The following is a 113,559-nucleotide window of genomic DNA, read 5'->3' as shown; positions in this document are numbered from 1 at the left end:
GCAAACAGATCGCTGCCGCGTGCCAGCCAGGCAGTACGCGAGGCAGAGTGCTCCCAAGCGTGCAGGGTCTGTTCATCGGCGAAGCGGAAAATGATCTGGAATTCATCATCGTCGGGTGGCGGTGCCAGCACGCCTGAACCGAGATAACCGGGAAAGTCGGTGGCCAGTTGTTCGCCTTCGCGCAACCAGGCGATCAGATCCTGATAACGCCCGTTGGCGACACGGCGCGCAACCATCAGCGTGACGGGGGAGGTAGACATCATGTATCTCCGTAAACAAACGCGTCGCTCCGGATAGGAGCTTCGCCAGGCGCAGCACCGGGGTGGTGGGCTGCGCCTTGGGACAAGCAAGGATTATTCCTGATTCCAGCAGCGACGTCTGCGGCCTTCGAAACGACCAATGTCTTGAATCATGATGGGGCAGGCGAGTTAGAATGGGATCCAAATCACACATGGATGTAGCCCTCCCAGATGCCTGTCCTCACTGACGTTGCTCCTGGTGTGTCGCATACGCGCTCTCTTGACCAAGAGGAGCTCTTTCCCATTCGCGAAGTGGCGCGTCTGACGGGCGTCAACCCGGTCACGCTTCGCGCATGGGAGCGACGCTATGGGCTCATCGTGCCAACGCGCACCGAAAGCGGGCATCGTCTGTATTCGATGACCGATATTGAACGCGTACGCAGCATCCTCGACTGGATCGAACGCGGCGTGGCGGTCAGCAAGATCGGCAAGATACTGGCCAAGGCCGCACCGCTTGAGGCACTGTCCCACATCATTCCAGACAACCTCGTGCAAGCCGACTATGCGCAATGGCAGCAGCAGGTTCAGGCGGCGGTGAGTGCTTTTGACGATGTGGCGCTGGAACAGGTCTACGGGCAGATTTTTTCCAGTTACTCCCAGCCGGTGGTGTTCCAGGACATCCTGATCCCGCTCTGGAAGCAGATGCTGCAACGCCAGGAGTCTTTCGGCGGGACGAGCGAGTGGTTGTTCCTCGATGGTTTTCTGCGGTCACGGGTGCTGCAGCGCTTGCTGTTGATCCGTGACAAGCAACCACGGCGCGTGATCGTCAGCGCCCTGGCAGGTCAGTGCCGGGAGCTTGAGTTGCTGATTGCCGCCCTGTTCCTGAGCAGCGGGCAAACCGGTGTGCGCGTGTTTACCATCGGCCAGCCGTTCGACGAATTGACGCTGATCTGCGAAAGAATCAAGCCCCAGGCGCTGGTGCTGTTTTCCAATCACGTCCCTTCGCCTGAACTTCCACGGCGTTTGAATCGCCTGGCGATGAGCCTGGATTGTCCGGTGTTGCTGGCGGGCGATGCGTCGGATCTGGCCGAGGAAAGCCTGGCCGGGTCATCGATCGGGTGCTTGGGGAATGAGGGCGAAGTGATGCGCCAGCGACTCAAGCAGTTCCTGGCGGGCAACCTCGATACTTGATGTCAGAGATGCAGGGAGGGGTGGGTCAGCCGATGCTGCTGCAGGATGTACTGGCGCAGGCGTTCGGTTTCGTCTTTGTCGTCCTGGCTCAACTGATAGGCATAGAAGCCTTGCTCGGTTTCTTTCTCGAACGTGCCACGCAACGCAATTCGCTCATAACCTGACGGGCTGAACCACAACGCGAAATGCTTCGGCGCTTTGGTCTTGTTGCGAACTTCCAGCAAAACACCCTTGAACGACACTTCATGCACCCACATCGTGCCGGGCTGGCCCTTGGCGTTTTCCAGGGCAACCGGTTCGTCGAGCACCAGTCGCCATGGCCGGACCAGAGGCCCGTCTTCATAGATGCTGGGAACGCCCAAACGCAAATGCAACGCGTGAAACTCGTCTTCCACCAAGTGCAGCGGGAAGGTCATTTGCTGGTTTTCGAAATTGGCTTGAATGGTGACTTGCTCATGGGCGGCGAGGCGCGTGAGCAAATCACGGATTTGCGAACCACCGTTGACGAGCAGACTCGACGTCGCATCCCGCACATTGAGCTGCGGGTTATGTTGCATGGTCTGGATGAAATCCAGCTCATCCTGGGTCAGGAGCGCGTCGCGTTGCATGGCAGACTCGAAAGATATAGTTACAAAGTCATTGGTGATTGTAGTTAATGACAATTAATTCGCAGATTTGTTTGCGCCGTTCGTCGCCTTGAGTGCAGCAAGCTCAGCCTGAACTTCAGCCAGTTGCGCCTCCAGCTGCACCACGCGCTGCTGCGCCTTGACCTGGACGGTCACGTCTTTCTGCACGCCGATGAAATAAACCTGGCCGTCGCTCGGGTTTTTTACCGTCGAAAGGGACAGCTCATTCCAGAAGGGCGTGCCGTCCTTGCGGTAGTTGCGCAGGATTTCCCGGCACGATCCTTCGCTGTTCAACGCGTCACGAATTTTCGGCAGGACGTCTTGGTCGCGATCGCCCGATTGCAGGAAACGGCAATCCTGATAGAGGATTTCTTCGCTGGTGTAACCGGTCAGGCGTTCGAATGCGGGATTAACATAAATCAGGATCTTGTCCTGCTCGCCTTCCTTTTCGGCAATCACGATGCCGTCGTTGGAGGCGTTGATGGCCAGTTGCAGCAGTTTTGCGTTGATCATCGGTGAAACCCTTCCTTGTTGGTTGTCTCGGGCATTCTAAAAGAACAATCGGGAGTGTGCTGTTAATATCCCGGTCCTTAACTCAGGTTCAGGATCAGATTGATGAAAGTCGCCATCATTTCCGGCTCGGTGTACGGCACGGCTGAAGAAGTCGCCCGGCATGCCGCCAGCATTTTGAAGGAAGCCGGTTTCGAAACTTCGTACAACCCGCGTGCAAGCCTCGCCGATCTTCAAGCCTTCGGCCCCGAAGCGTTCCTGGCCGTGACCTCGACCACGGGCATGGGCGAGTTGCCGGATAATCTGCAGCCGCTGTATTTCTCGATTCGCGACCAGTTGCCTGCTGCCTGGCGTGGCTTGCCAGGTGCGGTGATCGCGCTGGGCGATGCGAGCTATGGCGATACGTTCTGCGGTGGCGGCGAGTTGATGCATGAGTTGTTCGGTGAGCTGGGCATCCGCGAAGTGCTGCCGATGCTGCGTCTGGACGCCAGCGAAAGCGTGAACCCGGAAGGCGATGCCGAGCCTTGGCTGGCGGAACTGGTCGGCGCTCTGCGCGGCTGATCGATTTGCCTGGAGCACCCGCAACGGGGCTCGTCATGGTTCTGACGGGGCGGCTGAATGCGCGCCCCGTGCCTTCTCTGGCGGCGGCCATTTGACACGGATCCAAACTTCCTCGCCCGCTGACTCGTTCGGTCATCAAGCTGGCTGCCAATGCAACTACGCGAACCCGGAGGGCTGACTAGACTCGGTATTCATTGGAAACACTCCATAATAAAAACCAGAGGTTCCTAGCCGTGAGCGTAGCCCCCGTCCAATCGTCCCAGAGTGTCAAAGACCTGGTCAGCCCCGCCGAATGGCAGGCCCGCGTCGACCTCGCCGCCTGTTATCGCCTGGTGGCCCAGCATGGCTGGGATGATCTGATTTTCACCCACATCTCCGCCAAAGTTCCGGGCACTGAAGACTTCCTGATCAATCCGTTCGGCATGATGTTCCATGAAATCACCGCGTCGAGCCTGGTCAAGGTCGATCAGGCCGGCAACAAGCTGATGGACAGCCCTTACGAGATCAACCCTGCGGGCTACACCATCCACAGCGCGGTGCACGAAGTCCGTCACGATGTTGTCTGCGTGCTGCACACCCACACCGCATCCGGCGTCGCGGTGTCGGCGCAGAAACAAGGGATTTTGCCGATCAGCCAGCAGTCGTTGTTCGTCCTGTCCAGCCTGGCGTATCACGCTTACGAAGGCGTTGCGCTCAACCACGAAGAGAAAGCGCGACTGCAAGCCGACCTCGGCGAGAACAATTTCCTGATGCTGCACAACCACGGTCTGCTGACCTGCGGCAGCAGCATTGCCGACACGTTCCTGATGATGTTCACCTTCCAGCGCGCCTGCGATATCCAGGTCATGGCGCAGACCGGCGGCGCCGAACTGATCGCCATCGAACCGCAGATTCTGGCGGGAGCCAAAGCCATGATCGCCGGTGTCACAAAAAGTGCTCAAGGCATGGGCGGAGCGCTGGCGTGGCCGGCGTTGCTGCGCAAACTCGATAAACAAGACCCGGGATACAAACTCTGATGGCACTCGCCGAGATTCCCCTGTCGGTCTGGCGCAAACGCAGCCTGACATTCGTCTTCCGCGGCCAGCCCATTCGTTATTGGGCGGCGGGGCAGGGTGAGCCGCTGCTGCTCATTCATGGCTTTCCCAGCGCCAGTTGGGACTGGCATTACCTGTGGCAGCCGCTGGCTCAGCGCTATCGCGTGATCGCCTGCGACATGCTCGGCTTCGGCGACTCGGCCAAACCGGTGAACCACGACTACAGCTTGCTCAAGCAGGCTGATCTGCAACAGGCGCTGTTGGCTTACCTGGGTGTCGAACAACCGCTGCATGTGCTGGCCCACGATTATGGCGACAGCGTGGCTCAGGAACTGTTGGCCCGGCATTACGAATCACAGATCAATCTCGCCAGCTGTGTGTTTCTCAATGGTGGCCTGTTTCCTGAAACCCATCGTCCGGTGTTGATGCAAAAACTGCTGCTCAGTCCCTTGGGCTGGATGATTGGCCGCGCGTTCAGTCGTGATGGACTGGTGAAGAGTTTCCGCCAGATCTTCGGCCCACAGACTCGGCCCAGTGAAAGCCAGATGGATGACTTCTGGAGCCTGATCGAAAGCAATCACGGCCCACGGATCATGCACAGACTCATCACCTACATTCCCGAGCGGCGCACACAGCGCGAGCGCTGGGTCGGCGCGATGCAGCGCGGTGAAGTGCCGCTGCGGGTGATCGATGGCGAGGTCGACCCGATCTCCGGCGCACACATGGTCGCGCGCTACCGGGAGCTGATTCCCAACCCGGACGCGGTGTTGTTGAGCGACATCGGGCATTACCCGCAGATCGAGGCGCCGTGCCAGGTGCTCAAGCATTACCTGGCGTTTCGCGATCAGCTGTTGTCGCCGCCACTCAAAGTGGCTTGCTCTTGAGGGTTGGGGCTCATCATCCCCCAGCCTTATCGCACACCATTCAGCCTCCCCCCTGTTCATTGTGACACGCAGCGCCGTGCCTGAAACTCCAAGGCAATGTCCCTGGCCTGCTGGAGTTTCCCCACATGAACGAGTCTGTGCGCTTCGAAGATAAAGTCGTGATCATCACCGGTGCAGGTGGCGGCCTGGGACGGGCGCACGCACTGTTGTTCGCCAAACAGGGCGCGAAAGTGCTGGTCAACGACCTCGGCGGCTCGGCTCAAGGCGAAGGCGCGAACGCTTCGGCAGCGGATCGCGTGGTCGCGGAAATTCGCGAGGCTGGCGGCACAGCCGTGGCCAACCACGACTCGGTCACCGACGGCGACAAACTGGTCCAGCACGCCCTCGACGCCTTCGGCCGCGTCGACGTGGTGGTCAACAACGCCGGCATCCTGCGTGACAAGACCTTCCACAAAATGGACGACGCCGACTGGGACCTGGTTTACCGCGTCCACGTCGAAGGCGCCTACAAAGTCACCCGCGCCGCCTGGCCGCACATGCGCGAGCAAAACTACGGCCGGGTGATCTTCACCGCATCCACCTCAGGCATCTACGGCAACTTCGGCCAGTCCAACTACGGCATGGCCAAACTCGGCCTCTACGGCCTGACCCGCACCCTGGCCATCGAAGGCCGCAAGAACAACATCCTGGTCAACGCCATCGCCCCCACCGGCGGCACCCGCATGACCGAAGGCCTGATCCCGCCGCAAGTCTTCGAACAACTCAAACCGGAGCTGGTCAGCCCGCTGGTGGTGTACCTGGCCAGCGAAAACTGCCAGGAAACCTCCGGCCTGTTCGAAGTCGGTGGCGGCTGGATGGGCAAGGTGCGTTGGGAACGCAGCCTCGGCGCCGGGTTCGATCCACGGGTGGGGTTCTCCCCGGAAGATGTGGCTGCGCACTGGCAGCAGATCTGCGACTTCGAAGGGGCCGCGCATCCGAAGGACAATATTGAGGCGTTGAAGGAGATGATGGGGAATTTGCAGAAGTATTCGTTGTAAGGGAGAGTGGTGACCCCCCAAGCCGCTAGGTGCGGCTTGGGGGTTGATTTTATTCGGCGTAGCGTTTCTCTATGACGAACTGTGGTGGTTTCCAGTTAGGGCCTTTCACAGGGACAGGTCCTTCACCATTAGCGAGTACGCCTTCCTGGAAAAGTTGTGCATAAACTCGCAGTAGTTCTCCATTGGCAATAACTTCAAAGCGATATCGACTGAACATTCTATCCAACGATGGATATCCAAGGCCTACGCCGAATGCGGTCACAATATCTGCAATGGGTTCGTTTTTTACGATTTGCTCAATAGCGTTCACTGGACGCCTCCTTTAAGAAGATTTTCGTAGATTCGTTCGATTTGTTTATCGCCTGCATCGAGTGCGTCTGCGGAGTACAATAGTGAATCACTGGCGCCAAGCTTAAAATCTTCCAGTGTGGCTGTATGAGCGTTGTTCCATTCCGGCGAACCTTCTTCTGGCATAAAAACGTCACTTAGTCCCATGGCTCTGAATCTTTCCAGTTCCCGGATTTCATGAGTGTAATAGCGGCGGTCGGTATCAGTTAGAACCAATTCACCTTTCAGTACTTTCTCAAGGCGTCTGATCATAATGTCGTTGGCATCAGACTGATCGAGTCGAGCGGTATGAAGCCTTACCAGATCAACTCCTTGCCGGCTAACAGTTGCTGTTCTCCAGTCCAACTCCAGTATTGGCCCACCTGATTTTTCCGGATTGAATTTTCGCCCGCTGTGCATTCCCACTGCAGTGGCCCCGTCGTAAGGGGTGCTAAACACCACATACAGAGGTGGAACACCCGACTCAATCGGAAACACATAGATGAAACCACCAAAGCTGTAGAGATCCAGCGCTGGAGATGTATCTATCCGTCCTTCGAGGGCTGTGAGTGTTGCGCCTTCGTAGGCGACAACATTCGGCTCATGTACCGGAAGCACCGTCGATTCATCTACCGGCCTGACAATCGGTGTCCAGGTCATGCCGATGCCCGGAGCATCAGGGTGATGGGTGCTGTAAACGTTTAGAACTGGATCATAAGTGGCGAGCCGCACCGGGACTTTGTCAGGCACTGTGGTGCCATTTGCAGCGGCAACAACGAACTCCGTGGTGTTCTCTGTAGTTTTGGAGCCCAGCGCAACCGGCAGTTCGATTTCCCCATTGGCCTCGGCAATGGCATACAAGCCATCGGCGTCGTATGTCGTGAGATCCGAGAGTGGGACGCTCAAAGTGTGCGGTTCTTGTTTATCCCGTAGCGCGTAATAAACCAGCGCTGCGACACCAACGACTATCACCGCACCTGACGCTGTTCCGACGACTGCTGCCGAAGCCGTGATTGCTGCGGCCACAGCCGATCGGAGAGCTGTCCTGATCGCGATAGTCGTTGCCGCATCGACTGCCAGAGTTCCTGCTCCGACGGCAAATACCGCACCATTTGCAGCCGCCGCGCCCGAGACGGGAAACGGGCGAATGCCTTGAACGGCATTCAACGATTCCATGGACTCACGCAGCGTTTTTTCCTGCACTTGTCGTTCATTTTCGAGGCGCAGTAGTTCGGCTTGCCGTTGAACCTCTGCCTCGGCTTCGAGGCGAGCCTGTTCAGCCGCGAAGTACTGAGCGGCGGCTTCCGCGGTAATTCGGGCTTGTTCGGCGGCCACTCGCTCGGCTTCTGCCAATGCGGCTAATCGCGCCTGCTCTTGAGCATGTGCCAGCGCTTCAGTTTCCGCCCTGATGCGTGCTTGTTCAGTGGCTTGCATGACACTGGAGGTGTGTTGAAGAATGGCGGTTCGCTGCTGGAGTGACTGGAGGGTTTGAGCCAGTAATCTTGCTTCGATCGCGGCTCTAAGCGATTGATGCAACGCTTGCATGGCAATGCCATTTGGGCCAGGCCACTTCTCTATTTTTGTGGCCCTTATCATGAATACGTTGATATGCCGATTAAATGGATCACCTCCATAAAACGCATGGGCAGTAGCAGTGTTGACGTAGAATTGTGTGGTTTTACGCTCTGTAAGTTTGCTCAGTACCCCTAATTCCCGAGCAACTGATTGCAGTGGTGGAACCGGGTTCGTCGGGCCTTCGAGTCGAGTTGTTGAAAGTTCTAATTCGATTGTTTGCGGTAATTGGCCGAGCCTGATCTGATATTCCTGTTCCAGCGCCCGAGTGGTGTTTAACACGGTGCCTCGATTTTGATTGTAAGTTGATACTCCGGGGCCGAAGGGGCCCGCTTGCAGATTGTTTCCCGCTCGAGCAGGGGAAATAAAATGATCGGGTGCTACCCCGACTATATCGACAGGGGTATCTATTTCAAGAAAGCCCGGTCTCGACTTTTGGTCCTTGGGTCGCGTTGGTGGTCTTTGCATATTCATATCCTTTTGAGTTTGCACGTTGTAGGAATGCAAGTTTCGGCATGCTTACGCTGCAAGCTTTTCTTGCCATTTCAAGTTACAGCGGAATGAAAAGTAATGTGTCTGAGAGCTATGTAGGCTTTTACATAGAGAATTGAGTGATGTTTCAGGAGATTTGGAGCAAAGACGAAGTTGTCTTCTGTGTAGAAAGGATCTTTCCTATGCCGTTATAGGAAGTGTATTGTAGGACTGGTTTTAAACACCAAGTGTGACGGGCAGGCTGATAAAACAAACGCCCATAAAAAAGGCCGCTGCAAACGCAGCGGCCAAAGCAAGACGTTGGATCCAGGAGCTACAAATCAACGTCGGTGTACTCGGGGGCGATGAGTCGAAACGCTTCAACTCACCTGAAATCTGTTGCGAATGGCGAAGGTTGGATCACCTGTCGTCGCTTCGCGCTTTCCGGCTATTTTCCGTGGAAGCCCGGTAAGAATAAGTCTTTGCCGGCAAAGGAAAAACAGCGTTTCCGGACATGCACCGTTACCGCTTGCGTAACAGTCGTGTGAGCCCAGCGTAGCCCATGATTTCGACTTATGCCGCCACATCCAGTGAATCTATGCCCCGTGCAATCGCCCGTGCCATAGGGCCAGTCATCCTTTAGAGGTACATCACGAATACCTCCTTGGTGCGCTTATCGCCCCAGGCACGCGGCAGTAGGGTGAGGCCTTCTTTCACTCACCGGGGAAGACGCATGACAAAAACAACAATGCGCGCCATCTTCACACCGCAGGCGCTGGCCGCTGCGGTTGCCTTGGGCTGCTGTGCCCAGGCGCAGGCTGTTTCATTCAACATCGGGGAAATCGAAGGGACGTTCGACTCTTCGCTGTCGGTCGGCGCGAGCTGGGGCATGCGCGATGCGGATGACTCACTGGTGGGTATCCCCAATGGTGGTAGCGGGCAAGCTTCGACCGGCGACGACGGGCGGCAGAATTTCAAGAAAGGTGAAACCTTTTCGAAGATCTTCAAAGGTATCCACGACCTCGAACTGAAGTACGGCGATACCGGTGTGTTCGTGCGCGGCAAGTACTGGTACGACTTTGAACTCAAGGACGAAGACCGGCCGTTCAAGCCGATCAGTGATCACAATCGCAAAGAAGGTTCCAAGTCGTCCGGTGGGCAGATCCTCGACGCGTTCGTCTATCACAACTATTCCATTGCCGATCTGCCGGGCACGGTGCGTGCGGGTAAACAGGTGGTCAGTTGGGGCGAAAGTACCTTCATCGGCAACTCGATCAACAGCATCAACCCGGTCGACGTTTCCGCTTTCCGTCGTCCTGGCGCCGAGATCAAGGAAGGGCTGATTCCGGTCAACATGTTGTTCGCTTCGCAAGGCCTGACGGACAAGTTGACGGTAGAAGGTTTCTATCAGCTGGAGTGGGACCAGACCGTCGTCGACAACTGCGGCACCTTCTTCGGGGTCGACGTGGTGGCGGACGGTTGCGACAAGGGTTACACCGTCGCCAGCCCGGCCATTGCCCCGTTGCAGCCGGTAGCCGCTGCGTTTGGCCAAGGTTTTGAGGTGACAAAGGAAGGTGTGGTCGTTCCCCGTGGCGGCGACCGTGATGCCCGCGATTCCGGACAGTGGGGTACGGCGCTGCGCTGGTTGGGTGACGACACCGAGTACGGCCTGTATTTCATGAACTACCACAGTCGCACGCCGAACGTCGGCACGACGACCGCCGGCCTTGCGACGTTGGCGACCATTCCGCGCATCGTGACCACGGCCAACGGCATTGCCCCTGGCAGTGGTTCGGGGCTGGCGCAAAGTGTGATGCTCGGGCGCGGCCAGTATTACCTCGAATACCCTGAAGACATTCGCTTGTATGGCGCGAGTTTCGCCACCACGTTGTCCACCGGTACGGCGTGGTCCGGCGAGATCAGCTATCGGCCGAATCTGCCGGTACAGGTCAACACCAACGACCTGACCCTGGCGATGCTCAATCCCATCGCCGGTGGCACGGCATCACCCATCGCCACCTCGCCCGACGCCGACAACAAAGGTTATCGGCGCAAGGAAGTGACGCAGGTGCAGAGCACGCTGACGCACTTCATCGACCAGATTGCCGGTGCCGATCGCCTGACCCTGGTGGGCGAAGCGGCGGTGGTGCATGTCGGTGGCCTGGAGTCCCGTAGCAACCTGCGTTACGGCCGCGACTCGGTGTACGGCCAGTATGGTTTCGGCGGTGATACCGACGGTTTCGTGACCTCGACCTCGTGGGGTTATCGGGCGCGGGCGATCCTCGATTACAACAACGTGATCGCCGGGATCAACTTCAAACCCAACCTGTCCTGGTCCCACGACGTCGCCGGTTACGGCCCCAACGGGTTGTTCAACGAGGGCGCCAAGGCCGTCAGCCTCGGCGTCGATGCGGACTACCGCAACACCTACACCGCAAGCCTCAGTTACACCGATTTCTTCGGCGGTGACTACAACGTGCTCGAAGACCGCGACTTCGTGGCGTTGAGCTTTGGCGTGAACTTCTGATCTGGCTGAAAAGGATGAATTCAATGCGCAAGATGATTCTGCAATTGGGCACCGCCCTGGCCTTGAGCGTGCTGGCCGTGAATGTGATGGCAGCGGTGTCACCGGAAGAAGCGAACAAGCTCGGCACCACGCTCACGCCGCTGGGGGGCGAGAAGGCCGGCAATGCCGATGGCTCGATTCCGCCGTGGACCGGTGGCATTCCGAAAAACGCTGGCGCGGTGGACAGCAAGGGTTTCCTTGCCGATCCGTTCGCCAATGAAAAACCGCTGTTCACCATCACCGCGGCAACGGTCGACAAGTACAAGGACAAGCTGTCCGACGGGCAGGTCGCGATGTTCAAGCGCTATCCTGAAACCTACAAGATTCCGGTCTATCCAAGTCATCGCACGGCAGCTCTGCCGCCGGAAGTTTACGAGGCGGCCAAGCGCAGTGCGCTTAACGTAACGCCGACCAACGATGGTAACGGCCTGGCCAATTTCACCGGCAATCGCTATTACGCCTTCCCGATTCCGAAGAACGGCGTCGAGGTGATCTGGAACCACATCACCCGTTATCACGGCGGCAATTTGCGTCGCACCATTACCCAGGCAACACCACAATCCAACGGTGACTTCACCGTTATCCGCTTCAAGGACGAAGTGGCCGTGCCGTCGCTGCTGGGGGATTTGAAACCGGGCAGCGATGACAACGTGCTCAACTATTTCAAACAGGAAGTGACCGCGCCGGCGCGGTTGGCGGGCAACGTGCTGCTGGTTCACGAAACCCTCGATCAGGTCCTGGAGCCGCGCAAGGCGTGGATCTACAACGCCGGACAGCGACGCGTGCGACGTGCACCGCAAGTGGCGTATGACGGTGTGGGCACCTCGTCCGATGGATTGCGCACCACAGACAACTTCGACATGTTTTCCGGCGCCCCGGACCGCTACGACTGGAAACTTATCGGCAAGAAGGAAATGTACATTCCGTACAACAGCTACAAACTCGACTCGCCTGACCTGAAATACACCGATGTGATCAAGGCCGGTCACATCAATCAGGACCTGACCCGCTATGAATTGCACCGGGTCTGGGAAGTGGTGGCCACGGTCAAGCCGAATGAGCGGCACGTGTACGCCAAGCGCCACATGTACATCGACGAAGATACCTGGCAGGTGGCGCTGGCCGATCACTATGACGGTCGCGGTCAACTCTGGCGGGTGGCCGAAGGGCATGCGCAGTTCTACTACGATCATCAGGTGCCGGCCTATACCGTCGAAGCGCTGTATGACCTGATTGCCGGTCGCTACATCGCCCTCGGGATGAAGAACGAGGAGAAACGCAGCTTCGAATTCAACATCGCGGCAAAAGCCGGGGACTACACGCCAGCGGCACTGCGGAGTACGGGTGTGAGGTAATCGTCCTACAGGCTCCTACACAAAAAGGTGACTTCGCGGTCACCTTTTTTATGGCTGCAAATCAGTCTGCTGAATACTTCTTCAACAAGCGCTCGGGAGGGGGCTAGGGTGGCGCCACAACTATAACAAGGCGCATCACTATGACTGCCATGACGACGTGTCTGGACCGTCCTGGACTTCTGCCTCGCTTGTCTTCCCATCATCAGCCCCGCGAGCGACTGGTCGAGCCTTTGCTGGTCTCGACGGCGCGGGTGAAATTGCTCTGTGCACCGGCCGGCAGCGGCAAGAGTGCGCTGCTCACCGAGTGCCTGTTGCGTGCGCCGGCGCATTGTCGGGTGTATTGGCTGCCGCTGGCGGGTGAGCCGTTGAGTGCTGCCGATTTGTTGCAGCGGTTGGCGCAGGTGCTGGGACTCGGAACAGAGGACGAGCCTGCCTTGCTGGATTACCTGGCCCGGTTACAGACACCGACCTGGCTGTTTATCGATGACTACTGCCGCGTTACCAATCCTGAGCTCGACCGTTTACTGGATCGTTTACTGGCTGTCAGAAGCCCTGTGTTGAATTGGTGGCTGGGCTCGCGTCGCCGACCCGCCTGCAACTGGCCCCGCCTGTTGCTCGATGACGAGTTGTACGAGTACGACGGGCATGCTTTGACGTTCACCGAACGTGACGTCGAGCAGATGCTCGGCCATGTCGAGCCGTCGCGCGTGACAAGCATCGCCAGGCGAGTGATTCAGCGTAGCGGCGGTTGGTGCGCCGGTGTGCGCATTGCCTTGCTCGACGGCTGCCAGTGGGCTGCCGGACAGGACAAGCAGGAACGTTCGGCGACATTGCTCGATTACTTGCAGCATGAACTGTTCAACACCTTGCCCCCCGAGCTGGTGGAAACCTGGCAGGTGCTGGCCCATTTGCCGCGATTCAATGCTCGCCTGTGCGAGCATCTGTTCGGCGCCGGTGAAGGCGCAAAAGGGTTGCAGACCTTGCAGGACATGGGCTGTTTCATCGAGCCGTGGGAAGACTCTGTCGACTGGCTGCGCGTCTACGTGCCCCTGGCCCGGGCCATGCGTGACGAGCAGGGTTCGGCCGGTCGTTCCTGGCATCGCCGCGCGTGCCAATGGTTCTGCGCCGAGGAAGACTGGCAGGGGGCGTTCGAACAGGCGCTGCTGGCCGAAGAGTTCGAAGCCGCGGTGAGTCTGTTGCAGCATTTCAGTTTTGAGCATCTGTTCCGACGCGAGAATGTGCGCCTGCTGTTGAACCTGCACGAGCGCCAGGGCCAGGAGTTGACCCTCGGGTCGCCGCAATTGGTCGGGCTGATCACGGCGGCGCTTTTGTTTGCCGGACGCTTCGATCAGGCAGCGGAGTGCATCGAGCAAATGGCGCGGTTCGCGCCGCAGCCGACGGCAACGTCACAGCGGCAACTGCTGGCGCGTTGGCAGGCGCAGCAAGGCTGGCTGCTGCATTTGCAGGGGCGCATGGCGGCGGCGCGCGGGCACTTTATCGAGGCGCTGGCCGAGCTGGGCGCGGACGCCTGGCCGGCGCGATTATTGTGCCTGTCCGGGTTGACCCAACAGGCGCTCCTCAATGCCGAGCTCGATGTCGCGCAGGCGCTCAACCGTGACGCACTGTGCCTGGCGCGTGCGCAAGGTTCGTTGCTGTTCGAAGGCTTGCTCGAACTGGATCACGCGCAATTGCTGGAGCAACGCGGCGCTCCCCGGCGTGCCGAAAGCCTGTTGGCCGATGTTCATGAGTTGTTGTCTCGACAGGCTGATCGTCCGACGCCGCTGCTGGGGCGGATTGCCTTGCGGCGCGGGCGCTTGGCGCTGAGTCAGGGGCAAGACGACGTGGCCGGTGAATTCTTCCACAGCGGTCTTCAGGACTGCCTGCTCAGTCACGACAAGCGTGCGTTGTATGGCTTTCTCGGGCAGGCCCAGGTGGCGGCCAGTCAACGCGATTACGCCCATGCGTTTGACCGCTTGCGTGATGCCGAGCGGTTGATGCAACAGCGGCAAATTCCGGACACGGTGTATCGCGGAGTTCTGCTGCAGATCAGCAGCCACTTCTGGCTTCAGCAAGGGCGGCCACAACTGGCCCATGAAGCACTGACTCGCGTATTGCGCCATTACCGCGGCCCTCATGCCCGACAGGCGCCTCCGGCTACCGTGCAACTGATCGCACGGATCGAGTACTTGCTGGTGCTCGCCGAAACCCATCTGCAACTGACGAAGCAGCCCTTGGAGCGGCTCAAGCTCTTGCTCGATCAAGCGCAACAGCATGGGCTGCTGGCGTTGGAAGCGGAACTGCAACTGGTCATCTGCGAAGTGGCGGACCTGACTGGTGAGCCTGACTTGGCGAGATCGGCTTTGCAGGCTGGTCTCGCCTTGGTAAGGCGTTGCCAATTGCAGCAGGCCTTGAACGAATTGCGCTTGCGTCAGCCGACGTTGCTCAGTCGTCTGGGAGTGAATGATGAAGAGCCTGCGGCGGCTCTGGACAGCAATCCATTGAGCGGACGTGAGTTGGAGGTGCTAAGCCAGATCGCCAAGGGCAACTCCAATCAACAGATTGCTGACCTGTTGTTCATATCGCTACATACGGTAAAAACCCATGCGCGACGTATCAACGGGAAGTTAGGTGTAGAGCGCAGGACCCAGGCTGTGGCGCGGGCGAAAGAACTTGGGTTGATTGTTTAGTTGCTTTTGATTTCTCGATTCACGAATGAATACAAGTCTGTGGTGTACTTCAGGTGTAGGGGTGTTTATAAGTTTTTCGTCGGTCTTGGTTTTATTAGGCGCCGAACCGATCCCACTTATTTGAAAGGATGCTACGGATGAGTAATGATTTGCTGAAGGGAGTTAGTGAAAAGCTTGCAGAAATATTCGAGGGGATGGGCCACGCAATTGATGTGGATAAAACTTATCTTACGTCGGTGGTGGTCAATGAACAGGGTAAGCAGGTGGTCGATTACTCGGAAAGCCTGAGTTGGGCGATAATGGAAAAAGTACAAGCGAACGAACTGCCGGATTTCAAAGAGGATTTTGCAGGGGTGTTTTTCAAGCAGTGGACTTTTGATCCTGCTTATCGAGTTGCCAGTGTGGATGTGATCGATGTAAATAATAGTGGTCGATTTATTGTTCGGTCTTATCGGGATGAAAAGCGCGCAGTGAAATCGACGGTTTCTGAGTGAGGTTGTCTTTCTCAAATTAAGTATGTGCATGCAATAAACATTGAAAAGCAGTTGTTATTAACTTATCCCTGCGGGTAGAAGCCGCTGGAATAAGTTAACGGTAAGCATGCTTTCAATGGGGTGCGGCAGGCTCATACCCCATCCGCCAGCTTACGGCCCGCGTCGCCGCCAGCAATCGCTGCGCCGCCGGGCCGTTTTCATCGGCATGAAACAACGATGTCGGGCCGACCACGGTCAGCACCGCCACGACATTGCCCATCGCGTTCAATACCGGTGCCGACAAGGCATCCACGCCGGGCATCAGCAAGCCATGCACATGGTGCAGGCCGCGTGCGCGGATCTGCTCGCACATTTCGGCGTAGGCCTGATCGTCTGCCAGTGCGTGAGTTGCGTGGCGCTGCAACTCCTGTTCGCGCAGGTCCACGGTTTCGCGCTTTGGCAGGTAGGCGCCAAACACCAGTCCCGTCGAGGAACTGAGCAGCGGCAACACCGAGCCCAATTGCGTGACCACCGTGACCGCACGCACCGCCGGTTCGATGCGCACCACCGTCGCGCCCTGATTACCCCACACCGCCAGAAAGCAGGTTTCGTTCAAGTCGTCGCGTAACTCGGCCAAGGGCAGGGCGGCGACTTTCATCACGTCCATACTGTTGAGTGCCGCCAGGCCCACGCGCAAGGCCTCACGACCCAGGCCGTAATGGTTGGTCGCAGCGTTCTGTTCGGCAAAGCCGCTGGCGATCAGGGCCTGCAAATAGCGGTGAACCTTGCTCGCCGGCATCCGCACGTGTTCTGCCAGGCGCGAGAGTGACGTCGAGGGCGACAACTCGGCCAACGCCTTGAGGATGTCGGTACCCACCTCGGCGGAGCGGACTTTCTGTTTACCGTTGCTGTCGCTGGTGGGCTTTTCCATGGTGGCGCTGGGATCCGGGGATGAATGGGCGTCTTTATAGCTTGACGGTCAATACCAATCAAATTACGTTATGCGTAATCGAATTACGATAAAAATAACCCCGGCGTGCCACAAGCTCTGCAACAGAGCGATCGGCGACCGCCGACTCCCTGTTCAGGAGGCTCCATGAACCTCGATTCAACGACGCCAGCGCTGGCTTATCAGTCAGGCTTCGGCAACGAATTCAGCAGCGAAGCGTTGCCCGGCGCACTCCCGGTCGGCCAGAACGCGCCGCAAAAAGCCCCTTACGGCCTCTACACCGAACTGTTCTCCGGCACCGCATTCACCATGGCCCGCAGCGAAGCGCGACGGACGTGGATGTATCGCATCCAGCCGTCGGCCAATCATCCGGCGTTCGTCAAACTCGATCGGCAACTGGCAGGCGGACCATTGGGTGAAGTAACCCCCAATCGCCTGCGCTGGAATGCCCTGGAGATTCCCGCCGAACCGACCGATTTCCTCGATGGTCTGGTGAGCATGGCGGCCAATTCCGGCGCCGATAAACCGGCCGGTATCAGCATCTACAACTATCTCGCCAACCGCTCAATGGAGCGGGTGTTCTTCAATGCCGACGGCGAAATGCTGCTGGTGCCGCAACTGGGCCGCCTGCGCATCGCTACAGAACTCGGTGTACTGGAAGTGGCGCCGCTGGAAATTGCCGTACTGCCACGGGGTTTGAAATTCCGCGTCGAGCTACTCGATCCACAGGCCCGCGGCTACATCGCCGAGAACCATGGCGCGCCGCTGCGCCTGCCGGATCTGGGGCCGATCGGCAGCAACGGCCTGGCCAATCCACGGGACTTCCTGACCCCGGTCGCGGCTTACGAAAACCTTCAACAACCCACTACGTTGGTGCAAAAATTCCTCGGCCAGTTGTGGGGCTGCGAACTCAATCATTCGCCGCTGAACGTCGTCGCCTGGCACGGCAACAACGTGCCGTACAAATATGACCTGCGTCGCTTCAACACCATCGGCACTGTCAGCTTCGATCACCCGGATCCGTCGATCTTCACCGTGCTGACCTCGCCGACCAGCGTTCACGGTCTGGCCAACCTCGACTTCGTGATCTTCCCGCCACGCTGGATGGTGGCCGAAAACACCTTCCGTCCACCGTGGTTCCACCGCAACCTGATGAACGAATTCATGGGCCTGATCCAGGGCGAATACGACGCCAAGGCCGAAGGTTTCGTGCCGGGTGGCGCTTCGCTGCACAGCTGCATGAGCGCCCACGGCCCGGATGGTGAAACGTGCACCAAAGCGATCAACGCGGACCTCAAGCCGACGAAAATCGACAACACCATGGCCTTCATGTTCGAGACCAGCCAAGTGCTGCGTCCGAGCCGTTTCGCCCTTGATTGCCCGCAACTGCAAACCACTTACGATGCTTGCTGGGCCACGCTGCCCGCCACTTTCGACCCGACCCGGAGATAACCCATGACGCAGACTTCAATCACTCGCAGCTGGGTCGCTTCCGCCAACGGCCATGCTGATTTCCCGCTGCAAAACCTGCCACTGGGCGTGTTCAGCGTGAAGGGTTCGGCGCCACGCAGCGGCGTCGCCATCGGTGAACATATTTTCGATCTGGAGGCTGCGCTCGATGCCGGCCTGTTCGACGGTGCGGCGAAGGCAGCGGTCGAAGCCACTCGTGGCGGTCAGCTCAATGCGTTCTTCGAACTGGGTCGTGAAGCGCGCTTGGCACTGCGCGAACGCCTGCTGGAACTGTTCGCCGAAGGCAGCACCCTGCACGGCAAGATCGAAGCCCAAGGTGCAAAACTGCTGCCACTGGCAGCGGATTGCGAGATGCACCTGCCAGCGAAAATCAACGATTACACCGACTTTTATGTCGGCATCGAGCATGCGCAAAACGTCGGCAAACTGTTCCGCCCGGACAACCCGTTGCTGCCAAACTACAAGTACGTGCCGATCGGTTATCACGGTCGCGCTTCGACCATTCGCCCGTCCGGCACCGAGGTGCGTCGTCCGAAAGGCCAGACGCTGCCGGCCGGTCAGACCGAGCCGACCTTTGGTCCATGCGAGCGCCTGGATTACGAACTGGAACTGGGCATCTGGATCGGCCAGGGCAACGACATGGGCGACTCCATCGCAATCGGTGACGCCGCTGATCACATCGCCGGTTTCTGCCTGCTCAACGACTGGTCGGCGCGGGACATCCAGGCCTGGGAATACCAGCCGCTGGGGCCGTTCCTGTCGAAGAGTTTCATCACCAGCATCTCGCCTTGGGTCGTCACGGCCGAAGCGCTGGAACCGTTCCGTCGTGCCCAGCCTGCGCGCCCTGAAGGCGATCCGCAGCCGCTGCCGTACCTGTTCGACAAACGCGATCAGGCGGCTGGCGGCTTCGACATCGAACTGGAAGTGCTGCTGCTCACCGAAGCCATGCACGAACAGAACCTGCCGGCCCATCGCCTGACCCTGAGCAACTCGAAACACATGTACTGGACCGTGGCGCAAATGGTCGCGCACCACAGCGTCAACGGCTGCCAGTTGCAGGCCGGTGACCTGTTTGGCTCGGGGACTTTGTCGGGACCGGAAAACGGTCAGTTCGGCAGCCTGCTGGAAATCACCGAGGGCGGTAAAAAGCCGATCGAACTGGCCTCGGGCGAAGTGCGCAAGTTCCTTGAGGACGGCGACGAAATCATTCTGCGCGGCCGTTGCAGCCGCGAAGGTTTCGCCTCCATCGGTTTCGGCGAATGCCGTGGCAAAGTGCTGCCGGCGCGCTAAGGGGAACGGGTCATGGAGCTCTATACCTACTACCGATCAACTTCGTCTTACCGGGTGCGCATCGCGCTGGCGTTGAAGGGACTGGATTATCAGGCGCTGCCGATCAACCTGATCGCACCGCCCGGTGGCGAGCACCGCCAGCCGCCGTATCTGGCCATCAACCCGCAAGGTCGCGTGCCGGCCTTGCGCACCGATGAAGGCGGGTTGCTGGTCCAGTCACCGGCGATCATCGAGTACCTGGAGGAACGTTATCCACAGGTGCCGCTGCTGTCCAAAGACCTCGTTGCCCGCGCCCGCGAGCGTGGCGTGGCGGCGTTGATTGGTTGCGATGTGCATCCGTTGCACAACGTCAGCGTACTCAACCGGCTGCGGCAGTTGGGGCATGACGAAACGCAGGTAGTCGAGTGGATCGGCCACTGGATCAGCCAGGGGCTGGCGGCTGTGGAGCAGTTGATCGGTGATGAGGGCTTTTGCTTTGGCCCGCAACCGGGGATGGCGGATGTGTATCTGATTCCACAGTTGTACGCCGCTGAGCGCTTCAACATTTCCCTTGAGGCTTATCCACGGATTCGTCGAGTGGCGGAGTTGGCGATTGCGCATCCGGCGTTCATCAAGGCGCATCCGGCGAATCAGCCAGACACTCCCTTGTAGGAGCAAAGCTTGCTCGCGATGAACGATGACGCGGTATTCCTGATGGACCGCGTCGCCCCATCGCGGGCAAGCCTTGCTCCTACAAAGAGCGGTGGTTAATGGACGATGGAATTGGGCGGCAAATGCCCGAGTCGCTCCGTCAACCGAATCCTCTGGATCGGATCATCACTGAGCAGCAGCGCATGTTCCAGGTCGAAGCGCTCGGCATTGGGGCAATCCAACCGTTGATAGAGGCTGGCCCGGGCCAGGTAGTCGGCGGCGGTGCCATTGCCCAGTTCCAGCACGCGTTCGGCGTCCACCAGCGCACCGATGTAATCTTCGTTGGAAAGGTGCAACTGGCGCAGATTGCGCGACAGGCGTTGCAACATTTGCACGGGTTCGGCGGTGACCAGGTGTTCGGCGCTGAGCTTCAGGTTTGGGCCGTATTGGCGATGCAGCAGTTCCCGGCAATCGTTGGGATACAGACGCCGGCCACCGCACGGATCAAGCAGGTGATCGGCGCCCGGCACGCGCAGCAGAAAATGCCCTGGAAAATTGACCCCGACCAAGGGGATTTCCAGACATCTGGCCAGTTCCAGTGCAATCAGTCCCAGAGCCAGGGGTTGTCCGCGTCGGCGTTCCAGCACCTTGCTGAGCAACGCCACTTGCGGACGCAAGGGCGAGGAATCGTCCTGAGCAAATCCCAGGTCATTCATGCGCCGCAGCAGCGGTTGCGCCAGTTCGCTGACCGGCAACATCGGCAGGCTGCCACTGATCCGCTGTTGCAGCATCCTGAAATTTGCCAGCAGATCCTCGAAGTTCACCTCGCTGTCATGTTCGGCCGAAATCCATAGCGCCGCCTCGAACAGCGCGGGCGGTGAACGTTGCAGGCAGGCGAAAAACGATTGGCGCGGGGTCATCGAAATCTCCGGGCAATGCCTCGTTTTAGCCTCGTCTGCGCCATTCGTCCAGTGCCGCAACGGGTGGCCTCGGGTTATTTCCTAATGCCTGAATGGCCGCGTCGCTTATTCCGGTGCGCTTCTGCAATTTTTGAGCGCAAGCCTATACTGGCGACTACAAGAAGTGATTCGGGAGCCTTACGATGTTCGCTCTCATGCAAAGCACTCGCCTTGAATCGCTGCATCTGAGCGTTGACCCGGTCACCGGGTTGAAGGCGGTGATTGCCATTCATAACAGTCGCCTGGGGCCTGCCTTGGGTGGTTGTCGTTACCTTGCCTATCCCAGCGACGAGTCTGCGGTCGAGGATGCGGTGCGCCTGGCCCAGGGCATGAGCTACAAGGCCGCGCTGGCCGGTCTGGCCCAGGGCGGTGGGGTGGCGGTGATTATTCGCCCGATCCATGTGGCAAACCGTGCCGCGCTGTTCGAGGCTTTCGGGCGCTGCATCAATCAGCTCGACGGCCGTTACATCACCGCCATCGACAGCGGCACTTCGGTGGCGGACATGGATTGCATCGCCCAGCAGACCCAACACGTCACCAGCACCACTTCGGCGGGCGACCCTGCGCCGCACGCGGCGATGGGTGTGTTCACCGGTATTCGTGCGACGGCCATGGCTCGCCTGGGCAGCGATAATCTCGAAGGTTTGCGCGTGGCCATTCAGGGCCTGGGCAACGTTGGATTTTCGCTGGCAGAACAGCTGCACGCCGCCGGAGCCGAGTTGTTGGTCAGCGACATCGACCATGGCAAGGTGCAATTGGCCATGGAACAGCTCGGCGCTCATCCGATTGCCAACGATGCACTGCTCAGCACCCCTTGCGACATTCTTGCGCCCTGCGGTCTGGGCGGCGTGCTCAACAGCCATAGCGTGACGCAATTGCGCTGCTCGGCGGTGGCGGGCTCGGCGAACAACCAGTTGACCCATCTGGACGTCGCCGATCAACTGGAGCGACGGGGCATCTTGTATGCGCCGGATTACGTGATCAATGCCGGCGGGCTGATCTACGTTTCGCTCAAGCATCGTGGTGAAGAGCTGCCGACCATTACCGCGCATTTGTCGAAGATCAGTTCTCGACTCACTGAGGTCTTCGCCCACGCGCAGGCGGAAAAACGTTCACCGGCGCGTGTGGCCGATGAATTGGCGGAGAAGGTGTTGTATCGATAGATAGATCAAAAGATCGCAGCCTTCGGCAGCTCCTACAGGATGTACGCAATCCCCTGTAGGAGCTGCCGAAGGCTGCGATCTTTTGATCTGAAAATGAAAAAGGCCCTGAGCTATTCGACTCAGGGCCTATTCAATTCGGATGTCACTTTGCAGCTTTCGGTGCCTTGGCCGGTTTGGCTGGTGGCGTTGGTTCTTCGGCTTCAACCGCTTCAACCGTTTGCGCGACTTCAGCCGGCGCGGTCAGCAACTCGGACAGGGCGTCCGGTTGGCTCTTGAAGGCCTTGGCAAACACATCGCGGTTCTTCGCCATGTAGATCCCGGCTTCTTCCACTTGCTGCTCGGTCAAGGACGGAACGGCTTTTTGCAACACTTCAGCCAGCAGCTCGGCCAGTTCGAGCATTTTGTCATGACGGTCAGCTTCGGCTTTATCCATGAACAAGCGCTCCAGATCTCGGCTGCTGCGGTATACCACTTCGACGGCCATTCACCACCTCACATGCCTTCACATTGGTTGTCGGTTTCGACTACTGTATCTATATACAGCGAAAAGGATAAGCGAATCCCTTTGCTTTGGGTAGTGGCTTTTTAATGTAGTCCGGATTCAGGGTTTGTCAGGCCGGGAGCACGGCAGGTGCGACCAAACGCCACGGAGCGTAATTTACAGCGGCTCGCCATCATGGGGTGGCCTTTTTTCTGCATGCAGAAAACCGTCACGTCCAACCCGCATTATCCGGTCGAGCCGACCTAAGGAAGCATCATCGTGAAAATCAACTGGGCCGAAAAGCTGCGGCAGAACGTGCATGAACTGGCCGAGTCCCTGGGCAACCTGTTCGTCGAGACCTTTCACTACCTGGCGCTGTTCGCCATCGGTGCCGTGACCGCGTGGGCGGCGGTGATGGAGTTTCTGGGGATGCTCGAACAGGGGCACATCAAGATCGATGACATCTTGCTGCTGTTCATCTATCTGGAACTGGGGGCGATGGTCGGGATTTACTTCAAGACCAACCATATGCCGGTGCGCTTCCTGATCTACGTGGCGATCACCGCGTTGACGCGCCTGCTGATTTCCAATGTCTCCCACCACAATCCGCCAGACCTGGGGATCATCTACCTGTGCGGCGGGATTCTGCTGTTGGCGTTTGCGATCCTGGTGGTGCGTTACGCTTCGTCGCAATTTCCGTCAGTGAAGATTGAAAACCCGCACCGTAAGATCGGCGCGGGTTCCAGTGAACATCCGGAAGTGGAGAAGGGCGAGCTTTAAAGCCCCATGGCGGGGCGAGGGCGCCCTTTGGCTTTTGGTGGCGGCAGGCTGCGCGCGCCGCCAGCGGTCATGGATTCGAGGATGGCCACCGCGCTGTGGCCCTGTTCGATGGCAATGCCGAACTGAATGCTCTGCACCAGTCGTTTGAGGCGCTCAGGGTCGTTGCGTTGTTCGGCGCTGATCATGCGCTTTGCGACTACGCGGCCACTGTTGGACAGGGTCAACATGATGCTGCCGTCCAGACCCTGAATGCTCAGGTTGATTTGATAATCCGCTGCAAAGGTATCGGTAATGAGCTGAAAGGGGTTGTCCATGATGCGTCACCGCCTGATTGAACGTGCAGTTGTTGACCGGCCGTGATCGGGTTGGTTCGCAACGCCGGACCACCGGCCATTCACGGGCCATATCGCCATCATTGTTCCAACAGGGATGTAGCAAGGGGCATGCCGACTAAATTGTCGGACAATGATCACAGGCAAAAAGAAGGCGGGCACCTTGGCCCGCCTTCTTTTTGCCTGCCCGTTTCAGGGCAATAAAACCCGACGTGCCTCCAAAGCGATCAGCATTCCACCCAGTTGACCGCCAGGCCGCCCCGTGAGGTCTCTTTGTATTTGTCGTGCATGTCGGCGCCGGTGTCACGCATGGTGCGGATCACCCGGTCCAGGGAAATGAAGTGTTTGCCGTCGCCGCGCAGGGCCATTTGCGTGGCGTTGATCGCCTTCACCGCCGCAATCGCATTGCGCTCGATGCACGGCACTTGCACCAGTCCGCCCACCGGATCGCAGGTCAGGCCCAGGTTGTGTTCGAGGCCGATTTCAGCGGCGTTTTCCAATTGCTCCGGTGTGGCGCCCAACACCTCTGCCAGACCAGCGGCTGCCATGGCGCAGGCCGAGCCGACTTCGCCCTGACAGCCGACTTCGGCCCCTGAAATCGAAGCGTTTTTCTTGCACAGAATGCCGACCGCCGCCGCGCCCAGAAAGAACGCGACAACGTCATCGTCCGACGCGTCCGGGTTGAATTTCATGTAGTAGTGCAGGACCGCCGGAATGATCCCCGCCGCGCCGTTGGTCGGGGCGGTGACCATGCGCCCGCCGGCGGCATTTTCTTCGTTCACGGCGAGGGCGAACAGGTTGACCCATTCCATGGCCGAGAGGGTCGAGGTGATGACATTCGGCTTGCCGATTTCCAGCAGGCTGCGGTGCAATTTCGCTGCGCGACGCGGCACATTCAGACCACCGGGCAGAATGCCTTCGTGGTGCAAGCCTTGCTCGACACACTCGCGCATCACCGACCAGATATGCAGCAAGCCCTGACGGATCTCGGCGTCACTGCGCCAGGCCCGCTCGTTGGCCATCATCAACTCGGAAATCCGCAGACCGTGCTGGTTACAGAGCTGGAGCAATTCGACAGCGCTGGAGAAATCGTACGGCAACACCACGTCGCTGTCGGGAGCAACACCGGACTCGGCCTCGGCCGCTTCGATGATGAAACCGCCGCCCACCGAGTAGTACGTTTGCTCGAACAGCTCGCCGGTTTCGCCGAAAGCTGTCAAAGACATTGCGTTCGGGTGGTAGGGCAGACTCTCGTCGAGCAGCAGGAGATCGCGTTTCCAGTCGAAGGCAATCGTCACTTGGCCCGCGAGCGATAGCTCACCGGTTTCGCGCAGGGTGTGAATTCGGCTGTCGATGGTGGTGGGGTCGATTCGGTCCGGCCACTCGCCCATCAACCCCATGACGCAGGCGCGGTCGGTGGCGTGACCGACGCCGGTTGCCGACAGGGAGCCGTAGAGGCGGATCTCCACGCGGCGCACATCGTTCAGCAAAGCCTGATCGATCAACGCTTGGGCGAAGGTCGCCGCCGCGCGCATCGGACCAACGGTATGGGAGCTGGACGGGCCGATGCCGACTTTGAAGAGATCGAAAACACTGATAGCCATGCTAAAGCCTATTCCTGAAATGGAAGATGAATCGCTGCCATTTTTGTAGGACAAGCGCACTTTCAGCGATACTGCCTCCCTAGGTCCTACGTGACCAACGAAACTTCCTAAGACAGCCTTTAGCAGGACTAAACGATGAGTCGTCAATTGCACGCCCAGACCTACGTGTGGCTGCAGGTGTTTTCCTGCGCTGCCCGGCACTTGTCGTTCACCCGCTGCGCCGAAGAACTGCACATCACACCGGGGGCGGTCAGTCAGCAGATCCGGCAATTGGAAGAGCGCTTGGGTTTTCGCCTGTTTCATCGGCGTGCACGGGGCGTGGAGTTGAGCGCCGAAGGCCAGCGACTGGCCATCACGGTCAATGAGGCCTACGGCAGCATCGATGCGGAATTGCGCCGACTGGACGCCGGCATGATCAGCGGGACCCTGCGGGTGCGTTCGATTCCGTCGTTCCTCAGCAAATGGCTGACCCCGCGTTTGCCGCGGTTGCAGCAGCGCTTTCCGGACATCCAGTTGCGCTTGGTGGCCGAGGACAGCAGCGTGCCGTTGCATGAGGGCGACTTTGATCTGGCCATCGACTTGAACGATGGCAGCTACCCTGGATTGTTATCCACAGCCTTGCTCGATGAGCAGATTTTTCCGGTGTGCGCGCCGAGCCTGCTACGCGGACGTCCGCCGCTGCATGGCCCTGCCGACTTGATGCATTTCCCGCTGCTGCACGACATCACCGCCTGGCGTGGCAGTTACGAATATGCGGAATGGGAGTTCTATCTCAATGCGATCGGCTTCGAAGGCGCGGATGTGCGGCGCGGGCACACGTTCAATCGCAATCACCTGACGATCGAAGCGGCCATTGCCGGGATGGGCGTTGCGATTGCACGGCGCACGCTGTTGAACGATGAGCTGGAGCGCGGTGCGCTGATCGTGCCGTTTGGCCTGACCGTGCCCAATCACAAGCGCTACATGGTGCTTTATGCGCCGGGTGCGCTGAGCCATCCGGGCGTGCGTGCGGTGCATGACTGGCTGGTGGAAGAGGCGGGGATTTTTCGTGGCTTGCACCCGCTGGGGGAGCGGCAAATGTGAGTAATTATTACGTAAGAGCGGGGCGACTCAACTCCCGACCTTAACAGCGCTTTTGCCGGTTGTCCGGTTTTTTTGCGATTACAAATTTATCTTTTTTTAGGGGTTGAATTGTTCAGCGTACAGACCGATTGTGTAAGTAAGAGGTCACGGTGATGACGCCCAAGGGCTTAGCTGACCGGCCTCTCGCGAGCTAGCTGAAATAAGGGATGAACTATGCAAATCCAAGTCAATAGCGATAACCATATTCAAAGCAGCATCCGACTGGAGGAGTGGGTACGTACTACCATTGAGAGCACGCTCGAACGATACGAAGAGGACCTGACACGCGTCGAGGTTCACCTGCGGGACGAGAACGGCGACAAGCCCGGACCACACGATTTGCGCTGCCAGCTGGAAGCGCGGCCAAAAGGCCACCAACCGATTTCCGTGACCCATAAAGCCGATAGCCTGGAACTGGCGATCGACGGTGCGGCCACCAAACTTGAACATGCGCTGGAGCATATGTTCGGCAAATTACGCGGCAAACGAGCCAATGTGGTGCCCATCGAAAGTGGCGCCCATGCCGATACGCTGCTGGAAGAAGAATTTCTGGAAAACGAACAGGCTGCGCTCAACGGCTGACAGCTGATCCAACTCTTAACCTTCCCATTAAAAACGGGCCTGCGAATGCAGGCCCGTTTTGCTTTGTGGTGAAGGTGAAAACTTGAGGGAAAGCGGTTAGCGGCGATTGTCTTGGCAAGCCAATCTCATTCGGCAGCTTTGCGTATGAGAATATTTATCATTAATATTGCGCTTTGCTGGCCTCGCACGTGGGCCCACCCGTTTTCCAGGTCCTTCATGAAAGCCAAAAGCCCCACGCTCCCCGTTTCCTATCGACTGGCGGTCACTTCGCGAGTGCTTGCCGCTGTGTTCGGTGGTTATGGGGTCACGGCGCTGGCGAGTGTCTGCCTGACGCTGTGGGTGCCTGTGGCCCGCGCCGAGGCGGTAGTGACCGGAATGACCAGTTCCTTCGTGATCTATCTGCTGGCGGTGATCTGGTGCTTTGCCTGTCGAACGGCATGGCGGGCGTGGTTCGGGTTGATTCTGGCAAGCCTGTTTTTGGCGGCGCTGGCCGGGCTGGCATACTGGATGGGGCTGTCATGAAAGAGGGCTTTCGCCAGGCCATGGCCTGGTTGCACACCTGGGCCGGTTTGACTTTCGGCTGGTTGCTTTTTGCGATTTTCCTGACCGGCACGCTGGCTTACTTCAAGGACGAGACCAGTCACTGGATGCAGCCGGAAATCCCCGCGCGTTCGGTGTCATCCGAAGCCAGTCTGACGCTGGCCCAGGCGTATCTTCAGCAGCACGCCTCCGGCGCTTCGCGCTGGCTCATCGAGCTGCCCGATGCCCGTGAACCCGCGCTTTCAGTGCGCTGGCAACAGGCGCCGGCCAAACCCGGTGAACGCGGGCAACTCACGGCACAACTGCTCGACCCGCAAACCGGCAATGAAGTCCAGGCCCGGGACACCCAGGGCGGCGAGTTCTTCTACCGTTTCCACTTCCAGTTGCAAATGCCCTATCCGTGGGGGCGTTGGCTGTCGACCATCGCGGCCATGGTGATGTTCGTCGCGCTGATCAGCGGGATTATCACCCACAAGAAAATCTTCAAGGACTTCTTCACCTTCCGCCCGCGCAAGGGCCAGCGCTCCTGGCTCGACGGGCATAACGCGGTGGGTGTGCTGGTGTTGCCGTTTCACCTGATGATCACCTACAGCAGCCTGGTGATTTTCATGAGCATGGTGATGCCGGCGAGCATCCTGGCGGCGTACAAAGGTGACGTGCAGGCGTTCTTCAGCGACGTGTTTCCAGCCGCCAATACGGCGAAAGCCGCTGGTCAACCGACGCCGTTACTGCCCTTGGCAACGCTGCTGGAAAAGGCCCGCGAGCAATGGTCGGGTGGAGAGGTCGGGCGCTTGACGGTGAACAATCCGGGCGATGCGAACGCCTCGGTGGTGTTGGCTCGCAGTGGCGCGGACCGCGTGGTGCATGACTTCGGCAGTGCCGTGACGTTCAACGGCGTGACCGGGCAGCTACTCGCGGCGACTCAGGCTCAACCGTTGCCAATGGCCATTGCCGGCAGTTTCTACGGTTTGCACATGGGCCATTTCGCCGGCCCGCTGTTGCGCTGGTTGTACTTTGTCTGCGGGTTGGCGAGTACGGCGATGATCGGCACCGGGCTGGTGATCTGGCTCGGCAAGCGCCAACTCAAACATGCCAAGAGCGGCGTGATGCCCTTCGAATTGCGCCTGGTGGAAGTGCTGAATATTGCCAGCATGTCAGGCCTGGTCGTGGCGGTGGCGGCGTTCTTCTGGGCCAACCGTTTGTTGCCGCTCGGCATGGCCGAGCGGGCCGGTTGGGAGGTCAACAGCTTCTTCATCGTCTGGGGGATTAGCCTGCTGCATGCCATGGTCCGCCGAGGTCGTGCGGCGTGGGTGGAACAATTGGCGCTGGCCGCGTTGCTGTTTGGCACGGTGCCGTTGCTCAACGCGCTGACCACGCCTTATCACCTCGGCGTCACGCTGTTGCAGGGCGATTGGGCCATGGCCGGTTTCGACCTCGCGTGCCTGGGCAGCGGCGTGTTTCTCGCTTGGGCTGCCTGGAAAATGCAGCGCGCCGGAAAGACCGAAGTCGTCCGGCAACGCGCCCAATCGATCAAACTTGAGCAAGAGGCAAACTGAATGTTGTTGGCCTGCTTGCTGTGTTACGCCGGTTTCACCGCGCTGTGTTTGTCCATGGATCGTCACCACACCGAGTTGCTGGGGCGCAAGCCGACGCTGGTCATGCGTCGACGGATGAAGCTCGCGGGATGGTTGCTGCTGGCCGTTTCGCTGTGGGCGGCGGTGTCGACCACAGGCTGGGCGCTGGGTCTGGTGGAGTGGTTTGCGGTGTTGATGCTCAGTGGCTTGTCGCTGGTCATGCTGATGCCGTATCGCCCGCGCCTGGCGTTGGCGTTGGCCGGGATCAGCCTGCTGGCCAGCCCGCTTGCTGCGTTTGCGCAGTATTGAATCGATGATCAACCGTCCAGCCGAACCCGGTGATACCGAGCGCGATGAACCGCGCGGCGACCGTGCGCATTTTCTTCAGGTGTTCCTCTCGCAACGTTCGCAAATGGAAGCGCTGGTGAATCGGCGCGTCGGGTGCCGGGCGACCGCGGCGGACCTGGTGCAGGACTTGTTCCTGCGATTCTGGCGACGGCCGCTGGTGCAGGTCGAGGAACTCAGCACCTATCTGCTGCGATGCGCCGGCAACATTGCCATCGACCATTTGCGCAGTGAGGGCTCGCGGGTGCGGGCAAGCGAAGGCTTGATGACGGAGCCGTCGGACAGCGTGGGTGGCGAACCGCAAGCTGCGCTGGAAGCAGGTAACGATTTGCGCCACGTCGAAGCGGCGTTACGCGCATTGCCCGAACGCACGCGGCAGATCTTTTTGCTCAACCGCATCCATGGTCGCAAGTACTCCGAGATCGCCAAGGCCATGGGCCTGTCCCAAAGTGCCGTGGAAAAACATATGATGCGCGCGCTCGAGGCCTGCAAGGCCAGCCTGCGGGAACCGCAACCGCGTACGCCAGGGAAAGCACCGTGAACAACTTTCAATCCGTCACCCCGACGCCCGCTCAGGAACAGGCCGCGCTGGCCTGGCTGAGTCTGTTGCATGACCAGCCGAGCAGCGGTGATCAGGCCACTTTCAGCCAATGGCTGAAGGCCGACCCCGCCCACGCCGAAGCGTATGCCCGTGCGCAAGTGCTATGGGAGTTGAGTGAAGTACCGGCGCGCACCCTGGCCGAGGAAGACGCCTTCGCTCTGCAGGGTTATCTCAATGCCATGAACCGCTCGCGGCGTAGCAGCGTTCGACGTTGGTCCGGCGCACTGGCCGTGGCCGCTTGTTTGCTGCTGATGATCAGCCTCGGCAACGGGTTTCAGCCGTTGCGCTGGATCGATGATCTGGGCGCCGATTATGTGTCGGCACCGGGAGAAATCCGCACCGTTACGCTGGCCGACAAATCCCAAGTTACCCTTGATGCCGACAGCGCCATTGCCGTGGATTTCAGCGGTGGTGAACGGCATGTGCAGGTGCGTCGCGGTGCCGGTTTTTTCAGCGTGACCCACACCGGCGAGCCGTTTGTGGTTGATGCGGAAAAGGGTCAGGCGCGGGTGCTCGGCACGCAGTTCGAAGTGCGCCTGCAACCCCACGGCGCGCAGGTCACGGTGTTGTCCGGGCGGGTGGGTGTGACGGCGGACAAAAACGCCGGGCAGCAAATTCTCACGGCGGGCCAGCAAGTGGCGTACGGCAATGGCTCGGCGGAAAAACTGCACGCGGCGGACAGTGAAGCGCAACTGGCGTGGCGCCAGGGTTGGCTCAATTACTACAAGGCGACGCTGGCCGATGTGGTGCAGGACCTGGGGCGTTACTACCCGGGGCGGATCGTGTTGCTCAACGATGAGCTGGCTCAGCGGCGGGTCAGCGGCAGTTTTCCGAGCAAGAACCCGCAAGCGGTGTTGAGTTCGTTGCAGGGTGTTTTGGGGTTTGAGCAGCATCAGGTTTTGGGGCATCTGATTATTTTGCGCTGAACCAAAATCAAAAGATCGTCCGAACGCGGCCCGAGCCTTCGGCAGCTCCTACAGGGAAATCGCGACCCAATGTAGGAGCTGCCGAAGGCTGCGATCTTTTGATCTTCATAAAATATTTTCAACTTTCTGCTGAGGTAAAACCGAACGCCATCCGTGTAGTGACTGAAACTGCGAGTCATTCGCATCCGCTGCGGTTCTACACAGGTCATGAGTCATGAAGTCCAGGGCAAAATCGGGTTCGGTCAAACAATGGTTGGGTGTTTCTGCGTTGAGTTTTTCGGCGTTGGCGTTGCTGCCGCTGAGCGTGGCGATGGCTGCGCAAACCAGTGCCCAGCAACAGACGCAATTCAGCTTTTCGATGGCCGCCAAACCGCTGCCCCAGGCCCTGAGCGACTTCAGCCGCACCACCGGCATCAGCGTGGTCTACACCGATGAAGCGCCCTATGGCATCACCGCACCCTCCGTCAGTGGCCAGTTGAGTGCAGAGCAGGCGTTGCAGCGTTTGCTCAGCGGTTCCGGTTTCACTTTCCGCCGTACCGACGGCCACACGATGGTGCTGGAGCCGCTGCCCACCGAAGGCGCGTTGAACCTGGGCGCGACCACCATTACTTCCATGATGGACGAGTCCACCAGCTACCAGCCGCCGCCCACCAGTTCGGTGATGCGCAGCTCGGCACCGCTTCAGGAAATTCCGCAGACCGTCAACGTGGTCGCGGCCCAGGTCATTCGCGATCAGGCGCCGCGCAATCTCGATGACGCCCTGGCCAACGTCAGCGGCATCACTCAAGGCAATACGCTGGGCAGCACTCAGGATTCGGTGATGACTCGCGGCTTCGGCGACAACCGCAACGGCTCGATCATGCGCGACGGCATGCCGATCGTGCAGGGCCGTGGCATGAACGCCACGGTGGACCGGGTCGAAGTGCTCAAGGGACCGGCCTCGCTGCTCTACGGCATTCAAGACCCGGGCGGTGTGGTGAACATGGTCAGCAAGAAGCCGGAGCTTGAGCAATACAACGCGTTGACGGCGCGCGGCTCGACCTATGGCGATGGCAAGAACGGCAGCGGCGGCACCTTCGACAGCACCGGTGCGCTGGGTGATACCGAATTGGCTTATCGCATGGTGGTGGACCACGAAGACGAAGATTACTGGCGCAACTACGGCGTGCATCGCGAAACCCTGGTCGCCCCGTCGCTGGCCTGGTTCGGCGAAAGCACCAAGCTGTTGTTCGCCTACGAACACCGTGAATTCCTGACCCCGTTCGACCGGGGCACGATCATCGATCCGCGCGACAACCACCCGCTGGACATCTCCCGTGATCGTCGGCTCGACGAGCCTTTCAACAACATGGAAGGGCGTTCGGACCTGTATCACTTCGAGGCCGATCACGAGCTCAACGACAACTGGAAAGCCCACTTCGGCTACAGCTGGAACCGCGAAACCTACGATGCCAGCCAGGTCCGCGTGACCGCCATCGACACCAGGAAAGGCACGCTGACCCGCAGCATGGACGGCACGCAGGACGCGATCAGCACCGACCGTTTCACCACGCTGAGCCTTGAAGGCAATGTCGATGTTGCGGGCATGCGTCATGACCTGGTGTTCGGCATCGATGACGAGTACCGCAAGATTTACCGCGAAGACCTGATCCGCCAGAAAAGCCTGACCACCTTCAGCTACCTCAATCCGGTTTACGGCCGTGAAGTGCCAGGCTCCACTGTCAGCCCGGCCGACAGCGCCCAGACCGATAAACTGCGCAGCGACTCGGTGTTTTTGCAGGACTCGATCCACCTCACCGACAAATGGATTTTCGTGGCGGGCGGGCGTTTCCAGGCGTACGACCAGTACGCCGGCAAAGGCGTGCCGTTCCATGCCAACACCGACAGCAACGGGCAGAAATGGGTGCCGCGCGCTGGCCTCGTTTACCGCTATACCGACGAACTGTCGTTCTACGGCAGCTACACCGAATCGTTCAAACCCAACTCGACCATCGCGCCATTGAGCGGCAGCACCGTCGTGCTCGACGGCAGTGTCGCGCCGGAAGAAGCCAAGTCCTGGGAAATCGGCGCCAAGCTTGATTTGCCGGGGCGCGTGACGGGTAACGTCGCCCTGTTCGACATCAAGAAACGCAACGTGCTGATCGCCAACTCCGAAGGTCCGGTGACGATCTACAGCGCCGCCGGCGAAGTGCGTTCCCGTGGCCTGGAAGTGGATTTGAGCGGCCAGCTCAGCGACCGCTGGAGCATGATCGGCAGCTACGCCTACACCGATGCCGAAGTCACTGAAGACCCGGATTACAAAGGCAAGAAACTGCAAAACGTGGCGAAGAACAGCGGCTCACTGTCGGCGGTGTATGACTTCGGCAGGATCATCGGTGGCGATCAATTGCGAGTCGGTGCGGGTGCGCGTTACGTCGGCGAGCGGGCGGGTAATGCGGTAAACGATTTCGAGCTGCCGAGCTACACCGTTGCCGATGCGTTCGCCACCTACGACACGCAACTCGACGGGCAGAAGGTCAAGTTCCAGCTCAACGTGAAGAACCTGTTCGATCGCACGTACTACACATCGGCGGCGAGCCGGTTCTTTGTGTCGATGGGGGATTCGCGGCAGGTGACGTTGTCCAGCACTTTGGAATTTTGAGGCGAAAGCTAAAAGATCGCAGCCTTCGGCAGCTCCTACATGAGATTGCGTTCTCCTGTAGGAGCTGCCGAAGGCTGCGATCTTTTGATCTTGTTTTACCGCAAAAACGCCTGCCGGTATTCCCCAGGCGTCCCACCCAACGTCTGCCGAAACCGATTGGTAAAGTGACTGGCACTGGCAAACCCGCACGCCAACGCAATCTCCCCCAACGGCTGCGCAGTCGAGCGCAACAATTCCCGTGCCCGATTCAGGCGTCGCGCCAGCACATATTGATGCGGCGGCAAACCGAAGCTCTCACGGAACATCCGCGCAAAGTGGTATTCCGACAGCGCACACAGCGCCGCCAGTTGCCCCAGGCTGATGGCTTCGGCCAGATGACTGTCGATGTAGTCCACCAACAACCGCCGTTGATGCGCGGCCAAACCACCCTTGAGGCGCAAGTTCGGGCGCACGCTGACCTGGCTGAGCAGGGCATGGCCGAGTATCTCGTGGGCCAGGCTGCTGGTGAGCAAACGTTCGCCCGGTTCGTCCCAGTTGAGGGTGATCAACTGGCGAAAACGCACGGCCTGCTGCGGATCATCGAGGAAGGTTTGCTCGCGCAATTGCAATTCACGCGGTTCGCGATCGAGCAGGGTGACGCAGCCGAGGGCAAATTGTTCGGGGCTGAAATACAGGTGCGCGAGGCGGATGTCGCCGTTGATCACCCAGCCGGACTGATGGTCGGCGGGCAGGACGCACAGCTTGTCGGGGCCACCCTTGGTGCCGGGTTGATCGCGGCGAAAAGTGCCGGTGCCGCCGGCGATATAGCACGACAGCGTGTGATGGCTCGGCGCTTCGTAATCCTGGGCGTCGTGGTGATTGCTCCACAAGGCTGCGGACAAGCCGTCACCGAGCTCGGCGCTGTGCTCAAGGCGAGCATTCGGCGAGCGGTTGAGGGCTTGAAAGACTTGCAGGGTATCCAGTGCGGCCATGATCGGTTCTCTCCAACGCCTTGCATCCTACTCCGTAGACCTGCGCCTGCCAGCCCGTCGTGCGACAAAAGCGCAAGTTTATGCAAGTGCGCCAGGGCGCGGCGCAGGACACTGGGCACCTATCGAGGAGCCTTTGTCATGAACCTGTCTTTGTACCTGCTGACCGTGCTGATCTGGGGCACCACCTGGATTGCCCTGAAATGGCAACTGGGCGTGGTGGCGATTCCCGTGTCGATCGTCTACCGCTTCGGCCTTGCCGCGTTGGTGCTGTTCGTCATGTTGCTGCTCACCCGGAAGCTTCAAGTGATGAACCGTCGCGGGCATTTGATCTGCCTGGCGCAGGGGCTGTGCCTGTTCTGCATCAACTTCATGTGTTTCCTGACGGCGAGTCAGTGGATCCCCAGCGGTCTTGTGGCCGTGGTGTTTTCCACCGCGACACTGTGGAACGCGCTCAATGCGCGGGTGTTCTTCGGCCAGAAAATCGCCCGCAATGTGTTGATGGGTGGTGCGTTGGGCTTGCTCGGGCTGGGTCTGTTGTTCTGGCCGGAACTCGCGGGCCACACCGCCAGCCCGGAAACCTTGCTCGGCTTGGGCCTGGCGCTGCTCGGCACCTTGTGTTTCTCGGCGGGCAACATGCTGTCGAGCCTGCAACAGAAAGCCGGGCTCAAGCCGCTGACGACCAACGCCTGGGGCATGGCTTACGGCGCGGCAATGTTGTCGGTGTGGTGCCTGGTCAAAGGCATTCCGTTCGATATGGAATGGAATGCGCGCTACATCGGCTCGCTGCTGTATCTGGTGATTCCAGGCTCGGTGATCGGGTTCACCGCTTACCTGACGCTGGTCGGTCGCATGGGGCCGGAGCGTGCGGCGTATTGCACCGTGCTGTTCCCGGTGGTGGCGTTGAATGTCTCGGCGTTCGCCGAGGGCTATCAGTGGACCGCGCCGGCACTCGCAGGGTTGGTGATGGTGATGCTGGGGAACGTGCTGGTGTTCCGCAAACCCAAGGCACCGCTGGTGCAGGGCAACGGCAAGTTGGCCTGAAGCAATCTGCGAATAAACGGGCAGGCGTGTCTGGCGCCTGCCCGTTTTACTTTAGCCCTTCCAGACTTGCGGGTTGACCAGATCCTGTGGTCGTTCACCCAGCAAGGCGCTGCGCAGGTTGGCCAGGGCACGGTTGGCCATCGCTTCGCGAGTCTCGTTAGTGGCCGAGCCGATGTGCGGCAAGGTCACGGCGTTTTTCAGCTGGAACAACGGCGACTCGGCCAGCGGCTCTTTTTCGTAGACATCCAGCCCGGCGCCGCGAATGCGGTTGTTTTGCAGTGCGTCGATCAGTGCGGGCTCGTCCACCACCGGACCACGGGAAATGTTCACCAGGATCGCGCTCGACTTCATCAGCGCCAGTTCGCGGTGGCTGATCAGGTGTTTGGTGTTCTCGCTGAGCGGCACCACCAGGCACACGAAGTCGGCTTCGGCCAGCAGTTCATCGAGGCTGCGGAATTGCGCGCCGAGTTCCTGCTCCAGCTCAGTCTTGCGGCTGTTGCCGCTGTAGAGGACCGGCATGTTGAAACCCAGGCGACCACGGCGGGCAATGGCGGCGCCGATGTTGCCCATGCCGACGATGCCCAGGGTCTTGCCGTGCACATCGCAACCGAACAGCTGCGCGCCGACGGTGGCTTGCCATTGGCCGGCCTTGGTCCAGGCATCCAGCTCGGCGACGCGGCGGGCGCTGCTCATGAGCAGGGCGAAGGCCAGGTCGGCGGTGCTTTCGGTGAGCACGTCCGGGGTGTTGGTGAGCATGATCCCGCGTTCGTTGAAGTACGCGACGTCATAGTTGTCGTAGCCCACCGAGACACTGGACACCACTTCCAGCTTGGCGGCGTTCTCCAGTTGCGCACGACCGAGCTTGCGGCCGACACCGATCAAGCCGTGGGCGTGGGGCAGGGCGTCGTTGAACTGGGCGTTGATGTCGCCGTTTTTCGGATTCGGCACGATGACGTCGAAGTCTTGTTGCAGGCGTTCGACCATCTCAGGCGTGACGCGACTGAAGGCGAGGACGGTTTTTTTCATGGATGCAGGCTCGTCGGGCGGAGGAGAATGCTGAGCACGCTAACATTCTTCCCTTGATTTGTGCGAGTCGCTTAACAGCAGCTAGCCGCGCTTCATCCAGTTATACTGGCGCCTTTCGCGGCTCGCTGACCGGGCCCGACACTTTGCGCATCACCCGGAGCTTTCATGACTTCCCCGATACAACCGCCGGTCGCCGACGATTTGAGCGACAACGTCGACGCCAGTGCCGACAGCGAAACCAAAGCCGAAATCCCGGCGTTCAAGTTCCCGTTCAAACCGGGTGAGCTGGCGTCCGCCAAGGGTTCGAACCAGCCGTGGTACAAGAACGGCGCCAAGAATGGCCACACCAAGACCCCAGGCATGGCGCCTCCGGGGACGCGGCGGTCGATGGGTAAGCGCTAAGTTTCAGGCCTTGCGTCGCTCAATCTGCCGCCATCGCGAGCAAGCTCGCTCCCACATGTGATCGCATTCTCATGAAAGAACGCATCACCCTGTGGGAGCGAGCTTGCTCGCGATTAGGCCATTACAGGCGATGAATCCTTTGGATCAAGCCGCCCGCAACGGAATAAACGCATAGTTCGCTGGCGCTTCTGTCGTCACGAGCGCCCCGGCTGCAACAACCTGCCCGGCAATGTCCTCACTCGACACATGGAACTGCCACTCACTGCTCCACTCCGGCAACGTCTGCCCGGTCAGTTCGTCGATGATCGTGGCGAACTCGTTCATGTCCGGTAGATAAGCGGTGAACCCGTCGCCTTTCAGCGCTGCCGTGCGGAACCCCAGCAACGCGCAAATGGCGTCTTTCATCTGGATGTCATCGCGATCCGCCTGACGAGAGCGCTGGATCAACTCCGACAGCTCACGGTCGACCAATTCACCACCGACGATCAGGTCCGGCCCTTTTTCCCAAGACTCGGGCGGGCATTCCTTCACGGCAGTGTTCAGCGGAATGTGTGGATTGATTTCCATCGGATAAATACGGCACACCAGCGGCCGGCGTTCGTAGATGCGGCAGAGGTTGTCTTCGTCAAGATTACGGCAGGGGCCGACGTTGTAGGCGGCGAAGGTGATGGCGACGTAAGCCTCGGCGTCGGCGCTGCGAACCACCGCCGAACGACGTTCGGCGTGTTCCCGTTGTTGCACCGGCAGGCCCAGGCCGTTGCTCAGGAAGGCTTCCACCAGCACGATCACCTGACCGCCGTCGGCGGCCCACATGCGGGCTTCGGGGAGGGTCAGGGGCACATGGTGATCATTGCAGCATTTGCCGCAGCCTACGCAGGAAAACGTCGTATTCATTGAGCGGTCAGTCGCATCCGAGAGCATGAAACGGCGACAGAATGCCGCCGCAAAGACCGCTATCGAAGCAAGTTATGCGCCACTCACTGCGCCTTGGCGCTCGGACGGATGGAGTCCCATTCAGTGACGTACGCGGTTTTGCTCTTTTTGTTGTAGAGGCACAGTTCGGTGCCTTGCGCGCCTTTCATGTGTTTTTGCGGATATTGGCCTTGCAGCAGGAGGGCGGTGTAGCCAACGCGGTCATCGAACTGCGCGGCGTTACCGACGGGTTTGGCATCCTTCAGACCGCTGGCCTTGGTGCAACTGGCGAGCACGGTTTTGTCGTAAGCGGCCCATGCGTCAGCGCTGGAGGCTTGGGCCTGAGTGGCGAGGGCGGTGAGGCAGAGGAAGGCCAGGGTGGCGGTTTTCATTGTTCGGGGATCCTTGGGCAGGTAAGGGCCAAGGTGTGAGTATGTCAGACCGGAACAGGTTCCCGACGCACCTCACACATCCCGACACGCTCATACAACCGCCGCGCGCGCAGGTTGTCTCCCAGCACCTTCAAATCCACAAAGCCTTCCCGACGCAGCTGAAATACTTTGAAGGCGTGCAACAGCAACGCGCGGCCCAGACCTTCACGTTGCGCCCTTGGATGCACCACCAGATTCTTGATGTAAGCGCTGGTCCAGCATTGGCATACGCCAACCACGCCTTCGCCATCCAGGGCAATGAAGCACAGGGCGGGATCGTATTCAGGATCGGTTTCAAACTTTTGCTGCCAGAGTTCCAGCGTCGGCACTCGACCGCCACCGTCGCGGTAACCCAGTTCCATCAAGCGATGGACCGCGTCGGCGAGCTCGGGGCGATAGGTGATCAATTGAATGCCGGTCGGCCAATCGATAGCCGGCACAACCTCGGCGAGGTCGCGCCGCATCAGCCAGCAATAATCCACGCTCAACTCAATGACCTTGTTCGGCCACAGCCTTGGCTGCTTCGATCAGGCATTTGGTCAGCTCCGGCGACGAGAATTTGGTCAGCACCGCGTTCGCCCCGGCCAGCCGCGCCTTTTCACTGTTCATCGCGCTGTCCAGCGAGGTGTGCAGCAAGACATAAAGATGTGCGAAGTCCGGCGTTTCGCGCAGGGTGCGGGTGAAGGCGTAACCGTCCATTTCGGACATCTCGATGTCGGAAACGATCAGGTTGATCTGCTGCGCGGTGCCTTGCAGGTCCAGCAGGCAGTCGATGGCTTCCTTGGCACTGCGCGCCGTGTGGCATTGCAGGCCGAGGTTGCGCAGGGTATGCACTGATTGCTGCAACGCGACCTGGCTGTCATCGACCACCAGAATCCGCGCGCTGCCCAGGACTTCGGCGTCTTCCATGCTGAGCTCGGTCGGCGCCATTTCGATCTGCACCGGGGCGATGCCGTGGATGACTTTCTCGATGTCCAGAACCTGCACCAGCGTGCCGTCGACCGAGGTCACGCCGGTGATGTACGAGCGCACGCCGCCAGAACCGAACGGCGGCGGGCGAATGTCGGTAGTCAGGCAGTGGACGATCTTGCTTACTGCCTGCACGTGCAGGCCCTGCTTGGAACGGCTGACATCGGTGACGATGAGGCAGCCGCCGTTCGGATCTTCCAGCGGACGCTCGCCGATGGCGCGGCTCAGGTCGATCACCGACAGCGACGCGCCGCGCAGCGTGGCGATGCCTTTGACGTGCGGGTGCGACTCCGGCAGCTTGGTCAGCGGCGGGCAGGGGATGATTTCACTGACTTTGAGCAGGTTGATCGCCATCAACTTGCCACTGCGCAAGGTAAACAGCAGAAGCGAAAGTGAATCTGCGCGGGCTTTGGTGGTGGACATAAGAACCTTCTTGGGCAAAAGGTGATGGGCTGTCACGGTTGCCGACAGCTATCGATGCCGGGTTATCGACTTGTTTGGGGCAGGCTTTAGCTTCATGGGCATCGGGTAGATCAAAAGATCGCAGCCTGCGGCAGCTCCTACATGGATCGCATTCCCCTGTAGGCGCTGCCGCAGGCTGCGATCTTGATTTATTTCATGCCCAACCTTTTGGCCATCCGCCCAAGGTTCGCTCGATCCAGCCCCAACTCCCGCGCCGCACTGGCCCAGTTGTTGTTATGCCGTTCCAGGCACGCGCCGATCAACTGGCGCTGATAGTTCTCGGTGGCCTCGCGCAAATCGCCGGTCACCAGCGCCATGGCAGCCGTGGCCGGTTGCTCGGCGCTGACTTCAATGCTGCCGTTAGGCAGGTCCAGGTCGGCGGCGCTCAAGCTGAGAATCTTCGGCCGTTCCTTGCAATTGCCCAGCGCCTTCAATGCGCTGCGGCCGATCAGGTGTTCCAGTTCCCGCACGTTGCCCGGCCAGTCATAGGCGAGCAACGCGGCCTGGGCATCGCTGCCCAGGCGCAGGCTGTTGAGGCCCATGCGCGAGCGGTTCTGCTCCAGGAAATAACCGCTGAGCAGCAGCACGTCACGGCCACGATCACGCAGGGCCGGCACCAATAAAGGATAAACGCTGAGGCGATGATAGAAGTCGGCGCGGTAGCGGCCGCTGCGCACTTCTTCAGCCAGGTCGCGGTTGGTTGCCGCGATCAGCCGCACATCGACCTGATGCTCCTTGTCCGAACCCAGGCGCTGCAATTGACCGCTTTGCAGCACGCGCAGCAATTTGGCCTGCACCGTCAGCGATAATTCGCCAACCTCATCGAGAAACAGCGTGCCGCCATTGGCCAATTCGAATTTGCCACGGCGGTCATTCATCGCCCCGGTGAAGGCACCGCGCACGTGGCCGAACAATTCGCTTTCCACCAGCGTGTCGGGCAACGCCGCACAGTTGAGGCTGATGATCGGCTTGTCGGCGCGCGGCGAGGCGGCGTGAATGGCCTGGGCAACCAGTTCCTTGCCGACCCCGGTTTCCCCGGTGATCAGCACGGTCAGGTCGCTGCCGCCCACCAGGCTGATTTCTTCCACCAGGCGTTTGAGCGCTTTGCTCTGGCCGATCATTTCGCGATTCTGCTGGCCGCTGGCCTGACGATAGACCTCGGCGCGCTGATGCTCGTCTTCGACGCGGTTGTTCAGGCGTTCGATGCGCTCGACGGCATTGACCGTGGCGGCGGCGAGACTGGCGAAGGCCTCAAGCGCATCCAGTTCGATCGGTTCGAACTGCTCCGGGTCGAGGGCGTCGAGGGTCAGCAAGCCCCATGGGCGCTCGTCGATGAGCAGCGGGCAACCCATGCAATCGTGGACTTCCAAGTGATCATCGAGACCATCGACGAGGCCGTCATAAGGATCGGGCATGTCGCTGTCGGCGGCGAAACGGGTCGGGCCAGGGCTGCTGAGCAGCGCTTCGAAGCGCGGATGTTCGCTGACCTTGAAGCGTCGGCCGAGGGTATCGGTACTCAACCCGTCGACGGCCAGCGGCACCAGCCATTCGCCATCGAGACGCAGCAGGGCCGCGGCATCGCAGGGCAGAAGGGCGCGCATGGCTTCGAGCAGGCGTCGATAACGCTCGCCTTCGGGAAGTTCGCGGGACAGGTCGGAGACCAGTGGCAACAGCGCAGTAAGCAAGGATTTTGCAGTCATAGTGACTCCATGTAGTCGGTGTGACTATAAGTCAGGCTGTGTCGTTATGACTATCAAGTTTTTAACATGTTGATTTATAACGATTTAATAGTTGGCATGGAAACTGAAATGCATAGGGCAACAGTCAAGAAAATCCCCGCTGCTCAGGAGTCATTTTATGCTTAGCGTCCAAGACCGTGCCATCGTCAAATCCACTGTGCCGTTGCTGGAAAGCGGTGGCGAAGCCTTGATCACTCACTTCTACCGCATGATGCTCTCCGAGTATCCGGAAGTCCGCCCGCTGTTCAACCAGGCTCACCAATCCAGCGGTGACCAACCGCGTGCCTTGGCCAACGGCGTGCTGATGTATGCGCGCCACATTGACCAGCTCGACCAGTTGGGCGACCTGGTGGCCAAAATCATCAACAAGCACGTTGCCCTGCAGATTCTCCCTGAGCACTACCCGATTGTAGGCACCTGTCTGCTGCGCGCCATTGCCGAAGTGCTCGGCGAAGAAATCGCTACCCCGGAAGTGATTGCAGCGTGGGGTGCGGCTTACGGTCAACTTGCAGACATCCTGATCGGTGCCGAAACCAGCATCTACGACCAGAAGGAACAAGCTCCGGGCGGCTGGCGTGGGGCGCGGGAATTCATCATCGCGGCCAAGATCGAAGAAAGCGCGGAAATCACCTCGTTCTACTTCGAACCGGTGGACAAAGGCTTGATTCTGGCTGCCGAACCGGGCCAGTACATCGGCATGAAACTGATCCTCGACGGCGAAGAAATCCGCCGTAACTATTCGCTGTCGGCCTTGGCGAACAAAGGTCAGTACCGCATCAGCGTCAAGCGTGAGGCCGGTGGTCGCGCGTCCAACTTCCTGCACGATCAATTGCACGTGGGTTCGACCATCCAGCTGTTTCCGCCATCGGGCGAGTTCACCCTGACCGCCAGCGACAAACCGCTGGTGCTGATCAGCGGCGGCGTCGGCATCACCCCGACTCTGGCGATGCTCGAAGCGGCGTTGCAGACCGAGCGTCCGGTGCACTTCATCCACTGCGCGCGCAACGGCAGCGTCCACGCCTTCCGCGACTGGATCGACGGGCTGGCCGAGCGTCATCCGCAACTCAAGCGCTTCTACTGCTACGCCGAAGATGACGGCGTGAGCCCGGCGGCGCACAAGGTCGGTTTGTTGAGCCAGGAGCAACTGGGCGAATGGCTGCCGCAAGAGCGTGACCTGGATGCTTACTTCCTGGGGCCGAAAGGTTTCATGGCGGCCATCAAGCGTCACCTCAAAGCCTTGGGTGTGCCGGAGAAGCAAAGCCGTTACGAGTTCTTCGGGCCGGCTGCGGCGTTGGAGTAACCCTTTAAAGATCGCAGCCTTCGGCAGCGCCTACAGGATGTTCCTCATCTGAATGTAGGAGCTGCCGGAGGCTGCGATCTTTTGATTTTCTATTCAAAAGTTAATCCCTTCTTAACCCGCCTGTCGTCTATTCCCCCGACATCCCCCAGCACGCGCCCAGCGTGTAGACTGGCGGGCAATCGATATCTTCAAGGGAAACGCGATGAGCGAGGAAACAATGCGGTTGGGCCGTGAACGGCGCTATCTGGTGTTGCTGGGCATCATCTGCCTGGCGCTGATCGGCGGCGCGCTGTACATGCAAATCGTACTGGGCGAGGCGCCATGCCCGCTGTGTATCCTGCAACGTTATGCCCTGTTGTTGATCGCGATCTTCGCCTTTATCGGCGCGGCCATGCGCAACCGTCGCAGCATTACCGTGTTTGAAACCCTGGTGGTGATCTGTGCCCTGGCAGGTGTCGCCGTGGCGGGGCATCACGTGTACACGCAGTTCTACCCAGCCGTCAGTTGTGGCATCGATGTATTGCAGCCGATTGTCGACGGCTTGCCGCTGGCGAAGATCTTCCCGCTGGGCTTCCAGGTCGACGGTTTCTGCTCCACGCCGTACCCGCCGATCCTCGGTTTGTCGCTGGCGCAGTGGGCGCTGGTTGCCTTTGTGCTGGTGGTGATACTGGTGCCGTTACTGACGATGCGTAACCGCAAGTCGTTGCGCTGAGAGCATCTGCTACGGCGTATTGTCGGACAAAAAACGCCCCGGTCTTCGCTGAGAAGGCCAGGGCGTTTTTTTGCATATCAGAGGACGATGGAAAACACCGTAGCAGGTGGAAACACAGGTGCGACACGTGTGCGACATGTTGTCACATCTTGAGTGTCGCAGCGGCCTCCAGGGTCGCGGATTGGTGCGCGATCGCGCAATGAAATTGGTCCGTTTTGCCCACCGCCGAGAACAGCCGCCAACAGGCTGCAGCAGGCAGTTTTAACAGGCTCTGGCAATTTGCCAGAGCCCTTGTCACATGGGGGCTTGGGCGGCGTCGAGAACACCTGTCGGACCCACAATGCTGTCTGAATCGCGGGTGGTAGACCTACTATTTTTGGTGTTTTTGTTGAGAATTAATTTCGATAACATGCGCCACTTTTACGAGTTCGGCGAAGCATTGTTGCGGCTCGGGATATAAATTATTTCGGGATGAGACATGGTTTAAAAAACGCTACATAACTACAATCGCCCCCACTGAATTCCCCGGCGCTGTTCACCCTCTCGAGGTGTTTGAACAGAATCAGGGTGTCGAGAGGCCGGGCGGCTTCATGCGACTCCCAGGTGTCGGTGCCTCCAACTATCCGCACCAAATGGAATTGGTCTGTAACAAGGCCTTTGACCACGAATTCGAATAAGAACTCACCGCTGGCCCAGGATTTGTCGAAACGCGTCTGACGCTCGACGGGCAGCCCTTATTCAATCCAAAGAAATGCCAACCCTTGGCAGGGTGAAGTGTTGGCGATCAAAACCCAACTGCATTGCGCAAGCTGCTTTAGAGGTCGTGAGATGAGTAAAAACAGGTACCCCAGACTACTAGGCTTAGTGCCGCTGCTCGGCACGTTGTTGCTGGGAGGCTGCAACATGACCTTGCTCAATCCCACCGGCCAGATTGGCCTGGAACAGCGCAACCTGATCATCACCGCAACGCTGCTGATGCTGTTGGTCGTGGTTCCGGTCATCGTCATGACCTTCCTGTTCGCCTGGAAATACCGCGCGTCCAACACCAAGGCGACCTACACGCCTAAATGGAACCACTCCACCAAGATCGAGATCGCGGTGTGGACTGTTCCGGTGTTGATCATCATTGCCCTGGGTTACATCACCTACATTTCGACCCACGAACTGGACCCGTACCGTCCGATCGAATCCGACGTGAAGCCGGTGACCATCGAAGTGGTCGCGCTGGACTGGAAGTGGCTGTTCATCTACCCGGAACAAGGCATTGCCACGGTCAACAAGATCGTGTTCCCGGCGAACACACCCATCAACTTCAAGATCACCTCCGACGCCGTGATGAACTCGTTCTTCATCCCGGGCCTGGGCGGCCAGATCTACGCGATGGCGGGCATGCAGACCAAACTGCATTTGATCGCCGACCGCAACGCTGAAATGGAAGGCATCTCCGCCAACTACAGCGGCGCTGGTTTTACCGGTATGAAATTCAAAGCGATCTCAACTTCCCAGGAAGATTTCGACGCCTGGGTAAGTGAAGTCAAAAAGGCACCTAAACAGCTTGAACAAGCTGAATACGCAGCCCTTTCCAAGCAGAGCCAGAACAACCCAGTCGAGCTCTACTCCTCGGTGACGCCGAACCTGTTCCAGACCATCGTCGACAAGTACGAAGGCATGAAACCGGGCCCGAAGGTCAAGCACGAGAAGAAAGAGAAAGAAGTGGCCGCTACGGACATGAACTCGCATTCAGCTGCCGGGGCAGAGGAGTAAACGATGTTTGGTAAATTAAGTTGGGAAGCGGTCCCGTTCCACGAACCGATTGTGATGATTACCATCGCCATGATCGCGCTCGGTGGTCTGGCACTGTTCGCGGGTATCACTTACTTCAAGAAGTGGACCTACCTGTGGACCGAGTGGCTGACGTCGGTCGACCACAAGAAAATTGGCGTGATGTACATCATTGTCGCCATGGTCATGCTGCTGCGCGGTTTTGCCGACGCCATCATGATGCGTACCCAGCTGGCCATGGCCACCGAGGGTTCGCCTGGCTACCTGCCACCTGAACACTATGACCAGATCTTCACCGCTCACGGTGTGATCATGATCATCTTCATGGCGATGCCATTCTTCACCGGCCTGATGAACCTTGCAGTGCCGCTGCAGATCGGCGCACGTGACGTTGCCTTCCCGTTCCTGAACTCCTTGAGCTTCTGGCTGCTGGTTTCCGGTGTTGTGCTGATCAACCTGTCCCTGGGCGTCGGCGAATTCGCCAAGACCGGTTGGGTTGCCTATCCGCCGCTGTCGGGCCTGCAATACAGCCCTGGCGTGGGGATGGATTACTACATCTGGGCGCTACAGCTATCGGGTCTGGGGACAACGCTAACGGGGGTTAACTTCCTCGCTACCGTGCTGAAAATGCGTACCCCTGGCATGAAACTGATGGACATGCCGATCTTCACCTGGACCTGCACCTGGGCCAACGTCCTGATCGTGGCTTCGTTCCCGATCCTGACCGCTACCCTGGCACTGCTGACGCTTGACCGTTACATGGATTTCCACATTTTCACCAATGAACTTGGTGGCAATCCAATGATGTACGTCAACCTGTTCTGGGCGTGGGGCCACCCTGAGGTATACATCCTGATCCTGCCGGCATTCGGCATTTTCTCGGAAGTCATCTCGGCCTTCACCGGCAAGAAACTGTTCGGCCACAAGTCGATGATCTACGCTTCGGGCGCGATCTCGGTACTGGGCTTCATGGTTTGGTTGCACCACTTCTTCACCATGGGTTCGGGTGCCAGCGTCAACGCCTTCTTCGGTCTGGCGACGATGCTGATTTCCATCCCGACGGGTGTGAAGCTATTCAACTGGCTGTTCACCATTTACCAGGGTCGTCTGCGCTTCACCAGCCAGGTTCTTTGGACCCTGGGCTTCATGGTGACCTTCGCCATCGGCGGCATGACCGGCGTACTGCTGGCCATCCCGGGTGCTGACTTCGTTCTGCACAACAGCCTGTTCGTGATCGCGCACTTCCATAACGTGATCATCGGCGGCGCGGTATTCGGCTACATCGCTGGTTTCGCGTTCTACTTCCCGAAAGCGTTCGGCTTCAAGCTGCACGAAGGCTGGGGTAAAGCAGCGTTCTGGTTCTGGATCTCGGGCTTCTTCGTCGCGTTCATGCCGCTCTATGCACTGGGCTTCATGGGCATGACCCGTCGTCTGAACGCCACCACCAACCCTGAGTGGGTGCCGTACCTGTACGTCGCCATGTTCGGTGCGGTGATGATCGCTGTCGGTATCGCCTGCCAACTGATCCAGCTGTACGTCAGTGTGCGTGACCGCAACAAGCCAGAGAACATGTGCGAACACGGTGATCCGTGGAATGCCCACACTCTGGAATGGTCGACCTCGTCGCCACCACCGTTCTACAACTTCGCCGTGCTGCCGAAAGCCGACTGCGTCGATCCGTTCACCGAAGCCAAGGAAAACGGCACTGCGTACAAGGCTCCGGCCAAGTACGAGCCGATCCACATGCCAAACAACACCGCTACCGGTGTGGTCATGGGTGCTCTGCTGACCGTGTTCGGTTTCGCGATGATCTGGCACATCTGGTGGCTGGCAATCGCGAGCCTGGCAGGCACTGTCGTCTACTTCGCGATCCACGCTGCACGTGACGACCAGGGCTATATGGTCCCGGTTGAAACGATCGAGCGCATCGAAGCCGAGCAGCACAAGCGTCTGGTAGCGGCAGGGAAAATCCCGGCCACCGCCACCCGTGTTGAAACCTCGTTGGAACAGGCTTAAACCATGTCGAACTTAGTGACCAATGCTGGACACACCCATGTCGATGGACATGGGCATGATGACCATCACCACGACTCGGGCGAGATGACCGTATACGGTTTCTGGCTCTACCTGATGACCGACTGCATTCTGTTTGCGTCGATCTTCGCGGTGTACGCGGTACTGGTTAACAACGTAGCCGGTGGCCCGTCGGGCCACGACATCTTCGAACTGCCCTACGTGCTGGGCGAAACCGCTCTGCTGTTGTTCAGTTCGATCACCTACGGCTTCGCCATGCTGGCGTTCTACCGTGGCAACAAGAAGCAGGTCCTGGGCTGGTTGGCCATGACCTTCCTGTTCGGCGCCGGCTTCATCGGCATGGAGATCAACGAATTCCACGTTCTGATCTCCGAGGGTTACGGCCCTAGCCGTTCCGGCTTCCTGTCCGGCTTCTTCACCCTGGTCGGTACCCACGGTCTGCACGTGACCAGCGGTCTGATCTGGATGGCGATCATGATGTATCAGGTCAACAAGCATGGCCTGACGTCGACCAACAAGACCCGTCTGAGCTGCCTGAGCCTGTTCTGGCACTTCCTGGACGTTGTCTGGATCTGCGTATTCACCGTTGTTTACCTGATGGGGACTATGTAAATGGCTAACCCAGCTCATTCCCACCACGGCCACGATGACGCCGGTCACGGCAGCTACAAGTCGTACGCCATCGGTTTCATCCTGTCGGTGATCCTGACCGTCATTCCATTCGGTCTGGTGATGTACCCGTCGCTGCCGAAGTCGATCACCCTGTTGATCGTCCTCGTGTTCGCGATCGTCCAGGTGCTGGTGCACCTGGTGTACTTCCTGCACCTGGACCGTTCGGCCGCGCAGCGTAACAACGTGATTGCGTTTGTCTTCGCCGCGATCGTAATCGTCCTGCTGGTTGGCCTGTCGCTGTGGATCATGTTCAGCATCCACACGTACATGATGGCGAAGTGAGGTAGACCCGATGTCGCTCAAGCACTTTATCCAAATCACCAAACCGGGGATCATTTTCGGTAACGTGCTTTCTGTGGCAGGCGGGTTCTTCCTGGCCTCGAAAGGGCATGTCGATCTGGCCGTGTTTCTGGCCGCCATGATCGGCACGTCCCTGGTCGTCGCCTCCGGTTGCGTGTTCAACAACTGCATCGACCGCGACATCGACATCAAGATGGAACGCACCAAGAACCGGGTGCTGGTACAGGGCTTGATCTCCCTGAAACTGGCCCTGATCTATGCGACCGTCCTGGGTGTTCTCGGCGTTGCGTTGTTGTACAAGGTGGCCAACCCGTTGGCCGCTTTGTTCGCGGTAATCGGCTTCGTGATCTACGTCGGCTTCTACAGCCTGTACCTCAAGCGCAAGTCGGTTCACGGCACGCTGGTGGGCAGTCTGTCGGGCGCCATGCCGCCAGTGATTGGTTATGTCGCAGTCAGCAATACCTTCGACATGGCCGCGCTGACGCTGCTGGTGATGTTCAGCCTGTGGCAGATGCCGCATTCCTACGCCATCGCGATCTTCCGCTTCAACGATTACCTGGCCGCATCGATTCCGGTGCTGCCAGTGAAGCGCGGGATTCAAGTGGCCAAGAAGCACATCCTGATCTACATCCTGGCCTTCCTCGTGGCGACCTTGATGCTGACCTTCAGCGGCTACGCCGGCATGAGCTACCTCGCCGTCGCCGCGGCCATGGGCATGTACTGGTTGTACATGGCCTGGACCGGCTACAAGGCAGTGGATGACACGGTCTGGGCACGCAAGCTGTTCGTGTTCTCGATCTTCACCATTACCGCGTTGAGCGTGATGATGTCCCTGGACTTCAAAGTGCCGGCCGAGTTGCTGCTGACGTACGCGCCTTAAGATTTAGACGCTGTAACGAAAAGCCCCGCCTTCGAGAGAAGAGCGGGGTTTTTTGTTGGGGGCTAATTGCTAGGGTGATTCGTCAGGAAATTGATTTGTAGATTGCGTAACTATGAGCAATTTGCCTATAGTTTGTCGATGCGAACCGTATTCTTTGAAACCACTACCTTCACCGCCGCCGTTGGAAATTATCTGACGGACGATGAGTATCGTGCGCTGCAATCGCACATGCAGTTGAACCCGCAAGTGGGGGATGTCATGCCTCGAACCGGTGGCTTTCGAAAGCTTCGATGGGCGGATGGACGCCGAGGTAAAGGCAGACGAGGTGGCTTGCGAGTTATCTATTATTGGCTTATGAATGATGGTCAGTTCTGGATGTTTGCAATTTATGACAAAGATGAGCTTGAGAACTTGACCGCCGACCAAGAAAAGGCGCTCAAGAAAGCGATAGAAACAGAGCTAAAAAAACGAGGTACCCCATGAAAAAACGCGACCTGTTTGCAGAATTGATGCAGGGCGTTGATGAGATGGCGGCTCAACGCGAAGGCAAAATTACGCTGCGCAATACGTCCATCGAGGACATTCCGGCTCCTGAAGTGGGGGCGCAAGAAATCGTTGCGCTACGGGAAAAGCTGCACATGTCTCAAGCGGTTTTTGCCAAACGTATTCGAACCAGCCCCAGTACCTTGAGAAACTGGGAGCAGGAAAAGTCAAAACCCAACGCTCAGGCAGCCTTGTTGATCAGGCTGGTGGAGAAATTCCCGGATATGGTGGATCGACTGGCAGTGGTTTGATTGAGTCAGCGAACACGTGAGAGGCCCCGCATTCGAAAGAATCGCGGGGCTTTGTCATTTACGCGCGGTTGTTACTCGGTACATCGAGTATCTTCACCACATCGTCGATGATTTATGAACACCGCAACCCCCTGTAGGAGCGAGCCGGCTCCGGGCGGCGTTCCGACGATGGCGGTGTGTCTGGTGACATTGATGCTGGATGTGACGGCCCCATCGCGGGCAAGCCCACACAGGGATTGAGGGTTGTTTGTTATTTGTGTGGCTTGTCCAGCAAACGGAAAAACCGCTCGCGCACCTGCACATGATCACTGTGCGCCACGTTGAACCTGAGGAACTGATTGGCATCCGCCGCCTTGCTGAGCATGGTTCCCGGCGCCAGCACCAGTTCGATTTCCAGACCTTTTCTGGCCAGGCATTCGGCTTTGTATCCCTCTGGCAATCGCGTCCAGATGTATAACCCTTCCCCCGGCAAAGACGACACCGAACACCCGGCTTCGCCCAGCCACGCCGCCACCCGGCTGTTCGACTCGTAGAGCCGGTCCACCGTGCGTCGCATGTGTTTGGTGTAGCTGCCGTCGCTGAGCATGGTGCAGATGATCTGCTCGGCCATTTCCGAAGTCATGCCGCCGCAGGCCATTTTCAGCGTCACCATCCGCGCCGCCAGTTGCGGCGACAGCACCGCGAAGCTGACGCGGCTGTTGGCGGTCAGGGTCTTAGAGAACCCGGAGACGTAGGAGACATTGTCCAGTCCGCTCGCCGCCAGGCGCGGCGTTCGGCGTTGCTGCATGTCGCAGTACAAATCGTCTTCGAGGATGTGGAAGTTGTAGCGATGGCTCAACTCCACCAAGCGGTATACCTGCGCCGAAGTGAACGAATGCCCGGTCGGGTTGTGCAGGGCGTTGTTGGTCATGTAGAGCACGGGACGATGGGCGATCAGCAATTGCTCGAACGCGTCCAGGTCCATGCCGTCACATTCGCGGCGGATGGTGATGACCTTGACCCCGTGCCACGCCAGATTGGTGTGCATCGTGAAGTAGCAAGGGTCGTCGAGCAGCACCGTGTCGCCGGGTTTGACCAGCAGGCGCATCAGCATGTCGATGGCTTGTACGGTGTTGGCGGTGGTGATGATCTGTTCCACCGGCGCCTCGATGCCCAGGGTCGCCATCTTGACGCGCAAGGCCTGGCGCAATGGCAGGTAACCGCTGGCGTTACCGTATTCGCCCATGCGCAGGGTGGTCGCGCGAAGCGTTCCGCGCACGGCTTTGAGCAATTCTTCGGCCGGCAACCAGGATGAAGGCAGGAAACCGGCCCCCGGACGCAGCGCGCCATTGTCCAGCAGCACCGCGCGGCGAACCACGCTGAGGGTGTCTTGCGGGAGCAGGTCCGGGCCGGCATCGGGCTGGATCGTGGCGCTGGAGCGGTGCACGTAGTGCCCAGAACCCTGGCGTGACACCACCAGGCCCTTGGCCCGCAAGCGGTCGAGGGCATCGACCACCGTGGATTTGCCCACGTTCATCAAGTCGGAAAGTTCGCGAATCGGCGGCAGCCTGGAGCCGTGGGGCAGGCCGCCCTGGCTGATCGCCACGGTCAATTGATCGACGATCTGCTGCACCAGCGGTACACCCGGCTGGAACTCGATGGCGGCGATCACTGCGCGCTGAACCTGCATTTTACTGGTCTCTCCGGCAGTAAAGTTCGTTGGATTCTATACGAACTTGCTCTGATCAAGACAAGCATCTCTTTCTACTATCGCTTTGGAGTGTTTTCGGATTGTCGACCGTTTTGTCGGTCGTTCAGTCGCCAAGGTGTATGAGGTGTTGCAATGAGTTTAGAAACAACCGCCGTCGTGGCGAAACCGGTGATCAACCTGCGGTTGTTCACCATTCGGATCATCACGGCCGTGGCGCTGTTCGCGGTACTGGGCAAGGCCAACGTCTGGCTCGACACCGCCACCAACAGCATTCTGGCCCTGGGTTATCGGGCCTTGTTGCTGCTGTTGCCGTTGACGTTGCTGGTCCTCGGTCGCCGTTCCCTTAGTGTCACGTTGCTGTGCGCTGCCGCCGGTCTGGTGCTGCTGGCCGTCACCAGCAACCAGGGCGTTGTCATGTTTGCCGCGGCGTTGTTTGCCTACGGCATTGCGATTGCCGGTTACCTGATCAAGAGCGAAGCGGCGCAGACCAAGGAAGGCGCGGCCTATAACCGTGTGGCCATGAACATGGGCAGCCTGCTGGCCGGTTTGATCCTGCTGTCGCCGCTGCTGACGCCAAGCATGTTTTTCCTCGGTGCCGCCAGTTTCGTCCTGTTGTGCCTGCCGATCGCCATGGGCGCAACATTCACCACCGAAGCCGCCGTGGCCCGCCCGGCCAGCCAGGAAGGTAGCGGCTGGCGCAACAAACTGCCGTGGGTGATCGCCGGGATCATCATGGGCATCAAGCTGTTTGGTGTGTTCTCGATCCTGCCACAAGCGATCCTGCTCGAAACCGGCGAATTGCCCGCCTGGTACGGCCTGATGCTGATCCTCAACAGCGCCGTCGTGGTGTTCGCGCAAGTGCCGGTCATGAAACTGATCGAGAGCACCGGGCGCTTCAAGGTCCTGACAGTGATCGGGATCATCGTCGGCGGTTTTGCCGTGCTGTCTTCACCGGCTGCATTCCACGTCGAAACCCTGGTCGGCGCGCTGATCTGGGTGGCGCTGCTGTCCATCGCCGAATGCGCGTTCAGCCACCTCGATTACTTCTCGGTCAAGCAGAACAACATGTTCGTCAAGGAAGTGTCCTTGGGCGTCGGTGCCGGGTTGACCGTGTTGATCATGCGGGTCATGCCACCTCCCTACAACGCGTTGTTGCTGGCTGCTATCGGCGCTGCCGGGATCCTGGTCTGGTACTGGCTCAACCGCAAATCCATTGCGTCGCTGCATGACTGACTTATCGCCGTTTCGGTTTTCACTTTGCAAGTCGGGGACATTATGAATACGACTTCATGCGTAGTAGTGGTGGGGTACAACGGCAGTCGGGTCCACGATATCCCGAAGTTGCGTGAACTGTGCAAGTCGCTCTACAACGCCCGGTTGATCCTGCTGGTCGAGCAGATCCAGCCTTTTGACGAACAGGTTGCCGATCACGTTTGCAGCACCTCGCTGGCAGAAAAAGATGTAGCGGCCTCACTGGAACTGGTGGTCGGCTGCCTGAATGCTGACCGCTGGAAGCTGATCGGCGTGCTGCCGTTTTCTGATCGCGGCGTGTTGCTCGGTGCGGCGCTGGCCAGTCATTTCGGCTTGCCCGGCATTACGCCGGCCGAGGCGCGGGCGGGGTTGGACAAGCAGATTTTCCGCCAGCTCGAAGCGGCGGCCAGCACATCACCCGATGATTATCGGCCTGTGCTTTCCGTGCGAATTGAAAGCCTGCCGGAACTGCGCCAGCGGGTGATCGAACTGGGCGGCAAGGCGTTCATCAAGCCTGCCTGCGAAGGCGCCAGCCGTGGCTGCCGCGTCATCCGTCACCCGACCGAATGCGACGAGGCGTGGCTAGCGCTCAAGCCTTATCGCGAGGGTGGCATCGTACTCGAAGAGTTGATCCAGAACGCCCGGGAATACAGCTGGGATTATGTTGCCGGAAGCACCTGGATCACCGAAAAAACCACCACCGAAGGCGCCTACCGCGCCGAGATCCAGCAAGTGGTGCCCGCACCGTTGGCGGCTGACGCACAGGCTCGATTGATGGCGGCCGGCCGGCACATGGCGGGGCTGGTGGCGCAGGACAACGGTGCCTGGCACAACGAAGTTTTCCACAGGGCCAATCATCGCACTTCGGCCGTGGAAACCAACATGCGCCCCGGTGGCATGCATATCTGGGATCTGGCGTGTCAGGCGTTCGTCGATTTCAACCCGTGGGAACGTTGGGTCCGCTGGGCCGTGGAAGGCCAGGTCGATAGCCATGACCCGGTGCCTCGCGGCTACTGCGGCATTCGCCTGCTGCGGGCTAGCGCCGGTGGCCTCTTGCGCGATGTACCGGACATCCAGGCCCTGGCCCGGTCGCTGGGCATCGAACTGGTGGAAGCGGTGCTGAGCAAGCGTATTGGTGATTCGGTCACCGCGCTGGTGAAAGACAATTTCTCGTTCATCGGCCACATCGTGTTGTTCAACGAGGACTACGAGCGGCTCAGCCACGACCTGTTGCGGCTGGCCGAAGCCGTCGAATCACGCGTCGGCATCACCAGCCTGGCACCGTCCGTAAGGGCCGTGGGTTGAGCCGTGTTTTAGCACTAGCGATCGATGTTTTTTGCAGTATTGATCAAGAGGGGTTGGTAAATGATTTCGCACATGACCTGTGATGAACGCTTCATCGCGCTGGCACAGGAGTTCGGTTATGACATCTACGGCGAGAACACCGCTGGCGGGCATTACGCGCCGCTGATTCGTCACCACGATGAACTGTATATCAGCGGTCTGGTGCCGCGCATGGACGGCAAGATCCACTATCCGGGCCGGGTGGGGCGGGACCTCAACATGGCGGATGCGCAAGCAGCCGCCAGCATCAGTGCGATGCGCGGGTTGGCGCTGATCGTTGATGCCATCGGTTCGCTGGACAAGATCAAGTCGCTGATCCGGGTGACGGTGTATGTGAGGTGCACCGAGGATTTTGTCGACCTCAGCGAAGTCGCCAACGGTGCGTCGGATGTGTTCAGTCACGTGCTGGGCGATGCCGGGAAACATACACGGACGACCGTGGGTGTTTACCAGTTGCCAAAAAATGCGGCGATCGAAGTTGATATGATCGTGGCGCTGCGCCCTTCAGCGTTATAAGTAGCGTTGTTCGACTTTACACTGTTGAAGGGTTCGCCTAAGGTCTGGTAACTCAAGTCGGCAGAATAAGTTGGAATCAGCAAATGAATAACGTTCAGGGTGCGTTTTTTTCATATAAAGACTTTCGCCAGAGTTTAGATCGGCAGCCAATCAAACCACGGGTGTGGAAGGCTGCTGAACTTACCGATATGCGTCAGACCCTTGAGGCCAGCGACATCGATATTGTTGCGCTGGCCCACGATAACAACCTCGAAGGCTGCCAATTGACACCCGGAATGGCGGTGTCCATGCAGTGGCTGGTGCCGGGTTCAACACTCACCGGCCATGCCCATGCCTGGTGGCATCTGTTCATCATTCAATCCGGTGGCGGCGCGCTGACACTGGGCGATGCCGATGAGGTGAACGTCAGCCCCGGCGACGTGTTGCTGGTGCCGGCCTGGACCCGGCACGGCTTCGTCAACACCAGCGCAACCGAGCCGTTTGCCATGCTCAACCTCAGCAACATGCCGCAGATGGCACTGCTGTCCAACCATGTCGACAACGTTGGCTTGATCCCCCGTCAACGGTAATTTTTCCCTCTGCTGCACACCAGGGAGTCCGCGTTCGCTGACTCCCTTTTTCGTTTCTGTCGTGCCCGCAAAAAATCCTCGTGGAGATTGGCGTGTCCGGATTTCTGTATCGATAGAAACAGATAATTTCTGTATCTGTTCAGCGGGTAATCAACTTAATACGATCGCTTCAAATGCAACGGATTAATGTGCTTAGTGCAAGGGAGCGTTCTATGGAAAGTGCGAAGTTGAAGCTGTATCTCGGCGCAGATTATGTCAGCGCTTTTGCGATGTCGGCTTATGTGGCGCTCAAGGAGAAGCAACTTTCGTTTGAGCTTGTAACAGTGGATTTGAAAGCTCGCGAAAACTATCAAGCGAATTATCGCGATCTTTCATTGACCTGCAAAATCCCGGTATTAGTTCACGAAGGTTTTGCGCTGTCGGAATCTTCAGCCATTGCCGAATACCTGGAAGAACTCGCTCCAGGCTCGAAAAGAATTTACCCGCAAGACATCAAACAGCGCGCTCGCGCTCGTCAGCTTCAGGCCTGGTTGCGCAGCGATCTGCTGGTGGTGCGCAAGGAGCGTCCGTTTGACCTGGTGTACTTCGGCAAGAAAGACACGCCACTGTCCGACGACGCCCGGGCCGCTGTCGATCGACTGTTCTTCGTGGCCGACCGCTTGCTGGAAGAGGGCGCCGAGCACCTGTTCGGTGACTGGAGCATCGCCGACACCGACCTGGCAATCATGCTCAACCGACTCGTTGCCAATGGTGACCCGGTGCCTGCGCGACTCGCGGCGTATGTGCGCCGTCAGTGGGATCGCGACAGCGTTCGGGCATGGATGGACATAGAGCGCAAAGCGCCGGCCATCGCGTAAACGACCATCAGGAGCGCGGCCATGCAAGGACTGTCGGAGCACGAACGCTACAAACCCTACAACGCACGCACCATTCGCGACACACCCTACTGGGACAAGCTGACCCCGGCATTGCAGGAAGCCATGACCGTCGTGGCCCGGGTCATGCCGTTTCGCACCAACGAATACGTACTGGGGACGCTGATCGACTGGAACAACATCCCGGACGATCCGATTTTTCGCATGACCTTTCCCCACAAGGACATGTTGCTGGCGGATGAATACGCATCGCTCAAACAACTGATAGAGCAGGATGACGCCGTCGCGATCAAACGGCGGATCGAAGCGATCTGGTTGCGCATGAACCCGCATCCGGCCGGACAACTGACGCACAACAGCGCCACCCTTGAAGGAAAAGTCCTCGCGGGCATTCAGCACAAGTATCGCGAGACCGTGCTGTTTTTCCCCGGTGCCGGTCAGACGTGTCATGCGTACTGCACGTTCTGTTTCCGCTGGGCGCAGTTCATCGGTGAGGAAGAACTCAAGTTCAACGCCCGTGAGTCCCAGGAGCTGGTGAGTTACCTGCGGGTGCACACCGAAGTCACCGACGTGCTGATCACCGGCGGCGATCCGATGATCATGAACACCCGTTCGCTGGCCGGTTACATCGAGCCGCTGCTGGCGTTGCCGCACATCAAGAGCATCCGCATCGGCACCAAATCCGTGGCGTACTGGCCGCAGCGATTTGTCAGCGACAAGGACGCGCCCGAGTTGCTCGAACTGTTCCGGCTGATCGTCGCGGCGGGGAAAAACCTCTCGATCATGGGGCACTACAACCACCCGGTGGAGATCCGCCAGGACATCGCCCACCAGGCTGTCGAACGTATTCGCTCCACGGGTGCAACGTTGCGCATGCAGGCACCGGTGATTCGCCACATCAACGAAAACCCCGCCGATTGGGCGGACCTCTGGACCGAAGGCGTGCGGCTCGGTGCGGTGCCCTATTACATGTTCGTCGAGCGCGACACCGGCCCCAGTCACTACTTCGCGATGCCGCTGGCCCGGGCGTTCGAAATCTTTCAGGCGGCGTACCGCACGGTCTCCGGATTGGCGCGCACGGTGCGCGGGCCTTCCATGAGCACCTTCTACGGCAAGGTGTTGATCAACGGCATCGAGACCGTCGCCGGGGAAAAAGTCTTCGTGCTGCAGTTCCTCCAGGCCCGCGATCCGCAATGGGTGTTGCGCACCTTCTATGCACGCTTCGACCCGCAGGCGACCTGGTTCGATCAGTTGCGCCCGGCCTTCGGCGAGCGAGCGTTTTTCTTTCAGACCGAGCCTGAGCTTTTGTTGGCGACAGCGCCGGAATTGATACCGGTCCTGCTGCAAACGGCGTAGGACGAATCTTGATTACTGGGGAGATAAGGACATGAGCGGTATTCCGTTTGATCAGCGCGAGGGATTGATCTGGCTCGATGGCGAGTTCGTCGAGTGGTCCCAGGCGCGCCTGCATGTGTTGACCCACGGCTTGCATTACGCAAGTACGGTGTACGAAGGGGAGCGCGTGTACAACGGCAAGATCTTCAAGCTGCGCGAACACACCGAGCGCCTGTACCGCTCGGCGCAGTTGATGGATTTTGCCATCCCGTTTGAACCCGCCGAACTGGAGGCCGCCAGTCACCAATTGCTGCAGCGCAATAACGTTGCCGACGGTTACTTGCGGCCGGTGGCCTGGCGCGGCAGCGAGATGATTTCCACCTCGGCGCGCTTCAACCGCGTGCATGTGGCGATCGCCTGTTGGCAGTGGCCGAGCTACTTCGACCCGGCGGCGCGCATGGACGGCATTCGCCTGAAGACGGCAACGTGGCGCCGTCCGCCGCCGAGCAGCAGCCCCTTCGAAGCCAAGGCCTCAGGGCATTACCAGATCGCCACACTGAGCAAGCACGACGCGGAAAACAACGGTTACCACGACGCCTTGATGCTCGACTGGCGCGGCCGCATCGCCGAAGCCACCAGTGCCAATGTGTTCTTCGTCAAAGGCAGGAAGCTGCACACGCCGACACCGGATTGTTTTCTCGATGGCATCACGCGGCAGACCGTGATCGAACTGGCCAAGGCGCTGGACTATCAAGTGATCGAACGCACGATTTTGCCTGCGGAGCTTGGCAGCTTCGACGAGTGTTTTCTTACCGGTACCGCCGCCGAAATCACCCCGGTGCAGAGCATCGACGAGCAGCACTACCAACCGGGCAATGCCTGCCGCGATTTGATTGCCGCTTACACCTCAACCGTCAACGCCTGATAAACCGCCGGGAATCTCACCATGTCAGATCAAGGGATTGTTGCGTCCAAACCATATGTTTCGCTGGGCCATCGCCATGAAGAATTGTCGCGTCGTGGCTGGACGGTGCTTACGCCGGGGGAATTTGCCCACGATGTTGTAGGAACATTGCACGAGTTCGGTCCGGTTATTCCGCAGTTCAACGGGCAGGTAGCGTTTGCCATTACCCGCAAGCCGGGCTACGAAGCCCTGCCGTATTCCCAGAGCATGAACGGCATCGGTCCGCACACCGAAGCGCCGGTGTATGGCCCACCGCCGCGCTACCTGGCCTTGCATTGCCATAAACAGGCCACTTGCGGTGGCGGGCACACGGGATTGGTGGACGGTTACGCGTTCTTGAAGTCGCTTGAGCACACCGAACCGGAATTGCGCGAATGGCTCGATGACACGCCCGTGGAATTCGTCGCCACCGCCAAACCGGGTGAACCGGCGCAAACCCGGGTCAGGGAATACATCCTGACGCCTACAGCTGAAGGAGACATTTTCCGCTTCAGCTACAACCAGTTTCACTACGGCGATGTGAATCCGTCGGAGGAAGCTTTACAGCAGTCGCAAGTCGCCAACAACACCTCGCCACTGGCCAGATTTGCCGTGCTGGGTGAAGCGTATTTCGTCGAGCACAACGTTCCGGTGCTGATTCCCGACGGATGCATGTTGATTTGGGACAACTGGCGGATGATTCACGCCCGCAGCCGATACACTGACCCGGCGCGCAACCTGACCCGCTACTGGCTGGCCTGATTCTTCCGTCGCCCTTCATTCTTTTGGCGTACCCCTCGCGGGTACGCGTCTTACAGGTATTGCGTCATGCAAACAGCAATCGAGATTGCCCAGGTCGATCATCAACTGATCGTGCGGCTCAATCAGGCCTGGACCAAGCGCGCCACGGTGTGTTCGCCGGACAAGGCCCAGGTCAACGAAGTGTTCGACCCAACCCGCCCGGATTACCCGGAGTGCATGGTGCCGTTTTTTCATCATCCGAAATTCCAGGCCTTGAGCGATGAGCTTAAAAGCAGCGTGGTGACCTGGGGCTGGATCGGCTACAACCTGCGCACGGTGACCGCCGAGGAGCATGTGGTGAACCCGGCGTTGAGCGTCATCGCCAACCAGTACCTGGGCAAGGACGACTGGCATTTTCGCGAGGCCATGCAGCAAACCCTGATCGACGAGCACTACCACACGCTCATGCACTTGCGGGCCATCGAGCGAACCAAACTCGATCGCGCACTGGATCGGGATCTGGACTTGCCGCCATCCGTCACTTATCTGCGCCTGAAGGCGCTGTGTGAAGAATTGCCGGAGCAATGGCAGCGCGACCTGGCGGCGATCACTTTCGCGGTGGTGGCCGAGATCAGCGTCAACGCCTATCTCGACCTGCTGGCGGACGACCAGACGATTCAGCCGCAAAACCGCCGCGTCGCCGAACTGCACAATCGCGACGAGTATGCGCACAGCAAGGTGCTGGCCGAGGTGGCCAAGGTCATGTACGCCAACATGCAGCCTGAGCAGCGAGAGTTTTTCGCCGGTCATTTGTCGGTAGCGCTGAGTGCTTTTATCGCCCAGGACTACTCGATGTGGGAGGCGATCCTGACGCAATTGGGCGTCGAAGATGCGGCGGCGATCATTGCCGACACCCGCGAGAGCAACAAGAACGCGACGATCATGCGTGACTACAGTGGCCTGCATAAACTGGCGCACGACCTGGGTATCAGCGAGCAGATTGACTTCGATTTTCGTCCGACCCTCAAAGCCACCGCAGCAGCCTGAACCCGGAGGTGTCCATGTCCGTTCCCGTTTACGAAGTGTTCGCCATCCGTGTCGGCGCCAATGCCCAACGCACCGCCAGGGAGAATTTTCTCTACGACGCCTGCTGCGGTGATCCGAACGCGCCAATGCCGCTGGATTATTACTTCTGGGTCATTCGCAACGAGCAACAGGTGATCGTGGTCGACACCTGTTTTCAACCGGCCACGGCGGATCGGCGCAACCGCCAGATGTATCGCCTGCCGGAAGAATCCCTGCTGCAACTGGACATCGATCCGGCGCAGGTCGAGCACCTTATCCTCACGCATTTGCACTGGGACCATGCCGGCAATCTCGGGTTGTTTCCCAAGGCGACCGTGCATTTGCAGGAAGCGGAATTGCGTTTCTGCACCGGGCCGAAAATGAGCCATCGCACGGTGAATAAAACCTACGAGGTCGAGGACGTGATGTCGGCGTTGCCACCGCTGTTCGAAGGGCGGATGCGTTTGCACAACGGCACGGTTGAAGTGATGCCCGGCGTGACGCTGCATGCGGTAGGCGGGCATACGCCGGGTAGTCAGGTGGTGCGGGTGAATACCGAGCGCGGCTGGATTGTGCTGGCATCGGATGCTGCGCATTTGTGGGTCAACATCCGCGAGCGCAGTCCGTTTCCGATCATCGACGACCTGGCGCAGAGCCTTGAAGCGTTCAGCGAAATCGACCGTCTGGCCGATAGCGAAGACCATGTCATTCCCGGTCACGATCCGTTGATCGCCGAGCGTTTTCCGCACTGGAATGATGACCCGCATATCATTTGCCTGCACCGAGACCCCCTTTAACCCAAAACCCCTGTAGGAGCTGCCGCAGGCTGCGATCTTTTGATCTTAAAAAATCAAAATCAAAAGATCGCAGCCTGCGGCAGCTCCTACAGGTTCGTGGTTAATCCTGGTTTTTCAAGATTCGGCCCAATGTCTCCAGCGCCCCGTCAATCCTCGGCGAATACGGCGTCCCACACCCAATTCGCACAAAATTCCCGAAGCGTTTGGCATTGGAAAAGATATCCCCAGGTGAAATCTGGATGCCAACGTTCAACGCCTCATGAAAAAGCGCCATGGCCGAATGCTGCACCGGCAATTCCACCCACAGCAGCGTGCCGCCCTGAGGGTTTGTGACTCGGGTGCCTTCGGGGAAATACCGGGTGATTGCCGCGCTCATCTGCTGGCGCTGTTGCGTCAGGGTTTTCCTCAAGCGTCGCAGGTAGCGTTCATAGGAGGGTGTTGCCATGAACGCACTGACCGCCAATTGCGACAACGCTTCGCAACCACGGGACTGGGTGTGCTTGAGCATCTCCACGCGGTCGTGCCATTTGCCGGCGCTGATCCAGCCCAGGCGCAGGCCCGGTGCCAGGGTTTTGTTCAGCGAAGCGCAATAGATCACGTTGTCGGTGCGGTCCCAGTGCTTGAGGGTGGACAGCGGTTGTTCGGTGTCCACCAGATCGCCGTAGGTATCGTCCTCGATCAGCACCGTGTCGTGCTCGGCGCACAGTTTTACCAGTCGAGCCTTGTGGGTGTCGGGCATGATGCTGCCCAGCGGATTGTGCAGGTTGGGCATGACGATCAATGCCTTGATCCGCTCGGGGCCTTGCAGCAGATGTTCGAGCGCCGGCAGGTGAATCCCCGCGTGGGTCGAGGCCGGGACTTCCAGCACCCGCAGGTTCAGGCTTTCGAGGATTTGCAGCAGGCCGTAGAAGGTCGGCGACTCCACGGCTACGGTATCGCCGGGGCGGGTCACGGCACGCAAGGCCAGATTGATCGCTTCGGTGGCGCCGTTGGTGATCACGATGCGCTCGGCCGTCAGGTTGGTTTTGGCGGTCAGCATCCGACGGGCAAGGACATTGCGCAGCGCAATGTTGCCACTGGTTGGCCCTGTGGTATCGAACACATGCGAGTCCTGGCGCAGCGTCTTGATCATGTTGTCTTGCAGCGTCTTGAGCGGATAGAGCTGCGGCGCGCAGTAGGCGCTGGCGAAATTGACCTTGACCGTCGCCCGCTGGCTGGCCTTGAGCACCGAAGACACCTGTTCATGAATACCGACGTAGACACCGGTATCCAGCGGCGGCGGCACGGCGGTCAGCGCAGGTTTGCTTGGCGTGTCGGGCTGGCGGATGTAGTTGCCCGAGCGCGGCCGCGCTTCCAGCACGCCATAGTCCTCAAGCTCCCGGCACACCTGCACGGCGGTCGACAGGCTGACGGCATGTTTCTCCATCATCAAGCGGATCGAGGGCATGCGTTCGCCGGTTTTCAGGGTGCCGCTGCGGATGGCGTCCAGGTAATGGTTGGCTAACTGACGGTAGAGCGGGAGCGTGTTCATGATGACCTCGGCAGTCGCACCACTGAGGTCTTGGGCTGGAAAGTGAGTCGACGCTTCCCGCAGACGGACTCGTGATGCTGATGGGGGAAGGGAAGTGTTGTTCTGGCGTTGATACTGGAAGAGTAATCGGGGATTCGCCGGAATCGCGGGCAATAAAAAGCCCCGCTCTGGGGCGGGGCTCTGGGTGTTGCGGCGCTTGATGCGCTGGCGGGAATTACTGCGCGGCGATGCTGTAGCCGTCGAACGCGGTTTGCTGTTGCAGGGCGGTGATGATGTTCTTGCGGTTGACCGCTTGTTCGGCCCCGGCATTGTCCAGGAACGTCTCGCTTTCCAGCTCCGCTTCATCGCCTTCACCGACAAAGGTGAACCCGAGGAATTCCAGGGCTTCACGGTCGACGCTCAGGCGCGAGCGCGGGGTGCGCAGCGGCAAGGTCACGCTGATGCCGTCCTTGCTGATGGTGAACACTTCGACTTCTTTCTTGGCCTTGGCGGCCTTGCTCTTGCCGCCGCTCGGGTTGCTGATCGCCTGGTGCGTCTGGTTCAGCACTTTCAGCGCCAGGCCGTAGACGATTTCCTGGAACGCCGGGTCGTCCTTGAAGCTGGACAGGATGCGGCCGATCGAGAATTTGCTGCTCAGGTCTTCCAGGGCGGCGATGTCGGCGGCCTCGGCGTCCTTGAGTTGCTTGAGTTCGCCCATCAGTTCGTAGGCTTTGTCATCGTCGAAGCTGTCGTGGGCCTGGCGGATCGCGGCGCGCAGTTCGCGGATCTGGTCGCTTTCGCGGGTGGACTGGAAAGCGTCCAGCACCATCTCGCTGATGGTTTTCGCCTGGGACACGTGTTGTGAAAGATTGATGGAGTTTTCGTATTCCGCTTTGGACGACAGGGTGACTACGGATTCAGCGGTGTTGGAATCGGACATTGAAATTTCACTACTTTTTTAGCTTGAATTGGGGCGAGAAAGCACGAGGGCTTTTTCAGGTCGCCTAATCTATTGGACCGGGGCGGCGTTGTCACGACCCAACAGGCCAACGGGCGATTTTGCCGGGTCGCGACGGGTCGAAAAACTGGGGTGTATTGGCCGACGTCATCGCTGGCAAGCCAGCTCCCACAGTGATTTAGGTTGTCCGCAGATCTTGCGTATACCTATTAACCCTGTGGGAGCTGGCTTGCCAGCGATGAGGCCCGGTCAGGCGCCACAATTTCAGGCCTGTCTTGGTGTATTGAGGTTCATCGACCGCACCGCCAGCGTCGACGCCGTCTCTTCATCAACCGGCAACGAAAACCTGAACGTCGCGCCGCGCCCCGGCACATCGATCAACTGAATCTCGCGTCCATGCAATTGCAGGATGCGATGCACGATCCGCAATCCCAACCCGCCGTCACGACGTGCACCGCCGATATTGAACGGCCGCAAGAACAACCCTTCACGCAATTCCGGGGCAATCCCCGGCCCTGTATCGCTGATGGTCACTTCGATAAACGACCCTTGCGGGCGCAGCCCCAGTTCGACTTCTCCGCCCTGCGGCGTGTGGCGCAAAGCGTTATCGAACAGGTTGGTCAGCACCCGCTCAATCAAACCCAAATCGGCGCAGGCCGCTGAAACGTTTGGCGCGAACGTGGCCTTCAGTTCGACCTGACGCGCTTCGGCGGTGAGTTCGAATTTCTGGAAAATGTCCTGGGCCAGATCGGTCAGGGAAAACCGCTCCAGCACCGGTTGCACAAACCCATGCTCCAGCCGCACCAGTTCCAGCAGCGATTGCGCCAGGCCACCGACCTTGCGGCTCTGATCCAGCGCAATGCCGAGATAGCGGCGGCGATCGGCGGGTGACAGCGTGGAGTCCTTGAGTGACAGGGTTTCCAGATAACCGTGCAATGAAGCCAGCGGCGTGCGCAAATCGTGGGAGATGTTCGCCACCAGTTCGCGGCGTTCCTGATCCTGGCGAGTCAACGAACGCCATTGCTCGCCGAGGCGTGCCTGCATCTGCCGGAACGTGGCGTCGAGGATGGCGATTTCGTCGTGGCTGGCGGTTTTTTCCGGGGTGAGGGGCAGGGCCGGGGTCACCGGGACGCCGTCGATGTCGAACTGGCTGACGGTTTCGGTCAAGCGGCGCAACGGCCGGGTGATCAAGGCAAACGCGGTGAGACCGGCAATCAGGCACAACAGCGCGACCAAACCGATAGAGAGCAGGGCGGTATTAAGCGCGGCGCTGGTCGCACCGCGTTCGGCCAGTCGATCATGGTCTTCACCGAGCAGCACCACGTAGAGATAACCGGCCGGTTTGCCGTCGACCTTCAGCGGCGCGGCGCTGAACACCTTGCGTGCATCAACGCTGCGCGGGTCGTCGCCGGGAATCGGCAGCGCATCGCCCCGTAGCAGACGCTGGATCGGTGCCAGGTCAACCTTCTCCCGGCGAATCCGGCCCTCGGGCGCGGCGCTGCCGACAATCTTGCCCGCGGTGTCGAGCAGGTACACCTCGACACTCGGGTTGACCTGCATCAGCTTGCTGAACAGATCGCGCACGGCATTGGGCATCAGGCCCTGGGTGTCCATCAGCACCGTGTCGCGGGCGATGTGTTGCGCCAGGTCGCGGGACAAGCCTTGCACCACTTCCTGTTCATGCATCTGGTTGGAGCGCACTTGCATCCACGCCGACGTGCCGCAGCACACCAGCAGCAACACGGCGAACACCAGCGACAGGCGTTGCGTCAGGGTCAGCCTCATGGCTGCGGCTCCTCACCGGTGGCAAATTTGTAGCCACGACCCCACACCGTGAGGATGCGCACCGGTTGCGCCGGATCGGCCTCGATCTTGGCGCGCAGGCGATTGATGTGGGTGTTGACCGTGTGCTCATAGCCTTCGTGGCTGTAGCCCCAAACGGCATTGAGCAGGTCCATGCGCGAAAACACTTTGCCGGGCTGGCGGGCGAAAAAGTACAGCAAGTCGAACTCCCGGGGCGTGAGGTCCAGGCGCCGACCGTCGAGGGCCACTTCGCGGGTGATCGGGTCGATGGCCAGGCCGTCAATGAGCAGGCTACCGGCGTCCATCTTCAGATTGCGCGCCATGGCCTCGACCCGGCGCAACAGCGCTTTGACCCGCGCCACCAGTTCGAGCATGGAAAACGGCTTGGCCAGGTAGTCGTCGGCCCCCAGTTCGAGGCCGAGAATCCGGTGCACTTCGCTGGAACGCGCACTGGTGATGATGATCGGCGTGTAGCGCGCCATGGCCCGGGCGCGGCGGCAGATTTCCAGACCATCGACGCCGGGCAGCATCAGATCGAGGATCAAGGCATCCCAGTTGCCTTGCTGCAACAGGCGCATGCCTTCAGTGCCATCGGCACTGTGCACCACCTCGAACTGCTCATCACGCAGATGCAGGCAGATCAGGTCGGCGATGTGCATGTCGTCCTCGACCACGAGGACGCGTTTGGTCTGTTCCATCCTGCTCATCCTTCGGCGCGGCTAAGGTGCAAAAAACTGTGGGAGCGAGCTTGCTCGCGATAGCGGATTCACATTCAACATTCATGGCGGCTGACACAACGCCATCGCGAGCAAGATCGCTCCCACAGTAATCGCATCCGTTCGAAATCGGCGTTATGCATTGTGCGGGTTTTTCACAGCCCGAGTTATCACGAATTGTTTAACTTCCCGTGAGGATTTGGCGATCACCCCAAGCCTAGGCTGTGTTCCATGAAACACCCTGGATTTTTGGAGGCGCGCATGTTTTCTCGACGGCAATTTTTAGTAGCAAGCGGCGGGCTGGGGTTTGCAGCCCTGGCGATCGGCCTGTTGCCGAAGTTTTCCACAGGCTCGGCATTGATCAGCGAGGCCGACGCAGCGGAGGTGTTCGAAGTGACCCACAGCGACAGCGAATAGCACGCGATCCTCAGTGACGAACAGTACGAAATCCTCCGCGAAGAAGGCACCGAACGCGCCTACAGCAGCCCGCTGAACAACGAGCACCGCGACGGCACATTCGCCTGTGCCGGTTGCGACCTGCCACTGTTCTCCTCGGCGACCAAGTTCGACAGCCGCACCGGTTGGCCGAGTTTCTGGGCACCGCTGGATAAGGCAGTGGCCACCCGTCAGGACCGCACCTTCGGCATGGTCCGCGAAGAAGTGCACTGCCGGCGCTGCGGCGGGCATTTGGGCCATGTTTTCGATGACGGTCCGAAACCCACCGGTCTGCGCTACTGCATGAATGGGTTGTCGATGAAGTTCGAGCCTAAGACCGCCTGATCCATTTCACTCACTTTTTAGCAGGTAAACGCCATGTGGCTCCTGGTCCTCGCCTATCTCGGTGGTGTGCTGACGATTGTCAGCCCGTGCATTCTGCCGGTACTGCCGTTTGTCTTCGCCCGCACCGGGCAGCCGTTCATGAAGAGTGGTTTGCCGCTGCTGGCGGGCATGGCGCTGACGTTCGCGCTGGTCGCCACGCTGGCGGCGGTAGGTGGCGGTTTGGTGGTGCAGCTCAATCAGTACGGGCGCTGGCTGGCGCTGGTGTTCGTCGCGCTGTTCGGCCTGACACTGATGCTGCCGCAACTGGCCGAGCGCCTGACCCGGCCGTTGGTCGCGGCGGGCAGTCGTTTGTCGGAAGCGGCGGGTGCCGATGCGCGGCCGCGTCCCGGTGCTTCGTTCCTGATCGGCGTAGCCACGGGCCTGCTGTGGGCGCCGTGTGCCGGACCGATTCTCGGTTTGCTGCTGACCGGTGCGGCGCTGCAAGGCGCCAGCATTCAAACCACCTTGTTGCTGCTGGCGTACGCTGCCGGTGCGGCGACGTCCCTGGCGTTGGCGTTGCTGTTGGGCGGTAAAGTCTTCACGGCGATGAAGCGCTCAATCGGCGCTGGTGAGTGGGTGCGTCGTGGCCTGGGTGCAGCGATGCTGGCCGGTGTGGCGGCGATCGCACTGGGGCTGGACACCGGGATTCTGGCGCGGGTTTCGACGGCTTCCACCGGCGGCATCGAGCAAGTGCTGGTGGAACAACTGGCCGGTAAATCTCCGCGTAACAGCGGGGCGATGATGGCGCAAGATCCTGCCGCCGAAGGCGCAATGCCAGTGGCTGACAAATCCACGGGCAGCTTGCCGGTCGAAGGCAATCTGCCGCCGCTGGACGGCGCCGTGCAGTGGCTCAATTCGCCGCCGCTCGATGCCCAGGCGTTGAAGGGTAAGGTCGTGCTGGTGGATTTCTGGACCTACTCCTGCATCAACTGCCTGCGGTCGCTGCCCTATGTCAAAGCCTGGGCGGAAAAATATCGCGATCAAGGCCTGGTGGTGATTGGTGTGCACGCGCCGGAGTTTGCCTTCGAACGCGACATCAAGAACGTCACCAAAGCCATGAAGGATCTGGGCATCAACTATCCGGTGGCCATCGACAACGAATTCAAGATCTGGCGCGCGTTCAACAACGAGTACTGGCCGGCGCACTATTTCGCCGACGCCCAAGGCCGTATCCGTTACCACCATTTCGGTGAAGGTGCCTACGACGAATCGGAACGGGTCATCCAGCAACTGCTGCGTGAAGCCGGTGCCGCCAAAGTCTCGGGCGGGCTGATCAATGCCAAGGCTGACGGCGTGCAGATGGCGCCGGACAGCAACGAAGTGCAATCGCCGGAAACCTATGTCGGCTACCAGCGTGCCGAGCATTTCGTGCCGGAAACCGCGTTGGTGCCTGACAAGGTCGCCGCCTACAACCCGCCTGCACAACTGGCGCTTAACGACTGGAGCCTGGGCGGTCAATGGCATGTCGACTCGGAACGCGCCACCGCCAGCGCTGCGGACAGTCGCATCGTATATCGCTTCCACGCCCGGGATTTGCATCTGGTGCTCGGCCCCGGCGCCGATGGCAAACCGGTGCGCTTCAAGGTGCTGATCGACGGCAAGACCCCGGGCGACGACCACGGCATGGACGTGGCCCCCGATGGCAGCGGCACCGTGACCGACCAGCGTTTGTATCAACTGGTGCGGCAGAACGGCGGAGTGACTGACCGAACCTTCAGCATCGAGTTTCTTGATCCGGGCGCATCGGCCTACGCCTTTACCTTCGGCTGATTGCCTTTCAATTATTCAGGAGTCCAAATCATGAAAACCCTGTTCACCTGGCGCCGTACGTTGTTGGGGCTGGCCGCTGCCGGCGTCATCAGCCAATGCTCGGCGTTCTCCTTCGGAAGTGCTGAAGAGGCAGTCGTGATTCCGCCGCCGACGCTCGACGAAATCACTCAGGCCCACAGCGAAACCGCAGTCTTTGCCGGCGGTTGCTTCTGGGGCGTCCAAGGGGTGTTTCAACACGTCAAAGGCGTGAAAGATGCCGTCTCCGGTTATGCCGGTGGCGCGGCCAATACGGCGCAGTACGAGCGTGTCAGCAACGGCAATACCGGCCATGCCGAATCGGTCGAAGTGACGTTCGACCCGACTCAGGTCAGCTACGGCACCTTGCTGCAGATCTATTTTTCCGTGGCGCACAACCCGACCGAACTCAACCGCCAAGGGCCGGACACTGGCACGCAATATCGCTCGGCGATTTTCACCAAAAACGCGGAGCAGCAAAAAGTCGCCGAGGCCTACATCGCCCAACTCGACGCCGCCAAGTCGTTCAGCAAACCGATCGTGACCAAGCTGGAAAGCTACAACGGGTTCTACCCGGCGGAAGAAGAACATCAGGACTTTCTGACCGAGCATCTGACCTATCCGTACATCGTGATCAACGATCTGCCGAAAGTGGCGCAGCTCAAGCAGCTGTACCCGGATCGCTATCAGGACAATCCGGTGCTGGTGAAGGACGGTATCTAAGGATTTATCCCGAAATCACATTCTTGCCGGCGATTTTCGAGCGGTACAGTGCCTGATCGGCTCGCGCCATCAGGCCGGTCTGTTGCTCTTCATCAAAACGCTGGACCACGCCGAAACTCATGGTCACGTGGAAGTCGCCCACGGGCAGCAATTCCGAAAGGCCATGGCGGATTTTTTCAGCGAGAGTCCGGGCTTCGGCCAACGAGGTGTTGGGCAGCGTCATGATGAATTCGTCGCCGCCCCAACGGGCCAGCAGGTCGCCTTCACGCACGAAGCGTTTGACGTTCTCGACCACCTGCACCAGCGCGGCATCGCCCAAGGCATGGCCATAGTGATCGTTGATGGTTTTGAAGTCGTCGATATCCATGGCGATCAGCGACAGTGGCTCGCGAAACCGCTGGGCGCGCTCGCAGGCCTGAGGCAAAACCTGTTCCAGGCGATAGCGATTGGCGATGGCGGTCAGGGTGTCGGTTTGCGCCAGTTTGCGGTTTTCTTCGAGTTGCAGCTGCAACTGCTGATTGACTCGGGACAACTCCTGGGTGCGTTCTTCGATCAACGCTTCCAGGGAGTGATTGCGCCGTTCGAGTTCTTCGAACAGGCGTCGCTTGTCTTCGATGCTGCGGTGCGCGCCGATCATCCGTGCCACTGAACCGTCGACATTGCGCGCCAGGATATGGCCGCGATCTTCGATCCACAGGTAATTGCCGTCCTGCATGCGGCAGCGGTACTCGGCCTGATAGTCGGGGGCACGCTGGCTCAGGTAGTCGTCGAACAGGGCCATTACCCGCGGGTAATCGTCGGGGTGGATGACGTTCTCCCAGGTCAGCACATTGTTGTCCAGGGAGTGCGGCGTATAGCCGAGCATCTCGTACCAGCGCGCCGTGCGGTAGACGAAACCGGTGTTGGCGTTCCAGTCCCAGATGCCGTCGCTGACCAGTTCCAGGATGGTGTGCAGCATGTCGTCATTCATGTCAGCCGCGTTGAACTTCAACGGCTCGATATTCGATGCCTCACCCATCTGTGCTCTCCCTGTCACTGAATCATCAGCCCGCAGATTAGTGCATGGCGCATTCCGCCTGCTAGTGCTTGCCCCACTTCTGCACGGCGAAGTCGACGAAACGCCGCAATTTCGGCAGGCGGTAGCGATCCTGAGCGTAAACCAGGTGCATCGGTCGGCTGGGCGGGCAAAAATCGGGCATCAATGCCAACAGTTTTCCGTCCCGCAGATCCTGTTCGACCAGCGCATCGGGCATCATCACGATGCCCATGCCGGTCAGCGCCGCTTGATGCAGCCCGGCCGAACTGTTGATCAGCATCGGCCCGCTGACCCCCACGCTGACTTCGCCGTCAGGTCCGGCCAGCCGCCACTCCTTTTGCACCGATTGCCAATCATCCCCGGCCGGATAGGCAAAGGACAGGCAGTCGTGGTGCCGCAGGTCTTCAGGTGTTTGCGGTGTGCCGCGACGGGCCAGATATTCAGGGGATGCGCACATGGTCAGGGTGTAGTCGATCAGCGGACGGGCGATCAGGTTGGAGGGTTCCAGTGCGCCAAGACGAAACGCCACATCCAGACCGTTTTCCAGCAGATCCGGGCGACGGTTGGTCAGCACCACGTCGAGTTTCACTCGCGGGTTTTGCAGGCTGAACTCACTCAGTGCCGGCGCCAGACGCTCGGTGCCGAAGGTCAAGGGCGCGGTGATGCGCAAGTTGCCGCTCGGTTCGTCGAGTGCCTGTTCGGCCAGACGTTCGGAGTCCGCCACCAGTCCCAGCACTTCCAGACAACGCTGGTAATAGGCGCTGCCGAATTCCGTCAGACGCTGGCGCCGCGTCGTGCGGTTGAGCAGGCGTACACCCAAGCGTTGCTCCAGCGCCTTGAGGTGATTGCCGACCATGGTCGTGGACATTTCGCACTCCGAAGCGGCGGCCGTCATGCTGCCGGCCTCCACCACTTTCACGTAAACGCTCATTGCCTGGAACAGATCCATTATCAAGCCCGACTTTAAAATGATTGAAGTATTGCAGTGTTTATCCAACTCAGGTGGCTAACCATACTGCAAAAACACCGACAATTGATGGAGCTTGATGTCATGACAGCCGCCTGCCTGATGAGCACTTACCAACCGCTGGCCTTGAGTTTCAACAAGGGCCTGGGCACGCGCCTGTGGGATCAGGCCGGTCGCGAATACCTGGACGCGGTGGCCGGTGTGGCGGTGACCAATGTCGGCCACTCCCATCCGAAAATCGTCGCGGCCATCACAGAGCAGGCCGGGTTGCTGCTGCACACCTCGAACCTCTACAGCATCGACTGGCAACAGCAACTGGCGCAGAAACTCACTCGGCTGGCGGGCATGGACCGGGCGTTTTTCAACAACTCCGGAGCCGAGGCCAACGAAACAGCACTGAAAATCGCCCGGTTGTACGGTTGGCACAAAGGCATCGAGCAGCCGTTGGTAGTAGTCATGGAAAACGCCTTCCACGGTCGCACCCTCGGCACCTTGTCCGCCAGCGATGGCCCGGCCGTGCGTCTGGGCTTCAACAAATTGCCGGGGGACTTCATCAAGGTTCCGTTTGGTGATCTCAAGGCTTTGGACAAAATCCAGCAATCCCACGGCTCGCGCATCGTCGCGATCCTGATGGAACCGATCCAGGGCGAAAGCGGCGTGCAACTGGCGCCACCCGGCTACCTCAAAGCGCTGCGCGATCTGTGCAACCGGAACGCATGGTTGCTGATGCTCGACGAAATCCAGACCGGCATCGGCCGCACCGGCCAGTGGTTTGCGTTCCAGCACGAAGGCATCGTCCCGGACGTCATGACCCTGGCCAAAGGCCTGGGCAACGGCGTGCCCATCGGCGCCTGCCTGGCCCGAGGCAAAGCCGCCGAACTGTTCACCCCCGGTAGCCATGGCAGCACATTTGGCGGCAATCCGCTGGCCTGCCGGGTCGGCTGCACCGTGCTGGATATTGTTGAAGAACAAGGCCTGTTGGAAAACGCCCGGCTTCAGGGTGAGCGGCTGCTGGAAAGATTGCGCATGGAATTGGCTGACAATTCAAATGTGCTGGCGATTCGCGGGCAGGGCCTGATGATCGGCATCGAACTCAAACAACCCATCCGCGACCTGAGCCTGATCGCCGCCCGGGATCATGGGTTACTGATCAATGTCACGCGAGGGCAGATCATTCGGCTGCTGCCGCCGCTGACGATTGATGAGCGGGAGGTGGGGATGATTGTCAGAGGATTGAGTCGGTCGATTGATCAGTAGTGGTATCTGCACAGTACGACACGCACTTCACCGTTCTCGATTGAGTAAACCAATCGATGTTCAGCCGTAATTCGTCGTGACCAACAGCCGCTCAGATTGTGTTTGAGCGGCTCTGGTTTTCCCAGACCGCTAAAGGGCTCTCGCTGGATGGCCTTGATTAGCAGGTTGATTCGTTTGAGCCCGGCCTTATCGTTTTGCTGGAACCAGAGATAGTCATCCCAGCCTTCAGGAGTGAACTCGATTTTCATTCTTCGATAAGTTGCCTGGCTTTGGTTTTTCCGGCGCGCAGGTTGCCGAGGGACTTGATCAAGCGTTCGGCATTGGCAGGGGAACGGAGCAGGTAGGCGGTCTCTTCCAGAGCGTTGTATTCCGCCAGCGACATCATCACCACTGGCTCACCTTTTTGGCGGGTGACCAGCAGTGGGGTGCGGTCCTCATTGACGCGATCCATTGTTTCAGCCAAGTGCGCGCGGGCGGTGGTGTAATTGATGGTGTGCATGCTGTAATCCTCGCTTAATGCACGGAACGTACAGAAATGGGTACAGGTTGACAAGGCGATACCTCTGAATGGTCGTTGTGCAATTGGCGCATCAACGTTTGATCTGAGTATCGTCGAATCCCCTTCGGGACGTTTCCGTGAACGATGTAGTCCTTATCTGATAAAGCATTGTGTAGACCAATTAATCGGCGAATCGCTTTGCATGGACGAAGTCTGCGATTCCAACCCGGTTCAGCAACTGAACCTTGGAGCCGGTAAACCCTTCAAACAACCGCTGATGCGCCACAAACCCACTCGACCCATCACGCATTCGATAGCTGCCCGCCCACTCCAGCAACGCAATCAATCGCTCGTCGTCCTTGGTTTCCCGCTGGCGAATATTGGCGACGCAAACCTCATCTTCAACGCTTATCCAGATCAGCGCTGTCGCCCTGTGGATAACTTCGCTGACGATCCAGCCATACACCCCTTCGATCACCCAGCGTGGTTCATCGGCCGCGATCCGCGCTATGCCCAAGGCTTCGGCGCGGGGGCGGGGGATGCTGTGTTCGTCGGATAGCCAGTGAATCTGGTCGAGATCGGTCCAGGGCACTTGCAGATGCTCGGCCAGCCTTTGCGCCAGCCAGCTTTTGCCGGAGCCGGAATTGCCGATGATCAAGGTTCGGGTGAGGTTCATGAACGCCACCGATCAATTGTAGGAGTGAGCCTGCTCGCGATAGCGGTGTGACAGTTACCACTTCGGTGACTGATAGATTGCTATCGCGAGCAAGCTCGCTTGTATGTTTAGACTTGAAGGGGTGGGTGGGACTAAAGCCTCGCTTCTGACTCTGACCAGTACAGACTGTGGGAGACATCGTCCCACCCCTTCACCTAATGCGCCGATAAGGAATGCATCGGCTCGGACCGACGATAGAAACAAGCCAGCGCAACGGTGAACCCCGACAAGCCTTTAAACCGTAGCTCGGAGGATGGGTCATGACAATCTCGAATTCGCAGGTGGTTGTTGGTGTGGATGTCGCCAAGGACGAAATCGTTGTCTATCGAGCTGATCAGCAGAAGAGCCAGGTGGTTACAAACGAGCGCTCAGCGCTCAAACAGTGGCTTAAGAAGTTACCTGCGCACAGCGCGATTGCGCTTGAAGCGACTAACACCTACCACCTTGATACAACGGAAATGGCCCACGAAATGGGGCATGACGTTTACGTCATTGATGGCTCTCGCCTCAACCGATACCGCGATGGAATAGGTATCCGAGCTAAAACCGATGCACTGGATGCCGAGCTATTGGCGCGCTATCTGAGCAAGGAATCCGACCGACTCCGGATCTGGAACCCACCGCCCAAGGCTTACACGCAACTCAAAAGCGTGCTGCGCCGCAGGGCTGAGCTCGTTCAACATCGGGTCGCGCTCAAACAAAGCTGGAAAGATGAACCCTTGCTCAAGGAAGCACTGGCGAACTACTTGGCCAACATCGAGCAGACTGAAAAAGCCATCCAGGCGCTCTTGAGGAGCATCGTCATTGAGGCTGGTATGGACGCGCAGGTTAAACGTTGCCAAGCCGTTGAGGGCGTCGGTGTACTGACGGCCACCGCTGCGGTGACGGCTTTCATGCGTGGAGAATTTTCTGACAGCGATGGCTACATCGCCTTCCTGGGTATGGATCCGCGGGTCAGACAATCAGGAAAAAAAGATCAGCGACGTTACTTATCCAAACGAGGTGACTCGGAGTTTCGGCGGCTATTCCATAACAGCGCCATGGCCGCAAGCCGTTCCGCGACCTGGAAACCTTATTATCAACGCTATTTGGCACGCGGCCTGAAAGGAACTGAAGCGCTAGTGATACTTGCCAGAAAACTAGCCCGGGTGCTGTTTGCCTTGATGAAAAACCAAAGCGAATACAAGCCAGATTCTATGTTTGGGGGTTCCCCCCAAACATAGAATCTCCCACAGGTTTTTGCGGTCATTCGTCGATTTCGGGAGGGACCATTCGCGTCTTCGGCGAGCCATTCGAATTGTGCTGAAAGATATCCTGTGGCTGTCCTTTCTCATTGAAAAACACCTGGCCAATCCCCGCCGAATTCCACAACCGTTCACCGGCTTCAGCATGCTCCGGAACGTGCGGCACGATGCGCATGCGCCGACGTTTGGTCAGCCAGTTCAGCGGCGAGCGTGGCGAATAGAGCCAGCGGTTGAGGCGGTCGAACCATTCCAGCAGCGCTGGCGGGAATTCGTTCTTGATACCGCTGCTGGTGATCTGCCAGATGCGCGGCCCGGCCTTGCGGTGGCGGATCAGCACTTCGTAGACGAAGGAATAATGCACATCGCCGGACAGCACCACGTAATTACCCGGTGTGCGCGAGTGGCGGAAAATGTTCAGGATCACCTGCGCCGCGCCGCGATGGGCCATCCAGTTTTCGGCATCGACCAACAGTGGATAACCGAACCAGCTGAACACCTTTTGCACGGTTTCGATCAGCTTCACGCCGAACACCGGCGCGGGCGAAACGATGATCGCGCTCGGATGATCCAGCAGTTCCTGTTGCAGTTCGCTGAGGGCTTCCCAGTCGAGCAGGCCGGAAGGCTGCTTGAGGTTCATCTCGCTGCGCCAGCGCCGCGTGCGGGTGTCGAGCACCACCATGGCCGGTGTGGTGGGCAACACGTAATGCCAGTGCTGGAACCGCAAAAGCTCATCGATCAAGCCGTCCTGGACGTCGCTGTCGAGATAACGATCGTGCCCGGTGGCGCTGAAGGCGCGGGCCTTTTCCAGTACATCGCCGAAGGCGTCCGGGTTGTTGCCCCAACCCTGGCACAGCATGTAGGCGATCAGCGCATTGCCGATGATGCGTTTGGAGAACGGATGGCCGTAGGCCGTTTCCTCCCATTGCGCGGAAAGGTTCCAGTCATCGGTAATGTCGTGATCGTCGAAAATCATCAGCGTCGGCACGTGCGCCAGCGCTCGCGCGACGTTGCCGAGACCGGCCTTGAAACCGTCGATGCGCGTCTGCTCCAACGCATAACGCTCACGTCGTTCCTTGATCAGTTTTGGCGGTTTTGGCGCGATCAGCGTCCAGGGCGTTGGCGACCAGACCAGCAGGTACATGGCCATGACTTCAGCGAAAGTAACGAGATGATTGTCGGCGCTGCTGCTGGTGAAAATCGGCTTGCGCGCCCCGCCGAAGAAGCGGTCGCGCAGGGTTTCGTTGCTTTTCAATGCCGGCAGCAAATCGGCGCGGTGGTAATAGCAGGCGGCGTGGCCGTACAGCGCGGCACTGTCGGTGACCACTGCGCCTTCGAGATGTTCTTCGAACAGGCCCAGACGTTCGATCAAGGCATGAATCGCCCGCAGAGTCGGCCCGGCTACGTCGTCGGCGTACACCTGATCGCCGCTCATCATCAGCAGCGCCGGGCGATCCTTGGCTTCGTGTTCTTGCGCCAACAAGTTATCCACACACAGCAAACCGTCGGTCGCCGGGTGATGAGGCTTGCGGCAGGAACCGTGCAGCAGTTGATCGATGCGTGAGCGCAGGACGAAATTCGGGCAACCCGCCTCGCCATACAGCAGGTGCGGCGCCCAATCGGCGATGCCCATGCCATCGATCAGCAAGTTGTAATCGATCCGGGTATCCGAGGGCAGGGCAACATCCAGTTGCACATCAATCAAGTGCACAAAAGCATGGCTGCCCACCGCGATGACCGTGCACTGCCGTTCATCAAGGCGAATGTCGGCGAGATCCTGCAAGCGCAACGTCAGCTCCAGCGCCCGGGACCCCACCAGCCACATCACCAGCCGCGTTGGCTCCAGGCGCCGCAGCAGCGGGCCGGCCAATACCGGTGGCAGGGAAGGGTGATCGTCGGGCAGTGGCAGCGTTGCGGACATCCGGGTTCTAGACTCTTGGGGCGCAGAGGCGGGGGATGATAGCGCAGGTGACGTCGGGACCGGTGAGAACGAAGCCGTTCAGGCTGTCACCAAATGAAAAGCCATTGTCGTCTGATGAGAAGCGTCCCGACAGGCCTCGTCCTACAGTCCAATCAGCGCAATTCGATGCGACACGCCCATATTGCAGATTGGAGAATAAGAAAAAATGGCCAAAGCCGTACGCTTTTACGAAACCGGTGGTCCCGAGGTTCTACGTTATGAGGACGTCGAAGTCGGCGAGCCCGGCCCCGGCCAGGTCCGTCTGCGTCATGTGGCGGTCGGCCTGAATTATGCCGACACCTACTTCCGCAATGGCACCTATCCGATCCCGATGCCCAACGGCATGGGCGTCGAGGCCTCCGGCGTGGTCCAGGCCATCGGCGAAGGCGTGACCAACGTTCAGGTGGGGGACCGCGTCACGTACACCGGTTTTCTCAACACCCTCGGCGCCTACAGCACCGAACGCCTGATCCCGGCCGCGCCGCTGATCAAGCTGCCGGAAACCATCAGCTTCGAAACCGCCGCCGCCATGACCATGCGCGGCCTGACGTCTTCGTACCTGATGCGCCGCATCTACGACTTCAAGCCGGGCGACAGCATCCTGCTGCATGCCGCCGCTGGCGGTGTCGGCCTGATCGTTTCGCAATGGGCCAAGCTGCTGGGCCTGAACGTGATCGGCACGGTATCGACCGAGCAAAAGGCTGAAATCGCCCGTGCTCACGGTTGCGACCACACGATCAACTACAGCCATGAAGACGTCGCCGCTCGCGTTCGCGAACTGACCGACGGCGTGGGCGTCAACGTGGTGTTCGACAGCGTTGGCAAGAACACTTTCATGGGTTCGCTGGATTCGTTGAAACCCCGTGGACTGATGGTTTGCGTGGGCACCGCGTCCGGGCCGATCCCGGCGTTCGATCCGGTAATGCTGGCGATGAAAGGCTCGCTGTACCTGACCCGTCCGGCCCTGGCCAATTACATCAGCGACCCGGCGGAAAAAGCCGAGCTGGCCGGTGAGTTGTTCGACCACGTCGGCAGCGGCCGGATCAAGATCGAAATCAACCAGCACTACGCGTTGCAGGATGCGGTGCAGGCCCACCGTGATCTTGAATCGCGCAAGACCACCGGCTCGTCGATCTTCGTCATTTAAGGAGCTGCCAGCCATGAAAGTCGAACAATTAACCTGCAGCATTGGCGCCGAGCTGATTGGCGTCAACCTGGCCGACGCGGTGCATGACGACGGTTTGTTTGCCGAGATCCGTGCCCAGTTGCTCAAGCACCGCGTGGTGTTCCTGCGCGATCAGGACATCACCCGCGCCGAACACGTGGCCTTCGCCCGGCGCTTCGGCGAGCTGGAGGATCACCCCGTGGCGGGCAGCGATCCGGAGCATCCGGGCCTGGTGCAAATCTACAAGCGTCCGGACCAACCGGCGGACCGCTACGAAAACTCCTGGCACAGCGACGCCACCTGGCGCGAAGCGCCGCCAATGGGCTGCGTGCTGCGTTGCGTGGAATGCCCGCCGGTGGGCGGCGATACCATGTGGGCCAACATGGTTGAGGCCTACGCGCGTTTGCCCGAAGACGTGAAGGTGAAGATCGCCGACCTGCGCGCGCGCCACAGCATCGAAGCGAGCTTCGGTGCGGCCATGCCGATCGAAAAACGCCTGGCACTCAGGGACAGGTTCCCGGATGCCGAGCATCCGGTGGTGCGCACACACCCGGAAACCGGCGAGAAAGTGCTGTTCGTCAACGCTTTCGCCACGCACTTCAGTAACTACCACACCCCGGCGCGGGTGAGGTTCGGCCAGGACGCCAACCCCGGCGCGAGTGAGCTGCTGCGCTACCTGATCAGCCAGGCGTACATCCCTGAGTACCAAGTGCGCTGGCGCTGGAAGCCCAACAGCATCGCCATCTGGGACAACCGCAGCACCCAGCATTACGCCGTCATGGATTACCCGCCTTGCCATCGCAAGATGGATCGCGCCGGGATCATCGGCGACAAGACTTACTGATCCAAGCCTCTGCATTCGCTCTCGTAAACACGCCTGCCCGGCGCGATCCCGGGTGGGCGGAATAATCATAAGAACTGGCATAAGAACTGGAGTAACCCATGCAATTCTTCGACGATTCCCTGCACCCGGAAAACATGGAAAAGGTGGTCATCACCGTGGCCCCGTACGGCCCGGAGTGGATGCCCGAAGACTTCCCGGAAGACATCCCGCTGACCATGGACGAGCAAGTCCAGAAAGCGGTCGATTGCTATGAAGCTGGCGCCACCGTATTGCACCTGCATGTGCGTGAACTGGACGGCAAGGGCTCCAAGCGCTTGTCGAAGTTCAACGAGTTGATCGCTGGCGTGCGTGAAGCCGTACCGGACATGATCATCCAGGTCGGCGGCTCGATTTCCTTCGCCCCGGAAAGCGATGGCGAAGCGGCCAAGTGGCTGTCGGACGACACCCGCCACATGCTGGCCGAGCTGACACCGAAACCGGATCAGGTCACGGTCGCGATCAACACCACGCAAATGAACATCATGGAGCTGTTGTATCCGGAGTACCTGAAAGGCACGTCGCTGGACAACCCGATGATCCACGCCGCCTACAGCGAAATGACCGTGCCGGCAGGTCCGGCCTGGGTGGCCGAGCACCTCAAGCGCCTGATGGACAACGGCATCCAGCCGCACTTCCAGTTGACTGGCATGCACGCCCTGGAAACCCTCGAGCGCCTGGTGCGCCGTGGCGTCTACAAAGGCCCGCTGAACCTGACCTGGATCGGCATCGGCGGCGGTTTCGACGGCCCGAACCCGTTCAACTTCTTCAACTTCATCCACCGCGCGCCGGACGGTTGCACCCTGACATCCGAATCGCTGCTGAAAAACGTCATGCCGTTCAACACCATGTCGATGGCCATGGGCATGCACCCGCGTGTGGGCAACGAAGACACTATCATTGATCACAAGGGCGATCGTTTCGGCTCGGTGGCGCAAATCCAGCAAACCGTGCGCATCGCCCACGAACTGGGTCGCGAAATCGCCACCGGCAAAGAAGCCCGTGAGATCTACCGCATCGGTGTGCAGTACGAAACGATCGAAGAAACCCTGTTGGCCAACGGCATGGCCCCCAACCGCAAGGCTGGGCAGAAAGGCGTGCCGCAACGCGGCTGACCGACACGGCGAACGAGCGGCCGTGACCGCTCGTTCGCCGCACTGCTACACGCTTGATAACAACAATAAAACGAAGCTTTGAGGAGGCTGCATGGCCTTTCACCCAATCGCCGACGACGATGACTCCGGTGGAGTTGTTGTTGCGCGTAAATATGCCTGGATCGTCTTCGCCCTGACGTTCGGCCTGTTGATTTCCGATTACATGTCGCGCCAGGTGCTGAACGCAGTGTTCCCGCTGCTGAAAAGCGAGTGGGCACTGAGCGACGGCCAACTCGGATTGCTCAGCGGCATCGTCGCGTTGATGGTCGGGCTACTGACGTTTCCCCTGTCGCTGATGGCCGACCGCTTCGGTCGGGTCAAGAGCCTGGCGCTGATGGCGATGCTCTGGAGCCTGGCGACCCTGGGTTGCGCGTTGGCTCAGGATTACCAGCAGATGTTCATCGCGCGCTTCATGGTCGGCGTGGGTGAGGCGGCCTACGGCAGCGTCGGCATCGCGGTGGTGATTTCGGTGTTCCCGAAACACATGCGCGCCACCCTGGCCAGTGCCTTCATGGCGGGTGGCATGTTCGGTTCGGTGTTGGGCATGGCGTTGGGCGGTGCGATTGCCGCGAAACTGGGCTGGCGCTGGTCGTTTGCCGGCATGTCGTTGTTTGGCCTGTGCCTGGCGGTGCTTTATCCGCTGATCGTCAAGGAGGCGCGCATCGCCCCGCAGCGTGCGGCCAAGGCTGTGGCAACGGTCAAGCGCCCACTGCGCACCTTGTGGTCCAGCCGTTCGGTGGTGGCAACCTACGTCGCCAGCGGTTTGCAGCTGTTTGTCGGCGGCACGGTGATGGTGTGGATTCCCAGCTACCTCAACCGCTATTACGACATGCCGACGGACAAGGCCGGCGGCATGGCGGCGATCATCGTGTTGTGCAGCGGCGCGGGGATGATCCTGTGCGGCATGCTCAGTGATCGGCTGTGCCGTCACTCGCCGGAACGCAAGGTCAGCCTGGCCATCGGTTTTTGCCTGGGCAGTTGCCTGTTGTTGTCAGCGGCGTTTGCCTTGCAGGCGGGGCCGTTGCAACTGGCGCTGATCTGCCTGGGCATGTTGATCGCCACCGGCACCACCGGCCCTTGCGGTGCGATGGTTGCAAACCTGACGCATTACTCGGTCCACGGCACGGCGTTCGCCACGCTGACCCTGGCCAACAACATGCTGGGGCTGGCGCCGGGGCCGTTCATCACTGGCCGGGTATCCGACCTGATCGGTTTGCATGCTGCGTTTCAACTGGTGCCACTGGTCAGCCTCGCGGCGGCAGCGGTGTTCTTTTATGCCAAGTGTCATTACCACAAAGATATTGCCCGTCTTCAGGGTCAGAGCGTTTCTGAGCCTGTCAGCGAAGCCGGGATCGAGGTGAAGTTGTGAGTCGTCGTTTACGTATTGATGTGTTTTTCGATTTTATCTGCCCCTGGTGCCTGATCGGCAAACGCCAGCTGGAGCATGCGCAGGTGCAGTTTCGCAGTCGTCACCCGGACGTGCAGATCACCACGGCGTGGCACGGTGTGCAATTGCTGCCGCAGTTGCCGTTGGAGGGTGAGCCGTTCGCCGATTTCTACCGCAAGCGCCTGGGCAATGCCGACGCCATGACCATGCGCCAGGCTCAGGTGCAGGAGGCTGCCAGGGCCGTGGGATTGAGCATCGACCTCAGCCGCATCGAGACGATGCCCAACACCGCGGACGCCCATCGTTTGTTCGAGCGTGTCGGCGAGATCGGCAATGTTGCCCAGCGTGAAATGCTGCTCGAACGCCTGTTCGCGGCGTATTTCCAGCGACGCGAGAACCTCGGTTGCCGTGAAACCTTGCTCGCCATTGCCCGCGCTTGCGGCATCGACCCGGACACTGTGGTCGATTGCCTGAAGGGCGACGCTACACCGTTTGACGGATTCCCCGGCGCGACCAGCGGTGTACCGAGCTTTCAGTTCGACCGCCGCATGACGGTGATCGGCGCACAACCTGCCCAGGCGCTGCTCGGGGCCATGAACGAAGCCCTCAAGGAAAGTGAGCGCGAGCGGCAGCCAGCATGACCCGGCGCATTCCCGTACCTGCCGGCAAATACCCGCAGGCCGGTGGTCGCGCGCTGTTCGAATTCGAAGACAAAAGCCTGGCGTTGTTCAACGTCGACGGGCAGCTGTTCGCCATCGACGACAGCTGCCCGCATCAAGGCGCTTCGCTGTGTGGCGGGCGGCTTGAGGGACGGGTGATCCAGTGTCTCGCCCATGGTTTGCGCTTCGATTTGCGCAGCGGTTTTTTGCTCAATTCCACGCTGGTCAAAGTCAACAGCTACCCGGTCGAGATCATCGACGACCAGGCGTTTATCGTCATCACTTGCGAGGAGTCCGCGCCATGAGCGCCATCGCTCTCACCCGCATCCACAGTCGCACGCGCGAACTGGCTCCGGGGTTTATCGTCAGCCTGATCGTCGCGGCTGCCGCATCGTTTTTGTCCGAGCACTACGGTGCGCCGGTCATGCTGTTTGCTTTGCTGTTGGGCATGGCACTGAATTTTCTTGCCGATGACGGCCCGTGCAAGGCCGGTGTCGAATTCACCGCGCGCACGGTGCTGCGCATCGGCGTGGCGCTGCTGGGCATGCGCATCACCCTGGAGCAGATGGCGGCGTTGGGCTGGAAGCCGATTGCGCTGGTGGTGATTCTGGTAGTGGTGACCATCAGTGTTTCCGTGATCGCCGCCAAGGCTATGGGCTTCCAGCGTTTGTTCGGTATGTTGACAGGCGGGGCGACGGCGATCTGTGGTGCTTCGGCAGCGTTGGCGCTGGCGGCGGCGCTGCCCAATCATCCGCAGAAAGAACGGGCAACGTTGTTCACGGTGATCGGCGTTTCGGCGCTGTCGACGATGGCGATGATTGTTTACCCGATGATCGCCAACTGGCTTGAGTTGTCACCGCAGGTGGCGGGGGTGTTCCTCGGCGCGACCATTCACGACGTGGCCCAAGTGGTCGGCGCCGGTTACAGCATGTCCACCGAGACCGGCGACACGGCCACCGTCGTGAAGCTGATGCGCGTCGCCATGCTGCTGCCGGTGATCGTCACCGCAGCGATGATCACCCGCATGCAAGGCGCCGATCCAACCGGTAAACGTCCCCCGTTGCTGCCGTGGTTTGCCGTTGGATTCCTGATTCTGGCCTGCATCAACAGCACCGGATGGATCGCCCCGGCAGTGCAGGGCTCGATCAACGAACTGTCGCGCTGGTGCCTGGTGATTTCCATCAGTGCGTTGGGCATGAAGACGCGGCTCAAGGAGCTGGCCGCAGTTGGGATCAAGCCGATTCTGCTGATGGTGGGGGAGACCGTATTCCTCGTCGTACTGGTGCTGCTGTTGCTGCGCTGGGGATCCTAGCCATCACACAGATCCTGTAGGAGCAAGGCTTGCCCGCGATGGCGCCGGATCAGGCGCCATCAATGTTGGATGTGCCGGCCTCATCGCGGGCAAGCCTTGCTCCTACAGGGAGCGGGTTGTTTGTTGAGTTCGCAGACAGCCACTGAGAAACGAATTCCAATTTCGCTCTTTGCGGCGACTGTGCCAGCGGTCGCCGTTTTTTTTGCCGTGCCGTCAGGACGGTTTTTGTTTCTGCGCCCGCCACGTTGCTGGCGGCATGCCGAATTGGCTGATGAACCACCGGGTAAACGAGCTCGCCATCGAGTAGCCGAGCATGTCGGCAATCCGGCTCAGCGGATAATTCGGGTTGTCCAGATAACGCAGCACCAGATCGCGGCGTACATCATTGATCACGTCATTGAACGCACAGCCATCGTCCTTCAGGCGACGCTGCAGCGTGCGCACGTTCATCCCCTGGCTCTGCGCGACTTGCTCGATGGTGGCGCGGCCCATGGGCAGCAGCAGGTAGATGGCTTTGCGCACTTCGAACAGCATCGAGGTGGTTTGATTACTCTGCAGCGAGTCGAGGTAACTCTGTGCGTAGCGGGCCATGGCCGGGTCGGCGTTGGGGTTGGTCATGTCGAGGCTGGCGTCGGAGCAGACGATGCCATTGAACTCGCTGCCGAACTCCAGGGTGCAGCCGAACAAGCGCCGATGCAGCTGCAAATTGTCCGGCGCCTGGTGCATGAAGTTGACGCTGTAGGGATGCCAATGCGAGCCGAGCAGCGCCGAGCACAGGCGAAACATCACGCCGATGGCCAACTCGGTGGCCTGACGGCTAGGCATCGGCGTTTCGGTCACCACCTCTTCACGAATGATCACCATCTTGCCGGCCTCTTCGATGAAGATCGCCAGCGAGTCGTTCATCAAATGCCGGTAATGCACCACCACCTGCAACGCGTCGCGCAGGGTGCGCTGATGGCTGAGCAACAGGCTGACCACGCCAAAATCCGAGAGCTGGCGCGACTCGGCCATGCTCAGGCCGAAAGTCTGGCAACCGCTGGCGGCGGCCGAATCTTCCAGCAAACGCACGGCGGAATCGATGGGGATTCGGTGTTCGGGCGCTTGCAATTGAGCCTTGCTCAAGCCGACGGCGGCCAATGCATCGCGCGGGTTGAATCCCAGGTACTGGGTGACCTCCAGGTAGTTGGTCAGTACAGCGGCGCGAACAAGCTTGGACATGCGTGGGTCTTCCCTGGGCCGATGGCGAATGGCATGAGCGAGGCGACTATATCCAGCGCATCGACCGTTGAACAGTTGTCTCGTCGTCGATGGTTTTCGCGCTGACCGCTCTCGAATCAGCGCGACTCAAAGGCGCAATCCGGGCTCATCCGTTGATTACAGTGACCCTGCGCCAACCTGCGGGGTTTTTCGACCAGCGGTCACGGCGATGAAGTGTCGGACAATTTGTCATCAAAAGAAAAGTGCCTGACGTCCAATGTAAAGCACCCCCGCCGGCCGCTCTTTAATGTCGACCCTACAAAAAGCCCCTGGCGAAAACAGCCAGTCGAGTTATCGAGAAAGCGAAGGTGTTGACCGTGGACAAATTGCAAACTGCCGCCACCGTTCTGATCGTACCGGGTCTGCGCGAGCACGTTGCCGAGCATTGGCAAACGTTGCTTGAAGCCAGGCTCGCCAAGGTACGCAGTGTCCCGCCACTGGAGACCGACAAGCTCGACTGCGCCGCTCGCGTGCGGGCGATCCAGCATGAACTGGAGCAGATCGACGGGCCGGTGATTCTGGTGGCCCACAGCGCCGGTGTGCTGATGGTCGCGCACTGGGCGGCGCAGTACAGCCACCCGATCAAGGGCGCTTTGCTGGCCGCGCCACCGGATCTCGATGCGGTCTGGCCGTCGAATTATCCGTCTTCTGAAACCCTGAGCAGTCAGGGCTGGAATCCACTTCCTCAAGGCCCGTTGCCGTTCCGCAGCATCGTGGCCGGCAGCACCAACGATCACCTGGCCAGTTTTTCCGCCGTGTCCCGCATGGCTGAAAACTGGGGCGCCGAATTGCTCGATCTGGGCGATGTCGGCCATCTCAATCCGGCCGCAGGATTTGGCCACTGGGCGCAAGCCGAGGCGCTGATCCTGCAGCTGGACTGCTAATACAGGAACCGGACTGGCATTACGCCAACCGGTATTTGCCCTCACTCCTGAAACGTTGACCCGCAGAGGTCCGCGAGAGGGCGGCTGCGCTTAAAACAAATACAAAAAGGCGGAGACAACGCAATGCACAACAACAAGAGTCACGGGTTCACCGCTTCACGCTACACCTTGCTGGCCTCGGCCATTCTCGCGGCAACGGTGCCGATGGCCCATGCGGCCGAGATCGAGACGGGTAACCCGGACTGGACCGTTCGCCTGGATAACACCGTGAAGTACAACTACGGCGTGCGTACCGAAAGCGCCGACAAGCGCATGTTGGCCACGCCGAACAACAACGATGGCGATTACAACTTCCGCAAGGCCGGCACCAACATCACCAACCGCGTCGACCTGTTGACCGAGATGGACGTGGTTTATCAAAACCAAATGGGCTTTCGCGTCAGCGCCGCCAGCTGGTACGACAAGGCTTACGAAAACGCCGGTTCCAATTCCAACCCGTTCGTCAACGGCAACGGTTCGACCTCGGGCCTGATCGCCAACGACCCGCGTCTGGCGGGCGTCACCAATGACAACGTCGGCACCGGCAGCCCGCACCTGAGCAACTATGCCCAGCGCTACTACACCGGCCCGTCCGGCGAAATCCTCGACGCCTTCGTGTTCTACAGCACCGAAATTGGTGAAGAATCGATACTCAGCGTCAAGGCCGGCCAGCACAACGTGTTCTGGGGCGAGACCATTCTCAACCCGGTGCACTCGGTCAGCTACGGTCAGTCCGGTCTCGATCTGGCCAAGCTCGCGGCGTCGCCGGGCACTGAAGCCAAAGAGCTGTTCGTCCCGCGCAACCAGCTGTCGATGTCGTTCACCGTCAACCCGGAATTGACCGTGGGCGCCCAGTATTTCCTCGATTGGGACGAAGCCCGTCTGCCGGAAGCGGGCACCTACTACGGCGGTTCCGATCTGGTCGGTTTCGGCGCGCAGTCGTTCCTGCTCGGCAACACCAACGCCGTGGTTCCGGGCAGTCCGCTGGGCTGTGGCCTGGCGCCGTGCAACGGCTTGACCAACGTGCGTCGCGGTCATGACCTGACGCCGGACAAGCGCGGCGACTGGGGCATCATGGCCAAGTGGTCGCCCGCGTGGCTGGACGGCACCCTCGGCGTTTACTACCGCGAAACCTCGGAAATCCTGCCGCAAGCCTGGCTCGATGCTCGCGGTCTGTCCTCGGCCAACGCCAACGGCACCCGCCCGGCCGGGCAAGTGCCCGCGGTAATCAACACCCTCAACTCGTTGAGCACCGCCACCTATCAAATGGCCTATGCCGACAACATCAAGATCGTCGGCCTGAGCCTGTCCAAGGACGTCGGCGGGGTCAGCGTCGGTTCGGACCTGAACATTCGCCACAACATGCCGCTGGCCAGTATTCCGGCGATTGTCAGCACCAACAGTCCGTTGGGTCTGGGCCAGGGTCTTGGCCTGCTGCCGGCGCGCACCGCTGCCACCGGCGTGATCTACGACACCCCGGAAAAAGGCGACAGCATGGCCGCCACCGGTGACACCTTGCACTGGACGCTCAATGGCTTGATGACCATTGCCGATACGCCACTGTTCGATTCCGCGACCCTGCTTGGCGAGTTGTACTACAGCAACCTGCTCAAGCTCGATAGCAAGAACGAGGCGCTCTACAAAGGCAAGGACAGCTATCGCGGCATCGACGCGCCGACCCGGGACAACTGGGGCATCGCGGTCAACTTCACACCGACCTGGTACCAGGTGTTCCCGGGTGTCGACCTCAACGCGCCGATGTCGGTCAACGTCGGTCTCGATGGCGTGTCACCGGTCTCCGGTGGCGGTGCCAAAGACACCGGCAACTACGCCATCGGCCTCGGGGCCGTTGTGTACAACAAATACTTCGTCGACCTGAAGTACGTGGACTCTTTCGGCAAGACCGACAAGTGCAACGTCAGCGGCACAAGCACCGGCCCGACCGGTGGCGATGGCTCCACGCCGAACGCCTTCAGCGGCAACGAAAACTACGCCTGTTACGCCGGTGGCTACTCGGCCTTCTCCGGTGGCGGTGCAACGACTGAGGACCGTGGCGCCGTGTACCTGACGATGAAAACCACTTTTTGATTCACCACTGATTTGCTCAATGCAAGCAGGAGAATAACAACATGAAATTCGTACAAACCGTGTTGGCCGCTTCGCTGGCCATGGTCCTCGCCGCGCAGGCACAGGCCGCTGTTTCACCTCAGGACGTTGCCAAACTCGGCAGCAGCCTGACGCTGGTGGGCGCCGAAAAGGCCGGGAACGCTGATGGTTCCATCCCCGCCTACAACGGTGGCCTGACCACGCCGCCGGCCAGTTTCAAGGCCGGCGACAGCATGCGTCCGGACCCGTTCGCCAGCGAAAAACCGCTGTTGGTGATCGATGGCAAGAACGTCGATCAGTACAAGAGCATGCTCAGCGCCACCACGGTGGAACTGGCCAAGCGTTTCCCGACGTTCCGCGTCGATGTGTTCCCGACTCACCGTACCGTCTCGCTGCCCCAGGCCGTGCTGGATAACGGTGTGAAAAACGCCAGCGGCGCCAAGTCACTCGAAGGTGGGCTGGCCATCGAAAACGTGCTGCCGGGCGTCCCGTTCCCGATTCCGCAGTCGGGCAATGAAGCGATGTGGAACTTCCTGTTGCGCTATCAGGGCGTGAGCATCAACTCCAAGTACGACTCGTGGAACGTCGACTCCGCGGGTGTGCCAAGCCTGGCGATCACCGGGCAGGCATTCATTTCCTACCCGATCTACGAAAACCTGACGCAGCCGATCAGCAGCGCCGACGTGTACTACCAGATGAAGCTGTCCTACACCGGCCCTGCGCGCCGGGCTGGCGAAGCGATCATGCTCAAGGACGCGGCCAACCCGTTGCAGCAGCCACGCCGCGCCTGGCAATACCTGCCGGGCCAGCGTCGAGTGAAACTGGCACCGAACCTGGCCTACGACACGCCGAACCCTGGCACCGCCGGCGCGGGCACCTACGATGACGTGTTCGTGTTCAACGGTGCGCTGGATCGCTACGACTGGAAGCTGGTGGGCAAGCAGGAAATGATCGTGCCCTACAACACCTACAAGCTGACCTACGTCCAGGATCCGAAGTCGCTGACCAGCGCCAACCACCTCGCGCCAGACTTCGTGCGTTGGGAAAAACACCGCGTGTGGGTCGTCGAAGGTACGCTCAAGTCCGGTGCGCGCCACATCTACGCCAAGCGCCGCTTCTACCTCGACGAAGACAGCTGGACCGCTCTGGCCTCGGATCAATACGACGCCCGTGGCCAGCTCTATCGCGGTTCCTTCGCCTTCCTCAGCCAGAGCTATGACAAGCAGGTGCCGGACTCCACGCCGTTCATGATCTACGACCTGGTCGGCGGCACCTACAACATCAACGGTGTGGTCGGCCCATACGGCGGCATCAAGTACATCGACCCGCTCTCCAAGGCGCAGTGGTCGTCGGAATCCCTGGCCGGCGCCGGTATTCGCTAAGCCACGATCCCCTGTAGGAGCGAGCCTGCTCGCGATGGACCAGAGGGCGACGCGGGCATCCAGACAGCACGCGTCATCGTTAACGTTCATCGCGAGCAAGCTCGCTCCCACAAGGGCGTTTCAACGTCAGGCACACGGACGTGTGTCCCGGCGCGGTTTTCCGAAGAGGACGCGGTATGTGTTCGTATAAAAATTATTTGCCGTTGGCGCTTGGCGTGGTGCTCGGCCTGTTGCAGGGCATCACCCACGCGGCCGATTACGTCGATGTGCTGGACCTGCCTGTCAAGGTCAGCGCCCTGGCCATCAAAAGCCCGTTGTCCGGCATGGCCCGCGCCGGTGAGCGCGTGATCGCCGTCGGCCAGCGTGGCCATATTCTGTTTTCCGATGATTCCGGTCAGCACTGGAAGCAGGCCACCGTGCCGGCCAGTGCCGACCTCACTGCGGTGAATTTTCCGACCACCACCCAGGGTTGGGCGGTGGGCAACGACGGCGTGGTGCTGCACAGCAGCGACGCCGGCGCGACCTGGCAAAAGCAACTCGACGGTCGCCAGATCGGCGCTTTGCTGGTCAAGCATTACACCGCGCTGGCCAACGCCGAGCCGAGCAACGAGCAATGGCCGTTGCTGGTTGCCGAGGGCCAGCGATTGGTCGAGCAGGGCGCGGATAAACCGCTGCTCGACGTCTGGTTCGCCAACGACAAAGTTGGCTACGTGGTCGGCGTGTTCAATCTGATCCTGCGCACCGACGACGGTGGCCAGAGCTGGACGCCATTCCAGGATCGCACCGACAACCCGCAGAGTTTCCACCTCAACGCCATCGCCTCCACAGGCGACGCGGTGTACATCGCTGGCGAACAAGGCCTGTTGCTCAAATGGGATGACCACGCCCAACGCTTCGCCGCCGTGCCGACGCCCTATCAGGGCAGTTTCTTCGGCGTGCTCGGCAAGCCCGGCGAAGTGCTGGTCTACGGCCTGCGCGGCAACGTGTTGCGCAGCACGGATGGCGGCCAGAACTGGACCGTGCTCGACACCGGCCTGCACGTCAGCATCACCGCTGGCCTGATCGATGCCCGTGGCAATTACCGCTTGTTCACCCAGGGCGGACAGATGCTGGTCAGCCAGGGCACGGGCGCGCAATTGCAGCTGCTGCGCCAACCGGTGCCGACGCCGGTCGCCGGTGCTACCCAGTCCGCCGCTGGCACGTTGGTGGTCGCGGGCAGCCGTGGCGCCCAGACGTTAGCCCTCGAACCCTAAGAGCGAGAACCCAGACATGGGCAATATCAAACAAGACGCCATGCCGGTGATCCGCGAGCTGCGCGATTTCGACCAACACTCCGGCAACCTCCTCGAACGGTTGGTGTTCAATTACCGTCCGCTGTTCATGCTGCTGATGGCCTTGGCGACCGTGGTGCTGGGCTTCATGGCCGTGACGCGCCTTGAACTGCGCCCCAGCTTTGAAAAAATGATTCCGCAGAGCCAGCCGTATATCCAGAACTTCCTGGAAAACCGTCAGTCGTTGCGGGGCTTGGGCAACTCGGTGCGGGTGGTGGTCGAGAACACCCAAGGCGATATTTTCGACCCGGCTTACCTCGACGTGCTCAAGCAGGTCAACGATCAATTGTTCCTCACCGAAGGCGTCGACCGTGCGTGGATGAAATCGCTGTGGAGCCCGGCGGTACGCTGGACCGAAGTCACCGAGGAAGGCTTCCAGGGTGGCCCGGTGATGCCCGACACCTATTCCGGTCAGCCTGAGCAAATCGAACAGTTGCGCCAGAACATCTCCCGCGCCGGTCTGGTCGGCAGCCTGGTGGCCAGCGACTACAAATCGACCATGCTGATCGTGCCGCTGCTGGATAAAGCGGCGGCCGGTGGCCAACCCATCAACTACCACGCCTTCTCGCAGATGCTCGAAGAGCAGTTGCGCGACAAGATCGAATTCGCCGGTGACAGCGCCGCGCGCAAGTCCGGGCAAGAGGGCAAGGGCCAGTACAAGGTGCGGGTGATCGGCTTCGCCAAACTGATGGGCGACCTGATCGACGGCTTGATCCAAGTGATGATGTTTTTCGGCCTGGCGGTGATCACTTCGCTGGCGATCATCTACGCCTACACCCGTTGTGTACGCAGCACATTGCTGGTGGTCGGCTGCTCGCTGATCGCGGTGGTCTGGCAACTGGGCATCGTCGCCTGGCTCGGTTACGCCATCGATCCGTACTCGGTGCTGGTGCCGTTTTTGATCTTCGCCATCGGCGTGTCCCACGCGGCGCAGAAGATGAACGGGATCATGCAGGACATCGCCCGCGGCACCCACAAGCTGATCGCTGCGCGCTACACCTTCCGCCGTTTGTTCATTGCCGGCGTCACCGCGTTGCTGGCCGATGCCGTGGGCTTCGCTGTGTTGATGCTGATCGACATTCCGGTGATCCAGGATCTGGCAATTACTGCCAGCATCGGCGTCGCGGTGCTGATCTTCACCTCGCTTTTGCTGATGCCGGTGGCGCTGTCCTATGTCGGCGTCGGCGCCAAGGCTGCCGAGCGCGCACTTAAAATCGACACCCGCGCTGACAAACACAAAGGCTTCGGCAAACTCTGGGATCTGCTCGACCGCTTCACCACTGCCAAGTGGGCGACCGGCGCGGTGTTGGTCGCGGTGCTGATGGGCGTCGGCGGTTTCATGGTCAGCCTCAACCTGAAAATCGGCGACCTCGAAAGCGGCGCGCCGGAGCTGCGTGCCGACTCGCGCTACAACCGCGACAACGCCTACATCACCCAGCATTACGCGCTGTCCAGCGACTTGTTTGCGGTGATGATCAAGACCGCGCCCGAAGGCTGCCTAAATTACAAAACCCTGGTGCTCGCCGACCGTTTGGCGTGGGAGCTGCAACAGTATCCGGGCGTGCAGGCCACGGCTTCGCTGGTCAACGCCGTGCGGCAAATCACCGCTGGCACCTACGAAGGCAACCCAAAACTCAACAGCATCCAGCGCAATCAGGACGTGCTCAACTACGCCGCGCAGCAAGCCTCGGTCAACTCGCCGGAGCTGTTCAACACCGATTGTTCGCTGATGCCGGTGATCACCTTCCTCAAGGATCACAAGGCCGAAACCCTCGACGCCGTGGTGGCGATTGCCGACCAGTTCGCCAAGGAAAACAGCACCGAGGATCGTCAGTTTCTGTTGGCGGCCGGCACGGCAGGCATCGAAGCGGCGACCAACATCGTCGTGCGCGAAGCCAATCGCACCATGCTGCTGTACGTCTACGCGGCGGTGACGCTGTTTTGCCTGATCACCTTCCGCAGCTGGCGCGCCACGCTGGTGGCGCTGTTGCCGCTGGTGCTGACCTCGATCCTGTGTGAAGCGCTGATGGTCGCCATGGGCATCGGCGTCAAAGTCGCGACCCTGCCGGTGATCGCCCTCGGCGTGGGCATCGGCGTCGACTACGCCTTGTACCTGCTCAGCGTGCAGTTGCACTTCCAGCGCCAGGGCCTGCCGCTGTCCCAGGCCTACCGCAATGCCGTGTCGTTCACCGGCCGGGTGGTCGGGCTGGTGGGCATCACCCTTGCGGCTGGCGTGGTGTGCTGGGTCTGGTCGCCGATCAAGTTCCAGGCCGACATGGGCATCCTTCTGACCTTCATGTTCCTGTGGAACATGCTCGGCGCGCTGATCCTGATCCCGGCCCTGTCGTACTTCCTGCTGCGTGAGCGGGTGCCGCAAACCGCACCCGTCATGCCGGCCGAAACCAACGAATCCACTGAACGTCCGGGCGTGCCTCATGCCCTGACCACTTCCGAGTAAGCCAACAATGTCTGACTACAAAGCTCCCCTGCGCGACATGCGCTTCGTACTCAACGAGGTTTTCCAGGTGTCCCGGTTGTGGGCCAAACTGCCGGGCCTGGCCGAAGTGATCGATGAAGAAACCGCCGCCGCCATTCTCGAAGAGGCCGGCAAGATCAGCGGCGAAGTGATCGCGCCACTCAACCGCGCCAGCGACGAACAGGGCTGCACCTGGAACAACGGCATGGTCGGCGCAGCGGATGGTTTCGCCGAGGCCTATCAAGCGTTCGCCGAGGGCGGTTGGGTCGGTGTCGGCGGCGATCCACAGTTCGGCGGCATGGGCATGCCGAAGGCGATTTCGGCGCAGGTCGAAGAGATGGTCAACTCAGCCAGTCTGTCTTTCGGCCTGTACCCGATGCTGACGGCGGGCGCCTGCCTGTCGATCAACGCCCATGCCAGCGAAGCGCTGAAAACCAAGTACCTGCCGAACATGTACGCCGGCACCTGGACCGGTTCGATGTGCCTGACCGAAGCCCACGCCGGCACCGACCTCGGCATGATCCGCACCCGCGCCGAGCCTCAGGCCGATGGCAGTTACAAAGTCAGTGGCAGCAAGATTTTCATCACCGGCGGCGAGCACGACCTGACCGAAAACATCATCCATCTGGTGCTGGCGCGTCTGCCGGATGCACCGGTAGGGCCGAAAGGCATCTCGCTGTTTTTAGTGCCCAAAGTACTGGTCAACGACGACGGATCACTGGGCGAACGCAATGCGCTTTCCTGCGGTTCCATCGAACACAAAATGGGCATCAAGGCGTCCGCCACCTGCGTGATGAACTTCGACGGCGCCACTGGCTGGATCGTCGACGCGCCGAACAAAGGCCTGGCGGCGATGTTCACCATGATGAATTACGAGCGTCTGGGCGTGGGCATTCAAGGCCTGGCGCAAGGCGAGCGCTCCTACCAGAACGCCGTAGCCTACGCCCGTGATCGCCTGCAAAGCCGTGCGCCGACCGGTGCACAGTTCAAGGAGCAGTCCGCCGACCCGATCATCGTTCACCCGGATGTGCGGCGCATGTTGCTGACCATGAAAGCCTTGAACGAAGGCGGTCGCGCGTTCTCCAGTTACGTGGCGCTGCAACTGGACAGCGCCAAGTTCAGCGAAGACGAAGTCACCCGCAACCGCGCTCAGGAATTGGTGTCGCTTCTGACCCCGGTAGCCAAGGCCTTCCTCACCGACATGGGCCTGGAAACCACTTTGCACGGCCAGATGATCTTCGGCGGCCACGGCTACATCCGCGAGTGGGGCCAGGAGCAACTGGTGCGCGATGTGCGCATCACGCAGATCTACGAAGGCACCAACGGCATCCAGTCCCTGGACCTGGCCGGGCGGAAGATTGTTGGCAGTGGCGGGGCGCTTTACCGTTTGTTCGCCTCGGAAATCCGTAACTTCACCGCCAATGCCTGCGCCGATCTCGGCGAGTTCACCAAGCCGCTGAACGCCGCCGTCGACACCCTCGACGAACTGACCGCGTGGCTGCTCGACCGCGCACAAAGCAACCCGAATGAAATCGGCGCGGCCTCGGTCGAGTACCTGCACGTGTTCGGCTACACCGCGTACGCCTACATGTGGGCGCGCATGGCCAAGGCCGCCATGAGCACTCATTCGAAGGACGACTTCTACGTCAGCAAACTGGCCACCGCACGCTTCTACTACGCCCGCCTGCTGCCGCGTATCCACTCGTTGAGCGCATCGGCCAAGGCTGGCAGCGAGTGCCTGTTCGCGTTGCAAGCCGATCAGTTCTGAAAGGACAAGGAACCCCCAACATGATGGCGACAAAAATAATTCCGCCCGCCGACGGCGCCTACGCCTACCCGTTGCTGATCAAGCAATTGCTGCTGTCCGGCGTGCGCTACGAGCCGGGTCGGGAAATCGTCTACGCCGACAAGCTGCGCTACAACTACCTGACCCTCAACAAGCGCATCCGCCGGCTGGCCAACGCGCTGACGGCGGCGGGAGTTAAGGCCGGCGATACCGTGGCGCTGCTCGACTGGGACAGCCACCGTTATCTGGAATGCTTCTTCGCCGTGCCGATGATCGGCGCAGTGCTGCACACGGTGAACATTCGCCTGTCGCCGGAGCAAGTGCTCTACACCATGAACCACGCCGAGGATGATCTGGTGCTGGTGCATGATGATTTTCTGCCGCTGGTTGAACAGATTCACGGGCGGTTGACCACCGTCAAAGGCTACCTTCAGCTGACCGAAGACAAACCAGCCGCAACGTCTTTGCCGGTGTTGGGCGAGTATGAAAATCTGCTGTCCCAGGCATCCGACCAATACGCCTTCCCCGATTTCGACGAGAACTCGGTCGCCACCCTGTTCTACACAACAGGCACCACCGGCGACCCGAAAGGCGTGTATTTCACCCATCGCCAATTGGTCCTGCACACGCTGAATGCCGTTGGCACGTTGGGCGTTTATCAGGGCCAGCCGCTGCTGCGCTCCGACGACGTATACATGCCGATTACGCCGATGTTCCACGTGCATGCGTGGGGCGTGCCCTACGTCGCGACCCTGATGGGCATCAAGCAGGTCTACCCCGGCCGCTACGAACCCAACAGCCTGGTGCGGCTCTATCGCGAAGAGAAGGTCACGTTTTCGCACTGCGTTCCGACCATCCTGCAAATGATCCTCAACTGTGAGGAAGGCAAACAGGCGCGTTTCGACGGCTGGAAAATGCTTCTCGGCGGCAGCGCGTTAACCCTGGGCATCGCCAGCGAAGCCAGCAACAAAGGCATGGTGGTGCACGCCGGTTACGGCATGTCGGAAACCTGCCCGTTGCTGTGCCTGACCTACCTGCGCGACGAAGACCTCAAGCTTCCCGCCGAAGCCCAACTGCCGATCCGCATCAAGACCGGCACGACGGTGCCGATGGTCGACCTGAAGATCATCGACGCCGAAGGCAACGATGTCGCCCACGACGGCGAATCTCTCGGCGAAATCGTCGTGCGCGCGCCGTGGCTGACCCAAGGCTATCTGAAGGATAAGGAGAAGGGCGCCGAACTCTGGCACAACGGCTGGCTGCACACCGGCGACATGGCGTCGATAGATGAATGGGGCGGTGTGGAAATCAAGGACCGCATCAAGGACGTGATCAAGACCGGCGGCGAGTGGATCAGCTCACTGGAACTGGAAAGCCTGATCAGCCAACACCCGGCGGTGATGTCGGTCGCGGTGGTGGGCATCGTCGATGAACAATGGGGTGAACGGCCCATGGCGATGGTCGTCAGCGAGCCGGGTCAATTCCTCGACCGCAAGATCCTGGAAACGCACTTGCAAGCCTTCGTCGATGGCGGGCGCATCAACAAATGGGCGATCCCCAAGCAGTTCAAATTCGTCGCCGAAATCCCCAAGACCAGCGTCGGCAAGATCAACAAGAAACTGATCCGCGAAGCCGAAGCGAACTGAACGCTTTTGCCCTCGGCCGCCACTGGGCCGAGGGCCTGGCCATCGTTTTCCAGATCCTGTGCCAAGCTGATGGGTGCCAATCCGCCTGCTGCCCACAGGAAGCCCAAGACATGAAGCCCGATCACACGTCGCACATCCGTCGAGAGTTCTACAAAGCCGTCGGTTACTACCTTCGAATCGTCTGGCCGATCCTCTCCACCATGCTGATCGTCATCGTCACGTGCGGGCTGATCATCAGCTATTTGGAAGGCTGGGAGCCATTCGACGGCATCTACTTCGGCTTCGTGACCGGCTTGACCATCGGCTACGGCGAACTCGTACCGAAAATGCCGCTGTCACGGCTGCTGGCAATACTGCTCGGCTTCAACGGCGTGCTGCTGACCGCGATATTCGCGGCGATCAGCGTGCGGGCCATTGAAAGTGCGGTGCGGGTAACAGGTGGCGACAAGTAAGACAGGCTCAATGCCATGAAGTCGTGCTTAGATGCGGGTTTTGACCCACAGGGAATGACCCATGATCGACTTCAACAACAAGGGATTCTTCAAGCTCAAGCAAAACGACGAGTACGCCGAACGCGTGACCGCCCTGTTGCTGGACGGTGAGACAGTCATCGACTCCTACAAATCCATGCGCGACGGCGTGGTGTTTACCAACAAACGCATCATCGCGGTGAACGTGCAGGGCATCACCGGCAGCAAGAAAGACTTCACTTCGTTGCCGTACAAAAACATCGTGGCGTACTCGGTGGAAACCTCGGGGACGTTCGATCTGGATTCTGAACTGGAAATCTATTTTTCGTCGTTGGGGAAAGTGAAGTTTGAGTTCACCGGGAAGACCTCGATGGTCGAGGTCTCCAAATTGATCTCCCAACACCTGCTATGAGCAACACACAGCTTTTGTAGGAGCTGAGCTTGCTCGCGATGAGGCCAGTACATTCAGCATCAATGTTGCCTGAACTGACGCTATCGCGAGCAAGCTATGCTCCTACAGGTTTTTCAACCAGCAGGCCTAAGCCTCCCAACCCGCCCCACTCACCGCCGCCTGCACCAACGGATGCAAATCCGCCCCGTTGTGCTCCGTCTGCCACGCCAGCAATTCCTTGCGCATGCTCGGCGCCCAGAACATCTGCAGGTGATTGCGCACACTGAGCACCGCCTGCTCCTGGTCCGGTTGCGTCGCAAAGTACTGGCCGATCTGGTTGGCCATCTTGATCAGGTTGTCCGTACTCATTTGCGCACCTCGGCTTTCTCGGGGTGCCGACGTTCCTTCAGCAAACGATGCTGCTCATCACTGAACTCCTGAAAGCGCTTCTGCCATTCCGAAGGGTGATAAACGCGACTGACCTCCACGGCGGTGACCTTGTATTCCGGACAGTTGGTGGCCCAGTCCGAGTTGTCGGTAGTAATCACGTTGGCCCCCGATTCCGGGAAGTGGAACGTGGTGTACACCACGCCCGGCGCGACCCGTTCGGTGATTCGCGCGCGCAACACGGTCTGGCCGGCGCGGCTGCCGATACCAACCCAATCGCCCTCGTTGATGCCACGGCTCTCTGCGTCGGTCGGGTGGATTTCCAGACGATCTTCGTCGTGCCAGGCAACGTTGTCGGTACGCCGGGTTTGCGCGCCGACGTTGTACTGGCTGAGGATGCGCCCGGTGGTCAGCAGCAGCGGATAGCGAGCGTTGACCTTCTCCTCGGTCGGCACGTAACCGGTGAGCATGAAGCGCCCCTTGCCGCGCACAAACTCCTCGATGTGCATGGTCGGCGTGCCGTCCGGTGCCGCCGCGTTGCATGGCCATTGCAGGCTGCCGTGGCGGTCCAGTTCGGCGTAGCTGACGTTGGTGAAGGTCGGCGTCAGGCTGGCGATTTCATCCATGATTTGCGATGGATGCTGGTAGCTCATCGGGTAACCCAAGGCATTGGCCAGCGCCACGGTGCCTTCCCAATCGGCCTTGCCGCCGAGCGGCTCCATGACCTTGCGCACCCGGGAGATCCGTCGCTCGGCGTTGGTGAAGGTGCCGTCCTTTTCCAGGAACGAACTGCCCGGCAAAAACACGTGGGCGAACTTAGCGGTTTCGTTGAGGAAAATATCCTGCACCACCACGCATTCCATGGCCGATAGCGCCGCAGTCACGTGCTGGGTATTCGGATCGCTTTGGGCAATGTCTTCGCCCTGGCAGTACAAACCTTTGAAGCTGCCTGCGAGTGCCGACTCGAACATGTTGGGAATGCGCAAGCCCGGCTCGGATTGCAGGGTGACGTTCCACGCCTGTTCGAACTGCGTGCGCACCACCTCGTTGGAGATGTGCCGGTAACCGGGCAGCTCGTGAGGGAAAGAGCCCATGTCGCAGGAGCCCTGAACGTTGTTCTGCCCACGCAACGGGTTCACGCCCACACCTTCGCGGCCAATGTTGCCGGTGGCCATGGCGAGGTTGGCGATGCCCATCACCGCCGTGCTGCCCTGACTGTGCTCGGTAACGCCCAATCCGTAGTAGATCGCCGCGTTGCCGCCAGTGGCATACAAACGCGCAGCGGCACGGATGTCGGCAGCGTTTACACCGCAGACAGCGCCGAGCACTTCCGGTGAGTTTTCCGCACGGCTGACGAACTCGCGCCAGTTGGCGAAATCGCTGCCTTCGCAACGGGCGTCGATAAAGTCCTGATTGAGCAAGCCTTCGGTGACAATCACATGAGCCAGCGCATTGAGCATGGCGACGTTGGTGCCGGGACGCAGCGCCAGGTGCACTTCGGCGCGGGCATGCACCGAGTCCACCAGATCAATGCGACGCGGATCGATAACAATCAGCCGCGCGCCTTCACGCAGTCGACGCTTGAGCTGCGAAGCGAACACCGGGTGGGCGTCGCTTGGGTTGGCGCCCATCACCAGAATCACGTCGGCCTGCATCACCGAGTCGAAACTCTGGGTGCCGGCAGACTCGCCAAGAGTTTGCTTCAGGCCATAACCGGTCGGCGAATGACAAACCCGTGCACAGGTGTCGACGTTGTTGTTGCCGAACGCGGCGCGCACCAGTTTTTGCACCAGATAGGTTTCTTCGTTGGTGCAGCGGCTGGAGGTGATGCCACCAATGGAATCGCGACCGTATTTCTGTTGCAGGCGACGGAACTCGCTGGCGGCGTAAGTCACCGCTTCATCCCAACTGACTTCCTGCCACGGGTCGCTGATGTTTTTGCGGATCATCGGCTTGGTGATGCGATCCGGGTGGGTCGCATAGCCCCAGGCAAAGCGCCCTTTGACGCAGGAGTGGCCGTGGTTGGCCTGGCCGTTCTTGTCCGGAACCATGCGTACCAGTTTGTCGCCCTTCATCTCGGCACGGAACGAACAGCCCACGCCGCAATAGGCACAGGTGGTGATCACGCTGCGTTCCGGCTGGCCCAGTTCGACCACGCTTTTTTCCATCAGCGTCGCGGTAGGGCAAGCTTGCACACAGGCGCCGCAGGACACGCATTCCGAATCGAGGAAGTTATCCCCACCCGCAGCCGAAACACGGGACTCAAACCCGCGCCCGGTAATCGTCAGGGCAAAGGTGCCTTGGGTTTCTTCGCAGGCGCGCACGCAGCGGTTGCAGACGATGCACTTGCTCGGGTCGTAGTCGAAGTAGGGGTTGGAGGTGTCTTTCACGTCCTCCAGATGGTTCTCGCCCTCATAGCCATAACGCACTTCCCGCAGGCCAACCTGACCGGCCACGGTTTGCAGCTCGCAGTTGCCATTGGCCGAGCAGGTCAGGCAGTCCAGCGGGTGATCGGAGATGTACAACTCCATGACGTTGCGCCGCAGGGTCGCAAGCTTCGGCGTCTGGGTATGCACGCTCATGCCTTCGCTGACCGGCGTGGTGCAGGACGCCGGATAACCGCGCATGCCGTCGATCTCCACCAGGCACATGCGGCAGGAGCCAAAGGCTTCCAGGCTGTCGGTGGCACAGAGTTTGGGAATGGTGGTGCCGAGCATCGCGGCGGCGCGCATCACCGAAGTGCCTTCGGGCACGCTGATGCTGCGGCCGTCGATGTTCAGGGTGACTTGCACCTGGCTGTCGCGGGCCGGCGTACCAAGGTCAATGTCTGTTTTCGGGTCGAAGAGAGTAATCATTGCTCGGCCTCCGAGGCTTGCAGACCGAAGTCAGCGGGGAAGTGCTTGAGGGCGCTGGCCACGGGATAAGACGTCATGCCGCCCAACGCGCAGAGCGAACCGTATTGCAGGGTGTCGCACAGGTCCTTGAGGATGATCACCTGCGCATCGCGACTGTTCTGGTCAGGTGCGGCCAACAGACGGTCGATCACCTCGACGCCGCGAGTCGAGCCGATGCGGCACGGCGTGCATTTGCCACAGGATTCCTCGGCGCAGAACTGCATGGCGAAACGCGCCATGTGGGCCATGTCGAGGCTGTCGTCAGCCACCACCACTCCGCCGTGACCGAGCATCGCGCCCATGGCTGCGAAGGCTTCGTAATCCAGCGGCGTGTCGAATTGCGAGGGCGGCACCCAGGCGCCGAGCGGACCGCCGACCTGCGCTGCCTTCAGCGGTCGGCCACTGGCGGTACCGCCGCCGTAGTCTTCCACCAGTTCCCGCAAGGTCAGGCCAAAGGCCCGCTCCACCAGACCGCCGTGACGGATATTGCCCGCCAACTGGAAAGGCATGGTGCCCAGGGAACGGCCCATGCCGTAATCGCGGTAGAACTGCGCACCCTTGGCCAGAATCAACGGCACCGAGGCCAACGTCAGCACGTTGTGCACCAGCGTCGGCAAGCCGAACAACCCTTGCAACGCCGGAATCGGCGGCTTGGCGCGGACGATCCCGCGCTTGCCTTCGAGGGAGTCCAGCAGTGCGGTTTCTTCACCGCAGATGTAGGCACCAGCACCGACGCGCACTTCCATATCGAAGGCTTGGCCGCTGCCGCCGACATTGGCGCCCAGGTAACCGGCAGTTCGAGCGATGTTCAATGCTGCACGCAGCGTGGCTACGGAATCCGGATATTCCGAACGCACATAGATGTAGCCGAAGGTGGCGCCGACGGTAATGCCAGCAATGGCCATGCCTTCGATCAACAGGAAGGGGTCGCCTTCCATCAACATGCGGTCGGCGAAAGTGCCGGAGTCGCCTTCGTCGGCGTTGCACACGATGTACTTCTGCGCAGCCTGAGTGCCGCGCACCGTGCGCCACTTGATCCCGGCAGGGAAGGCCGCGCCGCCCCGGCCGCGCAGGCCTGAATCGAACACTGCCGTCGCAGTCTGTTCACCGCCAATACTGACGGCCCTCGTTAAACCTTCGAAACCGCCATGGGCTCGGTAATCGTCCAGCGACAGCGGCCGGGTAATACCGGCGCGGGCGAAGAGCAGACGTTGTTGAGACTTGAGATAAGGCAACTCTTCCACCAGTCCCAAGGCCAGCGGATGAGCAGATGAATTGTTCAGCGCTTCAAGCACCGACGGCACATCGTCAGCCGTCAGCGGACCAAAACCGATACGGCCCTGCGGCGTGTCCACTTCCAGCAACGGCTCCAGCCAATACAAACCGCGAGAACTGGTGCGCTGCAACTCCAGCGGCAAATTACGTTCCTGAGCCTGCGTGATCAGCGCCACCGCCACCTCATCGGCCCCCACGGCACGAGCTAGCGAATCACAAGGCAGATAAAGAGTCGGCATCACGCGTCCTCCCGGCAAGCATCGAGCAACGCATCCAGACGCTCTGCACTCAACCGCGCATGCACCCGACCATCCAGCTCCAGCGCCGGCGAACAAGCACACGCACCCAGGCAATAAACAGGACGCAAACTGATGCTGCCATCGGCGCTGCTGCCGTGATCATCCAGTTGCAGACGCTCGCGCAGCTGCGCGGCCAACTGCTCGGCACCACGGCTCTGGCACGACTCGGCCCGGCACAGCCGCAGGATATGTCGCGCGGGCGGTGCGGTACGGAAGTCATGGTAAAAACTGATCACCCCACGCACCTCGGCCTGGCTCAGGTTGAGGGCATGGGCAATCTCGGGGACGGCGACATCGGGGACGTAACCGATACGCTCCTGAATATCATGAAGAATGGGCAACAGCGCACCCGGGGTGCCCTTATGGCGCTCCAGCAGACTGTTGACCACAGGCAGGTGCAACAACTCATCAGGCATTCAGCAATCCTCACGGTCACGGACAAACCAGAAGGTCGTCGGTCGTCCGAAAGTGTCGGCTGCGGCACTCACACCACGTCACGGTATCGTGGATTTCAGGCCGGTGGCCAGGGCACCCTTGGCGGGCATCTTGTTGTGCCCGATGCGATCTCTGTCGCACATCTTTCAGGGCATAAAAGGCAGATTGCCACGCGGCTATTGATTCAACTGCACCAAAGCGACGTGTTCAGTTCTGTCTACGACTCTCCATTAAGTCTAGATGAGCGCCGCAAGGGCGTTCACACACCGACCTAATGCCCGGAGGGCTTGTCGATGGGTGATGTATAGCAAGCATTAGAGGTGAGAAGAAGCATCAGAATCGAGGGCGATTCTACGGAGCAGAAGAATTGACGCATGACGCTACCCTTGTAGGAGTGAGCGTACTCGCGATAGCGCCAGTCCAGCCAACATCACTGCTGAATCAGTTACCTGGCGATACCTGCTCGGTTGAATAGTTGGCTATTAACCGTGGGACGACTCACCGGCGCCACCTGGTTGAACGCACTATTCTTATGTTTTTATGGACGTCAAAGGGGGAATGGAACGTCCATCACAGACCCGACGATAGCTATTGAATATGAGGTAGCAATGATCATGGAATACGACGAAAAACTCATTGAAGACGCCGTGCTTGCCCTGTTGGCAGCCTTCAGTTCCGACAAAGGCAACACCTGGAAAGGGTTCGACTTCGAATTCATGAACCGATTGCATGAACAGGGTTTCATCAGCGATCCGGTGAACAGGAACAAGTCAGTTTGGTTAACGGAGGAAGGATTAGAGCGCGGTCGGCAGATAGCCGACCGGTTGTTCGGTGTGAAAACGCAAGGCGAACTTGAGTCCAACCCTGATAACTGAATTCAGGCTGCGGTCACGAAGGGGAGCGAGCCTGCTCGCGAAAGCGTCAGCCCAATCACCACTCACCCACTCGAGCCAAACAATGCCAGCCACCACGCCGCAATACCTTGTGGGAGCTGGCTTGCCAGCGATAGCGACCACTCAGCCAACACAAATGCCGAATCAGCCACCACCCTCACAAACCACCCCCACAGGCCTCAACCACTAACCCTCAGCCTTAGCCCCCGCCCGCTTGGACACCGGCACAAAAGCCCGATCCCGAGTCAGCACCTTCACCGCATCATCCACCAACGCCTTACTCATTGAAGTCAGATAATGCGCAGCCCAAGCGTGTCGATCAGTGTCTTTGGCATAAGCAGCATCTTCAGTGAGCGTCTTGGCCAGGAACAGAAAATCGGAAGCCATGGACAACGCATCACCGAGAGGAACCCCGCGAGTGACATGAAACAGCGGTTGATCCGCACAGTAGATGGCGGGTGTCAGGCCGATGGTTTTGAGTTCAGTTTGCTCAGTCATTGGCCACCTCCGAGGATGGAGAGGCAATGGGGGAGGGCGTTACGCGATTGGGAATCGCCTAGTGAGAAAAGCCAAGTTTCAAACGGATTGATACTGCGCATTATCCAACTCCTTGATATGAGGAGCTGCCACGTTCGTTACCACACGAATGGGTGACAGCTGTGCGCAGGGTGGTAAACCGGGAATCAAGGAAACCGGCACGCCCGAGGGCGTCCCACGCACAGCCGCCATAACTCACGCCGCAGGCATAAAAAAAGCGCCTGATGACGTGATTGGGGCGCTGTTGCGCCTTGAATAACTCGGGTTACCACACCCGGTCGCTGAATTGGCAGCGACGGTGGGAGGGTATCGTGCGGGTCCGGCTCGTGCAACCTTCGGAAGCTTCTTTCTGAGTCGGCCCTTTCCTTTCATCCTCTTGGAGCATCCCCTCAAGCATGTGGAAGGACGAGCGTGTGCCTAGGGCATCCCTAATTGTAACTACCTGTTTTTCCAGCGAACTATCAAATGAATTGTAAGTGGTAAATGGCAGCGTTCGATGGGCTATCCGGATCGATGGTGTCATGCGATTATCCAGACAGCACAATTACAAAAGGATGTGTCTCATGGCAGCTGTTGAACCAGGGCTTCGTGTCGTCGGCGCAACCAATACTGGTAGCGGTTTCGATGATGTGCTTGCTATTGAAAGGACATTGACGCCACAAGTGGTCATTGCCTTGTGTGGTCCGTTAGGGACGCCACTGCACGAAGTTGCCCAAAGCTTTAAAGACTTATTACTGAGTACAGATTATGGCTATGAACATGTAGAAATAATCAGGCTTAGTGAAGAAATAAGAAGTAGAGTTGGAATGGCTTCCAATAGTTCGATTAAAGAGCTGATTGAAGCTGGGAATGATCTGCGTAGGGAACATGGCAACGAAGTCTTAGCGAAACTCGCCGTTAGAAAGATAAGTGTCGCGAGAGCTGCTGAACAAGTCAAAGCAGCAGCAGCTAAAAAGGCTCAGCATCCTGACTTGTTCAATGAAGAGGGTGACGATGATTTGGTGCCTAATGTTACTCTGAAATGGTGTCACATTATTGACTCAGTGAAGCATGTTGATGAGTTGCGTCTCCTACGGTCGATCTATGGCGAAATGTTATATGTTGTCGGTGTCTATTCACCTATAGAAATGCGAATAGCTCGGCTAGAGGGGGTCTTAAAGAACGAGAAAATCCATGAGTTGATTGATCGTGACTCAGGCGAAGAAATGGATCATGGGCAGCGAGTTGAAGATACCTTCCCTCAATCCGACTTTTTCCTCCGTGTTGAGAAAACAACTGACTCCCATCGGCTCAGTAGAGTGAAGAGGTTTTTGGATTTGATGTTGGGAACCGTGATTGCGACTCCAACAGTAAATGAACGCGCAATGTATGCGGCTTTTTCAGCGGCACGAAATTCAGCATGCCTTTCTAGACAAGTTGGTGCGGCAATAACAAGTGAAGATGGCGAGTTAATATCAACAGGTTGGAATGATGTTCCTAAAGCATTTGGCGGGCTATATCAGACTGAGGGGGATGGACTAAATTCAGATGAAGATCGTAGGTGCTGGAATATGGGGGGTGGTGTTTGCTCAAATGATCAAGAGAAGAAGGCGATATCTAATTATATAGTTGATAAGCTTATTGAGTCTGAAATAATCCCCTTGGAAAAAAAGATGCGGCTCTGTCAGTTATTAGGGGGAAAACTCAACTTAAAAGTTTGATCGAGTTCTCAAGGGCAGTACATGCTGAAATGCACGCTTTGCTTAATGCTGGAGCAACAGACGGAGCGAAAATTCGTCATGGGAAATTATTCGTTACCACATACCCATGCCATTCATGTGCTAGGCATTTGGTAGCGGCGGGGATCAAAGAAGTGATTTTTCTTGAGCCTTATCGTAAGAGTCTTGCTACCAGGCTGCACCAAGATGCTATAACTGAAAATGAGAGTGACGTCACGAAGGTGCGCGTGCTCCCTTTTGATGGCGTGGCGCCATCTCGGTTCCTTAAGTTTTTTTCCGCCAATCCCGCTGGTCGGAAAAAAGATGGACGAATGATCCTCAGAGACGCGGAACCAGTGGCACGTATCTCAATGGAGGCGGTCTCTACCCTTGAAGGATTGGTAGTGAAGGGACTAGAATCCCGCCGCCTTTAAAGGCCAGAAGCGAAGGAGCTTGTGTATGGACCTGTTAGAAGAAAAACGCGAAGCTGAGAAAATGGCACAGCTATCCTTCTGTTTCGAGGCCTCAAGCTCCGTAAAATTTTGTGCGAGCGAAACTGAGATCATCCCTAGCAGTTCGGTCTACGATAGCGGCCAATCGAAGAGTGTGGTTTTGTCGTTCCCTCAAAATCGTTGCTCATCTGGCGCTCAGGCTCAGTTAATCCAGCGAATTCTCCAGCGCTCTCGATTTTTTTGATCTGTTCGAAACAATGTCATCTTTGCAAAAAAATCTGAAAAGGTGCAGGCAGCACTCCCTTTGAAAATTGGCTGAGGGGAGGCTGCTCCCATTCTTTGTGCAGTTGACGACAGGTTTGTCGTTCAGTGCTCACAAAATGTCTTTCAGGTAATCTTTAAGCGATAGAAGTTGGGTACCAAGCTGCTCCATCGACCTCGCATTGCGGAGCTCGCTCGATAATCTCCATAGCTCCCGCCCCAACGGCTTATCCACACCGCCAATGGCCTCCAACGCCAACCCCACACACGCATCCACCTTCAGCTGAATCGCCTCAACATCCCCCCGCCGCACCAGCAACTCAAACACATCCCGCTGGTAGTCACCCATCACCAGATCGTCACGCAAAATCGGGCTTGAATCTTCCGACTCATAAGCCAGTTTGAGGGAGAAGAGGGCGACGGTTTCCAGGTGCAATTCCATGGGGGGAATCCTTGTGAAATGGTCCGGCGGTGTGGCTGCATGGAAGAGAAGCAAGATCAAAAGATCGTAGCCTTCGGCAGCTCCTACACAGAGCGGTGGGGTGTCAGGTGCTTTTCTGCGGGCGAAAAAAAAGGCCTTGCTAAGCAAGACCTTTCTTAATTTTGGTGCCCCGAGGGAGACTCGAACTCCCACTCCTTTCGAAAACGGATTTTGAATCCGCCGCGTCTACCAATTCCGCCATCAGGGCTCAATGGCGGCGAAGTATAGAGATGAGATAACCGCTGGTCAATCAGGCACATGGAGAAATTTTGATATTTCCGCTAGACTTCCCGGCCCTGCTAGACGACACCCCATCATGCGCGTTGCTGACTTTACTTTCGAACTCCCTGATTCGCTGATCGCCCGCCATCCGCTGGCCGAGCGTCGCAATAGTCGCCTGTTGACCCTTGATGGGGTCAGCGGCGCCCTGGCACACCGTCAATTCACTGATTTGCTGGAGCATTTGCGCCCCGGCGATTTGATGGTGTTCAACAATACCCGGGTGATTCCAGCGCGGCTGTTTGGCCAGAAGGCTTCCGGCGGCAAGCTGGAAATCCTGGTGGAGCGGGTGCTCGACAGTCATCGCGTGCTGGCCCATGTGCGGTCCAGCAAGTCGCCCAAGCCGGGGTCGAAGATCCTGATCGACGGCGGTGGCGAGGCCGAGATGCTGGCGCGGCACGATGCGTTGTTCGAGCTGGGGTTTGCTGAAGAGGTATTGCCGCTGCTCGACCGCGTCGGGCACATGCCGCTGCCTCCTTATATAGACCGCCCGGATGAAGGCGCCGACCGCGAGCGTTACCAGACCGTCTACGCCGAGCGTTTGGGCGCGGTGGCGGCGCCGACGGCGGGGCTGCATTTCGATCAGGTGCTGATGGAGGCGATTGCCGCCAAGGGCGTCGAGACCGCGTTCGTGACCCTGCACGTCGGCGCTGGCACGTTCCAGCCGGTGCGCGTCGAGAAGCTCGAAGACCACCACATGCACACTGAATGGCTGGAAGTCGGCCAGGACGTGGTCGATGCCGTGGCTACCTGCCGCGCTCGCGGTGGTCGCGTGGTGGCGGTGGGGACCACCAGCGTGCGTTCCCTGGAAAGCGCCGCCCGCGATGGCGTGCTCAAGCCGTTCAGCGGCGATACAGACATTTTCATTTACCCTGGCCGGCCGTTTCATGTGGTCGATGCCCTGGTCACCAACTTCCATTTGCCCGAATCCACGCTGTTGATGCTGGTTTCGGCGTTCGCCGGTTATCCCGAAACCATGGCTGCCTACAAGGCCGCGGTCGACAACGGATACCGCTTTTTCAGCTACGGTGATGCGATGTTCATCACGCGTAATCCTGCGCCGACTGCCCCTAAAGAATCGGGCCCCGAGGAAACTGTATGAGTCGCACCTGTCGTATGTCTTTCGAGCTGCTGGCCACTGATGGCAAGGCTCGTCGCGGTCGTTTGACCTTCCCGCGCGGTACCGTCGAGACCCCGGCCTTTATGCCGGTGGGCACTTACGGCACGGTCAAGGGCATGCTGCCACGGGATATCGAGGCGACCGGCGCTGAAATCATTCTGGGCAACACTTTCCACTTGTGGCTGCGCCCGGGCACGGAAGTGATCAAGAAGCACGGCGATCTGCACGATTTCATGCAGTGGAAAGGCCCGATTCTGACCGACTCCGGCGGCTTCCAGGTGTTCAGCCTGGGCGCCATGCGCAAGATCAAGGAGGAGGGCGTGACCTTCGCTTCCCCGGTCGACGGCGCCAAGGTGTTCATGGGGCCGGAAGAGTCGATGCAGGTCCAGCGTGACCTGGGCTCCGACATCGTGATGATTTTCGACGAATGCACGCCGTACCCGGCTGATGAAGACGTTGCCCGTATCTCCATGGAGTTGTCCCTGCGTTGGGCCAAGCGTTCGAAAGAAGCCCATGGCGAGAACACGGCGGCACTGTTCGGCATCGTTCAGGGCGGCATGCACCAGGACCTGCGCATGCGCTCGCTGGAAGGCCTAGACCAGATCGGCTTCGACGGCCTGGCCATCGGCGGCCTGTCGGTGGGCGAGCCCAAGCATGAAATGATCAAGGTGCTGGATTACCTGCCGGGCATGATGCCGGCTGACAAACCTCGTTACCTTATGGGCGTTGGCAAACCGGAGGACTTGGTTGAGGGTGTGCGCCGCGGTGTGGACATGTTCGATTGCGTGATGCCAACCCGTAATGCCCGCAATGGGCATCTGTTCATTGATACCGGCGTGCTGAAGATCCGAAACGCGTTCCATCGCCATGATGATTCGCCGCTCGATCCGACCTGCGATTGCTATACCTGCCAGAACTTCTCCCGCGCTTATCTGCATCACCTGGACAAGTGCGGCGAAATGCTGGGAAGCATGCTCAATACCATCCATAACTTGCGTCATTATCAAGTGCTTATGGCTGGTTTGCGCGAGGCTATTCAACAGGGTACATTGGCCGCCTTTGTCGATGCCTTCTACGCCAAACGCGGGTTACCTGTTCCGCCTTTGGACTGAGTTTTCTGACCCCAAGATTCAACATTTGCAACTGGAGTGCTAAATGAGCTTTTTTATCTCTAACGCCATGGCTGACGCCGCTGCACCTGCTGCTGCCAGCCCAATGGGCGGCGGTTTCGAGTGGATTTTCCTGGTCGGCTTCCTGGTCATCTTCTACCTGATGATCTGGCGTCCACAGGCCAAACGCGCCAAAGAGCAGAAAAACCTGCTGAGCAGCCTGCAGAAAGGCGACGAAGTTGTGACCACCGGCGGCATCGCTGGCAAGATCACCAAAGTGGCTGACGATTTCGTTGTTCTGGAAGTTTCCGACACCGTCGAAATGAAATTCCAGAAAGGCGCCATCGCCGCCACGCTGCCAAAAGGCACGCTGAAAGCGATCTAAGTTTCAACTTCATCTTCAATCGACGGGGCGCGCAAGGCGCCCCGCGTCATAAACGGGCGGCGTGATGCTGAACAAATATCCTCTGTGGAAATACATTCTGATCCTGGCGGTGCTGGCGATTGGTCTGATTTATTCCGCTCCCAATCTTTATCCTGATGACCCGGCCATCCAGGTCAGCGGTGCAAGCACTGCGCTGCAAGTCAATCAGGCTGATCTGGATCGCGTGAGCACTGCGCTCAAGGAATCCGGGATCAACGTCAAGGCTGCCACGCTGGCTGCCGGCGGCAAGGGCGGGCTGATTCGCCTGACCAAGGCTGAAGACCAGCTGCCAGCCAAAGACGTTGTGCGTAAGGCATTGGGTGATGACTACGTCGTCGCGCTGAACCTGGCGCAAACCACCCCGCAATGGCTGCGCAACCTCGCTGCGCACCCGATGAAGCTGGGTCTGGACTTGTCCGGTGGTGTGCACTTCCTGCTGGAAGTGGACATGGACAAAGCCCTCGATGCACGCCTGAAAGTCTACGAAGGCGACGTCAAGAGCCTGCTGCGTAAAGAGAAACTGCGCTATCGCAGCCTGCCGCAACTCAATGGCGCCATTCAGCTGGGCTTCTCTGATGAAGACAGCCGCGAACAGGCCCGCAGCCTGATCCGCAAGAATTTCAACGATTTCGACATTGTTCCGGCCGACCTCAACGGCCAACCGGTACTGCGTCTGGCGATGACCCCAGCCAAGCTGGCGGAAATCCGCGAATACTCCATCAAGCAGAACTTGACCACGGTACGTAACCGCGTCAACGAGCTGGGTGTTGCCGAACCGATCGTCCAGCGTCAGGGCGCCAACCGCATCGTGGTTGAGCTGCCGGGCGTGCAGGACACCGCAGAAGCCAAGCGTATCCTCGGCAAGACGGCCAACCTCGAGTTCCGTCTGGCTGCTGAGCCTGGCGCTTCGAAAGCCACTTCCGAAGAATTCGAGTTCCGCGAAGGCAAGCGTCCTCCTGCGTTGATCGAGCGTGGCCTGATCATCACCGGTGACCAGGTGACTGACGCCAAGGCTGGTTTCGGCGAACACGGCACCCCAGAAGTGAACATCCGTCTGGATGGCCACGGTGGTGAGCTGATGAGCCGCGCAACCCGTTCGAACGTGGGTCGCAGCATGGCGGTGATCTTCATCGAGCAGCGTCCAGTGACTACCTACACCAAGCAGGTAGTTAACGGCGTCGAGAAAGAAGTCCCGGTCCAGAGCTTCAAGGAAGAGAAGAAGATCATCAGCCTGGCGACCATTCAGTCGCCGCTGGGTGCTCAGTTCCGTATCACTGGCCTGAACGGTCAGGGCGAGTCGTCCGAACTGGCGCTGCTGCTGCGTGCCGGTGGTCTGGCTGCACCGATGTACTTCGCTGAAGAGCGCACCATCGGCCCGAGCCTGGGTGCGGACAACATCACCAAAGGTATCGATGCATCGCTATGGGGCATGCTGTTTGTCTCGCTGTTCATCATCGCCATCTACCGCTTCTTCGGCATCATCGCCACCGTCGCACTGGCGGTGAACATGGTGATGCTGCTGGCCTTGATGTCGCTGCTGGGTGCAACGCTGACCCTGCCGGGTATCGCCGGTATCGTATTGACCATGGGTATGGCGGTCGACGCCAACGTACTGATCTTCTCGCGGATTCGTGAAGAGATCGCCGCGGGCATGTCCATCCAGCGCGCAATCAACGAAGGCTTCGGCCGGGCATTCACCGCGATTCTCGACGCCAACCTGACCACCTTGCTGGTCGGCGGCATCCTCTTTGCCATGGGCACCGGCCCGGTCAAGGGCTTCGCAGTGACCATGTCCCTCGGGATCTTTACCTCGATGTTCACGGCCATCATGGTGACCCGCGCGATGGTCAACCTGATCTTCGGCGGTCGTGACTTCAAGAAGTTGTGGATTTAAGGGGCTGCCATGTTACGTACAATCAACTTCATGGGCGTTCGCAACTTCGCGTTCGGCGTCACATTGTTCCTTACCGCGCTGGCCTTGTTCAGCGTTGCCACCAAGGGCATGAACTGGGGCCTGGACTTCACCGGCGGTACGCTCATCGAGCTGACCTACGAGCGTCCGGCCGACGTCACCCAAGTGCGTGAGCAACTGGTTAAATCGGGTTATCACGAAGCTATCGTGCAGAACTTCGGTGCGACTACCGATCTGCTGGTGCGTATGCCTGGCGAAGACCCGCAACTGGGTCACCAGGTAGCCGAGGCCTTGCAGAAGGTCGGTGGCGACAACCCGGCGACGGTCAAGCGCGTCGAGTTCGTCGGCCCGCAGGTGGGTGAAGAGCTGCGCGACCAGGGCGGCCTCGGCATGCTGATGGCGCTGGGCGGCATCCTGATCTACCTGGCGTTCCGCTTTCAGTGGAAGTTTGCGGTCGGTGCGATCGTTTCCCTGATCCACGACGTGATCGTGACCATCGGTATCCTGTCGTTCTTCCAGATCACCTTCGACCTGACGGTGCTGGCGGCGGTACTGGCGATCATCGGTTATTCGCTCAACGACACCATCGTGGTATTCGACCGGGTTCGTGAGAACTTCCGTGTACTGCGCAAGGCCAGCCTGATCGAGAACATCAACATCTCGACCACGCAAACCCTGCTGCGGACCATGGCGACTTCGATCTCCACCTTGCTGGCGATCGCGGCACTTCTTTTCTTCGGTGGCGACAACCTGTTCGGCTTCTCCATCGCCCTGTTCATCGGTGTTCTGGCGGGTACCTACTCGTCGATCTACATCGCGAACGTGGTGCTGATCTGGCTGAACCTGACCACGGAAGATCTGATTCCTCCGGCGAATACCGAGAAGGAAGTCGACGACCGTCCATAACGGCCATCGCGTTTCCAGTAGTCAGCCGAAAAAGGCGCGAGTTGAACTCGCGCCTTTTTTTATGCTCCAAGGCTGGGAGAAGCGCGGACATGTTCCGCATGTGATGGTCAGGAGGTTCATGTGAACAAGTCGATGCTGGTTGGTGCGGTATTGGGTGCTGTCGGTGTAACTGCCGGGGGTGCTGTGGCCACCTACAGCCTGGTTAAAAATAACGGTCCTGAGTACGCGCAAGTACTCGCTGTTGAGCCGGTCAAGACGCAAATCAAGACTCCACGTGAAGTGTGCAAGGACGTCACGGTCACTCGGCAAGCGCCGGTGAAAGATCAACACCAGATCGCCGGTACGGTTGTAGGCGCGCTGGCAGGTGGTTTGCTGGGTAACCAGATCGGCGGCGGCACCGGTAAGAAAATTGCCACGGTGGCAGGCGCGGTCGGCGGTGGTTATGCCGGTAACAAGGTTCAGGAGGGTATGCAAGAGCGTGACACCTACACCACGACCCAGACCCGTTGTAATACGGTGAATGACATCAGTGACAAGGTTGTCGGTTACGACGTGCGCTATTCGCTGGACGGCAAGGAAGGCAAGGTGCGCATGGATCGTGATCCGGGCAACCAGATTCCGGTGGATAAGGAAGGCAAGTTGATCCTGTCTCAGAACGAGCCGGCTCAATAAGTCGCTCTGTCTAGTCCTGAAATAGGTTTACACCCGCTTCACCCTAACGCCCGATGCACCGCATCGGGCGTTTTGTATTTTAAAGACAGGTGCGGCCGCTCCTGGTTGTAGATCCTGATCGCCTCCCGCACCAT

108 protein-coding genes, 1 tRNA gene and 2 pseudogenes (1 of these 111 only partly in view) are annotated in these 113,559 nt (G+C 59.4%); 74 read left to right on the top strand and 37 right to left on the bottom strand.

The window, feature by feature from the left end:
• Positions 1–260, bottom strand: partial view of an antibiotic biosynthesis monooxygenase gene (locus tag ACM110_RS11215; RefSeq protein WP_416127825.1) — the 5' end (the start) only. The gene continues 310 nt to the left of window position 1, outside the view; only the first 260 of its 570 coding nucleotides appear in the window; it begins with the start codon at positions 258–260; its stop codon lies beyond the left edge, outside the window.
• Positions 261–470: 210 nt separating this feature from the next.
• On the opposite strand from ACM110_RS11215, the gene ACM110_RS11210 reads away from it, so the two are divergent.
• Positions 471–1,430 carry a MerR family transcriptional regulator gene (locus tag ACM110_RS11210; RefSeq protein ID WP_416127824.1) on the top strand — a complete coding sequence of 320 codons (960 nt, stop codon included), beginning with the start codon at positions 471–473 and terminating at the stop codon, positions 1,428–1,430.
• Between the two features lie 2 nt (positions 1,431–1,432).
• Here the strand turns inward: ACM110_RS11210 and ACM110_RS11205 are convergent, their stop codons facing one another.
• Complete coding sequence (locus ACM110_RS11205) at positions 1,433–2,038, bottom strand: hypothetical protein (RefSeq protein ID WP_338584768.1); 606 nt, start codon at positions 2,036–2,038, stop codon at positions 1,433–1,435.
• 54 nt (positions 2,039–2,092) lie between these two features.
• A complete protein-coding gene (locus tag ACM110_RS11200) occupies positions 2,093–2,569 on the bottom strand; it encodes a PAS domain-containing protein (RefSeq protein ID WP_338584770.1) in 477 nt (158 codons plus the stop codon).
• Positions 2,570–2,671: 102 nt separating this feature from the next.
• On the opposite strand from ACM110_RS11200, the gene ACM110_RS11195 reads away from it, so the two are divergent.
• From ACM110_RS11195 to ACM110_RS11180, 4 genes are all read left to right on the top strand, one after another.
• On the top strand, positions 2,672–3,127 hold the full coding sequence (locus ACM110_RS11195; protein WP_416127823.1) for a flavodoxin: 456 nt from the start codon (positions 2,672–2,674) through the stop codon (positions 3,125–3,127).
• 233 nt (positions 3,128–3,360) lie between these two features.
• Complete coding sequence (locus ACM110_RS11190; RefSeq protein WP_416127822.1) at positions 3,361–4,143, top strand: class II aldolase/adducin family protein; 783 nt, start codon at positions 3,361–3,363, stop codon at positions 4,141–4,143.
• The gene (locus tag ACM110_RS11185) at positions 4,143–5,045 is read left to right on the top strand and encodes an alpha/beta fold hydrolase (RefSeq protein ID WP_416127821.1); all 903 of its coding nucleotides are present in this window, start codon (positions 4,143–4,145) and stop codon (positions 5,043–5,045) included. The genes ACM110_RS11190 and ACM110_RS11185 overlap by 1 nt, the downstream gene beginning before the upstream one ends.
• A gap of 125 nt (positions 5,046–5,170) precedes the next feature.
• Positions 5,171–6,082, top strand: a complete 912-nt coding sequence (locus tag ACM110_RS11180) for an SDR family oxidoreductase (RefSeq protein ID WP_416127820.1) — start codon at positions 5,171–5,173, stop codon at positions 6,080–6,082.
• Between the two features lie 49 nt (positions 6,083–6,131).
• Here ACM110_RS11180 and ACM110_RS11175 read toward each other — a convergent pair whose 3' ends face one another.
• Complete coding sequence (locus ACM110_RS11175) at positions 6,132–6,392, bottom strand: immunity protein (protein WP_416127819.1); 261 nt, start codon at positions 6,390–6,392, stop codon at positions 6,132–6,134.
• On the bottom strand, positions 6,389–8,449 hold the full coding sequence (locus ACM110_RS11170; RefSeq protein ID WP_416127818.1) for an S-type pyocin domain-containing protein: 2,061 nt from the start codon (positions 8,447–8,449) through the stop codon (positions 6,389–6,391). The genes ACM110_RS11175 and ACM110_RS11170 overlap by 4 nt, the downstream gene beginning before the upstream one ends.
• A gap of 736 nt (positions 8,450–9,185) precedes the next feature.
• Here ACM110_RS11170 and ACM110_RS11165 point away from each other — a divergent pair.
• The 4 genes from ACM110_RS11165 to ACM110_RS11150 all read left to right on the top strand — a co-directional run bounded on the left by ACM110_RS11165 (position 9,186) and on the right by ACM110_RS11150 (position 15,554).
• Entirely contained in the window at positions 9,186–10,979 is a 1,794-nt protein-coding gene (locus ACM110_RS11165) for a DUF1302 domain-containing protein (protein WP_416127817.1), read from the top strand.
• 23 nt (positions 10,980–11,002) lie between these two features.
• A complete protein-coding gene (locus tag ACM110_RS11160) occupies positions 11,003–12,373 on the top strand; it encodes a DUF1329 domain-containing protein (RefSeq protein ID WP_416127816.1) in 1,371 nt (456 codons plus the stop codon).
• Between the two features lie 140 nt (positions 12,374–12,513).
• Positions 12,514–15,060 carry a LuxR C-terminal-related transcriptional regulator gene (locus tag ACM110_RS11155; RefSeq protein WP_416127815.1) on the top strand — a complete coding sequence of 849 codons (2,547 nt, stop codon included), beginning with the start codon at positions 12,514–12,516 and terminating at the stop codon, positions 15,058–15,060.
• 137 nt (positions 15,061–15,197) lie between these two features.
• Positions 15,198–15,554, top strand: a complete 357-nt coding sequence (locus ACM110_RS11150) for a hypothetical protein (protein WP_416127814.1) — start codon at positions 15,198–15,200, stop codon at positions 15,552–15,554.
• A gap of 112 nt (positions 15,555–15,666) precedes the next feature.
• On the opposite strand, the gene ACM110_RS11145 is transcribed toward ACM110_RS11150, so the two are convergent.
• On the bottom strand, positions 15,667–16,464 hold the full coding sequence (locus ACM110_RS11145; RefSeq protein ID WP_416127813.1) for an IclR family transcriptional regulator: 798 nt from the start codon (positions 16,462–16,464) through the stop codon (positions 15,667–15,669).
• 165 nt (positions 16,465–16,629) lie between these two features.
• Between ACM110_RS11145 and hmgA the strand changes: the two genes are divergently transcribed.
• From hmgA to maiA, 3 genes are read left to right on the top strand one after another with little or no spacing between them, the layout of a single operon-like run.
• Positions 16,630–17,934, top strand: a complete 1,305-nt coding sequence (gene hmgA / locus ACM110_RS11140; RefSeq protein WP_416127812.1) for a homogentisate 1,2-dioxygenase — start codon at positions 16,630–16,632, stop codon at positions 17,932–17,934.
• A 3-nt stretch (positions 17,935–17,937) separates the two neighbouring features.
• Positions 17,938–19,242, top strand: coding sequence for a fumarylacetoacetase (gene fahA, locus ACM110_RS11135; protein ID WP_416127811.1), 1,305 nt, complete (start codon positions 17,938–17,940; stop codon positions 19,240–19,242).
• Between the two features lie 12 nt (positions 19,243–19,254).
• On the top strand, positions 19,255–19,893 hold the full coding sequence (gene maiA, locus ACM110_RS11130; protein ID WP_416127810.1) for a maleylacetoacetate isomerase: 639 nt from the start codon (positions 19,255–19,257) through the stop codon (positions 19,891–19,893).
• 95 nt (positions 19,894–19,988) lie between these two features.
• On the opposite strand, the gene ACM110_RS11125 is transcribed toward maiA, so the two are convergent.
• Positions 19,989–20,792, bottom strand: coding sequence for a SirB1 family protein (locus tag ACM110_RS11125; protein ID WP_416127809.1), 804 nt, complete (start codon positions 20,790–20,792; stop codon positions 19,989–19,991).
• Positions 20,793–20,974: 182 nt separating this feature from the next.
• Between ACM110_RS11125 and ACM110_RS11120 the strand changes: the two genes are divergently transcribed.
• Complete coding sequence (locus ACM110_RS11120) at positions 20,975–21,994, top strand: Glu/Leu/Phe/Val dehydrogenase dimerization domain-containing protein (RefSeq protein ID WP_416127808.1); 1,020 nt, start codon at positions 20,975–20,977, stop codon at positions 21,992–21,994.
• A 244-nt stretch (positions 21,995–22,238) separates the two neighbouring features.
• Here ACM110_RS11120 and ACM110_RS11115 read toward each other — a convergent pair.
• Positions 22,239–22,478: pseudogene (locus ACM110_RS11115) on the bottom strand (YebG family protein); the annotation flags it as partial.
• A gap of 276 nt (positions 22,479–22,754) precedes the next feature.
• Between ACM110_RS11115 and ACM110_RS11110 the strand changes: the two are divergent.
• Positions 22,755–23,255, top strand: a complete 501-nt coding sequence (locus ACM110_RS11110) for a phosphate-starvation-inducible protein PsiE (protein ID WP_416127807.1) — start codon at positions 22,755–22,757, stop codon at positions 23,253–23,255.
• Here ACM110_RS11110 and ACM110_RS11105 read toward each other — a convergent pair.
• Complete coding sequence (locus ACM110_RS11105) at positions 23,252–23,569, bottom strand: DUF3509 domain-containing protein (protein ID WP_416127806.1); 318 nt, start codon at positions 23,567–23,569, stop codon at positions 23,252–23,254. The genes ACM110_RS11110 and ACM110_RS11105 overlap by 4 nt on opposite strands.
• A gap of 245 nt (positions 23,570–23,814) precedes the next feature.
• Positions 23,815–25,191, bottom strand: coding sequence for an L-serine ammonia-lyase (locus ACM110_RS11100; protein ID WP_416127805.1), 1,377 nt, complete (start codon positions 25,189–25,191; stop codon positions 23,815–23,817).
• A gap of 135 nt (positions 25,192–25,326) precedes the next feature.
• On the opposite strand from ACM110_RS11100, the gene ACM110_RS11095 reads away from it, so the two are divergent.
• From ACM110_RS11095 to ACM110_RS11060, 8 genes are all read left to right on the top strand, one after another.
• Positions 25,327–26,274 carry a LysR substrate-binding domain-containing protein gene (locus ACM110_RS11095; RefSeq protein ID WP_150703685.1) on the top strand — a complete coding sequence of 316 codons (948 nt, stop codon included), beginning with the start codon at positions 25,327–25,329 and terminating at the stop codon, positions 26,272–26,274.
• A gap of 213 nt (positions 26,275–26,487) precedes the next feature.
• Positions 26,488–26,895: an HPF/RaiA family ribosome-associated protein gene (locus ACM110_RS11090; protein WP_338584800.1), complete on the top strand. Its 408-nt coding sequence runs from the start codon at positions 26,488–26,490 to the stop codon at positions 26,893–26,895.
• 216 nt (positions 26,896–27,111) lie between these two features.
• Positions 27,112–27,417 (top strand): DUF3649 domain-containing protein, encoded by a 306-nt coding sequence (locus ACM110_RS11085; RefSeq protein WP_416127804.1) that lies wholly within the window; start codon positions 27,112–27,114, stop codon positions 27,415–27,417.
• Positions 27,414–28,991, top strand: coding sequence for a PepSY-associated TM helix domain-containing protein (locus ACM110_RS11080; protein ID WP_416127803.1), 1,578 nt, complete (start codon positions 27,414–27,416; stop codon positions 28,989–28,991). The genes ACM110_RS11085 and ACM110_RS11080 overlap by 4 nt, the downstream gene beginning before the upstream one ends.
• The gene (locus ACM110_RS11075; RefSeq protein ID WP_416127802.1) at positions 28,992–29,318 is read left to right on the top strand and encodes a DUF3325 domain-containing protein; all 327 of its coding nucleotides are present in this window, start codon (positions 28,992–28,994) and stop codon (positions 29,316–29,318) included.
• A gap of 4 nt (positions 29,319–29,322) precedes the next feature.
• Entirely contained in the window at positions 29,323–29,895 is a 573-nt protein-coding gene (locus ACM110_RS11070) for an RNA polymerase sigma factor (RefSeq protein WP_416127801.1), read from the top strand.
• Positions 29,892–30,881: a FecR family protein gene (locus tag ACM110_RS11065; protein ID WP_416127800.1), complete on the top strand. Its 990-nt coding sequence runs from the start codon at positions 29,892–29,894 to the stop codon at positions 30,879–30,881. The genes ACM110_RS11070 and ACM110_RS11065 overlap by 4 nt, the downstream gene beginning before the upstream one ends.
• 214 nt (positions 30,882–31,095) lie before the next feature.
• Complete coding sequence (locus tag ACM110_RS11060) at positions 31,096–33,522, top strand: TonB-dependent siderophore receptor (RefSeq protein WP_416127799.1); 2,427 nt, start codon at positions 31,096–31,098, stop codon at positions 33,520–33,522.
• A 95-nt stretch (positions 33,523–33,617) separates the two neighbouring features.
• On the opposite strand, the gene ACM110_RS11055 is transcribed toward ACM110_RS11060, so the two are convergent.
• A complete protein-coding gene (locus ACM110_RS11055) occupies positions 33,618–34,493 on the bottom strand; it encodes a helix-turn-helix domain-containing protein (RefSeq protein WP_416127798.1) in 876 nt (291 codons plus the stop codon).
• Between the two features lie 138 nt (positions 34,494–34,631).
• Between ACM110_RS11055 and ACM110_RS11050 the strand changes: the two genes are divergently transcribed.
• A complete protein-coding gene (locus ACM110_RS11050) occupies positions 34,632–35,534 on the top strand; it encodes a DMT family transporter (RefSeq protein WP_416127797.1) in 903 nt (300 codons plus the stop codon).
• 51 nt (positions 35,535–35,585) lie between these two features.
• On the opposite strand, the gene ACM110_RS11045 is transcribed toward ACM110_RS11050, so the two are convergent.
• The gene (locus ACM110_RS11045) at positions 35,586–36,560 is read right to left on the bottom strand and encodes a 2-hydroxyacid dehydrogenase (RefSeq protein ID WP_416127796.1); all 975 of its coding nucleotides are present in this window, start codon (positions 36,558–36,560) and stop codon (positions 35,586–35,588) included.
• A gap of 165 nt (positions 36,561–36,725) precedes the next feature.
• On the opposite strand from ACM110_RS11045, the gene ACM110_RS11040 reads away from it, so the two are divergent.
• Positions 36,726–36,962, top strand: a complete 237-nt coding sequence (locus tag ACM110_RS11040) for a hypothetical protein (RefSeq protein ID WP_338584813.1) — start codon at positions 36,726–36,728, stop codon at positions 36,960–36,962.
• 144 nt (positions 36,963–37,106) lie between these two features.
• On the opposite strand, the gene ACM110_RS11035 is transcribed toward ACM110_RS11040, so the two are convergent.
• From ACM110_RS11035 to norR, 5 genes are all read right to left on the bottom strand, one after another.
• Positions 37,107–37,856, bottom strand: coding sequence for a YkgJ family cysteine cluster protein (locus ACM110_RS11035; RefSeq protein ID WP_416127795.1), 750 nt, complete (start codon positions 37,854–37,856; stop codon positions 37,107–37,109).
• 83 nt (positions 37,857–37,939) lie between these two features.
• Entirely contained in the window at positions 37,940–38,266 is a 327-nt protein-coding gene (locus ACM110_RS11030; RefSeq protein WP_416127794.1) for a hypothetical protein, read from the bottom strand.
• Positions 38,267–38,310: 44 nt separating this feature from the next.
• On the bottom strand, positions 38,311–38,769 hold the full coding sequence (locus ACM110_RS11025) for a GNAT family N-acetyltransferase (protein WP_416127931.1): 459 nt from the start codon (positions 38,767–38,769) through the stop codon (positions 38,311–38,313).
• A 25-nt stretch (positions 38,770–38,794) separates the two neighbouring features.
• Positions 38,795–39,697, bottom strand: coding sequence for a chemotaxis protein CheV (locus ACM110_RS11020; protein ID WP_416127793.1), 903 nt, complete (start codon positions 39,695–39,697; stop codon positions 38,795–38,797).
• Positions 39,698–39,885: 188 nt separating this feature from the next.
• The gene (gene norR, locus ACM110_RS11015) at positions 39,886–41,436 is read right to left on the bottom strand and encodes a nitric oxide reductase transcriptional regulator NorR (RefSeq protein ID WP_416127792.1); all 1,551 of its coding nucleotides are present in this window, start codon (positions 41,434–41,436) and stop codon (positions 39,886–39,888) included.
• Positions 41,437–41,593: 157 nt separating this feature from the next.
• On the opposite strand from norR, the gene hmpA reads away from it, so the two are divergent.
• The 9 genes from hmpA to ACM110_RS10970 all read left to right on the top strand — a co-directional run bounded on the left by hmpA (position 41,594) and on the right by ACM110_RS10970 (position 49,949).
• Entirely contained in the window at positions 41,594–42,775 is a 1,182-nt protein-coding gene (gene hmpA / locus ACM110_RS11010) for an NO-inducible flavohemoprotein (protein WP_416127791.1), read from the top strand.
• Between the two features lie 202 nt (positions 42,776–42,977).
• On the top strand, positions 42,978–43,487 hold the full coding sequence (locus ACM110_RS11005) for a disulfide bond formation protein B (RefSeq protein ID WP_416127790.1): 510 nt from the start codon (positions 42,978–42,980) through the stop codon (positions 43,485–43,487).
• Between the two features lie 828 nt (positions 43,488–44,315).
• The gene (gene cyoA / locus ACM110_RS11000; RefSeq protein WP_338584825.1) at positions 44,316–45,251 is read left to right on the top strand and encodes a ubiquinol oxidase subunit II; all 936 of its coding nucleotides are present in this window, start codon (positions 44,316–44,318) and stop codon (positions 45,249–45,251) included.
• A gap of 3 nt (positions 45,252–45,254) precedes the next feature.
• A complete protein-coding gene (gene cyoB / locus ACM110_RS10995; protein ID WP_416127789.1) occupies positions 45,255–47,285 on the top strand; it encodes a cytochrome o ubiquinol oxidase subunit I in 2,031 nt (676 codons plus the stop codon).
• A 3-nt stretch (positions 47,286–47,288) separates the two neighbouring features.
• Positions 47,289–47,915: a cytochrome o ubiquinol oxidase subunit III gene (locus tag ACM110_RS10990; RefSeq protein ID WP_338584828.1), complete on the top strand. Its 627-nt coding sequence runs from the start codon at positions 47,289–47,291 to the stop codon at positions 47,913–47,915.
• Positions 47,916–48,257, top strand: coding sequence for a cytochrome o ubiquinol oxidase subunit IV (gene cyoD / locus ACM110_RS10985; protein WP_338584829.1), 342 nt, complete (start codon positions 47,916–47,918; stop codon positions 48,255–48,257).
• Between the two features lie 10 nt (positions 48,258–48,267).
• Positions 48,268–49,155 carry a heme o synthase gene (gene cyoE, locus ACM110_RS10980; RefSeq protein ID WP_338584830.1) on the top strand — a complete coding sequence of 296 codons (888 nt, stop codon included), beginning with the start codon at positions 48,268–48,270 and terminating at the stop codon, positions 49,153–49,155.
• 138 nt (positions 49,156–49,293) lie between these two features.
• Positions 49,294–49,638 carry a toxin gene (locus ACM110_RS10975; protein ID WP_416127930.1) on the top strand — a complete coding sequence of 115 codons (345 nt, stop codon included), beginning with the start codon at positions 49,294–49,296 and terminating at the stop codon, positions 49,636–49,638.
• The gene (locus tag ACM110_RS10970; protein WP_075946541.1) at positions 49,635–49,949 is read left to right on the top strand and encodes a helix-turn-helix domain-containing protein; all 315 of its coding nucleotides are present in this window, start codon (positions 49,635–49,637) and stop codon (positions 49,947–49,949) included. The genes ACM110_RS10975 and ACM110_RS10970 overlap by 4 nt, the downstream gene beginning before the upstream one ends.
• A gap of 250 nt (positions 49,950–50,199) precedes the next feature.
• On the opposite strand, the gene ACM110_RS10965 is transcribed toward ACM110_RS10970, so the two are convergent.
• Positions 50,200–51,618 (bottom strand): PLP-dependent aminotransferase family protein, encoded by a 1,419-nt coding sequence (locus ACM110_RS10965; RefSeq protein WP_338584834.1) that lies wholly within the window; start codon positions 51,616–51,618, stop codon positions 50,200–50,202.
• A gap of 153 nt (positions 51,619–51,771) precedes the next feature.
• Here ACM110_RS10965 and ACM110_RS10960 point away from each other — a divergent pair, with 153 nt between their 5' ends.
• The 10 genes from ACM110_RS10960 (at position 51,772) to ACM110_RS10915 (ending at position 61,075) form a co-directional block, all read left to right on the top strand.
• On the top strand, positions 51,772–52,872 hold the full coding sequence (locus tag ACM110_RS10960) for a hypothetical protein (RefSeq protein ID WP_416127788.1): 1,101 nt from the start codon (positions 51,772–51,774) through the stop codon (positions 52,870–52,872).
• Between the two features lie 42 nt (positions 52,873–52,914).
• Positions 52,915–54,195, top strand: a complete 1,281-nt coding sequence (locus ACM110_RS10955; protein ID WP_416127787.1) for an ATP-grasp domain-containing protein — start codon at positions 52,915–52,917, stop codon at positions 54,193–54,195.
• Between the two features lie 60 nt (positions 54,196–54,255).
• Positions 54,256–54,750 carry a RidA family protein gene (locus ACM110_RS10950; RefSeq protein ID WP_338584837.1) on the top strand — a complete coding sequence of 165 codons (495 nt, stop codon included), beginning with the start codon at positions 54,256–54,258 and terminating at the stop codon, positions 54,748–54,750.
• Positions 54,751–54,833: 83 nt separating this feature from the next.
• Complete coding sequence (locus tag ACM110_RS10945; protein ID WP_416127786.1) at positions 54,834–55,319, top strand: cupin domain-containing protein; 486 nt, start codon at positions 54,834–54,836, stop codon at positions 55,317–55,319.
• A 212-nt stretch (positions 55,320–55,531) separates the two neighbouring features.
• A complete protein-coding gene (gene yfcF / locus ACM110_RS10940) occupies positions 55,532–56,176 on the top strand; it encodes a glutathione transferase (RefSeq protein ID WP_416127785.1) in 645 nt (214 codons plus the stop codon).
• Positions 56,177–56,197: 21 nt separating this feature from the next.
• Entirely contained in the window at positions 56,198–57,550 is a 1,353-nt protein-coding gene (locus tag ACM110_RS10935) for a KamA family radical SAM protein (protein WP_416127784.1), read from the top strand.
• Between the two features lie 31 nt (positions 57,551–57,581).
• Positions 57,582–58,454: a branched-chain amino acid aminotransferase gene (locus tag ACM110_RS10930; protein WP_416127783.1), complete on the top strand. Its 873-nt coding sequence runs from the start codon at positions 57,582–57,584 to the stop codon at positions 58,452–58,454.
• A 21-nt stretch (positions 58,455–58,475) separates the two neighbouring features.
• On the top strand, positions 58,476–59,234 hold the full coding sequence (locus ACM110_RS10925; protein WP_416127782.1) for a TauD/TfdA family dioxygenase: 759 nt from the start codon (positions 58,476–58,478) through the stop codon (positions 59,232–59,234).
• A 66-nt stretch (positions 59,235–59,300) separates the two neighbouring features.
• Complete coding sequence (locus ACM110_RS10920) at positions 59,301–60,260, top strand: diiron oxygenase (protein ID WP_416127781.1); 960 nt, start codon at positions 59,301–59,303, stop codon at positions 60,258–60,260.
• 14 nt (positions 60,261–60,274) lie between these two features.
• Entirely contained in the window at positions 60,275–61,075 is an 801-nt protein-coding gene (locus ACM110_RS10915; protein ID WP_416127780.1) for an N-acyl homoserine lactonase family protein, read from the top strand.
• 100 nt (positions 61,076–61,175) lie between these two features.
• On the opposite strand, the gene ACM110_RS10910 is transcribed toward ACM110_RS10915, so the two are convergent.
• The 4 genes from ACM110_RS10910 to ACM110_RS10895 all read right to left on the bottom strand — a co-directional run bounded on the left by ACM110_RS10910 (position 61,176) and on the right by ACM110_RS10895 (position 66,044).
• On the bottom strand, positions 61,176–62,606 hold the full coding sequence (locus tag ACM110_RS10910) for a PLP-dependent aminotransferase family protein (protein ID WP_416127779.1): 1,431 nt from the start codon (positions 62,604–62,606) through the stop codon (positions 61,176–61,178).
• Positions 62,607–62,820: 214 nt separating this feature from the next.
• On the bottom strand, positions 62,821–63,525 hold the full coding sequence (locus ACM110_RS10905) for a hypothetical protein (protein ID WP_338584846.1): 705 nt from the start codon (positions 63,523–63,525) through the stop codon (positions 62,821–62,823).
• A 282-nt stretch (positions 63,526–63,807) separates the two neighbouring features.
• Positions 63,808–65,328 carry an ATP-binding protein gene (locus tag ACM110_RS10900; RefSeq protein WP_416127778.1) on the bottom strand — a complete coding sequence of 507 codons (1,521 nt, stop codon included), beginning with the start codon at positions 65,326–65,328 and terminating at the stop codon, positions 63,808–63,810.
• Complete coding sequence (locus ACM110_RS10895) at positions 65,325–66,044, bottom strand: response regulator transcription factor (RefSeq protein WP_338584848.1); 720 nt, start codon at positions 66,042–66,044, stop codon at positions 65,325–65,327. The genes ACM110_RS10900 and ACM110_RS10895 overlap by 4 nt, the downstream gene beginning before the upstream one ends.
• 279 nt (positions 66,045–66,323) lie before the next feature.
• On the opposite strand from ACM110_RS10895, the pseudogene msrB reads away from it, so the two are divergent.
• The 3 genes and pseudogenes from msrB (at position 66,324) to msrA (ending at position 69,389) form a co-directional block, all read left to right on the top strand.
• A pseudogene (gene msrB, locus ACM110_RS10890) lies at positions 66,324–66,842 on the top strand (peptide-methionine (R)-S-oxide reductase MsrB).
• Between the two features lie 33 nt (positions 66,843–66,875).
• Positions 66,876–68,651: a cytochrome c biogenesis protein DipZ gene (locus ACM110_RS10885; RefSeq protein ID WP_416127777.1), complete on the top strand. Its 1,776-nt coding sequence runs from the start codon at positions 66,876–66,878 to the stop codon at positions 68,649–68,651.
• Between the two features lie 30 nt (positions 68,652–68,681).
• Positions 68,682–69,389, top strand: a complete 708-nt coding sequence (gene msrA, locus ACM110_RS10880; protein ID WP_416127776.1) for a peptide-methionine (S)-S-oxide reductase MsrA — start codon at positions 68,682–68,684, stop codon at positions 69,387–69,389.
• Positions 69,390–69,393: 4 nt separating this feature from the next.
• Here the strand turns inward: msrA and ACM110_RS10875 are convergent, their stop codons facing one another.
• Complete coding sequence (locus ACM110_RS10875) at positions 69,394–70,407, bottom strand: diguanylate cyclase domain-containing protein (RefSeq protein ID WP_416127775.1); 1,014 nt, start codon at positions 70,405–70,407, stop codon at positions 69,394–69,396.
• A 61-nt stretch (positions 70,408–70,468) separates the two neighbouring features.
• Positions 70,469–71,374, bottom strand: coding sequence for a LysR family transcriptional regulator (locus ACM110_RS10870; protein WP_416127774.1), 906 nt, complete (start codon positions 71,372–71,374; stop codon positions 70,469–70,471).
• Between the two features lie 102 nt (positions 71,375–71,476).
• On the opposite strand from ACM110_RS10870, the gene ACM110_RS10865 reads away from it, so the two are divergent.
• Positions 71,477–72,649 (top strand): aspartate aminotransferase family protein, encoded by a 1,173-nt coding sequence (locus ACM110_RS10865; RefSeq protein WP_416127773.1) that lies wholly within the window; start codon positions 71,477–71,479, stop codon positions 72,647–72,649.
• Here the strand turns inward: ACM110_RS10865 and ACM110_RS10860 are convergent.
• From ACM110_RS10860 to ACM110_RS10850, 3 genes are all read right to left on the bottom strand, one after another.
• Positions 72,643–72,897, bottom strand: a complete 255-nt coding sequence (locus tag ACM110_RS10860) for a Txe/YoeB family addiction module toxin (protein WP_416127772.1) — start codon at positions 72,895–72,897, stop codon at positions 72,643–72,645. The genes ACM110_RS10865 and ACM110_RS10860 overlap by 7 nt on opposite strands.
• Positions 72,894–73,148 carry a type II toxin-antitoxin system Phd/YefM family antitoxin gene (locus ACM110_RS10855; protein ID WP_416127771.1) on the bottom strand — a complete coding sequence of 85 codons (255 nt, stop codon included), beginning with the start codon at positions 73,146–73,148 and terminating at the stop codon, positions 72,894–72,896. Before ACM110_RS10855 ends, ACM110_RS10860 begins: the two co-directional genes overlap by 4 nt.
• 181 nt (positions 73,149–73,329) lie before the next feature.
• Positions 73,330–73,824: an adenylate kinase gene (locus tag ACM110_RS10850; protein ID WP_416127770.1), complete on the bottom strand. Its 495-nt coding sequence runs from the start codon at positions 73,822–73,824 to the stop codon at positions 73,330–73,332.
• Positions 73,825–74,123: 299 nt separating this feature from the next.
• On the opposite strand from ACM110_RS10850, the gene ACM110_RS10845 reads away from it, so the two are divergent.
• Positions 74,124–75,086, top strand: a complete 963-nt coding sequence (locus ACM110_RS10845) for an IS110 family transposase (RefSeq protein ID WP_416127769.1) — start codon at positions 74,124–74,126, stop codon at positions 75,084–75,086.
• A gap of 22 nt (positions 75,087–75,108) precedes the next feature.
• On the opposite strand, the gene ACM110_RS10840 is transcribed toward ACM110_RS10845, so the two are convergent.
• Positions 75,109–77,025 (bottom strand): alkaline phosphatase D family protein, encoded by a 1,917-nt coding sequence (locus tag ACM110_RS10840; RefSeq protein WP_416127768.1) that lies wholly within the window; start codon positions 77,023–77,025, stop codon positions 75,109–75,111.
• A gap of 205 nt (positions 77,026–77,230) precedes the next feature.
• Between ACM110_RS10840 and ACM110_RS10835 the strand changes: the two genes are divergently transcribed.
• From ACM110_RS10835 to ACM110_RS10805, 7 genes are all read left to right on the top strand, one after another.
• Positions 77,231–78,211, top strand: coding sequence for a quinone oxidoreductase family protein (locus tag ACM110_RS10835; protein WP_416127767.1), 981 nt, complete (start codon positions 77,231–77,233; stop codon positions 78,209–78,211).
• 13 nt (positions 78,212–78,224) lie between these two features.
• Complete coding sequence (locus ACM110_RS10830; RefSeq protein ID WP_416127766.1) at positions 78,225–79,073, top strand: TauD/TfdA dioxygenase family protein; 849 nt, start codon at positions 78,225–78,227, stop codon at positions 79,071–79,073.
• A gap of 98 nt (positions 79,074–79,171) precedes the next feature.
• Complete coding sequence (locus ACM110_RS10825; protein ID WP_416127765.1) at positions 79,172–80,224, top strand: 3-keto-5-aminohexanoate cleavage protein; 1,053 nt, start codon at positions 79,172–79,174, stop codon at positions 80,222–80,224.
• 91 nt (positions 80,225–80,315) lie between these two features.
• Positions 80,316–81,632 carry an MFS transporter gene (locus ACM110_RS10820; RefSeq protein WP_416127764.1) on the top strand — a complete coding sequence of 439 codons (1,317 nt, stop codon included), beginning with the start codon at positions 80,316–80,318 and terminating at the stop codon, positions 81,630–81,632.
• Entirely contained in the window at positions 81,629–82,291 is a 663-nt protein-coding gene (locus ACM110_RS10815; RefSeq protein WP_416127763.1) for a DsbA family oxidoreductase, read from the top strand. The genes ACM110_RS10820 and ACM110_RS10815 overlap by 4 nt, the downstream gene beginning before the upstream one ends.
• On the top strand, positions 82,288–82,614 hold the full coding sequence (locus tag ACM110_RS10810) for a Rieske (2Fe-2S) protein (RefSeq protein ID WP_150701912.1): 327 nt from the start codon (positions 82,288–82,290) through the stop codon (positions 82,612–82,614). The genes ACM110_RS10815 and ACM110_RS10810 overlap by 4 nt, the downstream gene beginning before the upstream one ends.
• Complete coding sequence (locus ACM110_RS10805) at positions 82,611–83,621, top strand: YeiH family protein (RefSeq protein WP_416127762.1); 1,011 nt, start codon at positions 82,611–82,613, stop codon at positions 83,619–83,621. Before ACM110_RS10810 ends, ACM110_RS10805 begins: the two co-directional genes overlap by 4 nt.
• 213 nt (positions 83,622–83,834) lie before the next feature.
• Here ACM110_RS10805 and ACM110_RS10800 read toward each other — a convergent pair whose 3' ends face one another.
• Positions 83,835–84,842, bottom strand: a complete 1,008-nt coding sequence (locus ACM110_RS10800) for an AraC family transcriptional regulator (protein ID WP_416127761.1) — start codon at positions 84,840–84,842, stop codon at positions 83,835–83,837.
• A gap of 356 nt (positions 84,843–85,198) precedes the next feature.
• Between ACM110_RS10800 and ACM110_RS10795 the strand changes: the two genes are divergently transcribed.
• From ACM110_RS10795 to ACM110_RS10755, 9 genes are all read left to right on the top strand, one after another.
• Positions 85,199–85,765, top strand: a complete 567-nt coding sequence (locus ACM110_RS10795; protein ID WP_416127760.1) for an RBBP9/YdeN family alpha/beta hydrolase — start codon at positions 85,199–85,201, stop codon at positions 85,763–85,765.
• Positions 85,766–85,888: 123 nt separating this feature from the next.
• Positions 85,889–87,892: a DUF1302 domain-containing protein gene (locus ACM110_RS10790; RefSeq protein WP_416127759.1), complete on the top strand. Its 2,004-nt coding sequence runs from the start codon at positions 85,889–85,891 to the stop codon at positions 87,890–87,892.
• 41 nt (positions 87,893–87,933) lie between these two features.
• On the top strand, positions 87,934–89,292 hold the full coding sequence (locus tag ACM110_RS10785) for a DUF1329 domain-containing protein (RefSeq protein WP_416127758.1): 1,359 nt from the start codon (positions 87,934–87,936) through the stop codon (positions 89,290–89,292).
• Positions 89,293–89,468: 176 nt separating this feature from the next.
• The gene (locus ACM110_RS10780; RefSeq protein ID WP_416127757.1) at positions 89,469–90,545 is read left to right on the top strand and encodes a WD40/YVTN/BNR-like repeat-containing protein; all 1,077 of its coding nucleotides are present in this window, start codon (positions 89,469–89,471) and stop codon (positions 90,543–90,545) included.
• Between the two features lie 16 nt (positions 90,546–90,561).
• On the top strand, positions 90,562–93,081 hold the full coding sequence (locus ACM110_RS10775; protein ID WP_416127756.1) for an efflux RND transporter permease subunit: 2,520 nt from the start codon (positions 90,562–90,564) through the stop codon (positions 93,079–93,081).
• Positions 93,082–93,088: 7 nt separating this feature from the next.
• Entirely contained in the window at positions 93,089–94,867 is a 1,779-nt protein-coding gene (locus ACM110_RS10770; protein WP_416127755.1) for an acyl-CoA dehydrogenase C-terminal domain-containing protein, read from the top strand.
• A gap of 20 nt (positions 94,868–94,887) precedes the next feature.
• Positions 94,888–96,531, top strand: coding sequence for a fatty acid--CoA ligase (locus tag ACM110_RS10765; protein ID WP_416127754.1), 1,644 nt, complete (start codon positions 94,888–94,890; stop codon positions 96,529–96,531).
• A 110-nt stretch (positions 96,532–96,641) separates the two neighbouring features.
• Complete coding sequence (locus tag ACM110_RS10760; RefSeq protein WP_416127753.1) at positions 96,642–96,983, top strand: potassium channel family protein; 342 nt, start codon at positions 96,642–96,644, stop codon at positions 96,981–96,983.
• A gap of 61 nt (positions 96,984–97,044) precedes the next feature.
• Positions 97,045–97,413: a PH domain-containing protein gene (locus ACM110_RS10755; RefSeq protein ID WP_416127752.1), complete on the top strand. Its 369-nt coding sequence runs from the start codon at positions 97,045–97,047 to the stop codon at positions 97,411–97,413.
• A gap of 126 nt (positions 97,414–97,539) precedes the next feature.
• On the opposite strand, the gene ACM110_RS10750 is transcribed toward ACM110_RS10755, so the two are convergent.
• The 4 genes from ACM110_RS10750 to ACM110_RS10735 are packed head-to-tail and all read right to left on the bottom strand — an operon-like array spanning position 97,540 to position 102,663.
• A complete protein-coding gene (locus tag ACM110_RS10750; protein ID WP_338584875.1) occupies positions 97,540–97,761 on the bottom strand; it encodes a formate dehydrogenase subunit delta in 222 nt (73 codons plus the stop codon).
• Positions 97,758–100,634: a formate dehydrogenase subunit alpha gene (gene fdhF / locus ACM110_RS10745; RefSeq protein WP_416127751.1), complete on the bottom strand. Its 2,877-nt coding sequence runs from the start codon at positions 100,632–100,634 to the stop codon at positions 97,758–97,760. Before fdhF ends, ACM110_RS10750 begins: the two co-directional genes overlap by 4 nt.
• Positions 100,631–102,187, bottom strand: coding sequence for a formate dehydrogenase beta subunit (locus ACM110_RS10740; RefSeq protein ID WP_416127750.1), 1,557 nt, complete (start codon positions 102,185–102,187; stop codon positions 100,631–100,633). The genes fdhF and ACM110_RS10740 overlap by 4 nt, the downstream gene beginning before the upstream one ends.
• A complete protein-coding gene (locus ACM110_RS10735; protein WP_053162370.1) occupies positions 102,187–102,663 on the bottom strand; it encodes a formate dehydrogenase subunit gamma in 477 nt (158 codons plus the stop codon). Before ACM110_RS10735 ends, ACM110_RS10740 begins: the two co-directional genes overlap by 1 nt.
• 633 nt (positions 102,664–103,296) lie before the next feature.
• Here ACM110_RS10735 and ACM110_RS10730 point away from each other — a divergent pair.
• The gene (locus ACM110_RS10730) at positions 103,297–103,557 is read left to right on the top strand and encodes a DUF6429 family protein (protein WP_416127749.1); all 261 of its coding nucleotides are present in this window, start codon (positions 103,297–103,299) and stop codon (positions 103,555–103,557) included.
• A gap of 204 nt (positions 103,558–103,761) precedes the next feature.
• On the opposite strand, the gene ACM110_RS10725 is transcribed toward ACM110_RS10730, so the two are convergent.
• The gene (locus ACM110_RS10725; protein WP_416127748.1) at positions 103,762–104,073 is read right to left on the bottom strand and encodes a DUF3077 domain-containing protein; all 312 of its coding nucleotides are present in this window, start codon (positions 104,071–104,073) and stop codon (positions 103,762–103,764) included.
• 602 nt (positions 104,074–104,675) lie between these two features.
• On the opposite strand from ACM110_RS10725, the gene ACM110_RS10720 reads away from it, so the two are divergent.
• The 3 genes from ACM110_RS10720 to ACM110_RS10710 are packed head-to-tail and all read left to right on the top strand — an operon-like array spanning position 104,676 to position 106,505.
• A complete protein-coding gene (locus tag ACM110_RS10720) occupies positions 104,676–105,812 on the top strand; it encodes a cytidine deaminase (protein ID WP_416127747.1) in 1,137 nt (378 codons plus the stop codon).
• A 29-nt stretch (positions 105,813–105,841) separates the two neighbouring features.
• Positions 105,842–106,243 carry a hypothetical protein gene (locus ACM110_RS10715; protein WP_416127746.1) on the top strand — a complete coding sequence of 134 codons (402 nt, stop codon included), beginning with the start codon at positions 105,842–105,844 and terminating at the stop codon, positions 106,241–106,243.
• Between the two features lie 25 nt (positions 106,244–106,268).
• Positions 106,269–106,505, top strand: a complete 237-nt coding sequence (locus tag ACM110_RS10710) for a hypothetical protein (protein ID WP_416127745.1) — start codon at positions 106,269–106,271, stop codon at positions 106,503–106,505.
• A 129-nt stretch (positions 106,506–106,634) separates the two neighbouring features.
• Here ACM110_RS10710 and ACM110_RS10705 read toward each other — a convergent pair whose 3' ends face one another.
• Positions 106,635–106,964, bottom strand: coding sequence for a hypothetical protein (locus tag ACM110_RS10705; RefSeq protein WP_416127744.1), 330 nt, complete (start codon positions 106,962–106,964; stop codon positions 106,635–106,637).
• Between the two features lie 162 nt (positions 106,965–107,126).
• Positions 107,127–107,211: transfer RNA gene (locus ACM110_RS10700), tRNA-Leu, on the bottom strand.
• A 108-nt stretch (positions 107,212–107,319) separates the two neighbouring features.
• On the opposite strand from ACM110_RS10700, the gene queA reads away from it, so the two are divergent.
• From queA to ACM110_RS10670, 6 genes are all read left to right on the top strand, one after another.
• Positions 107,320–108,384, top strand: coding sequence for a tRNA preQ1(34) S-adenosylmethionine ribosyltransferase-isomerase QueA (gene queA, locus ACM110_RS10695; protein WP_416127743.1), 1,065 nt, complete (start codon positions 107,320–107,322; stop codon positions 108,382–108,384).
• Positions 108,385–108,398: 14 nt separating this feature from the next.
• Positions 108,399–109,514 (top strand): tRNA guanosine(34) transglycosylase Tgt, encoded by a 1,116-nt coding sequence (gene tgt / locus ACM110_RS10690; RefSeq protein WP_160387208.1) that lies wholly within the window; start codon positions 108,399–108,401, stop codon positions 109,512–109,514.
• Between the two features lie 43 nt (positions 109,515–109,557).
• Entirely contained in the window at positions 109,558–109,896 is a 339-nt protein-coding gene (yajC, locus tag ACM110_RS10685) for a preprotein translocase subunit YajC (protein WP_016773317.1), read from the top strand.
• 64 nt (positions 109,897–109,960) lie between these two features.
• Positions 109,961–111,829, top strand: a complete 1,869-nt coding sequence (gene secD, locus ACM110_RS10680; RefSeq protein WP_416127742.1) for a protein translocase subunit SecD — start codon at positions 109,961–109,963, stop codon at positions 111,827–111,829.
• A 9-nt stretch (positions 111,830–111,838) separates the two neighbouring features.
• Positions 111,839–112,753 carry a protein translocase subunit SecF gene (gene secF / locus ACM110_RS10675; protein ID WP_416127741.1) on the top strand — a complete coding sequence of 305 codons (915 nt, stop codon included), beginning with the start codon at positions 111,839–111,841 and terminating at the stop codon, positions 112,751–112,753.
• 120 nt (positions 112,754–112,873) lie between these two features.
• The gene (locus tag ACM110_RS10670) at positions 112,874–113,425 is read left to right on the top strand and encodes a glycine zipper 2TM domain-containing protein (protein ID WP_338584890.1); all 552 of its coding nucleotides are present in this window, start codon (positions 112,874–112,876) and stop codon (positions 113,423–113,425) included.
• Between the two features lie 38 nt (positions 113,426–113,463).
• Here the strand turns inward: ACM110_RS10670 and ACM110_RS10665 are convergent.
• Positions 113,464–113,559 (bottom strand): integrase core domain-containing protein (locus tag ACM110_RS10665; protein ID WP_416127929.1); only part of this gene is annotated, 96 nt, incomplete at its 5' end.

It is taken from the genome of Pseudomonas sp. NFX98 (genome assembly GCF_047784845.1).
Lineage (GTDB): Bacteria > Pseudomonadota > Gammaproteobacteria > Pseudomonadales > Pseudomonadaceae > Aquipseudomonas.
Note: the sequence above shows the minus strand (reverse complement) of the source record. Positions and strands in the feature narration are given on the sequence as shown.

Excerpts from the sequence above, each read along its gene's own strand:
- ACM110_RS11210 (WP_416127824.1), top strand. The coding sequence starts at position 471 with ATGCCTGTCCTCACTGACGTTGCTCCTGGTGTGTCGCATACGCGCTCT.
- ACM110_RS11205 (WP_338584768.1), bottom strand. The coding sequence starts at position 2,038 with ATGCAACGCGACGCGCTCCTGACCCAGGATGAGCTGGATTTCATCCAG.
- ACM110_RS11200 (WP_338584770.1), bottom strand. The coding sequence starts at position 2,569 with ATGATCAACGCAAAACTGCTGCAACTGGCCATCAACGCCTCCAACGAC.
- ACM110_RS11195 (WP_416127823.1), top strand. The coding sequence starts at position 2,672 with ATGAAAGTCGCCATCATTTCCGGCTCGGTGTACGGCACGGCTGAAGAA.
- ACM110_RS11185 (WP_416127821.1), top strand. The coding sequence starts at position 4,143 with ATGGCACTCGCCGAGATTCCCCTGTCGGTCTGGCGCAAACGCAGCCTG.
- ACM110_RS11180 (WP_416127820.1), top strand. The coding sequence starts at position 5,171 with ATGAACGAGTCTGTGCGCTTCGAAGATAAAGTCGTGATCATCACCGGT.
- ACM110_RS11170 (WP_416127818.1), bottom strand. The coding sequence starts at position 8,449 with ATGCAAAGACCACCAACGCGACCCAAGGACCAAAAGTCGAGACCGGGC.
- ACM110_RS11165 (WP_416127817.1), top strand. The coding sequence starts at position 9,186 with ATGACAAAAACAACAATGCGCGCCATCTTCACACCGCAGGCGCTGGCC.
- ACM110_RS11160 (WP_416127816.1), top strand. The coding sequence starts at position 11,003 with ATGCGCAAGATGATTCTGCAATTGGGCACCGCCCTGGCCTTGAGCGTG.
- ACM110_RS11155 (WP_416127815.1), top strand. The coding sequence starts at position 12,514 with ATGACTGCCATGACGACGTGTCTGGACCGTCCTGGACTTCTGCCTCGC.
- ACM110_RS11150 (WP_416127814.1), top strand. The coding sequence starts at position 15,198 with ATGAGTAATGATTTGCTGAAGGGAGTTAGTGAAAAGCTTGCAGAAATA.
- ACM110_RS11145 (WP_416127813.1), bottom strand. The coding sequence starts at position 16,464 with ATGGAAAAGCCCACCAGCGACAGCAACGGTAAACAGAAAGTCCGCTCC.
- hmgA (WP_416127812.1), top strand. The coding sequence starts at position 16,630 with ATGAACCTCGATTCAACGACGCCAGCGCTGGCTTATCAGTCAGGCTTC.
- fahA (WP_416127811.1), top strand. The coding sequence starts at position 17,938 with ATGACGCAGACTTCAATCACTCGCAGCTGGGTCGCTTCCGCCAACGGC.
- maiA (WP_416127810.1), top strand. The coding sequence starts at position 19,255 with ATGGAGCTCTATACCTACTACCGATCAACTTCGTCTTACCGGGTGCGC.
- ACM110_RS11125 (WP_416127809.1), bottom strand. The coding sequence starts at position 20,792 with ATGACCCCGCGCCAATCGTTTTTCGCCTGCCTGCAACGTTCACCGCCC.
- ACM110_RS11120 (WP_416127808.1), top strand. The coding sequence starts at position 20,975 with ATGTTCGCTCTCATGCAAAGCACTCGCCTTGAATCGCTGCATCTGAGC.
- ACM110_RS11105 (WP_416127806.1), bottom strand. The coding sequence starts at position 23,569 with ATGGACAACCCCTTTCAGCTCATTACCGATACCTTTGCAGCGGATTAT.
- ACM110_RS11100 (WP_416127805.1), bottom strand. The coding sequence starts at position 25,191 with ATGGCTATCAGTGTTTTCGATCTCTTCAAAGTCGGCATCGGCCCGTCC.
- ACM110_RS11095 (WP_150703685.1), top strand. The coding sequence starts at position 25,327 with ATGAGTCGTCAATTGCACGCCCAGACCTACGTGTGGCTGCAGGTGTTT.
- ACM110_RS11090 (WP_338584800.1), top strand. The coding sequence starts at position 26,488 with ATGCAAATCCAAGTCAATAGCGATAACCATATTCAAAGCAGCATCCGA.
- ACM110_RS11085 (WP_416127804.1), top strand. The coding sequence starts at position 27,112 with ATGAAAGCCAAAAGCCCCACGCTCCCCGTTTCCTATCGACTGGCGGTC.
- ACM110_RS11080 (WP_416127803.1), top strand. The coding sequence starts at position 27,414 with ATGAAAGAGGGCTTTCGCCAGGCCATGGCCTGGTTGCACACCTGGGCC.
- ACM110_RS11075 (WP_416127802.1), top strand. The coding sequence starts at position 28,992 with ATGTTGTTGGCCTGCTTGCTGTGTTACGCCGGTTTCACCGCGCTGTGT.
- ACM110_RS11070 (WP_416127801.1), top strand. The coding sequence starts at position 29,323 with ATGATCAACCGTCCAGCCGAACCCGGTGATACCGAGCGCGATGAACCG.
- ACM110_RS11060 (WP_416127799.1), top strand. The coding sequence starts at position 31,096 with ATGAAGTCCAGGGCAAAATCGGGTTCGGTCAAACAATGGTTGGGTGTT.
- ACM110_RS11055 (WP_416127798.1), bottom strand. The coding sequence starts at position 34,493 with ATGGCCGCACTGGATACCCTGCAAGTCTTTCAAGCCCTCAACCGCTCG.
- ACM110_RS11050 (WP_416127797.1), top strand. The coding sequence starts at position 34,632 with ATGAACCTGTCTTTGTACCTGCTGACCGTGCTGATCTGGGGCACCACC.
- ACM110_RS11045 (WP_416127796.1), bottom strand. The coding sequence starts at position 36,560 with ATGAAAAAAACCGTCCTCGCCTTCAGTCGCGTCACGCCTGAGATGGTC.
- ACM110_RS11040 (WP_338584813.1), top strand. The coding sequence starts at position 36,726 with ATGACTTCCCCGATACAACCGCCGGTCGCCGACGATTTGAGCGACAAC.
- ACM110_RS11035 (WP_416127795.1), bottom strand. The coding sequence starts at position 37,856 with ATGAATACGACGTTTTCCTGCGTAGGCTGCGGCAAATGCTGCAATGAT.
- ACM110_RS11030 (WP_416127794.1), bottom strand. The coding sequence starts at position 38,266 with ATGAAAACCGCCACCCTGGCCTTCCTCTGCCTCACCGCCCTCGCCACT.
- ACM110_RS11025 (WP_416127931.1), bottom strand. The coding sequence starts at position 38,769 with ATGCGGCGCGACCTCGCCGAGGTTGTGCCGGCTATCGATTGGCCGACC.
- ACM110_RS11020 (WP_416127793.1), bottom strand. The coding sequence starts at position 39,697 with ATGTCCACCACCAAAGCCCGCGCAGATTCACTTTCGCTTCTGCTGTTT.
- norR (WP_416127792.1), bottom strand. The coding sequence starts at position 41,436 with ATGACTGCAAAATCCTTGCTTACTGCGCTGTTGCCACTGGTCTCCGAC.
- hmpA (WP_416127791.1), top strand. The coding sequence starts at position 41,594 with ATGCTTAGCGTCCAAGACCGTGCCATCGTCAAATCCACTGTGCCGTTG.
- ACM110_RS11005 (WP_416127790.1), top strand. The coding sequence starts at position 42,978 with ATGAGCGAGGAAACAATGCGGTTGGGCCGTGAACGGCGCTATCTGGTG.
- cyoA (WP_338584825.1), top strand. The coding sequence starts at position 44,316 with ATGAGTAAAAACAGGTACCCCAGACTACTAGGCTTAGTGCCGCTGCTC.
- cyoB (WP_416127789.1), top strand. The coding sequence starts at position 45,255 with ATGTTTGGTAAATTAAGTTGGGAAGCGGTCCCGTTCCACGAACCGATT.
- ACM110_RS10990 (WP_338584828.1), top strand. The coding sequence starts at position 47,289 with ATGTCGAACTTAGTGACCAATGCTGGACACACCCATGTCGATGGACAT.
- cyoD (WP_338584829.1), top strand. The coding sequence starts at position 47,916 with ATGGCTAACCCAGCTCATTCCCACCACGGCCACGATGACGCCGGTCAC.
- cyoE (WP_338584830.1), top strand. The coding sequence starts at position 48,268 with ATGTCGCTCAAGCACTTTATCCAAATCACCAAACCGGGGATCATTTTC.
- ACM110_RS10975 (WP_416127930.1), top strand. The coding sequence starts at position 49,294 with ATGCGAACCGTATTCTTTGAAACCACTACCTTCACCGCCGCCGTTGGA.
- ACM110_RS10970 (WP_075946541.1), top strand. The coding sequence starts at position 49,635 with ATGAAAAAACGCGACCTGTTTGCAGAATTGATGCAGGGCGTTGATGAG.
- ACM110_RS10965 (WP_338584834.1), bottom strand. The coding sequence starts at position 51,618 with ATGCAGGTTCAGCGCGCAGTGATCGCCGCCATCGAGTTCCAGCCGGGT.
- ACM110_RS10960 (WP_416127788.1), top strand. The coding sequence starts at position 51,772 with ATGAGTTTAGAAACAACCGCCGTCGTGGCGAAACCGGTGATCAACCTG.
- ACM110_RS10955 (WP_416127787.1), top strand. The coding sequence starts at position 52,915 with ATGAATACGACTTCATGCGTAGTAGTGGTGGGGTACAACGGCAGTCGG.
- ACM110_RS10950 (WP_338584837.1), top strand. The coding sequence starts at position 54,256 with ATGATTTCGCACATGACCTGTGATGAACGCTTCATCGCGCTGGCACAG.
- ACM110_RS10945 (WP_416127786.1), top strand. The coding sequence starts at position 54,834 with ATGAATAACGTTCAGGGTGCGTTTTTTTCATATAAAGACTTTCGCCAG.
- yfcF (WP_416127785.1), top strand. The coding sequence starts at position 55,532 with ATGGAAAGTGCGAAGTTGAAGCTGTATCTCGGCGCAGATTATGTCAGC.
- ACM110_RS10935 (WP_416127784.1), top strand. The coding sequence starts at position 56,198 with ATGCAAGGACTGTCGGAGCACGAACGCTACAAACCCTACAACGCACGC.
- ACM110_RS10930 (WP_416127783.1), top strand. The coding sequence starts at position 57,582 with ATGAGCGGTATTCCGTTTGATCAGCGCGAGGGATTGATCTGGCTCGAT.
- ACM110_RS10925 (WP_416127782.1), top strand. The coding sequence starts at position 58,476 with ATGTCAGATCAAGGGATTGTTGCGTCCAAACCATATGTTTCGCTGGGC.
- ACM110_RS10920 (WP_416127781.1), top strand. The coding sequence starts at position 59,301 with ATGCAAACAGCAATCGAGATTGCCCAGGTCGATCATCAACTGATCGTG.
- ACM110_RS10915 (WP_416127780.1), top strand. The coding sequence starts at position 60,275 with ATGTCCGTTCCCGTTTACGAAGTGTTCGCCATCCGTGTCGGCGCCAAT.
- ACM110_RS10910 (WP_416127779.1), bottom strand. The coding sequence starts at position 62,606 with ATGAACACGCTCCCGCTCTACCGTCAGTTAGCCAACCATTACCTGGAC.
- ACM110_RS10905 (WP_338584846.1), bottom strand. The coding sequence starts at position 63,525 with ATGTCCGATTCCAACACCGCTGAATCCGTAGTCACCCTGTCGTCCAAA.
- ACM110_RS10900 (WP_416127778.1), bottom strand. The coding sequence starts at position 65,328 with ATGAGGCTGACCCTGACGCAACGCCTGTCGCTGGTGTTCGCCGTGTTG.
- ACM110_RS10895 (WP_338584848.1), bottom strand. The coding sequence starts at position 66,044 with ATGGAACAGACCAAACGCGTCCTCGTGGTCGAGGACGACATGCACATC.
- ACM110_RS10885 (WP_416127777.1), top strand. The coding sequence starts at position 66,876 with ATGTGGCTCCTGGTCCTCGCCTATCTCGGTGGTGTGCTGACGATTGTC.
- msrA (WP_416127776.1), top strand. The coding sequence starts at position 68,682 with ATGAAAACCCTGTTCACCTGGCGCCGTACGTTGTTGGGGCTGGCCGCT.
- ACM110_RS10875 (WP_416127775.1), bottom strand. The coding sequence starts at position 70,407 with ATGGGTGAGGCATCGAATATCGAGCCGTTGAAGTTCAACGCGGCTGAC.
- ACM110_RS10870 (WP_416127774.1), bottom strand. The coding sequence starts at position 71,374 with ATGGATCTGTTCCAGGCAATGAGCGTTTACGTGAAAGTGGTGGAGGCC.
- ACM110_RS10865 (WP_416127773.1), top strand. The coding sequence starts at position 71,477 with ATGACAGCCGCCTGCCTGATGAGCACTTACCAACCGCTGGCCTTGAGT.
- ACM110_RS10860 (WP_416127772.1), bottom strand. The coding sequence starts at position 72,897 with ATGAAAATCGAGTTCACTCCTGAAGGCTGGGATGACTATCTCTGGTTC.
- ACM110_RS10855 (WP_416127771.1), bottom strand. The coding sequence starts at position 73,148 with ATGCACACCATCAATTACACCACCGCCCGCGCGCACTTGGCTGAAACA.
- ACM110_RS10850 (WP_416127770.1), bottom strand. The coding sequence starts at position 73,824 with ATGAACCTCACCCGAACCTTGATCATCGGCAATTCCGGCTCCGGCAAA.
- ACM110_RS10845 (WP_416127769.1), top strand. The coding sequence starts at position 74,124 with ATGACAATCTCGAATTCGCAGGTGGTTGTTGGTGTGGATGTCGCCAAG.
- ACM110_RS10840 (WP_416127768.1), bottom strand. The coding sequence starts at position 77,025 with ATGTCCGCAACGCTGCCACTGCCCGACGATCACCCTTCCCTGCCACCG.
- ACM110_RS10835 (WP_416127767.1), top strand. The coding sequence starts at position 77,231 with ATGGCCAAAGCCGTACGCTTTTACGAAACCGGTGGTCCCGAGGTTCTA.
- ACM110_RS10830 (WP_416127766.1), top strand. The coding sequence starts at position 78,225 with ATGAAAGTCGAACAATTAACCTGCAGCATTGGCGCCGAGCTGATTGGC.
- ACM110_RS10825 (WP_416127765.1), top strand. The coding sequence starts at position 79,172 with ATGCAATTCTTCGACGATTCCCTGCACCCGGAAAACATGGAAAAGGTG.
- ACM110_RS10820 (WP_416127764.1), top strand. The coding sequence starts at position 80,316 with ATGGCCTTTCACCCAATCGCCGACGACGATGACTCCGGTGGAGTTGTT.
- ACM110_RS10810 (WP_150701912.1), top strand. The coding sequence starts at position 82,288 with ATGACCCGGCGCATTCCCGTACCTGCCGGCAAATACCCGCAGGCCGGT.
- ACM110_RS10805 (WP_416127762.1), top strand. The coding sequence starts at position 82,611 with ATGAGCGCCATCGCTCTCACCCGCATCCACAGTCGCACGCGCGAACTG.
- ACM110_RS10800 (WP_416127761.1), bottom strand. The coding sequence starts at position 84,842 with ATGTCCAAGCTTGTTCGCGCCGCTGTACTGACCAACTACCTGGAGGTC.
- ACM110_RS10790 (WP_416127759.1), top strand. The coding sequence starts at position 85,889 with ATGCACAACAACAAGAGTCACGGGTTCACCGCTTCACGCTACACCTTG.
- ACM110_RS10785 (WP_416127758.1), top strand. The coding sequence starts at position 87,934 with ATGAAATTCGTACAAACCGTGTTGGCCGCTTCGCTGGCCATGGTCCTC.
- ACM110_RS10780 (WP_416127757.1), top strand. The coding sequence starts at position 89,469 with ATGTGTTCGTATAAAAATTATTTGCCGTTGGCGCTTGGCGTGGTGCTC.
- ACM110_RS10775 (WP_416127756.1), top strand. The coding sequence starts at position 90,562 with ATGGGCAATATCAAACAAGACGCCATGCCGGTGATCCGCGAGCTGCGC.
- ACM110_RS10770 (WP_416127755.1), top strand. The coding sequence starts at position 93,089 with ATGTCTGACTACAAAGCTCCCCTGCGCGACATGCGCTTCGTACTCAAC.
- ACM110_RS10765 (WP_416127754.1), top strand. The coding sequence starts at position 94,888 with ATGATGGCGACAAAAATAATTCCGCCCGCCGACGGCGCCTACGCCTAC.
- ACM110_RS10760 (WP_416127753.1), top strand. The coding sequence starts at position 96,642 with ATGAAGCCCGATCACACGTCGCACATCCGTCGAGAGTTCTACAAAGCC.
- ACM110_RS10755 (WP_416127752.1), top strand. The coding sequence starts at position 97,045 with ATGATCGACTTCAACAACAAGGGATTCTTCAAGCTCAAGCAAAACGAC.
- ACM110_RS10750 (WP_338584875.1), bottom strand. The coding sequence starts at position 97,761 with ATGAGTACGGACAACCTGATCAAGATGGCCAACCAGATCGGCCAGTAC.
- fdhF (WP_416127751.1), bottom strand. The coding sequence starts at position 100,634 with ATGATTACTCTCTTCGACCCGAAAACAGACATTGACCTTGGTACGCCG.
- ACM110_RS10740 (WP_416127750.1), bottom strand. The coding sequence starts at position 102,187 with ATGCCGACTCTTTATCTGCCTTGTGATTCGCTAGCTCGTGCCGTGGGG.
- ACM110_RS10735 (WP_053162370.1), bottom strand. The coding sequence starts at position 102,663 with ATGCCTGATGAGTTGTTGCACCTGCCTGTGGTCAACAGTCTGCTGGAG.
- ACM110_RS10730 (WP_416127749.1), top strand. The coding sequence starts at position 103,297 with ATGGAATACGACGAAAAACTCATTGAAGACGCCGTGCTTGCCCTGTTG.
- ACM110_RS10725 (WP_416127748.1), bottom strand. The coding sequence starts at position 104,073 with ATGACTGAGCAAACTGAACTCAAAACCATCGGCCTGACACCCGCCATC.
- ACM110_RS10720 (WP_416127747.1), top strand. The coding sequence starts at position 104,676 with ATGGCAGCTGTTGAACCAGGGCTTCGTGTCGTCGGCGCAACCAATACT.
- ACM110_RS10715 (WP_416127746.1), top strand. The coding sequence starts at position 105,842 with ATGCACGCTTTGCTTAATGCTGGAGCAACAGACGGAGCGAAAATTCGT.
- ACM110_RS10710 (WP_416127745.1), top strand. The coding sequence starts at position 106,269 with ATGGACCTGTTAGAAGAAAAACGCGAAGCTGAGAAAATGGCACAGCTA.
- ACM110_RS10705 (WP_416127744.1), bottom strand. The coding sequence starts at position 106,964 with ATGGAATTGCACCTGGAAACCGTCGCCCTCTTCTCCCTCAAACTGGCT.
- queA (WP_416127743.1), top strand. The coding sequence starts at position 107,320 with ATGCGCGTTGCTGACTTTACTTTCGAACTCCCTGATTCGCTGATCGCC.
- tgt (WP_160387208.1), top strand. The coding sequence starts at position 108,399 with ATGTCTTTCGAGCTGCTGGCCACTGATGGCAAGGCTCGTCGCGGTCGT.
- yajC (WP_016773317.1), top strand. The coding sequence starts at position 109,558 with ATGAGCTTTTTTATCTCTAACGCCATGGCTGACGCCGCTGCACCTGCT.
- secD (WP_416127742.1), top strand. The coding sequence starts at position 109,961 with ATGCTGAACAAATATCCTCTGTGGAAATACATTCTGATCCTGGCGGTG.
- secF (WP_416127741.1), top strand. The coding sequence starts at position 111,839 with ATGTTACGTACAATCAACTTCATGGGCGTTCGCAACTTCGCGTTCGGC.